This window comes from Agrobacterium sp. 22094, from assembly GCF_052046015.1.
GTDB classification, from domain to species: Bacteria; Pseudomonadota; Alphaproteobacteria; order Rhizobiales; family Rhizobiaceae; genus Agrobacterium; species Agrobacterium cavarae.
The window spans coordinates 1-115,343 of sequence record NZ_JBQEPX010000005.1; the positions used below are offsets into that span (position 1 = coordinate 1).

97 protein-coding genes and 1 riboswitch (1 of these 98 running past the window's edge) are annotated in these 115,343 nt (G+C 59.7%); of the genes, 46 read left to right on the top strand and 51 right to left on the bottom strand.

Features of this window, described 5'->3' with window-relative positions; genetic code table 11:
* Positions 1 to 242 precede the first annotated feature (242 nt).
* The 5 genes from ACTJK5_RS18955 (at position 243) to ACTJK5_RS18975 (ending at position 7,981) form a co-directional block, all read left to right on the top strand.
* A complete protein-coding gene (locus tag ACTJK5_RS18955; protein WP_112954754.1) occupies positions 243 to 1,193 on the top strand; it encodes a phosphoribosylaminoimidazolesuccinocarboxamide synthase in 951 nt (316 codons plus the stop codon).
* Between the two features lie 2 nt (positions 1,194 to 1,195).
* Entirely contained in the window at positions 1,196 to 1,855 is a 660-nt protein-coding gene (locus ACTJK5_RS18960; RefSeq protein ID WP_333631843.1) for a TetR family transcriptional regulator, read from the top strand.
* 188 nt (positions 1,856 to 2,043) lie between these two features.
* Positions 2,044 to 3,243, top strand: coding sequence for an efflux RND transporter periplasmic adaptor subunit (locus ACTJK5_RS18965; protein WP_440612999.1), 1,200 nt, complete (start codon positions 2,044 to 2,046; stop codon positions 3,241 to 3,243).
* Positions 3,244 to 3,300: 57 nt separating this feature from the next.
* Positions 3,301 to 6,387 (top strand): efflux RND transporter permease subunit, encoded by a 3,087-nt coding sequence (locus tag ACTJK5_RS18970; protein WP_440613000.1) that lies wholly within the window; start codon positions 3,301 to 3,303, stop codon positions 6,385 to 6,387.
* A gap of 145 nt (positions 6,388 to 6,532) precedes the next feature.
* On the top strand, positions 6,533 to 7,981 hold the full coding sequence (locus ACTJK5_RS18975) for an efflux transporter outer membrane subunit (RefSeq protein WP_440613001.1): 1,449 nt from the start codon (positions 6,533 to 6,535) through the stop codon (positions 7,979 to 7,981).
* Positions 7,982 to 8,485: 504 nt separating this feature from the next.
* On the opposite strand, the gene efp is transcribed toward ACTJK5_RS18975, so the two are convergent.
* Positions 8,486 to 9,055, bottom strand: coding sequence for an elongation factor P (efp, locus tag ACTJK5_RS18980; protein ID WP_062424820.1), 570 nt, complete (start codon positions 9,053 to 9,055; stop codon positions 8,486 to 8,488).
* A gap of 248 nt (positions 9,056 to 9,303) precedes the next feature.
* Between efp and epmA the strand changes: the two genes are divergently transcribed.
* From epmA to ACTJK5_RS18995, 3 genes are all read left to right on the top strand, one after another.
* Positions 9,304 to 10,368, top strand: coding sequence for an EF-P lysine aminoacylase EpmA (gene epmA, locus ACTJK5_RS18985; RefSeq protein WP_440613002.1), 1,065 nt, complete (start codon positions 9,304 to 9,306; stop codon positions 10,366 to 10,368).
* On the top strand, positions 10,365 to 11,417 hold the full coding sequence (locus tag ACTJK5_RS18990; RefSeq protein WP_440613003.1) for a lysine-2,3-aminomutase-like protein: 1,053 nt from the start codon (positions 10,365 to 10,367) through the stop codon (positions 11,415 to 11,417). Before epmA ends, ACTJK5_RS18990 begins: the two co-directional genes overlap by 4 nt.
* 390 nt (positions 11,418 to 11,807) lie before the next feature.
* Positions 11,808 to 11,999, top strand: a complete 192-nt coding sequence (locus tag ACTJK5_RS18995; RefSeq protein ID WP_062424822.1) for a hypothetical protein — start codon at positions 11,808 to 11,810, stop codon at positions 11,997 to 11,999.
* A 368-nt stretch (positions 12,000 to 12,367) separates the two neighbouring features.
* Here the strand turns inward: ACTJK5_RS18995 and ACTJK5_RS19000 are convergent, their stop codons facing one another.
* Positions 12,368 to 12,604 (bottom strand): Lrp/AsnC family transcriptional regulator, encoded by a 237-nt coding sequence (locus ACTJK5_RS19000; protein WP_062424823.1) that lies wholly within the window; start codon positions 12,602 to 12,604, stop codon positions 12,368 to 12,370.
* 386 nt (positions 12,605 to 12,990) lie between these two features.
* On the opposite strand from ACTJK5_RS19000, the gene ACTJK5_RS19005 reads away from it, so the two are divergent.
* Positions 12,991 to 14,274 (top strand): NAD(P)/FAD-dependent oxidoreductase, encoded by a 1,284-nt coding sequence (locus tag ACTJK5_RS19005; protein ID WP_440613004.1) that lies wholly within the window; start codon positions 12,991 to 12,993, stop codon positions 14,272 to 14,274.
* Between the two features lie 105 nt (positions 14,275 to 14,379).
* Here the strand turns inward: ACTJK5_RS19005 and ACTJK5_RS19010 are convergent, their stop codons facing one another.
* Positions 14,380 to 14,928, bottom strand: coding sequence for a hypothetical protein (locus ACTJK5_RS19010; protein ID WP_440613005.1), 549 nt, complete (start codon positions 14,926 to 14,928; stop codon positions 14,380 to 14,382).
* Between the two features lie 80 nt (positions 14,929 to 15,008).
* On the opposite strand from ACTJK5_RS19010, the gene ACTJK5_RS19015 reads away from it, so the two are divergent.
* Together ACTJK5_RS19015 and ACTJK5_RS19020 are read left to right on the top strand one after the other, a co-directional pair.
* Positions 15,009 to 16,613, top strand: a complete 1,605-nt coding sequence (locus ACTJK5_RS19015) for an adenylosuccinate synthetase (RefSeq protein ID WP_440613006.1) — start codon at positions 15,009 to 15,011, stop codon at positions 16,611 to 16,613.
* The gene (locus tag ACTJK5_RS19020; RefSeq protein WP_440613007.1) at positions 16,606 to 17,295 is read left to right on the top strand and encodes a DUF7002 family protein; all 690 of its coding nucleotides are present in this window, start codon (positions 16,606 to 16,608) and stop codon (positions 17,293 to 17,295) included. Before ACTJK5_RS19015 ends, ACTJK5_RS19020 begins: the two co-directional genes overlap by 8 nt.
* 12 nt (positions 17,296 to 17,307) lie before the next feature.
* On the opposite strand, the gene ACTJK5_RS19025 is transcribed toward ACTJK5_RS19020, so the two are convergent.
* Positions 17,308 to 18,666, bottom strand: coding sequence for a hypothetical protein (locus ACTJK5_RS19025; protein ID WP_440613008.1), 1,359 nt, complete (start codon positions 18,664 to 18,666; stop codon positions 17,308 to 17,310).
* A 247-nt stretch (positions 18,667 to 18,913) separates the two neighbouring features.
* Between ACTJK5_RS19025 and modA the strand changes: the two genes are divergently transcribed.
* The 3 genes from modA (at position 18,914) to modC (ending at position 21,840) form a co-directional block, all read left to right on the top strand.
* Positions 18,914 to 19,708, top strand: coding sequence for a molybdate ABC transporter substrate-binding protein (gene modA / locus ACTJK5_RS19030; RefSeq protein WP_440613009.1), 795 nt, complete (start codon positions 18,914 to 18,916; stop codon positions 19,706 to 19,708).
* Between the two features lie 360 nt (positions 19,709 to 20,068).
* Positions 20,069 to 20,770, top strand: a complete 702-nt coding sequence (modB, locus tag ACTJK5_RS19035; RefSeq protein ID WP_440613010.1) for a molybdate ABC transporter permease subunit — start codon at positions 20,069 to 20,071, stop codon at positions 20,768 to 20,770.
* Positions 20,767 to 21,840 carry a molybdenum ABC transporter ATP-binding protein gene (modC, locus tag ACTJK5_RS19040; RefSeq protein WP_440613011.1) on the top strand — a complete coding sequence of 358 codons (1,074 nt, stop codon included), beginning with the start codon at positions 20,767 to 20,769 and terminating at the stop codon, positions 21,838 to 21,840. Before modB ends, modC begins: the two co-directional genes overlap by 4 nt.
* 7 nt (positions 21,841 to 21,847) lie before the next feature.
* Here the strand turns inward: modC and ACTJK5_RS19045 are convergent, their stop codons facing one another.
* The 6 genes from ACTJK5_RS19045 to thiC all read right to left on the bottom strand — a co-directional run bounded on the left by ACTJK5_RS19045 (position 21,848) and on the right by thiC (position 27,417).
* Positions 21,848 to 22,243, bottom strand: a complete 396-nt coding sequence (locus tag ACTJK5_RS19045; RefSeq protein WP_440613012.1) for a winged helix-turn-helix domain-containing protein — start codon at positions 22,241 to 22,243, stop codon at positions 21,848 to 21,850.
* Entirely contained in the window at positions 22,240 to 23,247 is a 1,008-nt protein-coding gene (locus ACTJK5_RS19050) for a P1 family peptidase (protein WP_440613128.1), read from the bottom strand. The genes ACTJK5_RS19045 and ACTJK5_RS19050 overlap by 4 nt, the downstream gene beginning before the upstream one ends.
* A 406-nt stretch (positions 23,248 to 23,653) precedes the next feature.
* Positions 23,654 to 24,427, bottom strand: coding sequence for a thiazole synthase (locus ACTJK5_RS19055; RefSeq protein ID WP_062424831.1), 774 nt, complete (start codon positions 24,425 to 24,427; stop codon positions 23,654 to 23,656).
* A 3-nt stretch (positions 24,428 to 24,430) separates the two neighbouring features.
* Complete coding sequence (thiS, locus tag ACTJK5_RS19060) at positions 24,431 to 24,628, bottom strand: sulfur carrier protein ThiS (RefSeq protein WP_113326697.1); 198 nt, start codon at positions 24,626 to 24,628, stop codon at positions 24,431 to 24,433.
* Positions 24,597 to 25,592, bottom strand: a complete 996-nt coding sequence (gene thiO, locus ACTJK5_RS19065; RefSeq protein ID WP_440613013.1) for a glycine oxidase ThiO — start codon at positions 25,590 to 25,592, stop codon at positions 24,597 to 24,599. Before thiO ends, thiS begins: the two co-directional genes overlap by 32 nt.
* Position 25,593: 1 nt before the next feature.
* The gene (gene thiC / locus ACTJK5_RS19070; protein WP_144622560.1) at positions 25,594 to 27,417 is read right to left on the bottom strand and encodes a phosphomethylpyrimidine synthase ThiC; all 1,824 of its coding nucleotides are present in this window, start codon (positions 27,415 to 27,417) and stop codon (positions 25,594 to 25,596) included.
* A gap of 106 nt (positions 27,418 to 27,523) precedes the next feature.
* Positions 27,524 to 27,635, bottom strand: a riboswitch (TPP riboswitch).
* Between the two features lie 198 nt (positions 27,636 to 27,833).
* Between thiC and ACTJK5_RS19075 the strand changes: the two genes are divergently transcribed.
* The 9 genes from ACTJK5_RS19075 to ACTJK5_RS19115 all read left to right on the top strand — a co-directional run bounded on the left by ACTJK5_RS19075 (position 27,834) and on the right by ACTJK5_RS19115 (position 40,021).
* Positions 27,834 to 28,085 (top strand): acyl carrier protein, encoded by a 252-nt coding sequence (locus tag ACTJK5_RS19075; RefSeq protein ID WP_062424835.1) that lies wholly within the window; start codon positions 27,834 to 27,836, stop codon positions 28,083 to 28,085.
* On the top strand, positions 28,085 to 29,266 hold the full coding sequence (locus ACTJK5_RS19080) for an acyl-CoA dehydrogenase family protein (RefSeq protein WP_440613014.1): 1,182 nt from the start codon (positions 28,085 to 28,087) through the stop codon (positions 29,264 to 29,266). Before ACTJK5_RS19075 ends, ACTJK5_RS19080 begins: the two co-directional genes overlap by 1 nt.
* A 4-nt stretch (positions 29,267 to 29,270) precedes the next feature.
* Complete coding sequence (locus ACTJK5_RS19085; RefSeq protein ID WP_440613015.1) at positions 29,271 to 30,179, top strand: amino acid--[acyl-carrier-protein] ligase; 909 nt, start codon at positions 29,271 to 29,273, stop codon at positions 30,177 to 30,179.
* Positions 30,180 to 30,195: 16 nt separating this feature from the next.
* Positions 30,196 to 31,182: a DUF1839 family protein gene (locus tag ACTJK5_RS19090; RefSeq protein WP_440613016.1), complete on the top strand. Its 987-nt coding sequence runs from the start codon at positions 30,196 to 30,198 to the stop codon at positions 31,180 to 31,182.
* A complete protein-coding gene (locus ACTJK5_RS19095) occupies positions 31,179 to 33,644 on the top strand; it encodes a glycosyl hydrolase 2 galactose-binding domain-containing protein (protein ID WP_440613017.1) in 2,466 nt (821 codons plus the stop codon). The genes ACTJK5_RS19090 and ACTJK5_RS19095 overlap by 4 nt, the downstream gene beginning before the upstream one ends.
* A gap of 176 nt (positions 33,645 to 33,820) precedes the next feature.
* A complete protein-coding gene (locus ACTJK5_RS19100; protein ID WP_440613018.1) occupies positions 33,821 to 36,538 on the top strand; it encodes an ABC transporter transmembrane domain-containing protein in 2,718 nt (905 codons plus the stop codon).
* Positions 36,539 to 36,581: 43 nt separating this feature from the next.
* Complete coding sequence (locus tag ACTJK5_RS19105) at positions 36,582 to 37,037, top strand: cyclic nucleotide-binding domain-containing protein (RefSeq protein WP_062424841.1); 456 nt, start codon at positions 36,582 to 36,584, stop codon at positions 37,035 to 37,037.
* A 170-nt stretch (positions 37,038 to 37,207) separates the two neighbouring features.
* Entirely contained in the window at positions 37,208 to 38,068 is an 861-nt protein-coding gene (locus tag ACTJK5_RS19110) for an MBL fold metallo-hydrolase (protein WP_440613129.1), read from the top strand.
* A gap of 246 nt (positions 38,069 to 38,314) precedes the next feature.
* On the top strand, positions 38,315 to 40,021 hold the full coding sequence (locus ACTJK5_RS19115) for an adenylate/guanylate cyclase domain-containing protein (protein ID WP_440613019.1): 1,707 nt from the start codon (positions 38,315 to 38,317) through the stop codon (positions 40,019 to 40,021).
* Between the two features lie 126 nt (positions 40,022 to 40,147).
* On the opposite strand, the gene ACTJK5_RS19120 is transcribed toward ACTJK5_RS19115, so the two are convergent.
* The 5 genes from ACTJK5_RS19120 to ACTJK5_RS19140 form a co-directional block, all read right to left on the bottom strand.
* Positions 40,148 to 41,329 carry a M20 aminoacylase family protein gene (locus ACTJK5_RS19120; RefSeq protein WP_440613020.1) on the bottom strand — a complete coding sequence of 394 codons (1,182 nt, stop codon included), beginning with the start codon at positions 41,327 to 41,329 and terminating at the stop codon, positions 40,148 to 40,150.
* A gap of 71 nt (positions 41,330 to 41,400) precedes the next feature.
* Positions 41,401 to 42,180 carry an amino acid ABC transporter ATP-binding protein gene (locus ACTJK5_RS19125; protein WP_440613021.1) on the bottom strand — a complete coding sequence of 260 codons (780 nt, stop codon included), beginning with the start codon at positions 42,178 to 42,180 and terminating at the stop codon, positions 41,401 to 41,403.
* Positions 42,177 to 43,100 (bottom strand): amino acid ABC transporter permease, encoded by a 924-nt coding sequence (locus ACTJK5_RS19130; RefSeq protein ID WP_440613022.1) that lies wholly within the window; start codon positions 43,098 to 43,100, stop codon positions 42,177 to 42,179. The genes ACTJK5_RS19125 and ACTJK5_RS19130 overlap by 4 nt, the downstream gene beginning before the upstream one ends.
* Complete coding sequence (locus ACTJK5_RS19135; RefSeq protein ID WP_062444300.1) at positions 43,097 to 43,987, bottom strand: ABC transporter substrate-binding protein; 891 nt, start codon at positions 43,985 to 43,987, stop codon at positions 43,097 to 43,099. The genes ACTJK5_RS19130 and ACTJK5_RS19135 overlap by 4 nt, the downstream gene beginning before the upstream one ends.
* Before the next feature lie 59 nt (positions 43,988 to 44,046).
* Positions 44,047 to 45,009, bottom strand: a complete 963-nt coding sequence (locus tag ACTJK5_RS19140) for an ABC transporter substrate-binding protein (protein ID WP_440613023.1) — start codon at positions 45,007 to 45,009, stop codon at positions 44,047 to 44,049.
* A gap of 101 nt (positions 45,010 to 45,110) precedes the next feature.
* Between ACTJK5_RS19140 and ACTJK5_RS19145 the strand changes: the two genes are divergently transcribed.
* Positions 45,111 to 46,436: an aminotransferase-like domain-containing protein gene (locus ACTJK5_RS19145; protein WP_062597335.1), complete on the top strand. Its 1,326-nt coding sequence runs from the start codon at positions 45,111 to 45,113 to the stop codon at positions 46,434 to 46,436.
* A 12-nt stretch (positions 46,437 to 46,448) separates the two neighbouring features.
* On the opposite strand, the gene ACTJK5_RS19150 is transcribed toward ACTJK5_RS19145, so the two are convergent.
* Positions 46,449 to 46,931 (bottom strand): class I SAM-dependent methyltransferase, encoded by a 483-nt coding sequence (locus tag ACTJK5_RS19150; protein WP_062597336.1) that lies wholly within the window; start codon positions 46,929 to 46,931, stop codon positions 46,449 to 46,451.
* A 16-nt stretch (positions 46,932 to 46,947) separates the two neighbouring features.
* Positions 46,948 to 48,348, bottom strand: a complete 1,401-nt coding sequence (locus ACTJK5_RS19155; protein ID WP_440613024.1) for a nucleotide sugar dehydrogenase — start codon at positions 48,346 to 48,348, stop codon at positions 46,948 to 46,950.
* A gap of 69 nt (positions 48,349 to 48,417) precedes the next feature.
* On the opposite strand from ACTJK5_RS19155, the gene ACTJK5_RS19160 reads away from it, so the two are divergent.
* The 3 genes from ACTJK5_RS19160 (at position 48,418) to ACTJK5_RS19170 (ending at position 50,671) form a co-directional block, all read left to right on the top strand.
* Positions 48,418 to 49,515, top strand: coding sequence for a glycosyltransferase family 4 protein (locus ACTJK5_RS19160; RefSeq protein WP_062597337.1), 1,098 nt, complete (start codon positions 48,418 to 48,420; stop codon positions 49,513 to 49,515).
* Entirely contained in the window at positions 49,512 to 50,261 is a 750-nt protein-coding gene (locus ACTJK5_RS19165) for a polysaccharide deacetylase family protein (protein ID WP_440613025.1), read from the top strand. The genes ACTJK5_RS19160 and ACTJK5_RS19165 overlap by 4 nt, the downstream gene beginning before the upstream one ends.
* 197 nt (positions 50,262 to 50,458) lie before the next feature.
* Positions 50,459 to 50,671 (top strand): hypothetical protein, encoded by a 213-nt coding sequence (locus ACTJK5_RS19170; RefSeq protein ID WP_440613026.1) that lies wholly within the window; start codon positions 50,459 to 50,461, stop codon positions 50,669 to 50,671.
* Here the strand turns inward: ACTJK5_RS19170 and ACTJK5_RS19175 are convergent.
* Positions 50,663 to 51,625: a glycosyltransferase family 32 protein gene (locus ACTJK5_RS19175; RefSeq protein WP_440613027.1), complete on the bottom strand. Its 963-nt coding sequence runs from the start codon at positions 51,623 to 51,625 to the stop codon at positions 50,663 to 50,665. The two genes, ACTJK5_RS19170 and ACTJK5_RS19175, sit on opposite strands and share 9 nt — an antisense overlap.
* Before the next feature lie 197 nt (positions 51,626 to 51,822).
* Here ACTJK5_RS19175 and ACTJK5_RS19180 point away from each other — a divergent pair, with 197 nt between their 5' ends.
* The 7 genes from ACTJK5_RS19180 to ACTJK5_RS19210 all read left to right on the top strand — a co-directional run bounded on the left by ACTJK5_RS19180 (position 51,823) and on the right by ACTJK5_RS19210 (position 61,643).
* Positions 51,823 to 53,715 (top strand): ABC transporter ATP-binding protein, encoded by a 1,893-nt coding sequence (locus ACTJK5_RS19180; protein WP_112519448.1) that lies wholly within the window; start codon positions 51,823 to 51,825, stop codon positions 53,713 to 53,715.
* Positions 53,712 to 55,616 carry an ABC transporter substrate-binding protein gene (locus ACTJK5_RS19185; RefSeq protein ID WP_440613028.1) on the top strand — a complete coding sequence of 635 codons (1,905 nt, stop codon included), beginning with the start codon at positions 53,712 to 53,714 and terminating at the stop codon, positions 55,614 to 55,616. The genes ACTJK5_RS19180 and ACTJK5_RS19185 overlap by 4 nt, the downstream gene beginning before the upstream one ends.
* Before the next feature lies 1 nt (position 55,617).
* Positions 55,618 to 56,616: an ABC transporter permease gene (locus tag ACTJK5_RS19190; protein ID WP_062424855.1), complete on the top strand. Its 999-nt coding sequence runs from the start codon at positions 55,618 to 55,620 to the stop codon at positions 56,614 to 56,616.
* Positions 56,613 to 57,788 carry an ABC transporter permease gene (locus ACTJK5_RS19195; RefSeq protein WP_112359261.1) on the top strand — a complete coding sequence of 392 codons (1,176 nt, stop codon included), beginning with the start codon at positions 56,613 to 56,615 and terminating at the stop codon, positions 57,786 to 57,788. The genes ACTJK5_RS19190 and ACTJK5_RS19195 overlap by 4 nt, the downstream gene beginning before the upstream one ends.
* Positions 57,789 to 57,912: 124 nt before the next feature.
* Complete coding sequence (locus ACTJK5_RS19200) at positions 57,913 to 59,118, top strand: glycosyltransferase family protein (RefSeq protein WP_113259442.1); 1,206 nt, start codon at positions 57,913 to 57,915, stop codon at positions 59,116 to 59,118.
* A gap of 105 nt (positions 59,119 to 59,223) precedes the next feature.
* Entirely contained in the window at positions 59,224 to 60,471 is a 1,248-nt protein-coding gene (locus tag ACTJK5_RS19205) for a glycosyltransferase (RefSeq protein WP_162741770.1), read from the top strand.
* On the top strand, positions 60,468 to 61,643 hold the full coding sequence (locus ACTJK5_RS19210) for a glycosyltransferase family protein (RefSeq protein WP_440613029.1): 1,176 nt from the start codon (positions 60,468 to 60,470) through the stop codon (positions 61,641 to 61,643). The genes ACTJK5_RS19205 and ACTJK5_RS19210 overlap by 4 nt, the downstream gene beginning before the upstream one ends.
* Before the next feature lie 271 nt (positions 61,644 to 61,914).
* Here the strand turns inward: ACTJK5_RS19210 and ACTJK5_RS19215 are convergent, their stop codons facing one another.
* On the bottom strand, positions 61,915 to 63,165 hold the full coding sequence (locus ACTJK5_RS19215) for an FAD-dependent oxidoreductase (protein ID WP_440613130.1): 1,251 nt from the start codon (positions 63,163 to 63,165) through the stop codon (positions 61,915 to 61,917).
* Positions 63,165 to 63,863 (bottom strand): phosphatase PAP2 family protein, encoded by a 699-nt coding sequence (locus ACTJK5_RS19220; protein WP_062444324.1) that lies wholly within the window; start codon positions 63,861 to 63,863, stop codon positions 63,165 to 63,167. The genes ACTJK5_RS19215 and ACTJK5_RS19220 overlap by 1 nt, the downstream gene beginning before the upstream one ends.
* Positions 63,864 to 64,091: 228 nt before the next feature.
* Here ACTJK5_RS19220 and dxr point away from each other — a divergent pair, with 228 nt between their 5' ends.
* Together dxr and ACTJK5_RS19230 are read left to right on the top strand one after the other, a co-directional pair.
* The gene (gene dxr / locus ACTJK5_RS19225; RefSeq protein ID WP_113259446.1) at positions 64,092 to 65,291 is read left to right on the top strand and encodes a 1-deoxy-D-xylulose-5-phosphate reductoisomerase; all 1,200 of its coding nucleotides are present in this window, start codon (positions 64,092 to 64,094) and stop codon (positions 65,289 to 65,291) included.
* A gap of 153 nt (positions 65,292 to 65,444) precedes the next feature.
* A complete protein-coding gene (locus ACTJK5_RS19230; protein ID WP_113259448.1) occupies positions 65,445 to 66,125 on the top strand; it encodes a metal-binding protein ZinT in 681 nt (226 codons plus the stop codon).
* Positions 66,126 to 66,276: 151 nt separating this feature from the next.
* Here ACTJK5_RS19230 and ACTJK5_RS19235 read toward each other — a convergent pair whose 3' ends face one another.
* Positions 66,277 to 67,647 carry an IS1182 family transposase gene (locus ACTJK5_RS19235; protein ID WP_440613030.1) on the bottom strand — a complete coding sequence of 457 codons (1,371 nt, stop codon included), beginning with the start codon at positions 67,645 to 67,647 and terminating at the stop codon, positions 66,277 to 66,279.
* 103 nt (positions 67,648 to 67,750) lie between these two features.
* On the bottom strand, positions 67,751 to 68,968 hold the full coding sequence (hemA, locus tag ACTJK5_RS19240; protein WP_062444330.1) for a 5-aminolevulinate synthase: 1,218 nt from the start codon (positions 68,966 to 68,968) through the stop codon (positions 67,751 to 67,753).
* Positions 68,969 to 69,336: 368 nt separating this feature from the next.
* Between hemA and ACTJK5_RS19245 the strand changes: the two genes are divergently transcribed.
* The 6 genes from ACTJK5_RS19245 to ACTJK5_RS19270 all read left to right on the top strand — a co-directional run bounded on the left by ACTJK5_RS19245 (position 69,337) and on the right by ACTJK5_RS19270 (position 80,606).
* Positions 69,337 to 69,588: a glycine zipper domain-containing protein gene (locus ACTJK5_RS19245; protein ID WP_062424864.1), complete on the top strand. Its 252-nt coding sequence runs from the start codon at positions 69,337 to 69,339 to the stop codon at positions 69,586 to 69,588.
* 271 nt (positions 69,589 to 69,859) lie between these two features.
* Positions 69,860 to 71,788: an autotransporter assembly complex protein TamA gene (locus ACTJK5_RS19250; RefSeq protein WP_440613031.1), complete on the top strand. Its 1,929-nt coding sequence runs from the start codon at positions 69,860 to 69,862 to the stop codon at positions 71,786 to 71,788.
* 98 nt (positions 71,789 to 71,886) lie between these two features.
* Positions 71,887 to 76,047 carry a translocation/assembly module TamB domain-containing protein gene (locus tag ACTJK5_RS19255; RefSeq protein ID WP_440613032.1) on the top strand — a complete coding sequence of 1,387 codons (4,161 nt, stop codon included), beginning with the start codon at positions 71,887 to 71,889 and terminating at the stop codon, positions 76,045 to 76,047.
* A 210-nt stretch (positions 76,048 to 76,257) separates the two neighbouring features.
* Positions 76,258 to 78,042 (top strand): methyl-accepting chemotaxis protein, encoded by a 1,785-nt coding sequence (locus tag ACTJK5_RS19260; RefSeq protein ID WP_440613033.1) that lies wholly within the window; start codon positions 76,258 to 76,260, stop codon positions 78,040 to 78,042.
* Positions 78,042 to 78,518 (top strand): chemotaxis protein CheW, encoded by a 477-nt coding sequence (locus tag ACTJK5_RS19265; RefSeq protein ID WP_062424868.1) that lies wholly within the window; start codon positions 78,042 to 78,044, stop codon positions 78,516 to 78,518. Before ACTJK5_RS19260 ends, ACTJK5_RS19265 begins: the two co-directional genes overlap by 1 nt.
* Positions 78,519 to 78,836: 318 nt before the next feature.
* Positions 78,837 to 80,606 carry a methyl-accepting chemotaxis protein gene (locus ACTJK5_RS19270; RefSeq protein ID WP_274103383.1) on the top strand — a complete coding sequence of 590 codons (1,770 nt, stop codon included), beginning with the start codon at positions 78,837 to 78,839 and terminating at the stop codon, positions 80,604 to 80,606.
* A gap of 332 nt (positions 80,607 to 80,938) precedes the next feature.
* Here the strand turns inward: ACTJK5_RS19270 and ACTJK5_RS19275 are convergent, their stop codons facing one another.
* From ACTJK5_RS19275 to ACTJK5_RS19305, 7 genes are all read right to left on the bottom strand, one after another.
* Entirely contained in the window at positions 80,939 to 81,349 is a 411-nt protein-coding gene (locus tag ACTJK5_RS19275) for a F0F1 ATP synthase subunit epsilon (protein WP_062424870.1), read from the bottom strand.
* 86 nt (positions 81,350 to 81,435) lie between these two features.
* The gene (gene atpD, locus ACTJK5_RS19280; RefSeq protein WP_062424871.1) at positions 81,436 to 82,893 is read right to left on the bottom strand and encodes a F0F1 ATP synthase subunit beta; all 1,458 of its coding nucleotides are present in this window, start codon (positions 82,891 to 82,893) and stop codon (positions 81,436 to 81,438) included.
* A gap of 23 nt (positions 82,894 to 82,916) precedes the next feature.
* Positions 82,917 to 83,795 carry a F0F1 ATP synthase subunit gamma gene (locus ACTJK5_RS19285; RefSeq protein ID WP_112519438.1) on the bottom strand — a complete coding sequence of 293 codons (879 nt, stop codon included), beginning with the start codon at positions 83,793 to 83,795 and terminating at the stop codon, positions 82,917 to 82,919.
* 27 nt (positions 83,796 to 83,822) lie between these two features.
* A complete protein-coding gene (gene atpA / locus ACTJK5_RS19290; RefSeq protein WP_062424873.1) occupies positions 83,823 to 85,352 on the bottom strand; it encodes a F0F1 ATP synthase subunit alpha in 1,530 nt (509 codons plus the stop codon).
* On the bottom strand, positions 85,352 to 85,918 hold the full coding sequence (locus ACTJK5_RS19295; protein ID WP_186330269.1) for a F0F1 ATP synthase subunit delta: 567 nt from the start codon (positions 85,916 to 85,918) through the stop codon (positions 85,352 to 85,354). The genes atpA and ACTJK5_RS19295 overlap by 1 nt, the downstream gene beginning before the upstream one ends.
* Positions 85,919 to 86,179: 261 nt before the next feature.
* Positions 86,180 to 86,566, bottom strand: coding sequence for an AGROH133_08824 family phage infection protein (locus ACTJK5_RS19300; RefSeq protein ID WP_062444658.1), 387 nt, complete (start codon positions 86,564 to 86,566; stop codon positions 86,180 to 86,182).
* 83 nt (positions 86,567 to 86,649) lie between these two features.
* Positions 86,650 to 88,893: a primosomal protein N' gene (locus ACTJK5_RS19305; protein WP_153312521.1), complete on the bottom strand. Its 2,244-nt coding sequence runs from the start codon at positions 88,891 to 88,893 to the stop codon at positions 86,650 to 86,652.
* 170 nt (positions 88,894 to 89,063) lie between these two features.
* Between ACTJK5_RS19305 and ACTJK5_RS19310 the strand changes: the two genes are divergently transcribed.
* Together ACTJK5_RS19310 and ACTJK5_RS19315 are read left to right on the top strand one after the other, a co-directional pair.
* The gene (locus ACTJK5_RS19310) at positions 89,064 to 90,008 is read left to right on the top strand and encodes a tyrosine recombinase XerC (protein ID WP_112359309.1); all 945 of its coding nucleotides are present in this window, start codon (positions 89,064 to 89,066) and stop codon (positions 90,006 to 90,008) included.
* A 90-nt stretch (positions 90,009 to 90,098) separates the two neighbouring features.
* The gene (locus ACTJK5_RS19315; protein WP_440613034.1) at positions 90,099 to 91,196 is read left to right on the top strand and encodes a TraB/GumN family protein; all 1,098 of its coding nucleotides are present in this window, start codon (positions 90,099 to 90,101) and stop codon (positions 91,194 to 91,196) included.
* Between the two features lie 112 nt (positions 91,197 to 91,308).
* Here ACTJK5_RS19315 and ACTJK5_RS19320 read toward each other — a convergent pair whose 3' ends face one another.
* Positions 91,309 to 91,761 carry a DUF2867 domain-containing protein gene (locus tag ACTJK5_RS19320; protein ID WP_440613035.1) on the bottom strand — a complete coding sequence of 151 codons (453 nt, stop codon included), beginning with the start codon at positions 91,759 to 91,761 and terminating at the stop codon, positions 91,309 to 91,311.
* Between the two features lie 271 nt (positions 91,762 to 92,032).
* Between ACTJK5_RS19320 and ACTJK5_RS19325 the strand changes: the two genes are divergently transcribed.
* Positions 92,033 to 94,030: a BCCT family transporter gene (locus tag ACTJK5_RS19325; protein WP_062597355.1), complete on the top strand. Its 1,998-nt coding sequence runs from the start codon at positions 92,033 to 92,035 to the stop codon at positions 94,028 to 94,030.
* A 244-nt stretch (positions 94,031 to 94,274) separates the two neighbouring features.
* Here the strand turns inward: ACTJK5_RS19325 and ACTJK5_RS19330 are convergent, their stop codons facing one another.
* From ACTJK5_RS19330 to sdhC, 16 genes are all read right to left on the bottom strand, one after another.
* Positions 94,275 to 94,769 (bottom strand): cytochrome b, encoded by a 495-nt coding sequence (locus ACTJK5_RS19330; protein WP_440613036.1) that lies wholly within the window; start codon positions 94,767 to 94,769, stop codon positions 94,275 to 94,277.
* Between the two features lie 130 nt (positions 94,770 to 94,899).
* Positions 94,900 to 96,306 carry a dihydrolipoyl dehydrogenase gene (lpdA, locus tag ACTJK5_RS19335; RefSeq protein ID WP_440613037.1) on the bottom strand — a complete coding sequence of 469 codons (1,407 nt, stop codon included), beginning with the start codon at positions 96,304 to 96,306 and terminating at the stop codon, positions 94,900 to 94,902.
* Between the two features lie 24 nt (positions 96,307 to 96,330).
* Positions 96,331 to 97,083 (bottom strand): SDR family oxidoreductase, encoded by a 753-nt coding sequence (locus ACTJK5_RS19340; RefSeq protein ID WP_440613038.1) that lies wholly within the window; start codon positions 97,081 to 97,083, stop codon positions 96,331 to 96,333.
* Between the two features lie 32 nt (positions 97,084 to 97,115).
* Positions 97,116 to 97,754, bottom strand: coding sequence for a LysE family translocator (locus ACTJK5_RS19345; protein WP_112954606.1), 639 nt, complete (start codon positions 97,752 to 97,754; stop codon positions 97,116 to 97,118).
* A 14-nt stretch (positions 97,755 to 97,768) separates the two neighbouring features.
* Positions 97,769 to 98,182, bottom strand: coding sequence for an MAPEG family protein (locus ACTJK5_RS19350; protein WP_113178130.1), 414 nt, complete (start codon positions 98,180 to 98,182; stop codon positions 97,769 to 97,771).
* 69 nt (positions 98,183 to 98,251) lie between these two features.
* Entirely contained in the window at positions 98,252 to 99,499 is a 1,248-nt protein-coding gene (gene odhB / locus ACTJK5_RS19355) for a 2-oxoglutarate dehydrogenase complex dihydrolipoyllysine-residue succinyltransferase (RefSeq protein WP_112519427.1), read from the bottom strand.
* Between the two features lie 55 nt (positions 99,500 to 99,554).
* On the bottom strand, positions 99,555 to 102,551 hold the full coding sequence (locus ACTJK5_RS19360) for a 2-oxoglutarate dehydrogenase E1 component (RefSeq protein WP_062424961.1): 2,997 nt from the start codon (positions 102,549 to 102,551) through the stop codon (positions 99,555 to 99,557).
* A gap of 255 nt (positions 102,552 to 102,806) precedes the next feature.
* Positions 102,807 to 103,709: a succinate--CoA ligase subunit alpha gene (gene sucD, locus ACTJK5_RS19365; protein ID WP_062424886.1), complete on the bottom strand. Its 903-nt coding sequence runs from the start codon at positions 103,707 to 103,709 to the stop codon at positions 102,807 to 102,809.
* Between the two features lie 19 nt (positions 103,710 to 103,728).
* Positions 103,729 to 104,922, bottom strand: coding sequence for an ADP-forming succinate--CoA ligase subunit beta (gene sucC / locus ACTJK5_RS19370; protein WP_062424887.1), 1,194 nt, complete (start codon positions 104,920 to 104,922; stop codon positions 103,729 to 103,731).
* A gap of 32 nt (positions 104,923 to 104,954) precedes the next feature.
* Positions 104,955 to 105,917, bottom strand: a complete 963-nt coding sequence (gene mdh, locus ACTJK5_RS19375) for a malate dehydrogenase (RefSeq protein ID WP_062424888.1) — start codon at positions 105,915 to 105,917, stop codon at positions 104,955 to 104,957.
* A 178-nt stretch (positions 105,918 to 106,095) separates the two neighbouring features.
* Complete coding sequence (gene zapE / locus ACTJK5_RS19380) at positions 106,096 to 107,259, bottom strand: cell division protein ZapE (protein WP_440613039.1); 1,164 nt, start codon at positions 107,257 to 107,259, stop codon at positions 106,096 to 106,098.
* Between the two features lie 64 nt (positions 107,260 to 107,323).
* Positions 107,324 to 107,857 (bottom strand): protease inhibitor Inh/omp19 family protein, encoded by a 534-nt coding sequence (locus ACTJK5_RS19385; protein ID WP_062424890.1) that lies wholly within the window; start codon positions 107,855 to 107,857, stop codon positions 107,324 to 107,326.
* A 204-nt stretch (positions 107,858 to 108,061) separates the two neighbouring features.
* Positions 108,062 to 108,841 (bottom strand): succinate dehydrogenase iron-sulfur subunit, encoded by a 780-nt coding sequence (locus ACTJK5_RS19390; RefSeq protein WP_062424891.1) that lies wholly within the window; start codon positions 108,839 to 108,841, stop codon positions 108,062 to 108,064.
* Between the two features lie 17 nt (positions 108,842 to 108,858).
* Positions 108,859 to 110,700 carry a succinate dehydrogenase flavoprotein subunit gene (gene sdhA / locus ACTJK5_RS19395; protein WP_062424892.1) on the bottom strand — a complete coding sequence of 614 codons (1,842 nt, stop codon included), beginning with the start codon at positions 110,698 to 110,700 and terminating at the stop codon, positions 108,859 to 108,861.
* A gap of 6 nt (positions 110,701 to 110,706) precedes the next feature.
* Positions 110,707 to 111,087, bottom strand: a complete 381-nt coding sequence (gene sdhD / locus ACTJK5_RS19400; protein ID WP_062424893.1) for a succinate dehydrogenase, hydrophobic membrane anchor protein — start codon at positions 111,085 to 111,087, stop codon at positions 110,707 to 110,709.
* 12 nt (positions 111,088 to 111,099) lie between these two features.
* On the bottom strand, positions 111,100 to 111,492 hold the full coding sequence (gene sdhC, locus ACTJK5_RS19405; RefSeq protein ID WP_062424894.1) for a succinate dehydrogenase, cytochrome b556 subunit: 393 nt from the start codon (positions 111,490 to 111,492) through the stop codon (positions 111,100 to 111,102).
* Positions 111,493 to 111,796: 304 nt separating this feature from the next.
* On the opposite strand from sdhC, the gene ACTJK5_RS19410 reads away from it, so the two are divergent.
* Complete coding sequence (locus ACTJK5_RS19410) at positions 111,797 to 112,162, top strand: hypothetical protein (RefSeq protein ID WP_440613040.1); 366 nt, start codon at positions 111,797 to 111,799, stop codon at positions 112,160 to 112,162.
* A 14-nt stretch (positions 112,163 to 112,176) separates the two neighbouring features.
* On the opposite strand, the gene ACTJK5_RS19415 is transcribed toward ACTJK5_RS19410, so the two are convergent.
* The 5 genes in view from ACTJK5_RS19415 to tsaD are tightly spaced (at most 25 nt apart) and all read right to left on the bottom strand, a layout consistent with a single transcriptional unit that may run on beyond the window.
* Positions 112,177 to 112,821: a class I SAM-dependent methyltransferase gene (locus ACTJK5_RS19415; RefSeq protein WP_440613041.1), complete on the bottom strand. Its 645-nt coding sequence runs from the start codon at positions 112,819 to 112,821 to the stop codon at positions 112,177 to 112,179.
* An 8-nt stretch (positions 112,822 to 112,829) separates the two neighbouring features.
* Positions 112,830 to 113,273, bottom strand: a complete 444-nt coding sequence (locus ACTJK5_RS19420) for an EVE domain-containing protein (RefSeq protein WP_130976853.1) — start codon at positions 113,271 to 113,273, stop codon at positions 112,830 to 112,832.
* 14 nt (positions 113,274 to 113,287) lie between these two features.
* Positions 113,288 to 113,581, bottom strand: a complete 294-nt coding sequence (locus ACTJK5_RS19425) for a YciI-like protein (protein ID WP_062424898.1) — start codon at positions 113,579 to 113,581, stop codon at positions 113,288 to 113,290.
* A gap of 25 nt (positions 113,582 to 113,606) precedes the next feature.
* Complete coding sequence (locus ACTJK5_RS19430) at positions 113,607 to 114,596, bottom strand: NAD(P)H-dependent glycerol-3-phosphate dehydrogenase (protein WP_112954598.1); 990 nt, start codon at positions 114,594 to 114,596, stop codon at positions 113,607 to 113,609.
* Positions 114,593 to 115,343, bottom strand: partial view of a tRNA (adenosine(37)-N6)-threonylcarbamoyltransferase complex transferase subunit TsaD gene (gene tsaD / locus ACTJK5_RS19435; RefSeq protein ID WP_153312533.1) — the 3' portion only. It continues 347 nt past the right edge of the window; only the last 751 of its 1,098 coding nucleotides appear in the window; its start codon lies off the right edge, out of view — the gene reads right to left on this strand; the stop codon is at positions 114,593 to 114,595. Before tsaD ends, ACTJK5_RS19430 begins: the two co-directional genes overlap by 4 nt.

Consider the following 115,343-nt stretch of genomic DNA (forward strand, 5'->3'; position numbering starts at 1 on the left):
TCAGTGAGCGGACTTATAAGAGACACACCCCAAACAAGTCAACAGACGTTTTTCAACAAAATCCATATTTCTCGTAAGTTACTGTTTTAAAAAGATAATTTCGAACTCACGCAACGGGAGCTCTCAAATCCCCAAACTTCGACCTCGCTATTTTCCGATTTCCCAACATCGGATAGGGTTGTTTTACCGTCGCGCCATCGACTATGGCCGGTCCAGCGATATTTGCAGAGATAGGAAAGCCCGTGCGTATCCTGAAAGAAGCCGTCATCCCTGAACTCCCCAACTATTATCGTGGCAAGGTCCGCGAGAATTACGATCTTCCGGACGGCAACCGGATCATCATCTCCACCGACAGGCTGAGCGCTTTCGACCGTATCCTCACCTGTATTCCCTATAAGGGACAGGTGCTGACCGAAACCGCGCATTACTGGTTCGAAGAGACCAAGGACATCTGCCCCAACCACGTCGTCTCCTATCCCGACCCCAATGTCGTCATCGGCAAGCGGCTGGACATCCTGCCCGTCGAGATCGTCGTTCGCGGTTATCTGGCAGGCACGACCGGCACCTCCATCCTCACGCTCTATAAGAAGGGTGAGCGCAGCATGTATGGCGTGACCTTCCCGGAAGGCATGAAGGACAACCAGGAACTGCCCGAGCCGATCATCACCCCCACCAGCAAGGAATTCGATGGCGGGCATGACGAGCCGCTGACGCCAGCCGAGATCGTGGAGAAGAAGCTTCTGACCGAAGAGCAGTGGCAGACGCTCTCCACCTATGCGCTGGCGCTCTTCAAGCGCGGCCAGGAAGTTGCGGCCAAACGCGGCCTCATTCTGGTCGACACAAAGTATGAGTTCGGCACGGACGAAAACGGCACGATCATTCTGGCCGACGAGATCCACACGCCCGATAGCAGCCGCTACTGGATGGCAGACAGCTATCAGCACGCCTTCGAGACGGGCGCGCGCCCGGTCAGCTTCGACAAGGATTTCGTCCGCGCCTGGGTTGCCGAGCGCTGCGATCCCTATAAGGATGAGATCCCGCAAATCCCGGAGGAACTGGTTCTGCAAACGTCTCGTGTCTATATGGAAGCCTATGAGCGCATTACCGGGCAGACCTTCAAGCCCAATAACGAAGAGGCATCACCGCTCGACAGGGTGAGACGGAACCTGGAGCCCTATTTCCCCGGAGCCTGACTGTGACCAAGGTTGCCGATAGCAATTCGAAAAAGATCAGCGAGGCGGTGGTGAAGAAAGCCACCCGCCCGCGGCGTTCCGGCGAGGAAACCCGCCGCGATATTCTGGCAATGACCGACCGGCTGTTCCGTGAGCGGGGCTTTTCTGCCGTCGCCATCGCCGATATCGCTGCGGCACTTGGCATGTCACCGGCCAACGTGTTCAAGCACTTTCATTCCAAGATCGCCCTAGTCGATGCCATCATGCTCCAACGCATCGGCGTGTTCAAAGAGAAGATGCATCTTCTCGATGATACCCACACGCCGCACGATCGGATGCTGACGCTGGTTCGCACGCTGATGCAAAACCATCGCAACGACCTGACCGACAATCCCTATATGATCGACGTCTTCCTGCAGACCTCGAAGCGCGAACTCTCCTGCGGCGCCCATTACCATCAGGTGCTGACGCAGCAATTCGCCACCATTATCGGCGATGGCATCAAACAGGGTGTCTACCGCGCGGCAGACCCAATCAAGGAAGCCGGACTCGCATTGACCGTTCTGTCCTGCGTGCTGCATCCTTTGCTGATTTCCCGCGAAGATGTTGGCATTTTGGCAACACGGTGCGAGGATGTGGTTATGCTGATTGACCGTTCGCTGAAATACGCTCTTGAAAAGTGACGGTTTTAAATTTACGTCACTTCCAGCATTTTCAGTCTTGCCCTGATTTGACGGTATGTGCGCGTCGTCCAGGCCTTTGAACGAGATGAAGTAAAATGCCGCTTTGCACGACCCGAGCGGCTGACGTTTTTTTTAAAAGATCGATCGACCGCAGCCCTATTCCTTCATACTCCAATATGAGAAAATTGATGACCCGACGCCTTCAAGCCTTTCTAGCAACGGTTCTCATGGCAGGCGTCCTTTCGGGCTGCAGCGACAGCGGCGATGGCAAGGATGCCGGTGCCGAGCAGGCAAAGCGGCCACCCTCGCCCGTCAGCGTCATCACGCTGAAGGAGAGCGAAAGCCCGCTGACCACCGTACTGCCCGGTCGTGCCAGCGCCTATCAGAGCGCCGATATCCGCCCGCGCGTGTCCGGTATCATTCGCGAAATTCCCTATAAGGAAGGCAGCGAGGTCAAGCAGGGCACCGTTCTCTATCAGATCGAAGACGATACCTATGGGGCAGAAGTCGCGCAGGCCAAAGCGACCCTTGCCAAGGCGGAAGCGAGCATTCCCGCAGCACAGGCGAACTTCGTCCGCTACGAGCGCCTCGTCAACAGCGGTGCGACGCAGATCGAATTGGAAAATGCCCGAACGACGCTTGCCCAGGCGCAGGCCGATGTGGCGCAGGCACGCGCAGCGCTTGAGACGGCGCAGATCAATCTCGACCTGACCAAGGTGCGCGCGCCATTCGACGGCATCGTCTCCTTCACCAATGTCACCGTCGGCAATGTGGTGACCGCCAACCAGACGACGGCGCTGACGACGCTTCGCCGCATCGACCCCATCTATATCGATCTGATCGAATCGAGCGCCAATCTGCTGCGCCTGCGCGATGCGATCGCAGCCGGCACCATCGGCAGCGGCGAGAAAAAGGCCGGCATTCACCTGACGCTGGAAGACGGCACGGAATACAAGCAGGACGGCAAGATCGACATGTCCGACAAGGCAGTCAGCGAAACCACCGGCACCTTTTCCATCCGCGCGCTTTTCGACAATCCGAACGATCTCATTCTGCCAGGCATGTATGTGCGCGCCACGCTCGCCATCGGCAAGGAAAAGGGTTTCCTCATTCCCCAGAGAGCGGCAACGCGAAATGCCAATGGCGAGTTGACCGCAAAGTTCGTCGGCGCGGAGAACAAGGTGGAAACCCGCACCTTCCCCACCAGCCGTCAGTCCGGCAATGCGTGGCTGGTGACGGAAAACGTCAAGGATGGCGATAAGCTGATCGTCGACGGCTTCCAGTGGATCACCGATGGCGCGACGATTGCGCCTGTCGAAGCCACCATCGACGATCGCGGTATCGTGGTTCCGCAAAAGCAGGCTCAACCTGCTGCGCCTGCCAAGTAAGCCGGCATGACCCCCATGTCCGGCTCAACTGTTCAATTCACATAAGGCGCAGTCCAGATGGCTCATTTCTTTATCAAGCGCCCTGTCTTTGCCTGGGTCATTGCCATCGTCATCATGCTTGGCGGCGTCTTGGCGATCTTCACCCTGTCGATTTCGCAATATCCCGATATCGCGCCGACGACGGTGCGCATCAGCGCCTCCTATAATGGTGCGAGTGCGGAGACCGTGGAAAAATCGGTGACGACGATCATCGAAGACGGGATGACCGGCCTCGACGATCTCACCTATATGACGTCGACCTCTTCGACCGGCAGCGCGACCGTCACGCTCACCTTCGGCACCAGCATCATGCCGGATATTGCCCAGGTCCAGGTGCAGAACAAGCTTCAGCTCGTCCAGTCGCAGCTTCCCGATGTGGTGCAGCAGCAGGGCATCGAAGTCAGCCGCTCTACCTCGTCGATCCTGATGGTCGGTGCGCTGATCTCCACCGATGGCAAGCGGACCTCCGCCAATCTGGGCGACGTCTTCTCCACCCGCGTCGAAGACCAGATCAAGCGCCTGGAAGGTGTCGGCAGCATCAACGTCTTCGGCTCCGAATACGCCATGCGCGTCTGGCTCGATCCCTACCAGCTGAACAAGTATCAGTTGACGACCGCCGACGTGACGAGCGCGATCGAAAGCCAGAACACCCAGGTCTCGGTCGGTTCGCTCGGCGCACAGCCCGCGGTCAAGGGCCAGCAGTTGAACGTCACTGTCACGGCGCAAAGCCAGCTGACCACGGTTTCCGATTTCGAATCCATCATTCTGAAGGTCGAAAAGGACGGTGCCACGGTTCGCCTCAGCGATGTGGCGCGCGTGGAAATCGGCCAGGAAAGCTATGGCGGCGATTCCCGCTCCAACGGTCGCCCGTCCGCAGGCTTCGCGGTGAACCTTGCGACTGGCGCAAACGCGCTCGATACGGCAGCCCGCGTCAAGGACGCGCTGACCAGCGTCGCAGGCTCGCTGCCGGAAGGCGTGGTGATCGAATATCCCTATGACACGACGCCCTTCGTCAAGCTCTCGATCGAGAAGGTTGTCCACACGCTGATCGAAGCCATCGTGCTGGTCTTCGTCGTTCTGCTCGTCTTCCTGCAGAACCTGCGCGCCACCTTCATTCCGATGATCGCCGTGCCCGTGGTTCTGCTCGGCACCTTCGGCGTGCTGGCTTTGACCGGTTACTCGATCAATACGCTCACCATGTTCGCCATGGTGCTTGCCATCGGTCTTCTGGTGGATGACGCGATCGTCGTCGTCGAAAACGTCGAGCGCATCATGTCGGAGGAAGGTCTTTCTCCGGTCGAGGCGACGGAAAAGTCGATGGGCGAAATCACCGGTGCGATCATCGGCATCGCGCTTGTGTTGACCGCCGTCTTCATTCCCATGGCCTTCTTCGGCGGTTCGACGGGTATCATCTACCGTCAGTTCTCCATCACCATCGTTTCGGCAATGCTGCTCTCTGCCGTCGTCGCCATCGTGCTGACGCCGGCGCTCTGCGCCACGATGTTGAAGCCGGTTCATGCCAAGAAGGAGCGCGGCCCGGCGGCCTGGTTCAACCGCAACTTCGGCCGCACCACCGATGGCTATGTCGGCAGCATCGGCCATCTGCTGAAGCGCCCGGTTCGCGTCACCATTCTCTTCCTCATCGTGGTTGGCGGTTGCGCCTGGTTCTTTACCCGCCTTCCAAGCTCCTTCCTGCCGCAGGAAGACCAGGGCGTGCTGCTGACCATCGTACAGTTGCCGACAGGCGCCACGACGGAGCGCACCAACGAGGTGGTGAAGCAGGTGGAAAGCTATTTCCGCGAGAAGGAAGCCGCCAATGTCGAATCCGTCTTCGGCGTGCTGGGCTTCAGCTTCGGCGGTTCCGGCCAGAACAACGCCATGGTCTTCACCAAGCTGAAGGACTTCACGGAGCGCAGCGCACCGGAAGCACATGCCGCAGCCATCGTGCAGCGCGCCATGGGCACGTTCCTGTCCTTCCGCGATGCGCAGGTCTTCCCGCTTCTTCCTCCCGCGATCCAGGGTCTCGGCACCTCCAGCGGCTTCTCCATGTATCTGGTGGATAGCGGCCGCAACGGCACGACCGCACTGACCAACGCTTCGAAGGAACTGATCCAGCTTGCCAACGGCAATCCGAATATCAGCTCGCTGCGCTCAAACAGCCGCGATGCCGAATCGCAGATGAAGATCGATCTCGACAAGGAGAAGATGGGCGCGATGGGCGTCGATCTCGCCTCGGTCAACCTGATGCTCTCGACCATCTTTGCCGGTCGCGATGTCAACGACTTCACGCTGAATGGCGAATTGAAGCCGGTCTATGTGCAGGGTGATGCGCCCTACCGCATGCAGCCGGACGATCTGAAGCACTGGTATGCCCGCAATGCCAGCGGCGAGATGGTGCCCTTCTCCTCCTTCAGCACGATCAGCTGGCAGAATGCCGCACCGACCCTTGCGCGCTTTAACGGCACCAGCGCCATTTCGCTCGATGGTGCCGCAGGCCCAGGCGTTGCCTCCGGTGACGCGATGAACGAGATGGAACGGCTGACGGCGAGCTTGCCCGGTGGCTACACCGTGGCCTGGCAGGGCATTTCCTACCAGGAACGACTGTCAGGTTCGCAGGCCCCGCTGCTCTATGCGCTGTCGGTCCTGATCGTCTTCCTCTGCCTGGCAGCCCTTTACGAAAGCTGGTCGATCCCCTTCTCGGTCATTCTGGCCGTGCCGGTGGGTGTTCTGGGTGCGGTCACCGCCGCGCATTTCTTCGGCCAGTCCAACGACGTCTATTTCAAGGTGGGACTGCTGACCACGATCGGTCTTGCAGCCAAGAACGCCATCCTGATCGTCGAGTTTGCAAAGGAGAGGCAGGAACATGGATTGAGCTTGCTCGAGGCAACCTTGGAAGCGGCAAAGCTTCGCCTTCGCCCCATTATCATGACATCGCTCGCCTTCATTCTGGGCGTCGTGCCGCTCGCCATTGCAAGCGGTGCAGGCTCCGCGGCGCAGAATGCGATCGGTATTGGGGTATTGGGTGGTATGCTTTCTGCAACACTGCTCGGAATTTTCTTCGTACCGTCCTTCTTCGTCATTATCAGGCGGCTTTCTAAACGTTAACAACCGTTGAAATATGCTAGCAATGCAAACTGAGGCTGATAGAAGTATGGCAGATTCGAAAGCTGCACCTCCTTCAGCAAACAGCAACGCGACGCTCGCTTCGACTGAGGAGCGCCCAGTGCGCTACACAAACCGGGATAACCATATGCTGTCACTTCGTGCGACCATTCCTCTGACGCTGCTCCTGCTTTCAGGCTGCGTCGTCGGCCCTGACCACAAGGCGCCGGAAACCCAATTGCCAGCCAAGTTCTCTGAAGGCAGCAAGACCAGCAATGGCGACATTGCCACGGTCGCATGGTGGACCGCATTCAATGACAGCCGCCTGAACGGCTATGTTTCGACCGGCCTGTCGCAGAACCTGACCGTTCTGCAGGCGATCGAGCGCATCAACCAGGCCGAATCGAACATCACAGTAGCGGGCGCTGGTTCGCTCCCACAGCTCGGCTCGACCTTCCGTCATGAAACCTCCGGCAGCAAAGGCAGCTTCCCGAGCACCAATGAACGGGTCAGCAACACCACCAGCAACGCCTTCAACGTGTCATGGCTGCTTGACCTCTTCGGTCGTTACCGCCGCGAAAAGGAAAGCGCTGCCGCCTCGCTTGATGCCGCTTATGCAACGGCTGACGTTCAGCGCCTGACGCTGATCTCCTCGGTAGCCTCTGCCTATATCGACGTGCGCTACTACCAGGAACGTCTGGCGATTGCCCGCCAGAACCTTGGGTCGCGCCGCGAGACGCTGGATCTGACCAAGCTGCAGCTGGAAGCGGGTGCTGCCTCGCGTCTCGATGTCGTCCAGTCCGAAGGTCTGGTCAACTCGACGCTGGCGCAGATGCCGACCCTTGAGACCAACTATCGCCGTGCAGCACACCGCATCGCCACCCTGCTTGGCATGCCGGCTGATTCGCTGGTCGTCGAACTGCAGCGCGGCGCACGCCAGCCTGTCGCCCGCGCCGTTCCGCGCACCGGCATTCCTGCGGATCTGATCCGCAACCGTCCGGACATCCGCGCAGCCGAGCGTCAGCTGGCCGCAGCCGTTGCCAATATCGGTGTTGCCGAAGCGGAACTCTTCCCAAGCATTACGTTGAGCGGCTCGATCACGCCGAGCTACACCCGCATCAGCGGTGGCGCACGCGGCACGTCCAATGGCTGGGGCTTCGGTCCGACCATCACGCTGCCGATCCTTGATGGCGGCGCTCTGCGCGCAGGCGTCGACATCCAGAAGTCGGTTGCCCGCGAACAGTACCTGGCCTGGAAGTCGACCGTCCTGAACGCCGTGGAAGAAGTTGAAAACGCCCTGACGGCGCTCAACCGCGACCAGCAGACGGTCAATGCCTACCGCAAGACGGTCGATTCCTACAAGGAAGCCCTCTCGCTTGCGACCGCCAGCTACCGCGACGGCGCCTCCTCGCTGCTGGACGTTCTCGACGCACAGCGCAACGTTTCCGACGCCCAGGCAAACCTGGCAACCGCTGTTCAGCAGGCCGCACAGGATTACGTGGCGCTCAGCGTCGCACTCGGTGGCGGCTATGCCGTGGGATCGCCAAACTCGGTCGCAGCCGTCAAGGTGGCGTCCAACGTGCCGAAGGGCATGTAAGGGTTTTACCGTTCCGGTGCTTTTTGAAATCCCGCGGCCCTGGCTGCGGGATTTTTGTTTGTGCGGGGGCTCAGGTCACGAGGTAGTGTGTGCTTCAGCAGCGCTGGCTGGCGAAGCCTTTGCAGCTCACCCCCCTCTGCCCTGCCGGGCATCTCCCCCTCAAGGGGGGAGATCGGCAACAGGCACTCTTTGCATTTCACATCTCACCGCTCACAGCAGTTTGGGGCAAGACGGTTCACCAGTTCAATCTCCCCCCTTGAGGGGGAGATGTCCGGCAGGACAGAGGGGGGTGCGGTACGTTTCGGCGGGCGACCGAATGAGCCGAATTGGGGTCACGGAAAGAGCAACCCTCTCGCCCAAGACAGATCTCTCAATTTAAACCGGACCGCATTGGCCTTGAGCCACGGATCCATCTTTTCAAATATGGCGGCGCACCGCCCTCCCACCAACAAAAAAAGCCCCGGATCGCTCCGAGGCTTCTCAATCAAAAACGTCCGGTCGCGCTTAGTTCTTGGCGCGCTCGACGTAGGAATTGTCTTCCGTGGCAACGACGACGCGCACACCGGCGTCGATATGCGGCGGGACCATGACGCGGATGCCGTTGGAGAGGATCGCCGGCTTGTAGGAAGACGATGCCGTCTGGCCCTTGACGACCGGCTCGGTCTCGACGATTTCGAGCGTCACGTGGCGCGGCAGCTCGATGGCGAGCGGCAGGCCTTCGTGGATGGAGAGAACGCAGGTCATGCCTTCCTGGAGGTAGGCCTTCTGGTCGCCCATGGTCTCGGCATCGACGACCACCTGGTCGTAGTTTTCCGGGTTCATGAAGTGGAAGCCTTCGCCATCCTCATAGAGGAACTGGAAGTTCAGGTCTTCGACGAAAGCGCGCTCGACCTGCTCGGTCGTGCGCCAGCGCTCGGATACCTTCACGCCGTCGACGATGCGGCGCATGTCCACCTGGGTCACGGGCGTGCCCTTGCCGGGGTGGAAGTTATTGGCCGTGAGCACGACGTAGAGCTTGCCCTCGACTTCGAGAACATTGCCCTTGCGGACGGATGAGGCGATGACCTTGACCATATGATTTCCTTGTAACTCAATGAAATGCGTCGTAAGGACGGCGCGGCTGCACTGACCCGATGGACGTTTTGTCTGTTTTCTGGGGCGCAACTACCTTAATTCCGGGAGAATTGCCAGCCTTTCAGACACGCGAAGCGAAAACTGTCATATGGTTTTCAAACGGGTGGCGCTGAAACAGACATTCAACCGGTGGATTAGGCAGCGTTGCCACGCACCTTGGTCAACAGAGACAGCGGACAGACGGGCAGATGAGCACGCGCGCAGACACAACCTCATCCTGGTGGCAGCCGGACGTTCATATGGACCGGCGCCCCTTCCTGATGGGTCGCAACGCCATCCAGCGCGCTTTCCGCACCTTCTTTGCCGATCGCGACTTCATCGAGGTCGATACCGCCACCTTGCAGATTTCGCCCGGAAACGAGGCGCATCTGCATGCTTTCGCGACTACCGGCATTACCACGAGCGGCGAGAACGCGCCCCTTTACCTGCACACATCGCCGGAGTTTGCCTGCAAGAAGCTGCTGGCCGCCGGTGAAACGCGCATCGCCTGCTTTGCCCATGTCTATCGCAACCGCGAGCGCGGGCCGCTGCACCACCCCGAATTCACCATGCTGGAATGGTACCGCGCCAGCGAGACCTATGAGAGCCTGATGGCCGATAGCGCCGATCTTCTGGCGCTGGCCGCCGAGACGGCGAAGACCAGACGCTTTTCCTATCGCGGCGGCGAAATGGATCCGTTTCTCGCGCCGGAACGCCTGAGCGTCGCCGAGGCCTTTCAACGCTATGCGGCCATCGACCTTCTGGCGACGGTGTCGGCCAATGGCGAGAACGACCGCGATCATCTGGACCGGCTGGCGAAGGCCGCCGGCATCCGCACGGCAGAGGATGATAGCTGGGCCGATATCTTCAGCCGCATCATCGTCGAGAAGGTGGAGCCGGAACTTGGCTTCGGCCGCGCAACGATCCTCGATGAATACCCCGTCAGCGAAGCCGCCCTTGCCCGGCGCTCGCCGCGCGATGGCTGCGTGGCCGAGCGCTTCGAGCTTTATGCCTGCGGCGTGGAGCTTGCCAATGCCTTTGGCGAGTTGACCGATGCCGACGAGCAGCGCCGCCGCTTTGAGATCGAGATGCAGGAAAAGAGCCGCATCTATGGCGAGACCTACCCGATCGATGAAGAGCTTCTGGCAGCGCTGACCATCATGCCGCCAGCCAGCGGTATTGCGCTTGGCTTCGACCGGCTGGTGATGTTGGCAACCGGCGCGCCGAGAATTGACCTTGTCATGTGGGCCCCTGTCGCGGCCTATGGATCATGATGACACGCGCGCTGAAATCGGCTGACGATCTTCACGATGCAGGCCTCATAGACCAGGCGGCGCTGGAGCGAGTGCGCCCGGTGGCGGAGCGCTATGCCGTGGCGCTGACGGCAAGCGTGGCCAGGCTGATCGATCCGGCCGATCCACAAGACCCAATCGGCCTGCAGTTTATTCCGGATGAGGCCGAGCTTTATCAGACGAACGAGGAACGCGCCGATCCGATCGGCGACGAGGCGCATAGCCCCGTGCCGGGCGTCGTCCATCGCTATCCCGACCGGGTGCTGTTGAAGGCCGTGCATGTCTGCCCGGTCTATTGCCGCTTCTGCTTCCGCCGCGAAATGGTCGGCCCGCAGGGCAATGGCATGATGAGCCCGGATGAGCTCGCGATCGCCTTCGACTATATCCGTTCCCGCCCGGAAATCTGGGAAGTCATCCTCACCGGTGGCGATCCGCTGGTGCTCTCGCCCCGGCGGCTGCTGACGATCATGGAAGGCTTGAGCGCCATTCCGCATGTGAAGATCGTGCGCTTCCACACCCGCGTGCCGGTGGTCGATCCGCAGAAGATCGATGCCGATCTGATTGAAGCACTCAAGGCCAGCGGCAAGACGACCTATGTGGCGCTGCACGCCAACCATCCGCGCGAGATGACGGACGAAGCGCGCGCCGCCTGCGCGAGACTGGTGGATGCCGGCATTGCCATGGTCAGCCAGACGGTGCTGCTGAAGGGCATCAATGACGATCCGTCCGTGCTGGCGGAACTGATGCGCAGCTTCGTGGAAAACCGCATCAAGCCCTATTACCTGCATCACCCCGATCTCGCCCCCGGCACCAGCCACTTCCGGCTGAGCATCGAAGAAGGCCAGCGGATCGTGTCGGCCCTGCGCGGCCACGTGTCGGGTCTTTGCCAGCCCACTTATGTGCTGGATATTCCAGGCGGCCACGGAAAAGCCGTCATCGGTCAGAATGCGGCAACGAAACAGGCCGAGGGTTGTTACGCCGTCTCCGATTTCAACGGGAACGATCACCTCTACCCGCCCTCGGCAGATTAAGTTCGGGACGAAATCTGCGGTGTTTCCGGCGCTTTGGCACAACCAAGCCGGATAAACAAAAATTTCACATTTCCGCCCCCGTCCTGTCATCATAAAGAAAAATATTCTACCTATATTGATAATCATTGATTCCGAGGCAATTCCGGGATATCAGTGATTCAACTGGAGAGTGATTCTTCGGTATTCCGGATCAACACGAGCAGAGGAGAGTGTCATGTCGAAATATACGCGTATTGCCGCGCTCCTAGGTCATCGGATCTCGAATGCCGGGCACAAATCCACGTGTTCCCGCTGCTGTCGAATGTGGTGACTTTTTAAGTCCCCCCAAATTTTCAATTCATTCAATTCGACAAAATGCTGTGTAGCCAAGCCACAGCGGGAGTATATAGTATGCAAAAGCAAGTCATTGAATTCGCTGGCGAACCCGTGGGTATCGTCGTACCGGACAACAACCGGCTGAAGTTCATCGCGGTCAAGTTCCACGTCCATGATCTGGACGAGCAGCGCTTCGACAGCGCCGAAGACGTGCGCACCGCCATCCGCAACCTTGTCCGCAATCGTAACGTCGCGGCACTGGTTTGAGCGGTTCCTGCGCCTGCGACCCAACCACCATGCAAAAACGATAAAGGCGATGCCCATTTGAACCGGCATCGCCTTTTGATTTTCAGCCAGTCATTTTCAGTCACGGCACACGACGCCGAATAAGCTTTTCGGCCATTTTCTCCGTCATAAACCGCGAGACGTTCACCTCCGCACGACGTTGCGATGAGGTGCAATCTCCCCCTCCCCGTCATCCTCGGGCCTGACCCGAGGATCCACGTTTTCAAGCGTTTACGGGTGGGGTGGTGGATCCTCGGGTCAAGCCCGAGGATGACGACCGAGAGGTTTTCGCCTTCTCGTACACCAAGCTTCACGGGTATATCCCCAAGCCTCCGAAAACCGATGGTGCCTCAAAACGCCGTAAAGGTCAGCGTCGTCAGCGAGCGCACGATGCCCGGAATATTGACGATATTGTCGTTGATGAATTTGCCCACATCGTGCTCCGGCTCCAGATAGATCTTCAACAGCAGATCATATTCGCCGCTGGTGGAGTAAAGCTCCGAAACCAGTTCGGTCTTGTAGATGGCGTCCGCAACCTCATAGGTCTTGCCGGGTGCGCATTGGAGCTGAACGAAGATGGGCTTCATGACTGGTCTTCCTCGTCGAAAGGCTGATGTGAGCGCCGCGAGCGGCAAATAGCCGCCGGCGCATGGATGCGCCACTATTGGCCGAGGCGGCAGGCTCTTTCAAGCCTTTCACACCGCATCATCCACTCGCGCTTGGTCACCTAAAGCGTGTCGCGATCTTTCAGATTCGCTCACCACGCTTTAATTCCTTGTTTCGTCGCATGTCGTTATCGCAAAACCGCTGCACACTTTTGCGCGACATGCTTTTGCTATTCCCGCCCTGCATGAATTGATGACGATATGTCGATGGTCAGCGCTGATGCGCCGCGTTAAAGTTTTGCCAAAGGGCGCTTCACGGCGCCCGATCGCCTGCCCGGCAACGCTGCCTCATGATTGTGGATGCCCCGATGTATAACGATCCCCGCTCGCATGGCCTTTGGGAAAAGACCGCTCCGCCACCGCCGCAAACGCGCGCGCTGGAAGGCGATGTGACGACTGACGTGGTGATCGTGGGCGGTGGCTTCACCGGCCTTTCGGCGGCCCTTCATCTGGCAGAGCGCGGCATCAAGTGCGTCGTGCTGGAGGGCAAGGAGATCGGCTTTGGTGGTGCGGGCCGCAATGTCGGCCTCATCAATGGCGGCATGTGGGTGATGCCGAAGGAACTGCCCAATGTGCTGGGCCCGGTCTATGGCGACCGCCTGCTGGACCTTCTGGGCAACGCACCCTTCCTGGTGCGCGAGATCATCGAAAAACACGAGATTGCCTGCGAGCTGGAAAAGAACGGCACGCTGCATTGCGCCGTCGGCGAAGCGGGACTGACAGAAATTCGCGAGCGCTGCGACCAGTGGGCCGCCCGCGGCGCGCCGGTCAGGATCCTGAGCGCCGAGGAAACCGCACGGCGGGTCGGCACGACCGGATACACAGGCGCGCTTCTCGATGAACGCGCCGGAACGCTCCAGCCGCTTGCCTATGTGCGCGGACTGGCCAACGCCGCACTGAAGGCAGGCGCCATCATCCACACGGCAAGCCCGGTGCATGCGACGGAAGCGAATGGCGAGGGCTGGACGGTGCGCACCGATCGCGGCGCCGTCTCGGCAGGCTGGATCATCGTGGCAACGGAGGCCTATAGCCAGGGGCCGTGGAAGATCATCCGCGAGGAACAGGTCTACCTCCCCTATTTCAACTTCGCCACCCGGCCGCTCGGCGATAATCTCGCCAAGTCCGTTCTGCCCGGCCGCGAAGGCTGCTGGGACACCAAGGAAATCCTTTCCTCCTTCCGCATGGACAAGGCCGGCCGCCTCGTCTTTGGCAGTGTGGGCGCACTGCGCAACACAGGTACTAGCGTCCACCGCGCCTGGGCAAAACGCTCGCTCAAACGCCTCTTCCCGCAGCTCGGCGATGTGGAGTTCGAATGCGAATGGTACGGCCAGATCGGCATGACCGACAACGCCGTCCCGCGCTTCCACCGCTTCGCCAAAAACGTCGTGGGCTTTTGCGGCTATAACGGCCGCGGCATCGCACCGGGCACCACCTTCGGCAAAACACTGGCCGCCCATGTGGCCGGCGAGATCAGCGAAAGCGACCTGCCGCTTCCGGTCTCAGAGCCCAAGGCGCAGAGTTTTAGGGCGCTCAAGGAGGCCTATTATGAGGCCGGTGCGCAGGTGGCGCATTTTGCGGGGGAGAGGTTTTAGGTTTTGTGAGTTAATGACCGAGGCTTTCCCAAACGCAGTAATGGCATGACTCCACAAAACATTGGTGCGCATCTCAAATAAAGGGACACTTCCGACACCGACCACTTACCTGTGAAGAGATTGGAATTTATCGAGGAATAACCGACGCGCTTCCTCGGGACGAAGAAACCCAATCTCAAACGAAGCAGGCTGGACCTTTGCCGGAATCGCCCAGAAATCAGCGCCGGGCGGCATGAGATGTGACTGCTCCGCGGCGAGAACACATAGGTCTGCCGCCTTCACAATGCCTTTAGAGCGTTTATCTAGGTTAAAGCGACGACATATAGCATCTTCGACATTAGCTTCTATTTCTTTATACTGAGGCAATAGTTGCTTTAAGGGCCGCGTGATGTCACCAACAAATGCTTCCGCAGCATCATGCATCAGTGCTTCTAGCTTAAATTCATCGACAGTGTCGCAAACGTGTATTGAGTGTTCTGCAACAGAGTAGAAGTACTTGCACTGACCGGAATAGCGACAGATATTCGATAGACCTTGAGCAATATCTTCTATCGTGAACTCACTGTTCCAAGGATCGAGGAGATCGAACCAGTTTCCACTAGCTAACATGATGCTCGGACCGGATTTGATCTTTACAGCTATTTGAGCGTTCATGAACATCTCCTATTGAGCGAATCACTTTCAAGCTGCTACCTATAGTCGATATTGATCGGCACTTCGGAGGAGAGCAAGTAGTGAAGCAGATAATTGTTATTTCAGGTCCGATAGCTGTCGGTAAGACGACATTTTCAAAAGAAATTATAGATCGCTATCCCTGTGAGAAGGTTTCCACGAGAAATTACATCTTAGCCGCTAAATCGACCGCGAACGAGCGCGCAGCTTTGCAGCGCGCTGGCGTTGAACTTGATGAAGCAACAAACGGAGCTTGGGTCGCGGAGGCAGTGGGCGAGGTATACTCCTCAACAGAAAAACCATTTTTGCTGGTCGACAGCGCTCGTACAGCCGCCCAAGTGACCGCACTGCGGGATCGATTTGGACCAACCAACATACATCATTTCCATCTGACCGCTCCTGCTAATGTGCTTGAGCAGCGGTACAACGAGCGGACTAACCCTGGGGACACAGCGGTTACATACGAACAGGCTAAGGCAAACTTGGTCGAAGCGGACATCGACAACCTCGCAGAAATAGCCGATGTCGTTATCCATACTGAGAGATCTAGTCCTCAGTCATGCGTGACCTACGCAACTGCGGGACGTCTGCAAGTTAACGCTCCTGCCGCTCACGTCGATATATTTGTCGGAGGACAATGGGGAAGCGAAGGAAAAGGCAACATTTGCGCACTTTTGGCAAAAGAGTACGACATCCTAGTGCGAGTTGGCGGTCCAAACGCTGGGCATAAAGTCGAGGATCCCGAATACACGTATCGGCAACTTCCATCAGGCACAGGCTCAAATGAAGACGCAGAAATCTATATTGCCGCTGGTTCAACAATATCCCTTGAGACACTTCTTAAGGAACTGGATGATCATCCCTGGCTGAAGACTCGAGGCCGCCTCGTAATCGATGGTCAAGCAATGATCATAGAGGATGAGGACAAGGAGATTGAGGGACGCCTTCTTGAGGGAATCTCTTCAACGAAACAGGGGGTGGGGTCAGCGGCCGCCCGTAAGATACTCGGAAGAAACGGCGCGCCGGGGTGGGGACCGGAGGTAAGGTTGGCCCGGGACATGGAAGCGCTAAAACCTTACATTGGCAATGTTGGTAAACGGGTGGAGGAAGCATTAGCTTGCGGCAAGAAAGTGATGTTGGAAGGCACTCAAGGAACTGAACTGAGTATCCATCACGGTTCTTATCCGCACGTTACTTCCCGAGAGACATCGGCGGCAGGTTGCCTGTCAGACTCTGGTATTCCTTATACAAGGTTGCGGCGCGTGACAGTTGTGGCCCGCACATATCCGATCCGCGTCGGTGGCGAGTCCGGCCCAATGGGTACTGAAATCACTTTTAGCGACATCGCACAACGCTCGGGCCTACCCGCTGATCAACTTGAAAAAGCAGAAATCGGAAGCGTATCTGGAAGACGTCGTCGTGTGGCAGAGTTTGACTGGGAGCGGATGAGACGCTCTGTTTACTGGAACGGTGCGACTGACATCGCGCTGACTTTTGTAGACTATCTAGGAGAGAGCAATCGTCATGCGGTAGATTTTAATGGTCTCAGCGGTGACGCTCGGAAATTCATCGCCGATGTTGAACGTGTATGTGGTGTGCCAGTTTCTTTGATCTCAAAGGACTTCGGGCGCAAGGGTCTAATTGACCGGAGAAACTGGAATGACTGAAGAAGAGCTAATCGAGACGTACCCGCGGCTTTATCACATGGCGCACGATGGTGCGTGGCCCGCAATCCAAGAACATGGTTTGCTTAGCGCTAGCGCTCTGCTTGACTTGTACGAAGTAGACGGTCAGCTACGCTTTTCCCTTGAATCGCAGAGACGTCCCGAATCTGTCGAACTACAACGCCGAGGCTTGAGGGGCGCGGTTATTAGAGACCAAAAGCCGATGCACGATCATCTACTGGCACGGTGCCTACAAGACGGCCTTACCCCAAGAGAGTGGTATGAGAGACTAAACTCGCGCAGTTTCTTTTGGTTATCTTCGGAACGGATTTGGCGGTTGCTAAGAGCCCGTGCGTACCGGAAACAGCCACAAACGGTCCTCACAATAGATACGGCAGGTTTAGTGGCCTCTCATCGCGAACGGATATGGCTTAGCCCGATAAACAGTGGTGCGACGCTGTTCAATCCTCAACCTAGAGGAAATCAAACGTTTCTAAGAGTGGCGGACTTCCCATTTCGGGAGAGATCAAAACGTCGAAAGGAAGACAACGTAGTGGAGCTAGTTGTTGATCACTCAGTACCGGATCTGGCAGTACATGTACTAGCTGTCCACCGCGTAAAGGATGACCAAGTCATCGGAGAGATATGGCGCTCCGAACGTGCACTTGCGACCGACCACCCCTAAAACGGCGTTACGCTAAGGCTCTCGCCTCGCTGGAAACTTCGCCTTCCTGAGAAGGTCGGCAACATGACTGGTTAGGCCTACACTGCCGACGATCAAGACGCCTTGACCGTCTGACATCTTAGTGAGCATATCACGTAAGGCTTCTAGGCCTTCTGCCGTTTTGAACTTTACCCAAGATGCGGCTTCACCCGGAACGATAATATCTGCCTCGGTAACGGTGGCACCGCAATGAAGCTGGACTATCCATACGACGTCGCCATCATGGACCCACTCAAACCGCACAGGTCCAAGTCGACTAGCGAGAACCGCGTATGTCGCTCGTACATTTTCGACCACATAGGCAGGGAGATCTTCAGGAGAATCCAGACCCAGCATAAAGCGATCGCCTTCTCCGCGTCTCCCTTCAACTATTATAGCATCCCTCGCTCCCGCAACTGCCGCGCCGGAGTATCTAGCTTTGACCGCAGACTGACATATTACTGACTGCAGCTGGCTTCCATCTGGATCTTCTTTCAACAGAAGCGCAAACGGATCTAGCCAGCCTTTCACCGTCGTATAGAGACCGGGTTGAGGCTCAAGTGGTGAAGTTCGGGTCCATACTTCGAACGAGCCTGTCTCCCTACCAAAACTGAACGGAGCCACGCGTCTACCCATAACAGTCGTCTTCGGAACAGGTAATCCAAGGCAATCTGCTACGAGAAGACCAAAAGCCTTGTCTCCAAGATGACGACTAAACCTATTTGGCCAACTTATCGCTGGCGCCAGAAAGCTCGGGTTGTCCCGCTCATACTCCCAAACGATCGTATGCCGTTGATGATAGCCACGGGGCTTGGGATGAATACTGAACTCAACCCTGGCGTTTGCGGCAAAACTCAGCTCAGGAGCAAAACCGTAAACAATCTCGAGCAGCTTCATCCCTAAGGAGAGAGGCAACGCGGCAACACCGGGCTTTTCTACGCACCTAGGCGTATCATCCGGGGAAAACTCGATTAGTTGTCCCTGTGCGACACCAGAGACACCACCATCTTTGACATCAATTGTTTCGTTGACAATTAAGTGCAACCGCTCAACTGACAATCTTTCTAGTTCGGTTATGACCTTGTCTACCGAACTCAAGCCGTAGATGAACTCTCTGCTTCGAGGACTTTCGGGCTCGTAGCTTCTAATATTCACCATTTGGTCCGAGCTTTTCGCTAGAAGGGCCACCACAGCTTCGCGAATATCTGGAAAACGGTAGTTCTCTTCGTATCCCGCTATCCTGCAATAGCTCTGGACAAGAGAGCCGTCCTCGGTCGGGCGAAAACTGACGAACTGTGCCACATTCGCGGTTGCAGCCAGCGAATTAAGAATTTCATCTTTGTGAAGTGGCATCGGTGTTCCCCGTCGGATCCATGGGCCGCTATTACAAAGCTAGAGCACAACAAACAACCCTTTTCGAGAGTAGGGTCACATGAGTACAGTTGGATAATAATGAACATTGAACGTGTGCAACACCCTAGCTGCATTAGCGCCCGTGATCGGTGACTGTAAAGAGCTATCGCTATATCCTTGCAAACATAACCCTCATCCATTACGACCGATATATCCAATCAGATATCTCGCTTGAGGGGCAGCAATCATGACATTCCACCGCCGCATCATTCTGAAAACCGCAGCATGGGCCATCGCCGCCGCGTGCCTTGCGGTATCCGTCCTTTCCTCCCCGGCGCTGGCCGCTGAGAAGGTCACTGTCTTTGCTGCGGCCAGCATGAAGAATGCGCTGGATGCGGCGAATGCCCAGTTCGCCAAGGAGAATGGCGATGAGGTGGTGGTGTCCTACGCGGCGAGTTCGGCGCTGGCGAAGCAGGTGGAGGCGGGTGCGCCGGCGGATGTTTTCATCTCGGCGGATCTGGCCTGGATGGATTATCTGGCGGGCAAGGGACTGATCAAGGCGGAGACGCGGAGCAATCTTCTGGGCAACCGCCTCGTTCTGGTTGCGCCTGCGGCAAATGCGAAGCCGGTGGAGATCAAGCCGGGGTTTGATCTTTCGGCTCTCGTCGGCAATGGCAAGCTTGCCATGGGGGCGGTGGATTCTGTGCCAGCGGGCAAATATGGCAAGGCGGCGCTGGAGAAGCTTGGGGTCTGGTCCGCCGTTTCCGGCAAGGTGGCGGGGGCGGAAAGCGTGCGCGCAGCGTTGCTGCTGGTCTCGCGCGGGGAAGCGCCCTATGGCATCGTCTACCAGACGGATGCGGCGGCTGATCCCGGCGTGAAGATCGTCGGCACCTTTCCGCAAGATTCGCATCCGCCGATCATCTATCCCGTCGCGACGCTGAAGGATGCCAAAAGCCCGGCAGCGGCGGCCTATCTGGAATTTCTGAGATCGGCCAAGGCAGCGCCCTTCTTCGAAGCCCAGGGTTTTACGGTTCTGAAGTGAGGTAAAAACGCAAGGGCTGAAACAGCGCGACAGGCTTTCGCAGCCGCATCATCGCGCAGTCTCTGATCGCGTGTGCGCCGAAACGCTGCCCGGCTTTGGCTGGAAGCGTGTCGCGATCTTTCAGATTCGCGCCCTATGCTCCAGGTCCTTGTTTTGTCGCATGTCGTGATCGCAAAACCGCTGCACAGTTTTGCGTGAACCATGCTTCAGACCGGACACCGGAACAAATCCTTAAAGCAAATCGCGCAAGGTTGCGCAGCGGTTTGCGAGAACGACAGGCGGTCGGATCGGAAGCGCCGGTGTCGCAAAAGTGGGGAAGCGGCGTTGCGCACCCCAGCGCTTAAGAACAGGAATGGCAGTTTGGACTGGTTATCGCTGAGTGCGGAGGAATGGACGGCGATACGGTTGAGCCTGTGGGTCTCGACCGTTGCCATGCTGGCAAGCCTTCCCTTCGGCATTGTGATTGCGCTGGCGCTGGCGCGCGGGCGGTTCTTCGGCAAGTCGCTGCTGAACGGCATCGTGCATCTGCCGCTGATCCTGCCGCCGGTCGTCACCGGCTTTCTGCTTTTGATCCTTTTTGGCCGCAAGGGGGTGATCGGCGCGTTTCTCGATCAGTATTTCGGCATCGTCTTTTCCTTCCGCTGGACGGGTGCAGCCCTTGCCTGCGCCATCATGGCCTTTCCGCTGATGGTGCGCTCCATCCGCCTGTCGATCGAGGCGGTGGATCGCAAGCTGGAGGAAGCGGCGGGAACGCTGGGGGCAAGCCCGCTCTGGGTGTTCCTGACGGTGACACTGCCGCTCACCCTTCCCGGCATCATTGCCGGCATGATTCTGGCCTTTGCCAAGGCGATGGGCGAGTTTGGCGCGACCATCACCTTCGTCTCCAACATTCCCGGCGAAACACAAACGCTCTCTGCCGCGATCTATAGCCTCACCCAGGTGCCGGGCGGAGATGCGGGCGCGATGCGCCTGACGCTGGTGGCGATCGTCATTTCCATGGTGGCGCTGCTGGCATCGGAGTTTCTGGCGCGCATGATCAGCAGAAGGGTGGCCGGGCAATGACGCTGTCCTTCTCCGCCCGCCACAGGCTGGGCAGCTTCACGCTGGATGCAGCCTTTAACGCCGACAAGGGCGTGACCGCACTTTTCGGCCGCTCCGGCTCCGGCAAGACCTCGGTAATGCGCATCATTGCCGGGCTGACAAAGCCGGATGAAGGGCGGATCGAACTGGATGGCACAGTGCTGGCCGATCGGCAAAAACGCATCTTCACGCCCGCGCATAAAAGGCGCTTTGGTTATGTGTTTCAGGAAGCGCGGCTTTTTCCGCATTTGAGCGTGGAGCAGAACCTGCATTATGGCCGCTGGTTTTCTGGTGCGGGTAGCGATTCGGCCGCCACGTCCCATGTGATCGAGATGCTCGGCATCGGCGCGCTGTTGCAGCGGCGGCCGGAAAAGCTCTCCGGTGGCGAAAAGCAGCGGGTGGCGATTGGCCGGGCGCTGCTCTCCTCCCCTCGCCTGCTGTTGATGGACGAGCCGCTGGCCGCCCTCGACGAGGCGCGCAAGGCCGAGATCATTCCCTATCTGGAGCGGCTGCGCGACGAGACGACCATCCCGATCCTCTATGTCAGCCATTCGGTCAGCGAAGTCTCGCGCCTGGCAGACCAGGTGGTGGTGATCAAGGATGGCCGGATCGATGCCGCTGGCCCGGCCTCGGATATCCTCTCCCAGCCCGCCTTCAGCACCTATCTGGAGCGGCGCGAAGCAGGCAGCATTCTCTCCGGCACGGTGGAGGCCTTCGATGCCGCCCATCGGCTCGCCACCGTTCGGCTGGGTCAAACCGCACTTCAGGTGCCCGCGCAAAGCGCTGAGCCCGGCAGGGCGGTGCGCGTGCATATTCCGGCACGAGACGTGATGCTGGCAACGGTGCGACCGGAGGGTTTGAGCGCGCTCAACATTCTCGAAGGCCACGTGACAAGCATTGCGCTGGCCGATGGCATGGCGCTGGTGCAGGTGGCCTGCCACGGCACGCTCATCCAGTCGCGGGTCACAAGCCTTTCCATCGAGCGGCTGTCGCTCAAAGCCGGAAGCCCGGTCTTCGCCATCGTCAAATCGGCGGCACTCGACCCTTATTGAATGGGCCCTATTGAGAGGGCGCATCCTGCGTCTTGCGATCGTCGGCTCCCCGGTTGGCCTCCAGCCAGTCGAGATCGGCCTGCAGCGTCTCGCGCAGACGCGCTTCCATGCCGCGAAAGCGCGCCAGCAACTCTTCGCCAAAAGGCGTCAGCCCCGCACCGCCACCCTGCTTGCCGCCGCGCTGCGATTCGATCACCGGCTCTTTGAACATGTGGTTCAGCGCATCCACCAGCAGCCAGGCACGGCGATAGGACATGTCCATGGCGCGTCCGGCCGCGGAGATGGAGCCGGTGGCGGCGATATGCTCCATCAGCTCGATCTTGCCGCGACCAAGCCGCTCGCCCGGCGGAAAATCCACCCGCAGCACGGGTTTGAGAGGCGGGCGCGATGGCGTGTCGCTCATGGCTGCGCGGCTCCGAAGCGATCCCGCCAGGACGGCTGCGCGCCCTCATGCGGAAGCGCGCTCGCCTCGAACACGCCGCGGGCAATGGCACGCGCCATGACAAGCGTGGCGAGATGGCAGAGTTCGGCAAAATCCGTTGGTTGGGTGAGCGCTTTTTTACCCGTCGCTGCGGCAAACACCGTGTCGCCATCGCTGGAAAGATGCGAAGGCAGCACGGCGCGCGCAAGCCCGTCATGCGCCATAATCGAAAGACGATGCGCCTGCGCCTTGGTCAGCACCGCATCCGTGACCACGGCGCCAATAGTTGTGGCCGTCAGCGTTACGCCCTTGATGCGCAGCGCCGTATCGGCTTGCGTGAACTGTGCTGGTAAGCCATGCCCGCCAAATTCGCCATCGCGCTCGTAGGGGGCGGACCAGAAGTTCTGCGTGGTGCCAACCGTTGCCGAGCCCAAGGCATTGACCGCGACGATCGCTGCAATCGTAATGCCGGTGGAGGTCTTGGCACTGGCAGAGCCCAGCCCGCCCTTCACCGTCGCGGTCGTGGCACCCGTTCCGGCCCCCACGGTGCCGAGCGCAAAGGGCGCGTGCGAGGCAGCCTTGAAAGCCTCATACCCCATGTCGCGATAGGGCGAATGCAGCCCCCAATCCTTGTTGCCGCCATTCAAAAGATCCATCAGGATCGCCTGCGGCACGATCGGCACGCGGGTATTGCCCACCGGAAAACCGCGCCCGGCTTGGCGCAACCCCGCCTGCACCCCACCTGCCGCATCCAGCCCAAAGGCCGATCCACCGGACAGCACGAAGGCATCCACCGCCTCCACCGTCATGGATGGATCGAGAAGGGCCGTATCGCGCCCACCCGGCGCGCCGCCCAGAACCGAGCCGGAGGCAATCGCCGGTTCATCGAAAACAATGGCCGTCACGCCGGAGCCAAGGGTGAGATCGGTGGCATGGCCCACCGCAACACCGTCAATATCGGTCAGCAGATTATGCAAAGGCGGCATTCCTTCTGTTGTCATGCCGGTATCCCGCTGTGGGGATGTGTTGTCAATGTGGGCTTAGGGGGTCGTGGGACGACGTGAACTCCGGTTCGCCTTTGGGAGGATGGTCTCTCCGTCACCACTCTTCGGCTCTTTCAGTGTCCGCCGAGACGGACCGCACCCCCCTCTGCCCTGCCGGGCATCTCCCCCTCAAGGGGGGAGATCGAACTGTCGCACCGTCTCGCCCAAAACTCCGGTGGGATAGGACATGCGGAGGGCGCCGCTTGCCGATCTCCCCCCTTGAGGGGGAGATGCCCGGCAGGGCAGAGGGGGGTATGCGGCAGATCCAAACCAGAACTTTAAACCGGACAGCCGTGGATCAAGTTCAGGAGGACCAAGTGTGGATGGACGCGTTCACCCCAAAATAGCCTCACGAAAACACCGCCGTCCCAATCACCGGCGTGGACGGCACCGCCATATCACGCGGCTCCAGCATGCCGGAAAGATAGGCCTCACGCCCTGCCGTGACGGCTTTCGCAAAGGCGCCCGCCATGATCACCGGGTTGCCGGCACCGGCGACGGCCGTGTTTAGCAGCACGGCGTCATAGCCAAGCTCCATCACCGTTGCCGCATGCGATGGGCGGCCAAGGCCGGCGTCGACGATCATCGGAACATCGGGAAAATGCGCCCGCATGGATTTGAGTGCCACGAGGTTCAGCGGTCCCATGGCGCTGCCGATCGGTGCGCACCAGGGCATCAGCACCTTGCAGCCCGCATCGATCAGCCGTTCCGCCACCACCAGATCGTCGGTTGTGTAGGGGAACACTTCGAACCCCTCGTCTGAGAGAATGCGCGCCGCTTCCACCAGCGCGAAGACATCCGGCTGGAGTGTGTCGTGATGGCCGATCACCTCCAGCTTGATCCAGTTGGTCTTGAAGACTTCGCGCGCCATCTTCGCCGTCAGCACCGCTTCCTTGGCGGTATGGCAGCCCGCCGTATTGGGCAGGATGAGCCGGTCGAGTTCGCGGATCAGCTCGAAGAACTGCCCGCCCTTTTTGCCGCCTGCCGTTTCACGCCGCAGCGAAATGGTCAGGATGTCGGTCCTGCTGGCGCGAACCGCATCCGCCAGAACGGCGGGCGACGGATAACGCGCAGTACCCAGCAGCAACCGCGAGCTGACATCGCGATCATACAATCGAAACATGGTTCATCCTCCCTGCATCGGGGAAAGGATTTCGATCCGGTCGGAATCCTTTAAGCGAAATTGCGGGCGATCCTCAGCATGGACGAGATCGCCATTGACGGCCGTCGCCAGCCAGTCGCCCTCGTAGTCAAGGGCGAACAGAAGTTCTGACAGCGTGGCGGCGGAAAGATCATGCACTTCGCCGTTGACGTGGATCCGCATGGTACACCTCCTTGTGTTCGATGAAATCGGCAGCCTGGCGCGCCATGGCAGGCGAGAGCAGGAAGCCGTGCCGGTGCGCACCATTGATGAAGAGCGTCTTGCCCTCCTGAACGATGCGCGGAAGATTGTCGGGAAAGGCAGGCCGGATGCCGGTACCGCTTTCGATGATCTGCGCTTCGCCGAAAGAGGGGTGCAGCGCGTAAGCGGCATTCAAGAACTCCATCATCGAGCGGGCGGAAATCGGCCCCGCCTCCTCTGTTTCGATCATCGTCGCGCCCAGCATGAAGCGCCCCGGTTCACGCGGGACGATGTAGAGCGGGATGCGCGGATGCAGGAGCCGCACCGGGCGCAACAGCGAAACCTCGTGCGTGACGAGATAGAGCATTTCGCCGCGCACGCCCCGAAGCCCTGAGAGCGAGCCAACTCTCGTATGGCCGGTGCAATCGACGATGCGATCGAAGCCGCCTTCGTTGATGGCCTCGCCGCCCAGATGAAAGACCACGCCATTTTCCACCAGACGCAGATGCAGCGCCGTCATCGCCAGCCGCGGATCGAGATGACCTTCGCCCTCGAAGAACAGCCCATGGCGGAAGCGTCCGGCAAGGTCCGGCTCGAGTGCTGCAATCTCATCCTCATCCACCAGGCGGTAGCCGCTGGTGCGCGAGGCAAAGCGCAAGAGTTCCGCCCTGTCCCGTGCTGGCGCCACCACCAGCGTGCCATGGCGCGAGATGAGGCCGGGTGTGGCCTCCTCCCACCAGTCGAGCGCCGCCTGGCCGAGGTCGAGCACCGCCTGTTCGGCGCTCTCCCTTTCGCACCAGGGCGCCAGCATGCCGCCGGCAAACCAGGATGCGCCGCGGCCGATCTCAAGCGCGGTATCGAACACCGTCACCGCAAGACCGCGCCGCGTCAGCTCAAGGGCAGCCGTCAGACCGGCAACGCCTGCCCCTTTGATGAGAATGCGCATCTCATTCACCGGGAACCGGCTTTTCCAGCGGCATGTAGAGATCGCCACCCTGACGGAATTTCTCCGCCATCGCCTCTAGCCCCTCCTTCTGGGCTTCCGCGCGGATATCGTGGGAAATGCGCATGGAGCAGAATTTCGGCCCGCACATGGAGCAGAAATGCGCGACCTTGTGCGCTTCCTTCGGCAGCGTCTCATCGTGATAGGAGCGCGCCGTTTCCGGATCGAGCGACAGGTTGAACTGATCCTCCCAGCGGAATTCGAAGCGGGCGCGCGACAAAGCATCGTCCCGCAACTGCGCTGCCGGATGGCCCTTGGCAAGATCGGCGGCATGCGCCGCGATCTTGTAGGTGATGACACCGACCTTCACGTCGTTGCGATCCGGTAGACCCAGATGCTCCTTCGGCGTGACATAGCAGAGCATCGCCGTACCGAACCAGCCGATCATCGCCGCACCGATGCCGGACGTGATGTGGTCGTAACCGGGTGCGATGTCGGTCGTCAGCGGTCCAAGCGTGTAGAAGGGCGCCTCGCCGCAGGTCTTCAGCTGCTTGTCCATGTTTTCCTTGATCTTGTGCATCGGCACATGGCCGGGGCCCTCGATCATCACCTGGCAATCCTTGGCCCAGGCGATCTGGGTCAACTCGCCCAGCGTCTCCAGCTCGGCAAACTGCGCGGCATCATTGGCGTCTGCAATCGAGCCCGGACGCAGGCCATCCCCGAGTGAAAACGACACGTCATAAGCCCGACAAATGTCGCAGATCTCGTCGAAATGCTCGTAGAGGAAGCTTTCCTTGTGGTGATGCAGACACCACTTGGCCATGATCGACCCGCCGCGCGAGACAATGCCGGTCACGCGATTGACGGTCAGCGGAATGTAATGCAGGCGCACGCCGGCGTGGATGGTGAAGTAATCCACGCCCTGTTCCGCCTGCTCGATCAGCGTATCGCGAAACACCTCCCAGGTTAGATCCTCGGCAATGCCATTGACCTTCTCCAGAGCCTGATAGAGCGGCACCGTGCCGATCGGCACCGGCGAATTGCGGATGATCCATTCGCGGATATTGTGAATGTTGCGCCCGGTGGAGAGATCCATCACCGTATCGGCACCCCAGCGCGTGGCCCAGACCATCTTCTCCACCTCTTCCGCCATGGAGGAGGTGACGGCGGAATTGCCGATATTGGCGTTGATCTTGACCAGAAAATTCCGCCCGATGATCATCGGCTCGGCTTCCGGGTGGTTGATGTTGGAGGGGATGATGGCGCGACCGGAAGCCACTTCCTGGCGGACGAATTCCGGCGTCACATGATCTGGAATATGCGCGCCGAAGCTTTCACCATCGCGCACAAGCTTGTCCTGCGCCGCCTCGCGTCCGAGGTTTTCGCGGATGGCGATATATTCCATCTCCGGTGTGATGATGCCCGCCCGCGCATAGGCCAGCTGGGTGACGGCCTTTCCATCCTTGGCCCGCAGCGGTTGGTTGCGCACCGGAAATTCCGGCGTCAGTCGCTCGCCGGTGGCAAAGCCATTGTCTTCCGGCTTCACATGCCGGCCCTCATAGGCTTCGACATCGCCACGCGCCAGAACCCATTCCTGGCGATGACGCGGCAGACCGGCATCGATGTTCACAAGATGCGTCGGATCGGTATAGGGACCGGAGGCATCATAGACGGTCACCGGCGGTTCGCCGGCGGTGGGATGGACCGCAATTTCGCGCATCGGCACGCGGATATGCGGGTGAAGAACGCCCGGCTTGTGCACCTTGGTGGAGGCCGGCAACGGACCGGTGGTAACGGTTGGGGTGAGATTTTTAGCGGCAATGTTCATCGTGAGGCTCCAAAGCAAAACAGTGGAGACCCAGTTCGAGCATGAAGACGAAAAGCGCGGGATAGGAATGATGACGGTTCCCCGGCGTTGAGCCGGTTCTGCCAGAATGCCCGCGTTTGCACCGTCCCTACGCCAGTATGAACTGGATCAGGTTCAACGGGTCACTGCGCGCTCTAGCAGTATCTCAGCCCCTTGCCGGGACCCCCCTGGTGAATGCCGCAATCAAAAACCTCATGGCGCCGATTGTCAAGCTGGCAGCTGGTTGCGCCAAAAGAGGGCGGTGCGGAAACCACAATTGCGTTGGGCGCCAAGCAATATCACCGGAAATTAACCGCACCACTTATGACAATGTTATGTTTTTAAATGTAACTCAGAAGTTACGCGATAATGGCTCCAGTTAAAGGGAGATACTTGGGATGAATTCTACTATCCGTGACGTGCTGGCAAAATTCGGTCAGCTTCCCGTTTCCGTCGACACGCTTGCCGACGATGCCGATCTTTATGCCGCGGGCCTGTCCTCCTTCGCCTCCGTGCAGCTGATGCTGGGCCTGGAAGAGGCCTTCGACATCGAGTTTCCCGACAGCATGCTGAACCGCAAATCCTTTGCCAGCATCGCCGCCATCGAAACCACGGTCAAAGCCATTCTCGACGGGAAAGAGGCTGCCTGATGAACCTCGCGCTCGCGCCTCACCGTGAAGCACTGAGCGCCCGGGCGGCGCGGGTGGCGGCGATTGCCGCAAAACATGCCGATGCGGTGGATACCGAAGGCCGCTTCCCGAAAGAGGCCGTCGACGCGCTTCGCGAGGAAAAGCTGCTCGGCATCCAGGTCCCGGTTCACATGGGCGGCGAAGGCGCCACCATGCTGGAGCTTGCCGATATCTGCTCCATTCTGGGCCAGGCCTGTTCGGCCACCGCAATGATCTACGCCATGCACCACATCAAGGCCTCGAGCCTTGTGGAGCACGGCGAAGAAAGCCAATGGCACAGCGCCTTCATGCGCCGCCTGGCAAACGAACAATTGCTGCTGGCCTCCGCCACCACCGAAGGCGGCATTGGCGGCAATCTCCGCAATTCCATCTGCGCCATCGAGGTGGATGGTGACATCTGCCGCCTGGAAAAGGACGCGACCGTCATTTCCTATGGCAGCGAAGCCGATGCCATTCTCATCACCTCGCGCAGCAACAAGGATGCCGCTCCCTCCGATCAGGTGATGACGGTATTTCTGAAAGACCAGTATAGCCTTGAGCGCACCCATGTCTGGGATACGCTCGGCATGCGCGGCACCTGCTCCGACGGTTTCCTGTTCAAGGGCGAGGCCCCGGCCGAACAGATTTTCCCCAAGCCTTTTGCTGAAATTGCAGCCCAATCCATGCTCGCCACCTCGCACCTTCTGTGGAGCGGCGTGTGGTACGGCATCGCCTCTGACGCGGTGGCACGGGCGCAAAGCTTCGTGCGCGCCGCCGCCCGCAAATCGCCAGGGTCCGCTCCCCCAGGCGCACTGCGACTGGCCGAAGTGTCGAACAAGCTGCAGATCGTCAAATCCAACGTGATTGCCGGCATCAAGGCCTATGACGAGACCAGATCCGACCCGGACAAGCTGATGTCGATGGGCTTTGCCATTGCCATGAACAACGTCAAGATCTGCTCGTCCGAGACCATTCTGGAAATCATCGACCATGCCATGCTGATCTGCGGCATCATGGGCTACAAGAACGGCACGCCCTATAGCCTTGGCCGTCATCTGCGTGACGCGCATTCTGCCCGGCTGATGATTTCCAACGACAGAATCCTGAGCAATTCCGCCAATCTCCTGCTGGTTCAAAAGCAGGATACGAGCCTTCTGAGGTAGGACCATGGACGCACAAACATCTTTCCTCGACAGGCTCTTCGACAAGGGTTTGCTCATCGATACCGGCGTGGACGGTCTCTATGGCCGAAGCGGTCAGTTCGAAGACGTGATCACCGGTCTCGAAAGACTGGTCAGCAAGGTGGGGGCCGGCGATAAGGCCGAAGCGATCCGCTTTCCGCCCGGCATCAATCGCGCCTATTTCGAAAAAAGCGGCTACATGAAGAGCTTCCCGCAGCTTGCCGGTACCGTCCATTCCTTCTGCGGCTGCGAACTCGACCACGTCAACCTGTTGAAGACAATGGATGAGGGCGACGACTGGGCGAAAGACCAGAAGATCACCAATATCGTGCTCACACCGGCCGCCTGCTATCCGCTCTATCCGACCATTGCCAAGCGCGGCAATCTGCCCGATGGCGGCGGTCTCTACGACATCCAGTCCTACTGCTTCCGCCACGAACCTTCGAAAGACCCGGCGCGTCAGCAGCTTTTCCGCATGCGCGAATATGTCCGCATGGGCACCGAAAGCGACGTCACCGATTTCCGCCAGCTGTGGATGGATCGCGGCGTGGCAATGATGGAAGGCATCGGCCTCGACGTGAAGCTCGATATCGCCAACGATCCCTTCTTCGGACGCGCAGGCCGGATGCTGGCCAACAACCAGCGTGACCAGAACCTGAAGTTCGAACTGCTGATCCCGGTCACGTCGACGACCAACCTCACCGCCTGCATGAGCTTCAACTACCACCAGGATGCCTTCGGCGCTAAATGGGGCTTGAACCTGGCGGACGGCTCTGTCGCCCACACCGCCTGCGTCGGTTTCGGCCTGGAGCGACTGGCGCTCGCCCTCCTTGCCAAGCACGGACTGGATGTCGATCAATGGCCGCAGTCGGTTCGCGACACGCTGTGGAACTGAGGCCTAAGAGGTACGCATGACGGCAATTTTTCCGGCCCTGAGCCCTGAGAGCCATGTCCCTCACCTGCTCCACGCATCCGACAGGATGTGGCCGGAAACCAATTGCTTTGTCGATCTATGGATCGAGCTTGTGGCCTCGTGCGGCCTGCCGCCGGAAGCTATGTTCGGCTTTACCCTGACGCAGGATTTCGAGGGCGACCACTTCACCTTCTTCAAGATGCCGCTCGAAGATCTAGAAGCGCTCTACGGCATCCGCTCGACCGAGCTTGCGATCTTCGACGATGTCGAAACCCATATCGAAACGCAGCTGAAGCGCGGCCGCATTTCCCTGATCGAGGTGGACAGCTTCTATCTGCCGGATACGCATGGGGTCGGCTACCGAAACGATCACGGCAAGACGACGATTGCCATCAACCGCATCGATCGCGACAATCTCAAGCTCGAATACTTCCACAACGCCGGCTATTTCGCGCTGGAAGGCGAGGACTATGCCGGCGTGTTCCACCACCATCTGAAAGAGGGCGAACCGCCCTTCCTGCCCTATGCGGAATTCGCCAAATTCCCGGAAAAGCCAGTCCCCGAAGAGCGCCGCCGCGCGGTTGCAGAGCGGCTGCTGGTGCAGCATTTCTCCAGACGACCGGCGGAAAATCCTATCCGGGCCTTCTCGCAGGTCTTCCCGGCACAGGTGGAAAAGGTTGCCGACCGGCCCTTCGGCTTCTTCCACAAATATGCCTTCAACACGCTGCGCCAGCTCGGCGCCAATTTCGAACTCGCGGCCAGCCACCTGCAATGGCTTGCCGGACCACAGGCTTTCGATGACGCAGCCGCCGAGGCGCTGAAGATCGCCGAAGTGGCAAAGACGGTGCAGTTCCAGCTGGCACGCGCCGTGGCGCGCCGCAAATTCGAGCCGCTCGCCACCGCTCTTAATCCCGCGGCTGACGCCTGGGATGCGCTGATGGCCAAGCTCAATTCCCATCTCGATGCCGGCAGCGAGGCCGCGTGAGCGCGAGCCTTCGACATGACGCCCTCCCCGGCCAATGGCTGACGGAGGGTTGGACGCTGACATTGACGCAAGCCGGCGCCTGCGAGCGCCCATCCGACATCCCGGCAGATTCGGAAAGCTTCGCAGCACCAGTTCCCGGCACCGTCGCCGAGGCGCTGGAGAAGGCGAGCAGGTTCGACCGCTTCGATCCGAAGCCGCTCAACCACCTCGATGCCTGGTACCGACTGGCACTCGAAACCGCAGAACCGCAGAGCGCGACGGTGCATTTCGATGGCCTTGCGACCATCGCCGACATCTATCTGAACGACGAGCCTATCGCGCACTCCGCCAGCATGTTCGAGGCGCTGGAGGTTGGCGTCACGTTTTCCGGCGCGGACGAGCTGGCGATCTGCTTTCGCGCCCTGAAACCCCATCTGGAAAAGACCGGCCCCCGCGCCCGCTGGCGTCCGCAGATGATGTCGACGCAGGGGCTTCGGCTGATCCGCACGACGGCGCTGGGTTACATGCCCGGCTGGTGCCCGGAGATCCATGCGAGCGGACCATGGCGGCCGATCCGGCTGGTGCGCGACGGCGACGCGGATTTCGACCTCACCTTTTTCGCCACCGAATTGACAGAAGATGGCGTTGGCATCCTCCGTGTCAGCGTTGAAGCGCTGTCCTCGTCCGTTGTCGAGATCGGTTGTGGGGATCGCTGGCAGACGCTTGAGTCCGTTTCAGACGGTCTTTTCTCAGCCGAGCTGCGCCTTCCGGCCATAGAGCCCTGGTGGCCCGCCACCCATGGCACGCCGACGCTGCACGAGGTTCACCTTCGCGTTGACGGCAAGACCCATCCGCTCGGCAAAACCGGCTTCCGCCGCATCGAGATCGATCATGGCACCGATGGCAAAGGCTTTGGCCTGACGATCAACGGCGTCGCCATCTTCTGCCGGGGCGCCGTCTGGTCCAATGCCGATATCGTCCGGCTTCCCGGCGCCAAAGAGGACTACGCACCCTGGCTGCACCTTGCCGCAGAGGCCGGCATGAACATGATCCGCATTGGCGGAACCATGGCCTATGAGACCAGAGACTTCTTTAGCCTTTGCGATGAACTCGGCCTGATGGTCTGGCAGGACATGATGCTCGCCAATTTCGATTACCCGGCGAAAGATGAAGGCTTCGTTGCCCATATCGAGAAGGAAACGGCGGACCTTCTGGCGAATGCGGCGCTCTCTCCCTCGCTGACCGTGGTCTGCGGGGGCAGCGAAATGTACCAGCAGGGCGCGATGATGGGCCTCGGCGAAGCCTTCTGGAAAGGGCCGCTGACCGAAGAGATGTTGCCGCGCCTCATCAAAGCGCGTCGCTCCGACATCGCCTATGTCCCGAACTCACCCTTTGGCGGCGCACAGCCCTTCTTCACCGACGAGAAGGTCGGCCACTATTACGGCGTGGGCGCCTATTGCCGCCCGCTGGACGATGCGCGGCGCGCCGATGTGCGCTTTGCCGGCGAGTGTCTTGCCTTTGCCAATGTGCCGCAGCAGAAGACGCTTGATCGGCACCTGCCTGTTCCCGCCGTTCATCACCCGGTGTGGAAATCCCGCGTGCCGCGCGATCGCGGCGCATCCTGGGATTTCGAGGATGTTCGGGATCATTATCTGAACCTCCTCTATGATCTCGACCCGTTGCGGACGCGGCGCGAGGATGGCGAGCGCTATCTCGACCTCTCGCGTGCCGCGGTTGCCGAGGTGATGGAAACGACCTATGGCGAATGGCGGCGCAACGGCTCCTCCTGCCAGGGCGCCATGGTGCTGACCCTTCAGGATCTCGTGCCGGGTGCCGGCTGGGGCGTGATCGATTCCACCGGCGAGCCGAAGTCGGCCTGGTATGGGCTGAAGCGCGCCTTTCGGCCCGTGCAGCTGATCCTGACAGACGAAGGCACCAACGGACTTGCCGTCCATCTCGTCAACGAGACGGCGGAAACGCGCGGCCTCATTGTCGACCTCGCCTGCCTGCGCGATGGCCTGCAGCCTGTCGTTCGAGGCCAGAAGCAACTCGAACTTGCACCGCGATCCAAGGCAAGCCTTGCCGCCACCGATTGTTTTGGCGCCTTCTTCGATACCACCTATGCCTATCGATTTGGCCCGCCCGCCCATGATGTGACGATTGCCAGCCTGAAGGACGCCGTGACGGGAGAGCTGATTGCTGAAGCCTTCCATTTTCCGCGCGGCCGCGCCGCCGCGATGCATCCTGCGACGCTGACAGCGACGACGGAGCAGAAGGACGGCCGCTGGTTCCTGACGGTGACCACGGACCGGTTCGCGCAGTCGATCAGTATCAGCGCCGAAGGTTTCCGCCCGGCCGATGACTGGTTTCATCTCGCACCGGCAGAGGCCAGGACCATCGAGCTGATCGCAGACGAGAATGCACTCGCCGAGCCCCATGGCGAGATCCGGTCGCTTGGGTCACGTCAGCATTTTCGCTATTGATAAAAAATGTTTCGGTTTTCCGGCCAATGTTGTAGTGGAGCGACTTGTTTCACTGGTAGGTGAACCACCATATCCCTTACCCGTTTAAGCGCTCCCTTATCCCTCCGGAGCCGCTTTGACGCGCGCATGAACATCCATTACCTTCCACTTTATCCGGCACGGCATAGAAGTCCTCGATGGAAAAAAGTCTGACGCGTTACATCTGGACGCACACCAGGAATCAGCAGCTTTTCATTCTGCTGATCGTGGCGCTGTCGATGATCCCCTACTTCCTGGCCTTCGATCTACCCAAGCAGATCGTCAACGGCCCGATCCAGGGCGATGGCTTCGAAGGCGCCAACGCCACCCAGCTCTTCATGCATCTGACGCTGAGTATACCCTATTACGGCACCGTCACGCTGTTTCCGGGCATCGAGCTGAACCGCATGGCGACGCTGATGGGGCTCAGCCTCACCTTCCTGGCGCTTGTCATCGTCAACGGCCTCTTCAAATATTACATCAACACCTATAAGGGCCGGCTTGGCGAGCGGCTACTGCGCCGCATCCGCTTCCAGCTGATCGACCGGGTCCTGCGCTTTCCGCCCACGCATTTCAAGCGCGTCAAGGGCGCGGAAATCTCCAGCATGATCAAGGACGAGGTGGAGCCGCTCGGCGGCTTTACCGGTGACGCCTTCGTGCAGCCGGCGCTGCTTGGCGGCCAGGCGCTGTCGGCACTCTTCTTCATTCTGGTGCAGAATTTCTGGCTCGGCATGATTGCCGCCTTCATGGCTGCCATCCAGGTCGGCATCATCCCGAAAATGCGCCGTCGCCTGATCGAGCTTGGCCGTCAAAGACAGCTGACCGCGCGCGAGCTTGCCGGTCGCATCGGCGAAATGGTCGATGGCATCGGCACGATCCATGCCTATGACACATCGAATTTCGAACGTGCCGATGCCGGCCAGCGCCTCGGCCAGATCTTCAAGATCCGCTACGACCTTTATCAGTGGAAGTTTCTGGTCAAATTCATCAACAACTTCCTGGCGCAGCTGACGCCGTTCTTCTTCTACGCGGTAGGCGGTTATCTGACGCTGCGCGGCAGTCTCGACGTCGGTCAGCTGGTTGCCGTCATCAATGCCTACAAGGAACTGCCCGGCCCGTTGAAAGAGCTGATCGACTGGGATCAGGCCCGTCAGGACGTGCAGGTGAAGTACGAACAGGTCTTCGAACAGTTCGATTCGCCAAGCATGATCGACCCGAAGATCCAGGATCTGGCGCCGGCAGCGGCCGCCGCGATCACCGGCCCTATCGTCATTTCGGCGCTTTCGCTGGATGATGATAGCGGCACGCGGCTGCTCGATCAGGCAACGCTCACCATCAATCCCGGCGAAACCGTCGCGATCGTCGGCAGCGCCGGTGCCGAGGCGCTGGCCGATGCTCTGGGACGCACGCTCTGGCCGAGCTCTGGCAAGATTTCCATCGGCGATACCGACTTCCACGATCTGCCCGAATCCGTCACCGGACGGCGCATTTCCTATGTCTCCGCCGACAGCTACTTCTTCCATGCCAGCCTGAAGGACAATCTTCTCTATGGCCTGAAGCACGCGCCGCTCAAACCCCGGCAATATGAGGGGACCGAGCTCGAGCATCGCAAGTGGGAAATCCGCGAAGCCAAGCTTGCCGAAAATCCGGACATGGATCTCAACGGTGACTGGATCGATTACCAGTCCAGCCCCGCGGGAAGCGAGGATCCCGAACACTTCCTCAAATCCATGCTTGCGGTTCTCGACACGGTTCAGCTTTCGTCCGATGTGCTGGAATTTGCCCTGCGCTCCTCCATCGACCCGCTGACCGATCTGCATCTGGCAGCGCGGATCGTTGAACTGCGTCGCGCGCTGCGCAGCGAACTGGAACGCGAGAACCTCTCCGGCCTCATCGTCCCCTTCGAGCCGGACAGCTACAACACCGAGGCGACAGTGGGCGAGAACATTCTGTTCGGAACCATGCGCGACGCCCAGACCGGCAGCAGCAAGATCATCGAAAGCAAGTATTTCCTGTCCTTGATGCGCGGCACCGGCCTCTCTCATACGCTCTTCGACATGGGCTACACGATTGCCGAAAACATCGTCGAAATCTTCTCCGACCTGCCGCCGGATCACCCGCTTTATCAGCAACTGACCTTCATGACGGCGGAAGACATTCCGAACTATCAGCAGATGCTGCAGCGCCTGCAAGGCAAGCAGTATGACGACGCGAGCGAGGCTGACCGCCGCGCCATGATCCGCCTCAGCTTCTTCTACGTTGAGCCAAGACAGCGTTTTGGTCTGTTGACGCCGGAGGTGATGAAGCGGATCGTCGAAGTGCGCCACATGTTCCATGAGAAGCTGCCAGAAGACCTTCGCGACGTGATCGAGCCATACGATCCGGATCAATATGCCGCCTCGACCAGCCTGCTCGACAACATCCTCTTCGGCAAGGTCAGCCACCGTTACACCGATGCCTCGCGCCGTATCACCCGGATCGTGGCCGATGCCATGCGCAAGCAGGGCGTTTACGAGCGTGTTCTGGCCGTGGGGCTGGACTTCAATCTCGGTGCGGGCGGCAAGCGGCTAGGCCCGTTGCAGCGCCAGAAGCTCAATCTCGCGCGCGCCCTGATGCGCCGCTCGGATTACTATGTGCTCAACCGTCCGCTACCGGGCCTCGATCATCGCCTACAGCAGGAGATCGTCGACAACGTCATCGCCTTCTTAAGGAGAGATGGCGCAAATCCGGCAGTCTTGTGGGTCTTGTCGAACCCGTCGCTTTCCAAGATGTTCGATAGGGTTATCGTTATTAACCACGGTACAATTGTCGCAGACGGATCATACGAGACTCTTATGCAAGAAAACGGTACATTCAAGGAAATGATCGCGGCCTGATACATTGAAGGCGCCCGACAGGAACACGAACCAGGACAAGGCTATGCTTTTCAAAGATGAAATTCAGATGCTGAAACGCGTTCCCTTCTTTAGCGAGATGGAACCGTCGAAACTCAAGTTGCTTGCTTTTGCTTCGGACCGCGTTTCCTATCTTGCAGGAGACGAGCTATTCCGGCAGGGCGATATTGGCGATAGCGCCTATGTGCTTCTGACCGGCAAGGTGGATGTTCTGATCGATTCTCCGTCGGGCCAGATCAAGCTGACGGAAATGAGCGGCAACGCCATCGTCGGCGAGATCGCCATTCTTTGCGACAGTGTCAGAACCGCGACCGTGAAAGCCTCGACGCCGGTGGAGGCGCTGCGCATCGGCAAGGAGCAGTTCTTCAAGCTGATGTCGGACTTCCCCGAGATCACCATCAAGGTCATGCGTGTTCTCGCCGAGCGTCTGACGCAGACGACGACGGAACTGAGCAAGGCTCGCGCGCATTCAAGCGTTTGATAATATATTCTTCCAGACTGCGGCGCTTTAAGGAAAAAATAAAAGTGGTGCTGCAGTCATAAAACTGAAATGCTGCATGGAGTAGGCACGCGCCAGTTGTTGGCGAAGAGAAAACGGGACCCTACGGAGGAAGCGTTGAGACGGGTTGCCGTGGCAGGTTGGGGTATATGATGGTGTTGAATTCCGACGGAGACCGTCGGGGCAATAGACAGGAATTCCGGGTCAAGATCTGGGGAGCGAGAGGGACGCTTCCTGTATCGGGAGAAAAATTCCACAAATATGGCGGCAACACGATCTGCATCGAGGTTCGATGCGGCGAGCATATCCTGCTCTTTGACGCAGGCTCTGGTCTTCATCCGGCCGGTCTGGCGCTGAGGGCCGAAGGTGCCGGCAGCGTCGACATGTTCTTCTCCCATTGCCACTACGACCACATTGTCGGCTTCCCCTATTTCAAACCATTCTTCAAGCGCGAGAACGACGTTCGCATCTGGTCCGGCCATCTGGCAGGCCAGAAGACCACCCGCGACATGCTGCGCGAATTCATGAGCCCGCCCTGGTTTCCCGCACCACTCGACATTTGCTGCGCCCATATCGATACCCGCGATTTTACCGCCGAAGACACGCTCTCGGTCCATCCGGACCTGTCGATCCGCACCGGTATGCTCACCCATCCGGGCAACGCCATCGGCTACCGCATCGACTGGCAGGGCAAGAGCCTTGCCATCATCACCGATACCGAGCATGAGCCGGGCAAGCTCGACAAGGCCGTGCTGAAGCTCATCGACGATGTCGATCTCTTTCTCTATGACGCAAGCTTCACCGACGCGGAAATGGAGCTTTACAAGGGTTACGGCCATTCCTCTTGGCAGCAGGGGATCAAGCTTGCCAAACATGCCAACGCAAAATCGGTCGGCTTCATTCACCACGCTCCCTTCCGCACGGATGATGAACTCGACCAGATCGACGAGGATGCGAAGAAGGAATTTGCCGGCGCCTTTGCAGCCTATGACGGGCAGACGATCGAGCTTTAGGTCCTTGTTGTATCGCATGTCTTTGTCGCAAAACCGCTTCACAGTTTTGCGTGGACCATGCTTTAGACCGGCGGCTGCCTCGAATAAGACTAAAAAACATTATCTCCGTGAGGCTCAGGATTCGTCTTGAGCAGGCAACGACAGCCGGTGTATCGGCAGGTCACGACAAAAGCGTGCTCCTGCGGACCGCGACAGACGACGATTATTTGAATATCCATTTGTATTGAACGAGATTTGAGGTCGGGATTGGCGCAATACGTGACAGAGACCTCTTTGCGGCGAGCGCGATTGCTCTCAGGTCTCGTCATGCTGGCCTTCGTCGCCTGTCACCTCTTCAACCACGCGCTTGCACTGATTTCCATCGATACGGCTGAATATGGCAGAGGCTGGTTCAGTCTCATCTGGCTGAACCCGATCAGCAGCGTCATCTTCTACGGCTCGGTCGTCGTTCACCTCTTCCTCGTGCTGCGCTCCATCTACCTGCTGCGATCGCTGCAGATGCCGTGGCGCGAAGCGCTGCAAATCCTGCTCGGCTTGGCGATCCCCTTCCTCATCATCGACCATGCCGCCGGCATCCGCTTCTCACGCATGCTCTTCGGCATCGATGAGGGCTATGACGTCGTCATCCGCCGGTTCTGGATTATCTCACCCTATCTCGGCCTTCGCCAGAGCATTGCGCTGGTGCTGATCTGGGCGCATGGCTGTCTCGGCGTCTATTTCTGGCTGCGCTACCGAAGCTGGTACCGGCAGGTAGCGCCGTATCTCCTAATGTTCGCGGTCCTGCTGCCCATCATGGCGTTACTGGGTTTCAGCGATGCCGGGCGGCAGATGGAGATGGACCTTCCCGCCGATCATCCCCATTCCGAAGCGGGGATGCGCTCGCCCTCAGACCCGCCGCCCGCCCCTTCGCCACGGTCGCCGGAGCGCCAGGCGACGATCTCGCATATCACCTTCGGGATACGTCTTGCCTTTGGCGCGGCCGTCATCCTGACATTTGCCGCGCGTGCCATAAGAGGCTGGCGGCAAAGATCGCGCGGCTTCGAAATCCTGTATGAAGACGGCCATGCGCTGCGCGCGCCCGCGGGTTTCAGCATTCTGGAGGCAAGCCGGCTCGAAGGCATTTCCCACTTCTCGGCCTGCGGCGGCAAGGGGCGGTGTTCCACCTGCCGCGTCAAGATCCTGGAATCGGAGGCTCCCCTGCCGGAGCCAGGCGATATCGAGCGCGCCACCCTGCAGCGTATTCACGCCGATTCCGATGTGAGACTCGGCTGCCAGCTTCGTCCGACCGGTCGCGTCAAGGTGGCGCTGCTTCTTGCCGCCCGCCAGCAGGATGACGCACCTGCCAATAACGAGCCGATCCGGCCCGGTCGCGAGGAGGAGATTGCCGTTCTCTTCTGCGATCTCAGAAACTTCACCGCCCTTTCGGAATCGCGCCTGCCCTATGACATGGTGTTTCTGCTAAACCGCTATTTCACCGTCGTCAGCCAATCGGTGGAGCAGGCAGGTGGGCGCATCGACAAATTCATCGGCGATGGCGCCATGGCGCTGTTCGGTCTGGACGGCAACCGGGAAACCGCCTCGGCCGATGCGCTGAAGGCCGCCTGCCTGATCCTGCGCAATGTCGATAAGCTGAATGAAGAACTGGAACAGCAGTTTGCCGTGCGCCTGCGCATCGCCATCGGTATTCACGCTGGCCCGTCGATTGTCGGCATCATGGGCTATGGCGCGGCAAAGACGCTGACGGCGATCGGCGATACGGTCAATGTCGCAAGCCGCCTGGAGACGGCCGCAAAGGAATTCGACACCTCCATCGTCGTCTCGGAACCGGTGATGGTCCAGTCCGGGCACAAGCGTGACGGACTTCGAAGCCGCACCATTCCCATTCGCGGACGCAGCTCGGAGATGAAGGTCTTCCTGATTTCCGAAGAAGAAAGTCGAGTGCTGCTGTCTTGACCTGAACGTGACCCGAGGCCTGCGTCATCTGACGAGCGCATCCCATGAGATAATGCCTTCGATTCCATGCTTCGGACCAAGGGGGCTTTGCTCGGCCGAACGACGTTCGGCCAAGCCCTGCATCACTTACGCTGCAAGAAATCGTTCCGCCAGGCGAGCCCACAGAGCCGCACCCACGGTCAGGCTGCCATCGGCAAAATCATATTTGGGACTGTGGAGAATGGCGGAGTCCATTCCGTTGCCCAAGCGCAGGAAGCTGCCTGGTTTTCGCTCGAGAAAATAGGAAAAGTCCTCGCTGCCGGGGATGAGCGGGCAGGTGGCGACCTTGTCGGAGCCGATCAGCTCTTGCGCCACGAGCCGCGCAAATGCCGTCTCGGCTTCCGAATTGGCAACCACCGGGTAGCCATGCTCGTAATCGACCTCGATTGTAGCATCATAAGCGTCTGCCATGGATCGGGCTAGCTTGGTGATGCGCCGCTCCAGAAGTTCGCGGATCTTGGGCTCGAAGCAGCGCACGCTCAGCGCCAGCTTTGCATATTCGGGAATGACGTTCACCGCTTCTCCCGCATGGATGGTGCCGACAGTGACCACCGCCGTCTGGGTAGGATCGATGTTGCGGGATACGACCGTCTGAAGCGAGACGACGAGGTTGCAGGCCACCACAATGGGATCGATGGTGAGGTGAGGACGCGAGGCATGACCGCCCTTGCCCTTGATGGTGATGTTGACCGTATCGGAAGATGCCATCATCGGCCCCGAACGCGTCAAGATCGTCCCTTCCGGTGCGCCAGGGTGGTTATGCAGGCCGAAAATCGCGTCGATCGGGAAGCGCTCGAAAAGGCCATCCTCAATCATTTTCTGCGCGCCGGATGGCTTCCCATTTTCTTCCGCCGGTTGGAAGATCAGGGTCACCGTGCCATCGAAACGGCGAGTGCGAGCGAGATATTCCGCTGCACCAAGCAAAACGGTGGTGTGCCCATCATGGCCACAGGCATGCATTTTGCCAGGCGTCTTGCTGGCATAGGGTAGTCCCGTTTCCTCCAGGATTGGTAGCGCATCCATATCGGCGCGAATGCCGATGCTCTTCGTTCCAGTACCGTTCTTCAAGCAAGCCACGACGCCGTGACCACCGACATTCCGGGTGACCTCGTAGCCCCATCCTTCCAGCTTCTCCGCCACATAGCGGGCGGTTTCGGCCTCCTCCAGTGAAAGCTCCGGATTGGCATGCAGATACTGGCGCGTGGCCTTCAGCTCCGCCTCCATCGGCTCGAAATCGGATACGCGGGCATAGTGATTGTCGTTCAGCATTGGGTCCACCAAGATCTTGAAAAAGGACGCCAGCCGTGAGGCTGGCGCCAAGTTGGGGAAAAATCGCGCGCTTACAGGAAGCGCGAGAGAAAGGCCTGCGTGCGCGGATGTTGCGGGTTGCCGATGACGTCTTCCGGCTTGCCCATCTCGACGATGTGGCCGCCATCCATGAAGACCACGCGATCAGCGGCCTCTTTTGCAAAGCCGATTTCGTGCGTGACGACGATCATCGTCAGACCCTGGCTGGCAAGGTCCTTCATCGTGGCAAGAACTTCACCGACGAGTTCGGGATCGAGTGCGGATGTCGGCTCATCGAACAGCATGAGTTTCGGCTTGATGGCCAGGGCACGCGCAATGGCGACACGCTGTTGCTGCCCACCGGAAAGCTGTCGCGGATAAGCGGACGCTTTCTCCGACAGGCCGACCCGCTCCAAAAGACGCATGGCGTTTTCGGTCGCGCTCTTGCGGCTCTCGCCGTGAACGCCGACGGGTGCTTCGATGATGTTCTGCAACACCGTCATATGCGGGTAGAGGTTGAACTGCTGGAACACCATGCCGATCTTGCGGCGCTGGCGTGCAATGCCGTTGGAGGAAAGCTTCTCCAGGCGGTTGTTCTTCACCCGGTACCCCATCTGCTCACCGTCCACGGCAATTGCGCCTTGCTGGATGGTTTCCAGATGGTTGATGCAGCGCAGGAAGGTTGATTTTCCCGAGCCTGAGGGCCCCAGAATGACCACCACCTCCCCTGGCATCACATCCAGATCGATGCCCTTCAAAACCTCGAGATGATCGAAGGATTTATGGACGTTTCGCGCCACGACGAGAGGCTTGGTATCTGCAACTGCGGTCAATGGCTTGCCTCCTCGTCTAGAGCAGGCCTGGCAACGCCTGCATTGCGGCGATCACTGCGACCGTAATAGGCCTCGATGTAGCTCTGGCCGATATTCAGAACGGAGGTAATGAGCAGATACCAGATCACTGCGACCAGAAGCATCGGAATGATTTCGAAGGTCCTGTTGTAGATGGACTGAACCGAATAGAGCAGGTCGGCCATTGCGATCACGCTAACCAGCGAGGTTGCCTTGATCATGCTGATCAGCTGGTTGCCGGTTGGCGGAACGATGGAGCGCATGGCTTGCGGAATGATGACGCGCCACAGAGCGCGCGCCTTCGTCATGCCGAAGGCTTCTGCCGTTTCTGCCTGTCCTCGATCGACCGAGAGAAGGCCGCCGCGAATGATTTCCGCCATATAGGCCGCCTCGTTGAGAGCAAGGCCGACGATGGCTGCGGTCATCGGCGTGATGACGGAGTTTGTATCCCAGCTCGCAAGGGTCGGCCCGAAGGGGATCGATATGGAGAGCTGCGGAAACAAGGTGGACATGTTGTACCAGAAGATCAACTGGACCAGCAGCGGCGTGCCGCGGAAGAACCAGATAAACAACGAGGCAAAGGAGCTTGCGAGCCCATCCTGAGACATTTTGGCAATGGCGATGATCAGACCGAGAATGACGCCGAGGATCATGGCGATGACGGTCAGCCCAAGGCTGACATACAGGCCGCTGATGACCACAGGATCGAAGAAATACTGAGCAACGACAGGCCAGCCGAAGTTTTCGTTGTTGGCAACGATCCAAGCGAAGTTGACGACGAAGAGCGCAATGACCAGCCAAAGCACAAGGCGGCCGGTGCGAAACGGGGTGTGGGCTGTCGCCACATCCCGCAGATCGGTGCCACCCAAGGATGGCACTTTCGTTTCAACAGGGCTCGTCATTTTGGCAACTGGCCCCCGAGGTTGATGCCCGGCTGCTTGAGGATGTTATTCTCAAGACCCCACTTCTTCATGATCGTCTCATAGGTTCCGTTGTCCATGAGGACCTTGATGGCATCGAGAAGGACCGGACCGAGTTCCGAACCCTTGGGAACGACGGCGCCCTGATACAGATCGTCGAAGCCGTTCTTCTGGCCAACGCCGGTCAATTCCAGCTGGCCATTCGCCTGGGATACGAAGTAGGTCAGTGGCGCCTGCGAGGAGAAAAACGCATCGGCGCGCTTGGAGCGAACCGCAAGAATTGAGCTTGGCTGATCAGTGTAGGATTGTACCTCGATTGCAGCCTTGCCATCAGCCTTGCACTTTTCCGCCTGGGCCTGGATCACGCGCTCTGCCGAGCCGCCCGCCATGACGGCGATGCGCTGGCCGCAGGATGTGTCGAGCGAAACGATGCCTTTGGGGTTGCCCTTGTGAACGGCAAAGACCACGAATTCCTGCACCCAATCGACAAAATCATTCGATTCTTCACGGCTCTTGAAATCGCCGACAGGCCCGAAGGCGAACTGGTAGCGCCCGGAATTGACACCTGCCAGAAGCGCCGGCAATCCGCCCACGGTCGCGTGTTCGATCTTGATGCCCAGCACTTCGCCCAGCGCGTCGGTCAGGTCGGCACTGGCGCCTTCCATCTTCGTGCCGGTCACGATTTCATAAGGAGGGAAGGATCCGTTATTGACGGAAATCATCTTCCCTTCGGAGCGGATCTTTTCCGGCAGGCGGGCGCGGAGTTCCTCATTCACGCTCTGTTTGGGAATGGCCGCCGTTTCGGCAAGAGCTGGTGTGGCGAGAATGAGCCCGGAAAGGGCGATGGAAGCAATGAGTTTCGGATGCATTTTGGAATTCCCCTTTTTTGTATGCAACGATTTGAATTGCAAAGGCCTGACTATGGTCGTCAGTTGACCTCAGCATGCAGCGGAAACAACTCCGCAGGCGTCAGCCGACGCGGCAGAATGCCCTGAGCGTGAAGCTCATAAGCGAAATCGGCGATCATGACTTTGTTCTCCTTGAAGCCGCTGACATTCCAGTGCGGCGGCAGGTCTGCGGCGCAACGGCGCAGTTCATCGATCATCCATGGCGTCGTGTCGGCGTATTTCTCTCGCTTCTCCAGCCACATGCGCTGCGAGGCGTCGATGAGCGCGCTAAGCTCGTCCATCACCCATGGATTTTCGCGCACGAACTGCGCCTTGAAACCGATCAGATGCATGCCAGGCACGTAGCCGACCTCGTTGAAATAGGCGACTTCGGACGCCCGGTAGTCCGGCAGGACCTGACGCAACGGAGAGTCCTGGTCGAAGAAACCCTTCGGCATGAAGGGGGTGAAGATGGCATCCAGCCCGCCATCCATGAGCAGATCCACCATCGGGCGTTCGCCAGGCGCCGCCTCGATCCGGCCCGGACGACCGAAACCATCCAGACGGTCGGTGATGGGATGCGCTTCCGTCAGACGGCCAGCGTACCACGTGGCGTCCTCGACGCCCACGCCTTCGCGACGGCAGGCCGCGCGGGTCCATGTATTGCCGGAATCACGCCAGCCCGTCACGCCGATCTTCTTGCCGGCAAGATCGGCAAGTGTGCGGATCGGGCTATCCTTGGTGGTGATGATGCAGCGATGGCGAAAACCGCGCATGATGAAGTTCGGCATGCCGATAACGCTCTCATCCCCGTCATGGCGCATCTGCGCATAGCGGCTGAAAGAGGTTTCGGCAGCGTCATGCAGATCGTCTTCGGCGACATTGGAGACGAGCGTGCCGACGCGATCGACCTCGATCTCAAGCTTCGGAGACGAGACGTCTCCCAGAACGAGCGGCGTCATATAGTCCCAGTCGCGAAGGGCAAGACGGAGTTTCAGCGGCATTATTTGGCACTCATTTATTTTCCATTACCGAAAGATTAAATGTACACTCGTAAGCGCACAAATGTTATTACGTTATTGAACATTTAAAGTGAGAGAATGAAGTGAGCGATATTTGCGAGGCCCGGTGGCTCGCCGAGAGAATTACCAACAAGACGATCCGCGGAATTGCACTGGAAACAAGCGCCCTTGTGCGAGCCGGTGTCTTGCCCGTGGGAACGCGGCTTCCTGCCATGCGCGACCTCGCCTACGAACTTGGCGTCAGCCCCGCGACGATTTCCGAAGCCTGGAGCGAACTACGCCAGCAGAAGATCATCAGCGGTCGTGGTCGTAACGGGACATGGGTCTGTGCGGAACGCTTCATTGCCAAGCCGGAGCGTCTGGCAAGCTCCGGTCATTATGGCGCCAATGTTCTCGATCTTTCGATGGCTGTGCCGGATCAGGCATTGCTGCCGCCGCTTGCCAAGGCAATGGTCTATGCGACATCGGTCGGCGACCTGAACAGTTACGCCCGCAGCCGGATCGTTCCCGAACTTCGAGACGCGATTGCGGGCGATTGGCCCTATGAGCCGGAAGCCTTTCTTGCCATGAATGGTGGCTATAACGGCGTCTACACCACGCTGCGCGCCCTGGTACGCCCGGGATCGGTGGTTGCCGTCGAGCATCCCACCGCCATGCGGCTTCTGGATATTCTTGAAGATCTCGGTGTGAAGATCGTGCCGGTCCTGTCGGATGGCGAGGGACCACTGCCCGCATCCTTGAGCCAGGCGCTCGCCGAGCGGCCCGCCGCCTTTCTCTTCCAGCCCCGCCTTCACTCTGTCACCGGCCAGACCGTTACCCTTCAACGCATTGAGGCGCTTGCCGGTGTTCTGGCCGAAAGCGATACGCTGATCATCGAAGATGACGGTCTGGCAGATATTTCGGCAGAAAGACCGGTCTCTCTCGGCAAGCGCTTCCCGGATCGAACCGTGCGGATCGTATCCTTCTCCAAGACGTTAGGTCCCGATTTACGGTTGGCGGTGCTTTCCGGCTCGGCTTCTATCGTTGAACAGATCCAATCCTACCGTGCGTTTAGCGCGGGATGGACCAGCCGGGTTTTGCAGGCCGCCGTTGCCTGGTTGATCAGGGACGAGGAAACCTCTCAGATTGTGGCAGCTGCGCGCGCCACCTATCAGGAACGACGCGACACATTGGCCCGCGAGCTGCGCGAGCGTGGCGTCCAAACCATGCCGGGAAGCGGCCTCTGTCTATGGGTGCCGGTGCAATCCGAACCTTTCGCCATGGTCACCCTGGCAGCCAGAAACATTGCCGTGGTACCCGGCAACAAGTTCTCCATCCTGCCCAGCGCTCATATCCGTGTGGCGACCAGCAAGCTCACCTCCGGCCACGCGCAGGTGGCCGAGGCGATAGCACTCGCCCATGTCATATAGAGCGTTGACGCCTCAAATCTTGCGGTAAAGGAAATACCGATCCGTCGGCACTGTGTCCGGCACCGACAGCGGATCGAGGCTAGGCTCCGTCAGCGGCAGGCCGCTGATGGCAATGCCGCCCTTGGCGAGCATGCCCGAAACGATCTGCGGCAGCCAAGTCAGCGTCACCGCATCCTTCTCGTCATAGCCGGTGCCGATATCTGCATGGACGAGGGCTGCACTGATGCCGACCCACTCCTTCGCCGTCTGGTCGATTTCGCCGAGCACCAGATTGCCCTCTTCCGGTACAGAGGAGGCATGGGCGCCCATGGCGCGGTCGAAGGCGACGATGCGGCGATCGGGAAACAGCTCGCGCAGATGGTTGAAGGTGCGCCCATTGCCAAGGCCGATTTCCATGATCGGACCTTCGGCTGGCAGATCGAGATCGCCATGCACATGGTTCAAGATATCGCGCTGGGCGCTGAGGCGCCGGATGAAGCTGTCCAGTCTGCTCATGTGAAGGGGTTTCCGATCAGGCCTTGAGGATGTGGCTTGCGCTGATGCCGCGACGGGCAAAGGCGTTGCGCGTATCGATGATCAACGGCGACCAGTCGGCAAGCTGCTGGTAATCGATGTTGTCGTGGTCGGTCGCAACCAGCACCGCGTCGAAGCTGCCAATGCTGTCTTTGGTCCAGGCGACAGATTTCATGCCCATCAGCTCGCTATATTCGCGCGTCTTGGGGATTTCCGCCACGTAAGGATCATGGAAGGCGACATAGCCGCCACGCTCGAGAATGAGCTCGATCAGCTTCAGCGACGGGCTTTCGCGGATATCCGGCACGTTCTTCTTATAGGCGAGCCCCAGCACCAGCACCTTGGAGCGGCTGAGCGCCTTGCCCTGGTGGACGTCCAGCGCTTCCGCCAATCGCCCGACGACATGGCGTGGCATGGCGGTGTTGATCTGGCCGGCAAGCTCGATGAAGCGGGTCGGGAGTTCGTATTCCTTGGACTTCCAGGTCAGGTAGAAGGGATCGATCGGAATGCAGTGTCCGCCAAGACCGGGGCCGGGATAAAAGGGCATGTAGCCGAATGGCTTGGTCTTTGCCGCATCCACCACTTCCCAGATATCGATGCCCATCGCCTCGTAGACGACCTTCAACTCGTTGACGAGCGCGATATTGACCGCACGAAAGACGTTCTCGGTGATCTTGACCGCTTCGGCCGTGGCCGTGGTGGAGACGGGAATGACGGTCTTGACCACGGAGCCGTAGAAGGCGGTCATCAGTTCGGCGGCATCCGGCCCGTCGCCAGCCACCACCTTCGGAATGGTGGAGGTGTGGAAGTCGCGGTTGCCGGGGTCTTCGCGCTCGGGCGAAAATCCAAGGAAGAAATCCTCGGTCGATGTCAGCCCGGTCTTTTCCAGGATGGTCTTGACGATACCATCGGTCGTGCCGGGATAGGTGGTGGATTCCAGCACCACGAGCTGGCCGGGGCGAAGCGTTTCGGCAATCTCGCGACAGGTGTTCTCCACATAGGAGAGATCGGGATCGCGATACTTGGTGAGCGGAGTCGGAACGCAGATCGCAATCACGTCGCAGTCGCCAAGCTTGGAGAAATCGCTGGTGGCTTCGAAAGTGCCGTTATCACAGGTGCTTGCCAGAATGTCATCGGGCACCGCTTCGATATAGCTCTTGCGCGCCTCGACGGCCTTGATCTTGCCCGGATCGATATCGAAACCCGTCACCTTGAATCCGGATGTGGCGATCGTCATGGCAAGCGGCAGGCCCACATAGCCAAGCCCGATGACACCCGCCCGCGCCTCTTTCGATTGAATGAGGTCGAGAAGTCGCTGTGCGTTGGGAGAAGAGGTCAAAGCGTTTTGCGTCCTGCGCGCGAGGAAAACTTGGCCTTTCAGTTGGGCAAGAAGACCCATGGTGTCAAGGCTGCGACGGTCTAAATTACAGTTGACGAAGCGTCAGCCGAAAACGCAAGACTGGTAGCCATGAAGATCGCATTCTACTGCCCGATGAAGTCTCCGAACCACCCGGTCCCCTCTGGCGACAGGTTGATGGCAAGGCTGTTGATGCAGGCCATGCGGCTTGCCGGTCACGAGGTCGAGGTGGTCTCGGAACTGCGATCCTTTGCGCGCCAGCCCGATGGCGACGAGGTGGATGCGCTGGCGCGCGCCGCGGAGCAGGAACAGCAGCGCATCTCGGCGCTCTGGAAGAGCCATGGCGTGCCCGATCTCTGGTTCTGCTACCATCCCTATTACAAGGCGCTCGATCGTCTGGGGCCACAACTCAGCCGCTCCTATGCCATCCCCTATGTGACGGCGGAGGCCTCCTACTCCCCCAAGCGCAATGCGTCGGGCTGGGCGGAGGTTCAGGCGACGCTGCTTAAGGATCTGAGCTTTGCTGCGGTCAATATCTGCTTCACCCATCGCGACCGCGACGGCCTGCGAAAGGCCAATCCGGCGATGCGCCTGCAGATGCTGCCACCCTTCCTCGACACCTCCTTGTTCGAAGCAAAGACCCCGGCACCGCAAGCCGGGCGAATGGCGACGGTGGCGATGATGCGCGCCGGCGACAAGCTCAGCAGCTATGAGGCGCTATCGGCGGCGTTGGCACGCCTGCCGCCCAAGCTCGACTGGACGCTGGATATCATCGGCGACGGACCAGAACGGGAGGCTGTGCAGCAGCTCTTCCAGGCGACCGCACCGCATCGCCTCGTCTGGCATGGCGAGAAGACCCCACAGCAGATCGCCGAAATCCTGTCCTGCGCCTCGCTCTATCTCTGGCCCGGCCATGGCGAGGCCTATGGGCTCGCCTATCTGGAAGCGCAGGCCGCTGGTCTGCCGGTGATCGCCGAGCGCATCGCAGGCGTGCCGGAAGTGGTGATCGATGGAAAAACCGGCATTCTCACCGAACCGGGAGAGACGCAAACCTATGCGGATGCCATAAAAGACCTGCTGACCGATCGGGAAAAGAGACGGGCCATGGCAGAAAATGCGCGGGCATTCGTCATCGAGGAGCGTTCACTGCGCAAGGCGGCATCGACGCTCGACCGGATTCTGCAAGACGCCAGAGGAAACGCACCATGACGGAAAAGAAACTTCTGGACACGCTGGACAGCTTTGTGAGCCGCGGCGTTGCCGCCGACCTCTGGCTGCGCGACGACGATGCGACGGTGCCGACGCCAGCGCTAGACCGCCTGCTGGCGCTCTCCGACCGCAATGCCGTGCCGATGACGCTGGCTGTCATTCCCGAGCCCACCGGTGACGCCTTGGCGCGTCGGCTGGACAACGCCGACAAAATCGATGTCGTGGTGCATGGCTGGGCACATCGCAACCATGCTGGGCCGGATGAGAAGAAGCGGGAGCTTGGGCTTCATCGCCCAAAGGACACCGTGCTTGGCGAATTGCGTGCCGGCTTTGAAAAGCTGCAGATCCTCTTTCCGAGCTGCTTCGTGCCGATGCTGGTGCCGCCATGGAACCGGATCGATCCGGAGATCGTCGAAGGCCTGCCCGCCATCGGCTACCGGGCGCTGTCGGTCTATGGGCCGGAAAAGACCGCACCTCTTGCTCTCTTGAACACCCATGTCGACATCATCGACTGGCGGGGAACGAGAGGCGGCAAGGATCACGATCTGCTCTTTGCCGAGACTGCCGAACGCATGGTGGCGGCCGAACAAGGCGCAAGAACCACCGGCATCCTCACCCATCACCTCGATCATGACGAGACGGCATGGGCCTTTCTCGATCGGCTGTTTGCGCTGACGGCCAACCACCCCGGCTGCCGTTGGCGCTGCGCCGGAGCGCTGGTCGAAGAGGCCGGCTCGGCGGCCTGATGCCACGCGACAAAATGTCGAATATCAAGTCGGTCCGCGCAGGCGTAAGCACACGGTCAGAAAGCCACTAAAGCGCCGTGCGCCCTATGGGCGCACAAAGGACGCTTTAATTTTTGAGTCTACGCGCCGTGCTTTCCGAAAATCGAATCCGATTTTCGGGCCGATGCTGTAGGCTCTGTTTGGAAAGTGTGACGCACATGGAATGGTTCGAGTATTTCCCGATCGTAATGCTGCCGCTGAAACTGCTCGTTGTCGGCATCGGCATGTATTATTCGGTCAAATGGCATTACGATCAGGGCAAGCTGAAACGCGCCGAAGACGAGAAGCGCAAGCAGCAGATGGCTGCGGTCGCGAAAGCCGCTGCAGAGCGTGATGCTGAACTGACTGAACTACCCCAGCCCTCACCATGATTTCCAGGCGATCAGCAGCCCATCGCCCTTGGCCCTGGCTTCGGCACGCGCCTCTTCCACCGCACTGAAGTCCGCCCGGTCTGCCAGCAACGCCGCCACGAAATCGGCCCCCGCCAGCGTCACCGATCCCGCACGCGCCACCACGCTAAAGATCAGCGGGCCCGTGCCCCACCATGCGGGCGCGCGCGGCAGGCGCTCGGCAATCTCCGGCAGAGCCTGCAAGATACGCTCGAAGACAGGATGGCCGGGCGGTGTAGCGATGAAGGAATTGGCGAGCAGAACGCTTCCCTGCCCCGTCAGCCGCGGCGTTTCCTCGGCAAAGGCGGTAAGGCCAACCATGGGAAGGATATCGCCGAAACTGATGTCATCCCGCGCTGGATAGAAATCGCAATCGAGATAGATGCCGCCTACCCGCGACAGGATGAAATAGCGCGCCACATCCACAGCACCCGGATAATCCCCATCCTCCAGCATCCGCCGGAAGATCGGATCGGCATCGATGCCCTCCGCCTCAAGATCGGCCTCCCGCCACAGGCGATAGACATAGCCATTGGCCTCCGCATGTTGGCGCCAGGCATCGGTTGCGGGCGGCACTTGCCTAGTGCCGATCCAGATCTGGTGGATCAGCCTTGGCACCGCCTCACGGTTCTTCTGCGCAATCGCTCGTCTTTCATCAGGGGAGAAACGACCATAGGGCGCAAATATCTCGGGCGGCGGCACCAGGAGAAATTGGTAGCCGGCTTTGGCAACCGCATCGCCCTTGGCCTTGGCAAGCCGCAGATAGGCCGAATGCAGGCGGCGCGGCAGGCCAAGTGCGGTCACCTCACCCAACAGGTGCTGATCCTCCTCTGCCGAAAGACGCGCCAGGCGATCCTGCGCAGACACGAAATCTTTCTGGGCCAGCAACCGGCGGATGTCTGCAAGCGTTTCATCGAAAGTGGCTTTGTCTGGCATGGTCGCTCCGCAGCTTTAATATCCCCGACATATCTTCGGAATAGAGGTTTTCTCGCAACCCCAAGATCAGGCAGAAAGCCGGAAATTTTCATGGTTTCAAGAGCATGGACAGAACCTGGAGTGTGCGATAACGTGAATGTCAAGCGCCGCGTGATAATGCCACAGGCATCCAACAAGACGGCAAGGGAACCTATGGCATGAGTGCAGGCGCAGACTTGCTTCGCATCGAAAATCTGCAAGTCTCTTTTTCCATCATGGGCGGACAGATCGAGGCGGTTCGGGGCGCAAGCCTTCGCATTCTGCCTGGAAAAGTCACAGCCCTTGTGGGCGAATCCGGCTCGGGAAAATCCGTCATTGGCCAGACGATCATGGGCATCCAGCCGCGCACCGCAAGGGTCAACGGCCGCGTTCTCTTCTCCGATCCGCTGAAGCCCGATGAACGCCCCATCGACCTGCTGCAACTGGAGCCCGACGGCAAGCCCCTGCGCGCCATTCGCGGCAACCGCATCGGGTTGATCTTTCAGGAGCCGATGACGTCGTTTTCGCCGCTCCACACCATCGGCAACCAGATCGACGAGGCGCTGCGCATCCATTCGGTTCTGACACCGAAGGAGCGGCAGGAAAAAATGGAAGAGACGCTCGATCTCGTCGGCTTTTCCAATCCGGCCAAGATCTGCCAGATGTACCCGTTCGAGCTTTCCGGCGGCATGCGCCAGCGCGCCATGATCGCCATGGCGCTGATCTGTCGTCCGGCGCTGCTGATTGCCGACGAGCCGACCACCGCACTCGATGTGACGATCCAGGCGCAGATCCTCAAGCTTTTGCGCGACCTACAGAGCCGGCTCAATATGAGCATGCTACTCATCACCCACGATCTCGGCGTCGTCGCCAATATTGCCGATGAAGTCGCCGTCATCTATCAGGGCGAGATCATGGAGGCCGGCACGGTGGACGACATCTTCCGCGCGCCCTCGCACCCTTATCTCAAGGGCCTGATGGCAGCCGTGCCGCATTTCGACATGAAGCCCGGCGAGCGGCTGAAGGCGCTGCGTGATGTCACCATCGACAAGGAAAGCCTGATCGGCAAGAAGACGGCAAATGTCGACAAGGCGCCGGGCGTGCTGCTCAGCGTCAAGAACATCTCCAAGACCTATACCACCCGCAAATCCACCTGGTTCACCTCCGGCAAGGCGAGTGCCACCAAGGCGGTGGATGGCGTCAGCTTCGATATCATGCGCGGTGAATGTCTGGGCCTTGTGGGCGAAAGCGGCAGCGGCAAGACCACGGTCAGCAAAATCCTGATGCGCGCCGTCAGGCCGGAAGACGGCGAGATCATCTTTCACAGCAAGAACGGCGATATCGATGTGCTGAATGCCAGGGATGACGACCTGCGCGAATTGCGCACCCGCATCCAGATGGTCTTTCAGGACCCCGTGTCCTCGCTGTCACCACGCATGACGGTCGGCAATATCCTCAGCGAACCGCTGGAAATTCACGGTCGCGGTGACTCGAAATACCGCCAGGAGCGCGTCAAGAACCTGCTGCGTGCCATCGGCCTCGGCGACAATGCGCTGAACCGCTATCCGCACAGCTTTTCCGGTGGCCAGCGCCAGCGCATCGGCATTGCGCGTGCGCTGATGCTGGGACCCGAACTGCTGATCTGCGACGAGCCCGTCTCCGCGCTCGACGTGTCGGTGCAGGCGCAAATCCTCAATCTGCTCAAGGATTTGCAAAAGGATCTGGGGCTCACCTATCTCTTCATTTCCCACAATCTCGCCGTCGTCGATTACATGGCAGACCGCGTGGCGGTGATGTGCGAAGGCAAGATCGTGGAGCTGGCGCCACGCGAAACGCTGATGCGCAATCCGATCCATCCCTACACGAAATCGCTGCTGGCCGCCGTTCCCTTCCCCGATCTCGACCGACCACTGGATTTCAAGACCATCGGCAAGATCAGCGCCACCGGCAAGTTCGACTGGGGTAAGCAGTTCCGCGATGACGATAACGGACAGATGATAACAGCCGATCTTGGCGGCGGACACCTCGTGCTTGCCAACGCCAATGCGGATGTTCGGGAGCTACGGTCTTGATTACGCGCCGCACCACGCTTGCCCTGCTCGCCTCGGTCTTCGCACCCTGGAAGGCCTCCGCCGCCACCTACATCGATGCCGATTTCTTCAAGGAAAAGCGCGACAAGGGCGAACTGCCGCCACTCGATCAGCGCCTGCCGAAAAATCCGCGCGTCATCGATCTGAAGGCCATGGGCCGCGAGCCCGGCCAGCATGGCGGCAATATCCGCATGCTGATCGGTGGCCAGCGCGACATCCGCCTGATGCCGATCGACTCTTACGCACGGCTCGTAGGTTACGATGAGAAGCTGAACTTCATCCCCGACATCCTGGAATCCTACACGGTGGATGAGGAGCGCATCTTCACGCTGAAGCTGCGTGAAGGCCACAAATGGTCGGATGGCAGCGATTTCACCGCCGAGGATTTCCGCTATTTCTGGGAAGACGTGGCGCTGAACCTGGAAATCCACAAGGGCGGCCCCCCCATCGAGCTTCTGGTCAACCAGAAGCCGCCTCTGGTCGAGGCCGTCGACCCGCTGACGGTGCGCTACACCTGGGACGGTCCGAACCCGGATTTCCTGGCAAAGCTTGCCGGTGCGTCACCCGCCCGCGTCTTCCTGCCCGCCGCCTATATGAAGCAGTTCCACGTCAAATATCAGACGCCGGAAAAGCTGGCCAAGCTGATGAAGAAGAACAAGGCGGACGACTGGAGCAGCCTGCACATCAAGATGTCGCGCCAGCTGCGCCCGGAAAATCCCGATCTTCCGACACTCGATGCCTGGCGCGTCATCACCGCACCTCCTGCCGAGCAGTTCATCTTCGAGCGCAATCCCTATTACCATCGCGTCGATGAGAATGGCCGCCAGCTTCCCTATATCGATCGCTACCTGCTGAACGTCACATCGTCGGAAATCATCGCCGCCAAGACGGCGTCGGGCGATAGCGACCTGCAGTTCATGAACCTCGATTTCAACGACTACACTTTTCTGAAGGATGCCGAGGCCCGCTATCCGCTGAAGGTCAATCTGTGGAAGCGCAGCCAGGGATCGCGCGTCTGCCTGCTGCCGAACCTGAACTGTGCGGACGACACCTGGCGCACGCTGTTTCGCGATGTGCGCATGCGCCGTGCTCTTTCGGTGGCGATCGACCGGCACGAGATCAACATGGTCTGCTTCTACGGCCTTGCCAAAGAAAGCGCCGACACCGTGCTGCCGGAAAGCCCACTGTTCCGTCCGGAATTTGCGACCGCCTGGGCGCAGTTCGACCCCGAGCTCGCCAACCGGCTTCTGGACGAAATGGGGCTGACGACGCGCAACGACCGCGGCATTCGCATTCTGCCCGATGGCAGGCCCGCCCATGTGATTGTCGAAACGGCGGGCGAAAGCACGCTGGAAACCGATGTGCTGGAGCTGATCACCGATCACTGGCGCAAGGTCGGCATTTCGCTGTCCAGCCGCCCGACGCAGCGCGACGTGTTTCGCAAGCGCGCCATGGCGGGTGAGGTGCTGATGTCGGTCTGGTTCGGCATGGACAACGCCATTCCCAACGCCGACATGCTGCCCTCCGGGCTTGCACCCACTGGCGACGACCAGCTGCAATGGCCGGTCTGGGGCATCCATTATCTCTCTGGCGGGCGCGAAGGCAAACCGCCGGATCTGCCGGAGGCCATCCAGCTGCTTGACCTCTTCAAGAAATGGCGCCGCAGCGTCACTTTCGAGGAGCGCAAGGCGATCTGGCTGGAAATGCTGTCGATCTACACGCAACAGGTCTTCTCCATCGGCACGGTGAACGGCGCGCTTCAGCCGATCGTTCACAGAGCCCGGCTGAAGAACGTGCCGGAGAAGGCGCTTTTCGGCTTCGAGCCGACCGCCTATCTCGGCATCTACATGCCAGACACATTCTGGTACGACGGGAGCGCCTGACATGCTCAGATATATTATCGGGCGCATCCTCTTCATGATCCCGACACTGATCCTGATCTCGATGCTGGTCTTCACCATCATCGAATTGCCGCCGGGCGATTACTTCGAAAGCTATGTCGCGGAAATGCGCGCCATGGGCGAGACGGCCAACATGGCCGAAATCGAGGAGCTGCGCAGCCGCTATGGCTTCGACCAACCGGCCCCCATTCGCTACTTCAGATGGGCGACGGGCATGCTGGTCGGCGATTTCGGCTATTCCTTCGAATACCAGTTGCCAGTCAGCGAAGTGGTGGGCGAGCGCCTGTGGCTGACGGTTCTGGTGTCCTTCGTTACCATCATCGTCACCTGGATCGTCGCCTTTCCCATCGGCATCTATTCCGCCACGCACAAATATAGCTGGGGCGATTACGGCCTGACCTTCCTCGGCCTGCTGGGCATCGCCATTCCCAATTTCATGCTGGCGCTGATCCTGATGTATTTCGCTAATATCTGGTTCGGTACCTCCATCGGCCATTTGATGGACCGCGAATATCTGAACCAGCCGATGAGTTGGGACAAGCTCAAGTCGATCCTCGAACATCTGTGGATTCCGGTTCTCATCATCAGCACGGCAGGAACGGCGGGCATGATCCGGCGCCTTCGCGCCAACCTGCTTGATGAATTGCAGAAGCAATATGTGGTGACGGCGCGTGCCAAGGGGCTTCACCCCTTCAAGGTCCTGACCAAATATCCGTTGCGCATGGCGCTGAACTTCTTCATCTCGGATATCGGCTCCATCCTGCCAGCCATCATTTCGGGTGCTGAAATCACCGCTGTGGTGCTTTCGCTGGAAACCACCGGCCCGATGCTGATCCGCGCGCTGCAGAGCCAGGACATGTATCTCGCCGGCTCCTTCTTGATGTTCCTCGCCTTCCTCACCGTCATCGGCGTGCTGATCTCCGATATTGCGCTCGCCATTCTCGATCCTCGCATTCGATTGGGAGGTGGGAGCGTCAAATGACTTCATCCATTCCAAAGCCCGGCGAGCCGCTGCCGCATTACGTGTCCACCGCTCCCTTCGATCCCTATCTGGTGGAGCCCTCCACCACAGCACTCGCCATGGTCGGCCGGGCATCGCAATGGAAGCTGATGTGGTGGCAATTCCGGCAGCATAAGCTGGCGCTTTATTCGGGCGTCTTCCTGCTGTTGGCCTATCTCTCGATCTTCATCTGCGAGTTTCTGGCACCCTACAATCTGCACACGCGCGACGTGGAGAACATCTACGCTCCGCCGCAGAGCATTCATCTCTTCCATGACGGCGAGTTCGTTGGCCCCTTCGTCTATGGCCGCACCATGAGCCTCGACATGGACAATCTGCGCCGCGTCTATTCCGATGTGCCGACGGATGTGCAGAAACTTCGCTTCTTCTGCCGTGGCGACGGCTACACCTTCTGGGGGCTGTTCGATTCCAACATCCACCTCGTCTGCCCGGCCAAGGACGGCCAGATGTTCCTGTTGGGCACAGACCGGCTTGGCCGCGACGTGCTGTCGCGCATTATCTATGGTGCGCGCATATCTTTGACCATCGGCCTTTTCGGCGTCGCCATGAGCTTCGTCCTCGGCATCGTGATCGGGGGCCTCGCAGGGTATCGCGGCGGCGTTTTCGACCTCATCGTCCAGCGCATCATCGAGGTGCTGCAATCGATCCCCAGCATTCCGCTCTGGTTGGCGCTCGCCGCCATCATGCCGGTCACCTGGAGCCCGATCCTCGTCTATCTCGGCATCACGGTGATCCTTGGCCTTCTGGACTGGACGGGGCTTGCACGCGCCGTGCGCTCCAAACTTCTGGCACTGCGCGAGGAGGATTATGTTCTCTCCGCCCAATTGATGGGCGCCAGCACCAGCCGCATCATCGGCCGCCATCTGATCCCCGGCTTCATGTCGCACCTGATTGCGTCCGCAACGCTCACCATTCCGGGCATGATCCTCGGCGAAACGGCACTGAGCTTCTTGGGACTCGGCCTTCGTCCGCCGATCACAAGTTGGGGCATTCTGCTCACGGAAGCGCGAAGCGTTAGCGTGATTGCCTTGTATCCCTGGCTCCTAATCCCGATTCTTCCAGTCGTCCTCGTCGTGCTCGCCTTTAATTTCCTTGGCGATGGACTACGTGATGCAGCAGACCCGTTTAAATGACGGGGTTTGCTGCAAGCATGCTTGGCGGTTTTGCGACCACGGCATGCGACAAGACAAGGCGCTTCTGCGCCTTCCGCATAAAGACACTCACCGCGCACCCAGGCGGTAAGAAGAGGTTCTGCTCGTGACAGTTCGTTTAAACGATGCACGCATTCTGATGTACAGCCACGATTCCTTCGGGCTTGGACATTTGCGTCGATGCCGCACCATTGCCCATGCGCTGGTGGAGGATTATCGCGGTCTGAATGTCCTGATCATCTCTGGCGCCACCATCGCAGGCGCCTTCGATTATCGCGCGCGCGTCGACTTCGTGAAGATCCCGAGCGTCATCAAGCTCAGAAACGGCGAATACACCTCGCTCGACCAGCATATCGATCTTCAGGAAACCCTGAAGATGCGCCGCTCGATCATCTACCACACTGCCGAGAGCTTTCAGCCGGATATCTTCATCGTCGACAAGGAGCCGATGGGGCTGCGCGGCGAAGTGGAGGAAACCCTCACCTATCTGAAATCGCGCGGCACCAAGCTGGTCATCGGCCTGCGCGACGTGATGGATGCGCCGCAACTGCTGGAAGCCGAGTGGAAGCGCAACGACGTGCTGAACAAGATCGAGCGCTTCTATGACCATGTCTGGGTCTACGGCCCGCCGGATTTTCACGATCCGCTGTCCGGCCTCGACGTGCCGCCCGGGGTCCGCGAGAAGACCGAATTCGTCGGCTTCCTGCAACGCTCCAAGACGCGGGGCGATAACCCCAACCGGCATGAGGAGGACTATATTCTGGTGACGACCGGTGGCGGTGGCGATGGCAGCGAGCTGATCGACGACGTGATCCGCGCCTACAAGTTCGATCGAACCCTCACCCAGAAGGCGCTCGTTGTGCTCGGCCCTTATATGCCGACCGAACAGCGGCAGAAATTTGCAGCAAACGTTGCCGATATTCCGCAGATGGAAATCATCGACTTCGACAACCGCATGGAAGATCTGGTTGCCGGGGCGCAGGGCGTGGTGTCGATGGGCGGCTACAACACCGTTTGCGAAATCCTCTCCTTCGACAAGCCGGCGCTGGTGGTGCCGCGTATCGTGCCGCGTGAAGAACAGTTGATCCGTGCCAGCCGTGCCTCGGAACTTGGCTTGTTCGACATGCTCTCGCCTGAAGAAGCGGAAAATCCCGAACTGATGGCAAAGGCGCTGAAGGCGTTGTTGAAGCGCCCGCCCCCGTCCGCCAATGGCCGCAACATGAAGCTCGACGGCTTGGAGAACATCTCGCGGCGCGTCGCCGAATGGCTGCAACCGGACGATACGCCAAACGTCATCTCCGCCACCGCCTGAGGCGGGCAGAAGCATGTCCGCGAAACGTCTGGTGATGTTGCGCCCCTCACATTCGCCGGCATTGCGCAAAGGACGATTGCGCCAGAGAAAAGAAGGCACGACGACGTGACCGCAAAAAAGAAAATCGTGGTGCTGCTGAAAGGCTATCCGCGCCTCTCCGAAACATTCATCGCACAGGAACTGCTGGGACTGGAAAGAGCGGGTCTCGACCTCGACCTCGTCTCCATGCGCCGCCCGACCGACAAGAAGCGCCATCCGGTGCATGACGAAATTCGCGCGCCCGTCACCTACCTGCCGGAATATCTGCATGAGGAACCGCTGCGCGTGCTGAAAGCGCTGTGGGCTTGCCGCAAGAAGCCCGGCTTCGGCAAGGCGCTGCGGCAATTCCTCCATGATCTCCGCCACGACTTTTCCCGCAACCGCTTCCGACGCTTCGGTCAGGCGGCGGTGCTTTCCCATGAATGGCCGCGGGATGCCGGCTGGCTGCATGTGCATTTCATCCACACACCCGCTTCCGTTGCCGCCTATACGCATCTGATCACCGGCATTCCGTGGACGATCTCGGCCCATGCCAAGGATATCTGGACTTCGACGGATGCCGATCTCGCCTACAAGCTCGGCAGCGCCCGTTGGGCGGTAACCTGCACCGCCAGTGGCTATCGCCATCTGCAGGGCCTGTCGCCCACTCCAGCCACGGTGCATTTAAGTTATCACGGCCTCGACCTCACGCGCTTCCCACCGATGGAGGGTACCCGCCCGCCACGCGATGGCTCAGACCCCACCGATCCGGTGCAGATCCTGAGCGTTGGCCGCGCGGTGAAGAAGAAGGGCATCGACATTCTGCTGAAGGCGCTCGCCGCCCTGCCACAGTCTCTGCACTGGCGCTTCACCCATATTGGTGGCGGCGACGAACTGGCGACGCTGAAAGCGCTCGCCGAGCAACTGGGTATCGCCGACAGGATCACCTGGACGGGCGCGATGGATCAGAAACAGGTGCTGGAGCACTATCGCAAGGCCGATCTCTTTGCGCTCGCCTGCCGTATCACCGCCGACGGCGACCGCGACGGCCTGCCGAATGTTCTCGTGGAAGCTTCCAGCCAGGCGCTGACCTGCGTCTCCACCAATATTTCGGGCATTCCGGAATTCTTCGTTGATGGCGAAAACGGTCTGCTGACAGAACCGGAAAACCAAGCTGCCTTCTCCAAAGCGCTGGAGCGCGCCATCTCCGATCCGGCATTAAGATCAAGGCTGGGCGCTGCCGCCGAACACCGCGTGCACACCGCCTTCGATCATCGTACCAGCATCACAGACCTCAAAAATTTCTTCGAACAGGAATGGGAGAAGACCCCGTGACCACTACCACCGACGCTACACAAGCCCCTCGCGTGTTCTTCTATGTCCAGCATCTGCTCGGCATCGGCCATATTGCCCGCGCCAGCCGCGTGGCCCATGCACTGGTCGCCGATGGCTTCGACGTGACGATGGTGACAGGCGGAACCCCGGTTCCGGGCTTTCCCGGCGAAGGCATTCGCCATGTCGAACTGCCGCCGGTGGCGGTGGCCGATGGCAATTTTGCAGGCCTCGTCGATGCCAATGGCGCGCCGGTGGACGATGCCTTCAAGGATAATCGTACCAGCATGCTGCTGGGAGCCTATCACGGCGCCATGCCGGACATCGTCATCATCGAAGCCTTCCCCTTTGGTCGCAGACAAGTGCGTTTCGAACTGCTGCCGCTACTCGCCGCCATCGAGAAAAGCATCAAGCGCCCGCTGGTGATGACGTCGCTGCGCGATATCCTGCAGGAGCGTGCCAAGCCCGGCCGCGACGAAGAGACCATCGATCTCGTCAAGAAGCACTTCGACACGGTGCTCGTCCATGGCGATCCAAACTTCGTGCGGCTGGAAGAGACCTTTCCGCTCGCCGAACAGATCAGCCAGCGCATCGTCTATACCGGCCTTGTTGCCCCAGCAAAACCACAGCCGCCGCAGGAGCGTTTCGACGTGGTCGTCTCCGCAGGCGGCGGTGCCGTGGGCGGCGCGCTTCTGAAAGCAGCGCTTGCCGCCGCGCCCCACATCCCCGAACTGAAATGCTGGTGCCTGATCACCGGCCCCAATATGCCGCAGGCGGATTTCGATGCGATTTCGGCTCAAGCCGGCGAGACTATTTCCGTCTTCCGCTTCCGCAAGGATTTCGCCAGCCTTCTCTCGGGTGCCAAGCTCTCCATCTCGCAGGCCGGCTACAACACCGTCTGCGATATCCTGCAGGCCAAATGCCGTTCGCTGCTCATCCCTTTTGCTGTGGGCGGAGAAACCGAACAGGGCGCCCGCGCCTCGCGTCTGGAAAAGCTTGGCCTTGCCCAGGTGCTGGAAGAAAACGCCATATCGCCACAGACCATGGCAGAGGCCATCCGCGTAGCACTGGCGCTACCGGAGCCCGCCGAGATCAGCCTTGATCTCGATGGCGCCAACGGCACGGCGCGTGTTCTGCGCAGACTTTATGCCGAGCATCAAATGGATGATGAATAGGGTTTCAGCCCTTGCAGCAACGGCCGTGTACCCGGTCACATGAGGTCAGAAGGCTTCTTCCGCATAACATTCTTATGAGGTTAAGCCTCTCACCATCGTCATCCTCGGGCTTGACCCGAGTATCCATATTTTCAAGCGTTTACGGCCTTATTTCGTGGATCCTCGGCTCAAGGCCGAGGATGACGGCGGAGAGGTTTTCGCACTGTGTTGAAGGCCGAATCAGCCGGAAACGTGTGGTGTCTCCAAGGCACCCCCACGCCCGACAGCCCGCTTAATAGTTGATCCTCTCGCGCCTAAACCCAAGCCCGATCAGGCGGCCCGCCAGATGGGCGAGAAGCGGAAAGCGCATGATGGCGCGCACGAAGGCGGGCGGGCCTTTGGCCTTGGGGGCCGCCTCGTTGTCCTTGCGGTTCTTGCTGCGCATCATCAATTGCAGCTTCTGCGTTGCCTTGGTCGGAAAGGTCCGGCGCTGTTCGATCGCAGCCAGATCGTCATCGGAGACATGGCCTTTGCCACGCAGAGCCGGCACCAGAATATTGGCGGCGGCAACCGCATCCTGAATGGCGAGATTGACGCCCACACCGCCAATCGGCGACATAGCGTGGGCGGCGTCACCGATGCAGATCAGGCCGGGCTTCCACCATTGCGTCAGCCTGTCGATGCGCACGGTGAGAAGATAAACATCGTCGAAGCTCTCGATCTCCTGCAGCCGCTCGGCGGGCAGCGGGCAGACCTCGGCGACACGTGTGCGGAAAGCTTCGATGCCTTTCTCGCTGATCTCGGAATAGACGCCGCGGCGCACCACATAGCCGCATTGCCAGTAGTCTCCACGATCGATCAGCACGAAGCCCTGCTGCGGACCGGCATGGCCCATGGTCTCGTTGGGATCGCCCGGCTGTTTCGAAAGCCGCATCCACAGAACTTCCGTCGGAACGCCAAAGCGCTCGACATGCAGCCCGGCCTTGTCGCGCACCGTGGAATTGCGGCCATCGGCACCAACGACCAGATCGGCCTTCACGGTAAGGCCGCCGGAGGGCGTGGAGAGCTTGAGACCGCTCACCTTCCCCTTGGTCTCGATGAGATCGCTGACAGCCGCATTATGCAACAGGCGGAAGCTCTCGAACTGCCCGGCCTTGCCGGCGAGAAAGTTCAAGAAATCCCACTGCGGCATGAAGGCGATGAACTTGTGCTTGACCGGCAGCCAGGAGAAATCCGCGATGGTGCGCTTGTGACCGCCCACCTCCGCATGCAGCTTCTCCGCCCTGGTATGCGGCAGCGCCAGAAATTCTTGGGCAAAACCCAGTTGCTCGATGAGTGCAATCGTCGAGGGATGGATCGTATCACCGCGAAAATCGCGCAGGAAATCGCCATGCTTCTCGATGACGGTGACATCGATCCCCGCCCGCGCCAGAAGCAGACCGAGCATCATGCCCGCCGGCCCGCCGCCGACGATGGCAACCGTGGTCTCTATGGCCTGGGCGTCGTCGTGGTCGTCGCTTGGCATGGCAGGGTCCTGTGTCATCATGCCTGATCGGCAGGCGGAAGCGGCGTGTTCTTCGGATAGGGCCAGCCCTTGATCAAACGGAACAACCATTCCTTGCGCGCGAAGATAAAGGCGAAGAGCATGGCCGTCCAGATGCCGAGCAGCAGGCCCGCCGCCACATCGCTTGGATAATGCGCCCCGACGATCACCCGCGAAACGCCGATGACGAGCGCGAGCGCCATGAACACATAGCGAAAGCGCGGGATCAGCATGGCAAAGGCGCCGAAGAAGGCACCCGCCGCTGTGGAATGACCGGAAGGAAAGCTCTCATAGAGATTGTCGCCGGTAAATGGCGTCAGGCTATAGGCGCCGATCTCGGCATAAAGTTCGGGACGTCCACGACCGATCAGGAATTTCAAAAGATGCACGAAGATGCTGGCGCTACCGATCGTCAGGAAGAAATAGGCGAAGAGCCGCCATGCGGTGCGCAGCCTCCCCGAATAGGGGCTCGCCAGGAAAAAGCGCGCGGCAATATAGGCAAGGATGGCAAAGAGCCCGGTGCTGTAGAGCATCCAGCGAAAGGTGCCAAAATCGGTGATCGCCTTGTTGAAGCCGACGATTGAGCCGGGAAGCGCCTGCGCCCGCTCCGAGATGCGCGGATCGAAGGGAATGAAAACAAGCACCAGCAACAGGGTAATGACGAAAATCCAGCCGCTGGAGATCAAAAATCGCTTCATGAAAATCCTCTATTTATCAATGCCGTATCCAATGCGTCGGGGCGCGTCGCATCAAGCCACACAACCTGCATGCTCACACCATTATTGGCAAGCGACGCACGCAGATGTCATCGGTGAGGAAGAGGACGCAATAGTGGCGAAAAATCGCTGACAGGCTTTGACCTTGTTCTGCCCCGGTTTCGCTTGTAGAGCCTTGAGTTAAGAGTTTCCACCAAAGCCGGATTTCACATGACACGCCAAAAGGGCAGCAACCCGCCTGAAAAACTGACCGTCCTCGGCGCCACCGGCTCAATTGGAACGAACACGCTGGATGTCATCCGCCAGCTCGGCGGACGCGATCGCTTCGAGATTTTAGGTCTCACAGGGGCCGGCAATGTAGCGTTGCTGGCCGAACAGGCAAGCGAGCTTGGCGTGAAGCTCGCCGTCACCGCCGATGACGAGAAGTATGCCGAACTAAAAGACGCACTGGCTGGAAGCGGTATTGCCGTTGCCTCCGGTAAAAGTGGCTTGCAGGAAGCCGCAAGCCTGGAGGCCGATTGGGTCATGGCGGCGATTGCCGGCACGCCCGGGCTCGAGCCGACGCTCACAGCCGCGCGTCGCGGTGCCAATATCGCGCTTGCCAACAAGGAATGTCTGGTCACCGGCGGCGATGTCTTCATCTCCACCATGCGCGAGGGCGGCGGCACGCTGATCCCTGTCGATAGCGAACACAGCGCCATCTTCCAGTGCCTTGAGCCCCACAACCGCGACAAGGTCGAGCGCATCGTCCTCACCGCATCCGGCGGCCCGTTCCGTACCTGGAGCCGCGAGCAGATGGACGGCGTCACCGCCGAGATCGCGCGCGCCCATCCCAACTGGTCCATGGGCTTGAAAGTCTCGATTGGCAGTGCCTCCATGTTCAACAAGGCGCTGGAAATGATCGAGGCGAAATATCTTTTCGATCTTGAGCCCTCACAGATCGAAGTGATCGTCCATCCGCAATCCATCATTCATTCCATGGTGGCCTATACCGACGGTTCGGTCATCGCCCAGCTCGGCTGCCCGGATATGCGCACGGCGATCGCCTATGCCCTGACCTATCCCGGCCGCGGCACGCTCGATGTCGAGCGACTGGATTTCGCCAAGCTGGCACGTCTCGATTTCGAGGCACCGGACGAGGACCGCTTCCCCTCGATCAGGCTCGCACGTCTGGCGCTGCAACGCGGCGGCGTGCAGGGTGCAGTATTGAATGCCGCGGAGGAAACCGCCTTCCACGCCTTCGTCGATGGTAAGATCGGCTTCTTGCATATGGCCGATACGGTCGAATCCGTCATGGAGCGGATGAATGATGGCAGGCCAGCCGATACGATCGATGCCATTCTGGCCGCCGACGCGCAAGCCCGCGCTTATGCCGAGGATGTGATCCGGCAGAAGCAGAAGGCCGCGTAGGGCCTCTCCTCACAGGTGATGGACAGGACGACAACCGGTGGCCACCACCGGGCGCACAGCTGTGCGTAAAATGTCGATCCCGGCTTGCCACGCCCCAGCTTTCTCGTTATGTCGCGTCTTGTTACGTTATTACATCACAAATGAGGAAACACGATGAAACTCACGCAAGCCCTCGCCCTCTCCGTCAGCGCGTTGCTACTTCTGTCCACCGCCGCTATGGCACAGGAGAAATCAGCGCCGTCAAAGTCCGAAAGCCACAACCACGCTCATAACCATTCCCACGGGCACTCGCACGGCTCCAGCGACGTCTATAAGGGCTACTTCGAGGACAGCGCCGTGAAGGAGCGCCCGCTCTCCGATTGGCAAGGCGATTGGCAGTCGGTCTATCCCTATCTGGTGGATGGCACGCTCGATCCGGTGATGCAGCACAAGGCCGAGGACGGCAAGAAGAGCGCCAAGGCGTTTCGTGAGGAATATGATGTCGGCTACAAGACCGACGTCAACCGCATCACCATCAAGGGCGACGACGTGACCTTCTATCGGGACGGCAAGGCCACAGAAGGCAAGTATGCCAGCGACGGCTATGAGATCCTGACTTACAAGAAGGGCAATCGCGGCGTTCGCTACATCTTCAAGAAGACCGGCGGCGATGCATCCGCACCGCAATACATCCAGTTCAGCGACCACACCATCGCGCCGCAAAAAGCAGGCCATTACCACCTCTATTGGGGTGATGACCGCGCCACGGTGCTGAAGGAGCTGACCAATTGGCCGACCTACTATCCGTCATCCCTGTCGGGCAAGGAGATCGTCCAGGAAATGCTCGAGCATTAAAACGTAAAAAGGGGCGCAGCCGGCAAGCTGCGCCCCTCAGACCGCTGACAAACCCGTCGATTTTTTCGGCGGGTTTTTCTGTTTTTGGATGATGCTGTTTGTTGATCTGCTTTTGCGACGCTGAATGGGAGACAAGTTGAGGCTGATCGCCTCATCCCCAGGCAGGTTTAGGTGTTTTGGTCACCGCCAATGCGATCTTCTTTATGTTTTGTGCCGCTGCGGCGATGAGGCACTGCCATCTGACCTTGATCAGGCCGCGGAAGCGGGCATAGCGGTGCCCGTGAAGCTGTTTGGCATCGGCAAAGGATCGCTCCACCGTTTCCTTGCGCCGCTTGTAGATCGCTTTGCCCCGTGCCGTCTTCCGGTGGGCGTCGGTTCGCTCACGTGCATCTTGCCAGACATGGCGGGTGATGGTGCGTTCTGCCTTTGCGTTTGTTGTGCATGACGCCAGAAGCGGGCAGTCACGGCAGATGGACGGGTCTGAGCGATAGTGCTTGTAACCGCTTCGATCGGTGGTGGCATAGGGCAGCAGTTGCCCTTCAGGGCAGCGATAGCCATCAGCCTCTGGTTCGTAGACGAACTTCGATTTGCGCATCATGCCGTCTTTGGGCGGGGTCGGGTTGCGATAGCCGGTCACGCCGAGGATCTCTCTGTCCTCCAGCCCCTTGGCAATGCCTGCCGTGGCATAGCCCGCGTCTAGCCCAACCGCGCCGACGTTGAAGTCGAAGCGTTGGCGCTGTCGATCGAGCCGTTCCAGATAGACGATACTGTCATGCACATTGGCCGGCGTCACATGCGTGTCGGTGATGATCGCATGGCGCCCATCAACCGTGCGGTGATCGAGATAGAAGAAGCCCTTGGGCTTGCCGTCGCGCACCATATAACCACTATCGGGATCGGTACGACTGACCTTCGTTTCCTTCACCTCTGGCTCGCGCTCTTTCTCCTTCAACGGCTTCTGGCCATGCGCCGCACGTTCCGCCTCGATTGCCCGATCCAGATCGGCCCAATAATCGGCACGCGATTTCTGAAGCAGGGCCAGATCGTATTTGCCCTTGTTGGCATTCGCCTTCAGGTGGGTGGAATCCGTATAGAGGACAGTCCCATCCACCAGACCGTGCTTGATCGCCTGCTCCACGATCGCATCGAAGATATCTTGGGCAACGGATGTGTCGTTAAAGCGACGGCGGCGGTTCTGAGAAAGCGTCGAGGCATCGAAGACAGGGTCCGTCAGCTTCATGCGCAGAAACCAGCGATAGGCGACGTTCACCTCGATCTCGCGCACCAACTGCCGTTCCGAGCGCACACCGAACAGGTAGCCGATGAACAAAGCCTTGAACATCAAGGTCGGGTCGAGCGGTGGACGACCATTGTCGGCGCAGTAGAGGCCCGCAACACGATCATGGATGAAGGAAAAGTCGATCACCGCGTCGATCTTGCGAAGCAGATGATCTTTTGGGACCAGGCTATCGAGCGTCACCATCTCAAGAGCAGTCTGTTCAGGAGCAGGTTTCTTCAACATGTCCCAATGAATCATAAACCCCCAGCTCGCGCCAGGGGTTTGTCAGCAGTCTGAGGGGCGCAGCCGGCAAGCTGCGCCCCTTTTCAGAAAAATGAGGTGACGATCAGGCGACAGCCCGTGCCAGCGCGCAACGCGACCACAGCTGATGAAGCGCACCGACCAGACCTTCCAGATCCGCATTGGTGTGAAGCGGGGTCGGCGTGATGCGTAGACGCTCCGTCTTGCGCGGCACGGTTGGATAATTGATCGGCTGCACATAGACGCCATGGTCATCGAGCAGGATATCGGAAATCCACTTGCACTTGGCGGCATCGCCCACCATCACCGGAACGATGTGGCTGGGGTTTGCCATATGCGGAATGCCGCTCGCATCCAGCATGGAACGCAGCGTGCGCACACGCTCCTGATGACGGGCGCGCTCGAAGGGGCTGGCCTTCAGGTGCTGGATCGAAGCCACGGCACCGGCTGCCAGGGACGGCGGAAGTGCTGTGGTAAAGATGAAGCCGGAGGCAAAGGAACGGATGAAGTCGCAGAGCGCTTCCGACGCTGCAATATAGCCGCCCATTACACCGAAAGCCTTGCCGAGCGTTCCTTCGATGATCGTCAGACGGTCCATCAGACCTTCGCGTTCGGCAATGCCGCCACCGCGCGGGCCATACATGCCGACCGCATGCACTTCATCGAGATAGGTCATGGCGCCGTACTTGTCGGCGAGATCGCAGATCTCCTTGATCGGCGAAATATCGCCATCCATGGAATAGACCGATTCAAACGCGATCAGCTTCGGCGCTGCCGGATCGGCGGCCTTCAGCTTGGCTTCCAGATCTTCCAGATCGTTGTGCTTCCAGATGACCTTCTCGCAGCGGCCGTAACGAATGCCCTCGATCATCGAGGCATGGTTCAGCGCGTCCGAGAAGATGATCAGGCCGGGGATCTTCTGACCGAGCGTACCAAGCGTCGCCCAGTTGGAGATGTAGCCGGAGGTGAAGATCAGCGCCGATTCCTTGCCGTGCAGATCTGCAAGTTCGCGCTCGAGTTTGACGTGGTAATGGCTGGTACCAGAGATATTCCGGGTGCCTCCCGCACCCGCGCCACAGTGATCGATCGCGGCTTTCATCGCCTCGATCACCTTGGGGTTCTGCCCCATACCGAGATAGTCGTTGGAGCACCAGACCGTGACGTCGCGCTTTTCACCATCGGCGGTGTAACGGGTTGCCTTCGGAAAATGTCCCTGTTGCCGCTCGAGGTCGGCAAAAACGCGGTAGCGGCCTTCCGAATGCAAGCCATCCAGTTCGGTCTTGAAATATGCCTCGAAGTCCATTCCATGCTCCAGAATACGTGCAAGCGTTTTCGGTCCACCTCCTTGAACCGTCAACCCCCTTGACGCCGATATTGCATCGCTGCGTCAATTCGCCTCCACTTTTGAACCGTTCCAATATTCTTATAAGACTCTAAAGGAATGACAAACTTGATTCATGTCAAACTGCTAAAAAATTTGGAACCTTTTGATCGACGCGCCGTTGAGTAGGGCACAATCGATTGACCAGGGGAGCGCAGCCTTAAATGGGGGCTTCCACAGTAACATTCGACTTGTTAGATATCTGCAGCGGTCGGAGGTAGCAGTCGCCGCAGACGTATTGGGACGCCTACCGAGAGCCATCGAGCTCAAATGTAACGTGGAGAGAGTTCATGAAAAAGGCTGTTGTTTTTGCTGTTATGGGTCTGGCGCTCGCAAGCTGCACGCAGACTGAAAAGACCACTGGTGGCGGCGCAGTGATCGGTGCGCTGGCTGGTGGCGCTATTACCGGTAACGTGCGCGGCGCGGCAGTCGGCGGTCTGATTGGTGGCGCGACGGGCTACCTTATCGGTCGCGCGTCCGAGCCGGGCTATTGCTACTACCGCGACCAGTACGGTCAGCGTTACACGGCACGTTGCCGCTAAGGCGTGGCACAATTGCATCAGAAGCCCCGGCAAAAACCGGGGCTTTTTTGTTTCCACACGCATGTGACCGTTTTTGGGGTGCCCCCTGTCTCCGATTTATGATTAAATTTAAGGGTATCAGCAGCCAGCGCAAAACGGCGAAGCTGTTGTCTGCGCCGAAGGACTGCGACGGACGGGAGGCGGAGCGCGCGATTTCTCTTGGATCGCCACGCGCTTTAACGAAGGATAAACGGGCGGGAGCAATAATAAATGCTCAACCATAAAGCAGCGTATGCCAAACAAGCGGACTGACCAACGGATGAGTATTGCGTACTGGAGGGCAGGCACTGCATTGGCGGTGGCGGCAGCCGTTACCTGTTCTCCGGGTTTCGTGCGCGAGGCCTTCGCGCTGAAAATCTTCGGCATCCAGCTGTGGGGATCCGACGACGACAAAGAGAATGAAGTTCTCAATCCCGTCAAATTTACCGTGACCCTCAACACGCCGGGTGCGGATAGCAAGCTGCGCGACAGTCTGGAAAAGAGTTCTCTTCTGGTCGCAGAGCCGGACAAGCCGGCATCGGGCGATCTTGGGCTTTTGATCCGCGCCAAGGACGATCGCGATAGGCTGGTTGCGGCCCTTTATGAGAACGCGCGCTATGGCGGCATCGTCAAGATCACCATTGCCGGGCAGGATATCGATTCCATTCCGCCCGTTCCGACCTTCAACACCTCTGGGCCTGTGCCGATCGTTATCGATGTGACGCCGGGACCGGTCTTCACGCTCGGCACCGTACGATTTGAGGGTGAAGTGGGCGGGCACACACCCGCTGAATATGGTCTCGTGACCGGCGGGGACGCAGGCTCCCTTGCCATCATTCGCGCCGGCAACAAGCTGATTGAAGATCTGAAATCCGAAAGCCGGCCCTTTGCCAAGCTGACCAAGCGCGAGGCCGTCGCCAACCACGCTAATAACACCGTCGATCTGACCATGGTGGCAGAAGCCGGCCCTATCGCCGCAACGGGGGATGTGACGGTCAAGGGCGACCGGGCCGTTGATGCCGACTTCATCCGCCGATACTCGCGCTTGAACAGAGGCGAGCCCTACTCGCCGGAAAGACTGCGCAAGGCCTCTGACAGACTGCGCAAGCTCGGCGTCTTTTCCAGCATCTCCATCAAGGAAGCCAACACGCTGGCGCCGAACGGAACATTGCCGCTGACCATCGAAGTGTCGGAGGGCAAGTTCCGCTATTTCGGTGTCGGCGCGCAATATTCGACCACCGAAGGCGCTGGACTGCAGGGCTATTGGGGCCACCGGAACCTCTTTGGAAAAGCCGAATCGCTCCGCATCGAAGGTGCCGTTACGCGCCTCGGTGAAGCGTCCACCGTTCAGGACATGGATTATTCCGCCGGCATCACCTTCGTGAAGCCCGGGATCTTCACCCCGGAGACCACCTTCACCGCGAGCCTGAAAGCCAAGACCGAGCATCCGGATAGCTACGACGCCCAGACGGTGACGGCCTATGCCGGCTTTGCCTATGATTTCAACGACTACGACACCGCATCTGCCGGTCTCGAAGTCGAGTGGGAAAACACCGAGGATGCGTTCGGTGAAAACCAGTATCTCACGACTTCGGTCCCCCTGGAATTTGTCCGCGACAAGCGCAATGACAAGCTCAACCCGACGCAGGGCTTCCGCGCTTCAATTGCGGCCACGCCAAGCTATGAAGCCTTGAACGGCACGATCTTCAGCTCACTCGAAGGCTCGACCACCGGCTATCTCGGCCTCGGCTCGGATGATCAGGTGGTGCTGGCGGGCAAGCTTGCAGGCGGCGTGCTGGTTGGCGGCGGCTCGCTGGAAGACATTCCCACCACACGCCGCTTCTTTGCGGGCGGTGGCGGCTCGGTGCGCGGTTACAGTTACCAGGAAATCTCGCCCTATGCGGCCAATGGCGAAGCGACCGGCGGGCGTTCCTATATCGTCACCTCGCTGGAAGCACGCATCAAGGTGACCGAGACCATCGGTATCGTGCCCTTCGTCGACGCGGGCATCGTCTCCTCCGAGATCACCCCGGATTTTTCCGATATCCGTGCTGGCGCCGGCATAGGCCTTCGCTATCAGACACCTTTTGGACCCTTGCGTCTTGATGTCGCCATGCCGCTGGAGAAATATCCGAACGGCAGCAGCTTCGGCATCTACGCCGGTATCGGACAAGCCTTCTGACATCGAAGAAGGTATAGCCAACCACGCCGGGCTTGGCCTCTCAAAGGCACAATGTCCACACCTGTCACGACGACGAAGCGAAGTGTAGATTATCCTTCATGACCATGCTGATTCGATTGCTGAAGTGGTTCGCCTATATCGCACTCGGGGCTGTCGCCCTTCTTGCGGTTGTGGTTCTTTTCCTGGGCTTGAGCCCATTCGGCGCACGTTTCGTAGCAGACGAAGTCTCACGGCTTGCCTCCAGCAAGGATCGGACGATCACCATTTCGCCGCCGGAAGGTCTGTTGAGCGGCAGGCTGCGACTGGACGCGGTGACGATTGCCGATCGGGATGGCCCCTATGCCAAGCTCAACGGCGTCGAGCTCGACTGGTCGCCGCTCGATCTCCTGACCGGTAAATTCCACGCCGAGAGGCTGACAGCCGCTACTATCACCGTCGATCGTCTTCCTCTCCCATCGACGGAACCGGCTGATCAGAGTTCCAGCAGCTTCACCCTGCCTGTCGAAGTGGCCATCGACGATCTCTCCCTGCCGAATATCGAACTCGGCCAAAAGCTTGCCGGCCGTCCGTTCTCGCTCAGCGCATCTGGCCATGGCTATGCCGCATCCGATACGGTCACGGCCTCCCTCTCCGTCACCCGCAAGGACGAGCAGCGCGCTTCGATCGACGCCGACTTCGCCTATGTTCCGGGCGAGAACGTGCTGAAACTCAAGGCGCTGTTGAACGAACCGGAAGGCGGTCTGCTCGCCAATCTGCTGCGCCTTCCCGGCGCTCCCGCCGTCTCCATCGACCTCAATGGCGATGGACCGCTATCGGACTGGACAGGCAAGCTCGTCGGCTCGGTTGGCGGAAACCAGGTCCTGACGCTTGATGGCCGTCATAGCCTCGCATCCGATGGAACGCGCCGGATCACGCTGCAGGGCGGCGGGGAGCCGGATCGGCTGCTGCCGCCACTGATGCGCCAGCTCTTTACCGGAGAGACCAAGATCGACCTTGCCACATCCATTTCGCCGGAAGGGCGCATCAGCGTCGAAAGCGGCAATCTGGAAACCGGCGCGCTGATCCTGACGGCCTCCGGCAGCATCGATCCCCAAGGCCAGAACGATCTGACCGCCAATCTGATCGGCACCAACGGCCCCGTCGATGTGCGCCTGCCGCTTGGTCAGGACGAGGTCCAGGCGCTGGTCGATGGCATCGATCTCAGCCTGCGCGGCAATGCCGATGCAGCCAGATTGAACACCGTCGTGTCGCTGCGCTCGCTCACCGCGCCGCAAGGCACGCTTCAGGGTGTGAAGCTGACCGCAACCAGCGACGATCTGAATGTTGCCAGCCGCACCGGCACGATCCGCACGCTGCTTGCCGTCGATCAGTCGGCGCTGACCGCGCCCGATCTGGAGCGTGCCGTCAAGGCACCGTTGAAGCTCAGCGCGCCCTTGCGCGTCTCGCCGCAATCCATCGCCTTCGAAGGCGCGACGCTGGAAAGCGCCAGCATCGGCGGCACGGCAAGCGGCTCCTACGATCTCACCGAAGGCCGCGTCTCCTCCAACCTGCGCCTCTTCGTGCTGCCCTCCGTACTGCCGACTGGTCTGTCTGAGAAATTCGACGGAACGATTGCGATTGACGGCTATGTCAACAGCCTCATCGGCGGCGCAACCAGCCTCGAAAACCTTGTGGTGAAATCGAGCACGCTTGAAGCCAATGGCGATGTGACCCTCGACAATGGGACGATCGGCGCAAAACTCTCCGGCCGCCTGCCCTCGCTGCAGAAACTGTCACCGCAGGCGCAAGGGTCGCTCGACTTTTCACTGGAGGCAAACGGCCCGATCAATGCGGCGGATTTCACCGCCAATCTCTCGGCCACCCGTGCAACATTGGCCGGACGCTCACTGCAATCGCTCAAGGTTTCCGCCAGCGGCAAGGCGGATGTCGCAGCTCCGCAAGCCAAGTTCCAGGCGACCGGTACGCTCGACAACCAGCCGATCGATGCCTCTGCCGCGCTTGTGCAGACGGGTGAAGGCACGGCCATTCCGGAGCTGAACGTCAAGGTCGGCCCGAATGTCTTGACCGGCAAGCTGCAACTGACGCCGCAATTCCTGCCATCCGGCGACCTTTCCTTCGATTTTCCCGATATCTCGCTGCTGGCAGCGCTCGCCGCCCAGCAGGCAAGCGGTGACCTGAAGGGCGATGTCGCCATCAGCAATACCAATGACAAGATTGCCGCCACCATTCGCGCCAGCGGCAACACATTACGACAGGGCACCACGACGATTGCCGGACTGGTGGCCGATCTGAAGGTGGACGATCTTCTGGCGCTCGCCATCAACGGCAATGTAAAGGCGGACAAGATCGATGCGGGTGCGGCGGCCCTCTCCGGCATCACGCTTGACATCGATCATGCGGCCAACGCCACCACATTCGATCTGAACGGTCGTTATGACAATGCGCCGCTGGTGCTCAAAGGGCGGGCAAACACCGGTGCCTCGCCGATGACAGTCTCGGTGGACGCCTTCTCGGCAACGCCGCGCGGGATTCCGGTGCGGCTTGCCGCGCCGAGCGTGATCGCCATCGAAAACGGCGCTGCCCGTATTGCAGGTCTCACCATCCAGACGGGCAATGGGCGTGTCGATGTCAACGGGACGGCTGGGTCCACGCTCGATCTTAACGTCGCCATCCGCGCGCTGCCCGCCAATCTTGCCAATGCTTTCTCGCCTGGGCTCGATGCCGCAGGCACCATTTCCGGCACAGTCGTGGCAAAAGGGGCAGCGACCGATCCGGCTGTCGATTACGATCTGACCTGGTCGGACGCAGCCGTGGCCCAGACACGCGCCGCAGGCCTTGGCCCCTTGGGCATCAAGGCGAATGGCCGTTATGCCGGGCAGACGTTGCGGCTTGATACGACGCTATCCGCAGGTGGCGGCCTGGCGCTTTCCGGCGGCGGTACGCTCGGCCTTGCTGGTGACCGACCGCTTGCCATGAGCTTCAAAGGCAATATTCCCTTTGCCGCGCTCGCAGCCCAGACATCCGCCCAGGGCTTCGTCGTCAACGGCTCCGCCGCTGTCGATATTCGCATCGAAGGCACGGCAACCGCGCCATCGGTGACGGGCACGATCACCACGGACGGCGCCCGCGTGACTGATGTTCGGCGCAATCTGACCATCAACAATATAGCCGCGACGATCAGCTTCAACCGCGATGTCGCCACCATTTCTCGGCTCACCGGCGCCATGTCAGGCGGCGGAACGCTCTCGGGCTCCGGCACCATCGGCATCAATCCCGGCGCGGGTTTCCCGGCCGATCTCAGCCTCACGCTGAACCGCGCCACATACGTGGACGGTACGCTGTTCTCCACCCAGGCCAGCGGTACAGTGACGTTGAAGGGGCCGGTGCTGACCTCGCCCATGCTGGCCGGAACGATCACGCTGGATAAGAGCGCCATCACCATTCCTGAGCGTCTGCCCGCTTCGCTGACGGAAATCGACATCAAGCACAAGAACGCTCCGCCTGCGGTCCGGCGTCAGGACGCTGAACTGCGGTCCGACCAGGGTGGCGACGGCACCTCGTCCTCCATTGGTCTCGATCTTCAGATCAATGCGCCAAGTGGCATTTTCGTGCGCGGTCGTGGTGTCGACGCTGAGCTGAACGGCAATCTGACGGTTCGCGGTACAGCGGCGAGCCCACAGGTTTCCGGCGGTTTCACCATGCGCCGCGGCCGGTTGGAAATTCTGACCCGTCGACTTGATTTCACCAATGGCGACATCACGTTCGGCGGCGGTCTGATCCCCGTTCTCAATATGTCTGCCGATTCCACCGTAGGCTCCAACACCGTGACGGTCACGGTCAGCGGCAATGCAAACGATCCGTCCTTCGCCTTCAGCTCCTCTCCCGCACTTCCGCAGGACGAGATCATGGCGCAGCTGATCTTCGGCCAGTCCATGTCGAAACTCTCGCCCTTGCAGATTGCACGGCTGGCAGATGCGGCAAGCCAGCTCGCCGGCGGCCGCTCCACTTCTCTTTTCGACAGCCTGCGCAGCAATCTGGGCATTGACGATCTCGATATCTCCACCGACGCCGAGGGGCGCGCGCGTGTCTCCGCCGGCAAATATATCAACGACAGAACCTATCTCGAGCTTGAGCAGAGCGGTGATTCCGGCGCTAAGGCGATCATCAATCTCGATGTCGGCCGTGGCGTGAAGCTGCGCGGCTCCGCCGGCGGAGATGGAGAAGGCGCCGCCGGCGTCTTCTATGAGAAGGAATATTGAGCAACTTTTGCGTGAACCTTAGGAGTTCGGCAGGTAGCATCGCGAGAATAGTCAAACCCTTCAAAATTCAGAGATTTTTAAATTTGATGGGCTAAAACAATTGTTGTTGCCCTGAACCATCCGCGCCGGTTGCGCTTGAGGCTCTTGTCTGCACGCAACGCAATAGTGGTGTGACCTTGCGGTTGAACCGTGAGTGATGGAGTTCACTGAATGCTTTCTCTTCCTGGAACCCATGCCAAGGCGGTTCTAGCCGCTCTTGGTCGTTCTCTGGCGATTATCGAATTTGACACTTCTGGAAAAATCCTGTCTGCGAATGAGAATTTCTGCGCCGCGATGGGTTATACAGCCGATCAGGTGATCGGCAAGCACCACAGCATGTTCTGCGAACCGTCCTACGCAAACAGCGATGATTACAGGCAGTTCTGGAAAAATCTCGCGGCTGGCCGTTTTGACAAGCGTCAGTATAAGCGAATCGCCAATGGCGGACAGGAAGTCTGGATCGAGGCCTCGTACAATCCGGTCATGGCCGGCGGTAGCGTCAAGAGCGTTGTCAAGCTTGCAACCGTCATCACCGAAACGAAGCGGAAAGCATCCGAAGATGCCGGGAAGCTGGAGGCGATTTCGCGTGTGCAGGCCATCATCGAATTCACCCCGACCGGCGACATCATCACGGCGAACCAGAATTTCCTCGATGCCGTCGGCTACAAACTTGAGGAAATTCAGGGAAAGCATCACCGCATTTTCTGCGAAGACAGCGTCCGCAACGATCCGTCCTACAACGAATTCTGGAGGACTCTGGCTGGCGGCACATTTACCGCAGCCGAGTACAAGCGCTTAAGCAAAAGCGGCAAGCCGATCTGGATCCAGGCATCCTACAATCCGATCTTCGATGAGAACGGCAAGGTGTTCAAGATCGTCAAATATGCGACCGACGTGACCGATCGCGTTGTGGCTGTGGACGATCTTGCCGCCAGCCTGACGGCATTGTCGAATGGTGACCTGACAGGCACGATCTCCGTGCCCTTTACCCCCACGCTGGAAAAAGTCCGCCACGATCTCAACGCCTCGCTGGAAAAGCTTCAAGGCGCCATGCGCGATGTGGCGAAAAGCACCAGTAGCATCACCATGGGTGCGCGTGAAATCAGCGACGCCACCGACAACCTCGCGCGGCGCACCGAACAGCAGGCGGCGGCACTTGAACAAACCTCTGCGGCATTGCACGAGATCACCCGCACCGTGGCGCAAAACGCCGAACGTGCCGAAGAATCAGGCCGCCTCGTTGCCAATACCAAGGCCGATGCGGAACAGTCCGGCCTCATCGTCGGCAAGGCAATCGATGCCATGGGCCGCATCTCGCAATCCTCCAACGAGATCGGCAACATTATCGGCGTCATCGATGACATTGCCTTCCAGACCAACCTGCTTGCACTGAACGCCGGTGTCGAAGCGGCACGCGCCGGAGAAGCCGGCAAGGGCTTTGCGGTCGTGGCGCAGGAAGTGCGTGAACTGGCGCAGCGCTCGGCCAATGCGGCAAAGGAGATCAAGACGCTGATCAACACCTCTGCGTCGCAGGTAAAGGAAGGCGTCGATCTCGTCGGCGAGACCGGCAACGCGCTGAGCAAGATCGTCGGCCAGGTGGCGGAGATCGACACCAATGTCGCGGCGATCGTCGAGACGGCGCATGACCAGGCCAACGGCATCAAGGAAATCAACCACGCGGTTGAAGCCATGGACACCAACACCCAGCAAAATGCCGCGATGGTGGAGCAGACGACCGCCTCAAGCCACGGCCTCGCGCATGAAGCGCATGTCCTGCACGAACTTCTCGCGCAATTTAGATTTGAGAAACATTCTTCTGCTACGAATCAACCAGTGAAGCTGGAACGAAGAACGCCCGTTGCGCGCGCTCCGGAGAGGAAGCCGAAACCCGCGGTCTACGCGACATCCGGTTCTCTTGCTCTGGCTCCGACACAAAAGGATTGGGAAGAATTCTGATGGCAATGATCAACTCGACAAACTTCGGCGGCGAAACCCTCGAAATCATAGCGTTTCGTCTTCACGATCAGGAATTCTGCGTCAAGACGACCACGATCCGCGAAATCCGCGGCTGGGCACCGTCCACGCCCATCCCGCATGCTCCGCCGGATGTTATCGGCGTCATGAACCTGCGCGGCTCGGTCATTCCGATCATCGATCTGGCTTACAAGCTTGGCATGACGAGCACGGTTGCCAATGAGCGCAGCGCCATCGTCGTTGCTGAAGTGCACAACATGGTCATCGGCATGCTGGTCGACCGCGTCTCCGACATTCTGACCATCCCGGCGAGCCAGGTTCAACCGGTTCCGGAAGTTTCCGCCTCCTTCGACAAGTCCTTCTCCGAAGGCATCATTGCCAACGAGCATGGCATGATCTGCTTCCTGAACCTCGCCAAGATGTTCAAGGGAACCGATATGGATGAACTGGCCGCCTGATCGGCACCTCATCTTCAAGACCAATCATCAAAGCCGTGCGGACAGCTCCGCGCGGCTTTTTGCTTTTCCCTGGAGGCCTTGCGGAGCGAGACACCGGATTGATCCCGCTGACCTCCGAAGCCATCACCGCACCACACAAGAGTATTTTCTACACGTCATTATTGCGCTCGCGCTAAGAAAGAAACTTTTAATATTAATTTGCTCTAATACACTTAGACGAGCGCATAATCGATCCGGCCGATGCGCAAGTAACGGGCGTTCTTGTGCTCAGTTAACCAGGAGCACGACCTCAACATTTCGGCTGTCCTGGAGAAGAAAATGTTTTGGCTGGTAAAGAGCGCAGACAAGACCAATGTTTTGAAGGCATTCTCCGCATCGCAAGCCGTGATCGAATTCGATCTGCACGGCAATGTGCTGGATGCAAACGCGAATTTCTGTGCTGCACTGGGCTATGAACTGTCCGACATCGTGGGAAAGCACCACCGGATCTTTTGTGATCAGGACTTTGTCACCTCCCCAGACTACCGTGACTTCTGGAGCGCGCTTGCGTCAGGTTCCTTCAAGACCGGCGAGTTCAAGCGGCTGCGCAAAGACGGGCGAGAAATCTGGATCGAGGCGTCCTACAATCCCGTCTTTCGCGGCAACAAGCCCTACAAGGTGGTGAAGATCGCCAGCGACATCACGCAGAAGAAGCTGAAGGCAAAAGAGGATAACAGCAAGCTGGAAGCAATCTCCCGCTCCCAGGCGGTCATCGAGTTCACACCAGCAGGCGACATCATCACCGCCAACGAAAATTTCTGTCGTACTCTGGGCTATGGCTTAAACGATATCCAGGGCCGTCATCACCGCATGTTCTGCGAGCAAGCCTATGCCACCTCGGAGGCCTATCGCGATTTCTGGCGACGGCTGGCCTCCGGTGAATTCATCTCCGACGAGTTCGTCCGATTTGGCAAGGATGGCAAAGAGGTGTGGATCCAGGCGGCCTATAACCCCATCCTTGACGACCGCGGCGCGGTGGTGAAGGTGGTGAAATTTGCCACCGACGTGACACCACGCATGAGTGCGATCTCGACGCTTGGCCTGGCACTGCGCGCACTCGCTGAAGGCAATCTGCGCCAGAGGCTCGACACCCCATTCGTGCCAAGCATGGAGAAGCTCAGAAGCGACTTCAACGAGGTCATCGAGAAGCTGCGCATTACGATGCAGACTGTGGCACAGAACTCCGAGATCATCGCCTCCGGCTCGGCAGAGATCCGTGTCGCCGCAGACCAGCTTGCGCAGCGCACAGAGCAGCAGGCAGCCTCTCTGGAGGAGAGCGCCGCAGCGCTCGAGGAAATCACCACCACGGGCGCGGACGCCAGCCAGCGGGCCGATGAGGCGGGCCGCCTCGTCAGCGCGACGAAGGCGAACGCCGAGCGCTCCGGTGAGATCGTTCAACGTGCCATCGCCGCCATGGACGCCATCTCCCATTCCGCCGGTGAAATCACCAACATCATCACCGTCATCGACAGTATCGCCTTTCAGACAAACCTTCTGGCGCTGAATGCTGGCGTTGAGGCGGCGCGCGCGGGCGAGTCCGGCAAGGGTTTTGCTGTCGTGGCGCAGGAGGTGCGCGATCTTGCCCAACGCTCCGCCGCAGCCGCCAAGGAGATCAGGCAACTGATCAATGCGTCAGGCGCGCATGTGGCGCGCGGTGTGGGGCTGGTGGGCGAAACGGGCGAGGCCCTGAAGGATATCGCATCCCAGGTCGAGTTGATCGACACCAACGTGGCGGCCATTGTCGAAGCGGCACGCGAACAGGCGTCAGGCCTCAGCGAAATCAACAACGCCGTCAACCTCATGGACCAGGCCACGCAGAAGAACGCCGCCATGGTGGAAGAGACGACGGCAGCCAGCCATGGGCTTGCACGTGAGGCGGAGACGCTCCGCCAACTCCTGACACAGTTTGATGTGGGATTCGCGACCGGAGCCCCGGCTGCTGCGCCTGCTCCTGCCCGAGAGGTCTTCACAGCTGTGAGACCCGCGCCGGCTCGACGCCATGGTTCAGCGGCACCGGCCGTCGTTGCCGCGGAATGGACGGAGTTCTGAAGGCCGACAGCATCTGGGCGAAAATCGCATCCGATTTGCGGAAAGCTCAACGCGCCGATCAACGAAGATAGAGCATCCTTTGTGCGTCCAATAGCACGCGCGGCGCTCTGATTGTCCCTGAGATAGGATGTGACATAAGCCGGGTGACGTCATCGGCCTGAAAGCCGTCGGGAACGTCGACAGTCGCATTCGACGCCCTGTAGCTATTTATGCTGCGCTGGATATTTCCACCGTTGAGAGCGGCGCGCCAACATAAAAAAAAGCGGTCACCAGGACCGCTTTTTTCTCATTTCCTATGTGGACGGGTGCTCGCGCGACCCCGCCCGGTCCTTTCAAGCGGCGACGAGAACCTCGTGCAGGTTCGTCAGCTCGTAAAGGTGCTTTTCCAGTTTCGTCAGGTGATCGTGATGGTGGTTGCCTTCCTCGATCTCCGAACGGGCCGTCGCGATGCGCTTCTGCAGATCATCGGGGCTCATGTCGTCAGCCGAGACGGCCGACTCTGCAAGCAGCGTGCAGCCGGTTGGCAGGATGTCGGCAAAACCGCCGAACACCACATATTTGTGGGTTTCGCCGGACGCCGTCTTTACCCGCACGATGCCGGGCTTGATCGTGGTCATGACCGGCGCATGGTTTACCAGAACCGTCATTTCGCCTTCCGTCGCCGGAATCACGACCTCGCTGACCGTCTCGGAAACTAAGAGACGCTCAGGAGAAACAAGTTCGAATTTGAAAGTGTCGGCCATGGCTATTCACTTCTTCTGATTGCGCGACAGACGATGTCGCGGGGGGCAACGGCGCGCGGCGAAAACCGCGCACCAGTTCAATCACATCAAGCGGCTTCGCCAGCCAGCTTCTTTGCCTTCTCGATGGCTTCGTCCATGGAGCCGACCATGTAGAATGCCGCTTCCGGCAGGTGGTCGTACTCGCCGTTGACGAGACCCTTGAAGCCCTTGATCGTGTCTTCGAGAGCCACGAGCTTGCCCGGAGAACCGGTGAAGACTTCGGCAACAAAGAACGGCTGGGACAGGAAGCGCTCGATCTTACGGGCGCGGGCAACCGACAGCTTGTCTTCTTCCGACAGTTCATCCATGCCGAGGATGGCGATGATGTCCTGAAGAGCCTTGTAGCGCTGCAGGGTCGACTGAACCTTACGAGCCACTTCGTAATGCTCTTCGCCAACGATCAGCGGGTCGAGCATGCGCGACGTGGAGTCGAGCGGGTCAACAGCCGGGTAGATACCCTTTTCAGCGATCGAGCGCGACAGAACCGTCGTTGCGTCCAAGTGGGCGAACGAGGTTGCAGGTGCCGGGTCGGTCAAGTCGTCGGCGGGAACGTAAATGGCCTGAACCGAGGTGATCGAACCCTTGGTCGTGGTGGTGATGCGTTCCTGCATCTGGCCCATGTCCGTCGCAAGCGTCGGCTGATAGCCAACGGCAGACGGGATACGGCCGAGCAGAGCGGACACTTCCGAGCCAGCCTGCGTGAAGCGGAAGATGTTGTCCACGAAGAACAGAACGTCCTGGCCTTCATCGCGGAAGTTTTCAGCGATCGTCAGACCGGTCAGAGCAACGCGGGCACGTGCGCCTGGCGGCTCGTTCATCTGGCCGTAAACGAGCGCAGCCTTGGAGCCTTCGCCGCCGCCGTGCTTGTTAACGCCCGACTCGATCATTTCGTGGTAAAGGTCGTTACCTTCACGGGTACGCTCACCCACACCTGCGAAGACGGAGTAACCGCCATGCGCCTTGGCGACGTTGTTGATGAGTTCCATGATCAGAACCGTCTTGCCGACGCCAGCGCCGCCGAACAGGCCGATCTTGCCGCCCTTTGCGTAAGGTGCCAGCAGGTCGACGACCTTGATGCCGGTGACGAGGATTTCCGATTCCGTCGACTGGTCAACGTAGGCCGGGGCTTCCTGGTGGATAGAGCGCTTGGTTGCCGTGTTCAGCGGACCAGCTTCGTCAACCGGCTCGCCGATGACGTTCATGATACGGCCGAGCGTCTCAAGACCAACCGGAACCGAAATCGGCGAACCGGTGTTAGCCACCGGCTGGCCACGAACCAGACCTTCGGTCGAGTCCATCGCGATCGTACGAACGACGTTTTCGCCGAGGTGCTGCGCAACTTCGAGAACAAGGCGGTTGCCGTTGTTGTCGGTTTCGAGCGCGTTCAGGATCGCCGGCAGTTCGCCTTCGAACGCAACGTCCACGACAGCGCCGATAACCTGCGTAACCTTGCCGGTAGCGCCCTGGGTCGCTGCGGTCTTAATGGGGGTAGCTGCCTGAGCCATTATCCTTACCCTCTTTCCTTACCTCAGAGCGCTTCCGCGCCCGAAATGATTTCGATGAGTTCCTTGGTGATCTGAGCCTGACGCTGACGGTTGTAGGAGAGCGTCAACTTGTGGATCATTTCACCGGCATTGCGGGTTGCGTTGTCCATCGCGCTCATCTTTGCGCCCATTTCGCCAGCCACGTTTTCCAGCAGTGCGCGGAAAACCTGAACGGAAATGTTGCGCGGAATGAGGTCTTCCAGAATGGAGGCCGCATCCGGCTCGTATTCGTAGATCGCCGTGTTGCTGGTCGCTGCCTGTTCAACCGTCGGAACAGCAGCCGGGATCAGCTGGAGGCCGGTCGGGATCTGGCTGATCACGGACTTGAACTCCGAATAGATCAGCGTGCAGACATCGAACTCGCCAGCGTTGAAACGGGCAATGATGTTCTTGGCGATCAGATCGGCATTGGCAAAACCCACCCGCTTCACGTCACGCAGTTCAATGCGCTCGATGATGTTGGACGAGAATTCGCGACGCAGGCTGTCGTAGCCCTTCTTGCCGACCGTGATGATCTTGACCGTCTTACCCTGCGCCATCAGCTTGCGGGCTTGATCGCGGGCAAAGCGGGAAATCTGTGAGTTGAAACCGCCGCAAAGACCGCGCTCGGCCGTGCAGACGACGAGCAGATGCACATCGTCCTTGCCGGTTCCGGTCATCAGCGCCGGAGCGACATCGGCTTCCACCGCCTGAGCGATGTTGGCCAGCACGGCGCTCATGCGCTGCGAGTAAGGGCGGGCGGCCTCCGCAGCTTCCTGGGCGCGCCGAAGCTTCGCCGCGGCGACCATTTTCATCGCCTTGGTTATCTTCTGCGTCGCCTTTACGGAGGCAATGCGGTTTTTCAGATCCTTTAGTGAAGGCATCCGTTATCCGTCCCAGTCAGAGCCTAATCAGGAGAAAGACTTGGCGAAGTTATCGAGAGCAGCCTTGAGCTTGCCCTTGGTATCGTCGCTGATAGCCTTTTCCGTGCGGATGGTGTCGAGGATCGCCTTACCTTCGGAATGAAGGTAGGAGAGCAGACCCTGTTCGAACTTGCCGATCTGGTTGACCGCGACCTTATCGAGGTAGCCATTGACGCCAGCGAAGATCACCGCAACCTGCTCTTCCGTCTTGAGCGGAGAGAACTGCGGCTGCTTCAGAAGCTCGGTCAGACGCGCACCACGGTTCAGCAGGCGCTGGGTGGAGGCATCGAGGTCCGAACCGAACTGGGCGAATGCTGCCATTTCACGATACTGGGCAAGTTCACCCTTGATCGAGCCGGCAACCTGCTTCATGGCCTTGATCTGGGCGGCAGAACCAACGCGCGAAACCGACAGACCGACGTTAACAGCCGGGCGGATACCCTGATAGAACAGGTCGGTTTCGAGGAAGATCTGGCCGTCGGTGATCGAGATCACGTTGGTCGGAATGAAGGCGGAAACGTCGTTGCCCTGGGTTTCGATGACCGGCAGAGCCGTCAGCGAACCGGAACCCATTTCGTCGCTCATCTTGGCAGCGCGCTCGAGAAGACGCGAGTGCAGATAGAAAACGTCGCCAGGGTAAGCTTCGCGGCCCGGAGGACGACGCAGAAGAAGCGACATCTGACGGTAAGCGACAGCCTGCTTGGAAAGATCGTCATAGGCGATCAGGGCATGCTTGCCGTTGTCACGGAAGTATTCGCCCATGGCGCAACCGGCAAACGGAGCCAGGAACTGCATCGGAGCAGCGTCGGATGCGGTTGCCGCGATGATGATCGAGTACTGCAGAGCGCCACGCTCTTCCAGAACCTTGACGAACTGGGCAACGGTCGAACGCTTCTGGCCGACGGCGACGTAGACGCAGTACAGCTTGTCGTTATCCGGGCCGTTGTCGTGGATCGGCTTCTGGTTGAGGAACGTGTCGAGAATGATGGCGGTCTTGCCGGTCTGGCGGTCGCCGATGACGAGCTCGCGCTGGCCACGGCCAACCGGGATCAGAGCGTCGATAGCCTTGAGGCCGGTCGACATCGGCTCGTGAACCGACTTGCGCGGAATGATGCCAGGAGCCTTGACGTCAACGCGGCGGCGTTCCGTCGCATTGATCGGGCCCTTGCCGTCGATCGGGTTGCCGAGAGCGTCGACCACGCGGCCGAGCAGCTCAGGACCGACAGGGACGTCAACGATCGCGCCGGTGCGCTTGACGATGTCGCCTTCCTTGATGTCACGGTCGGAACCGAAAATAACCACACCGACATTGTCGGCTTCAAGGTTCAGCGCCATGCCGCGAATGCCGCCGGGGAACTCGACCATTTCACCAGCCTGGACATTGTCGAGGCCGTAAACGCGAGCAATACCGTCACCAACGGACAGAACCTGGCCGACTTCGGAGACTTCCGCCTCGTTGCCGAAATTTTTGATTTGATCTTTCAGAATTGCGGAAATTTCCGCGGCGCGGATATCCATCAGCCAACCTCTTTCAGTGCAAGCTTAAGGGTGGAAAGTTTGGTGCGAAGAGACGTATCGATCTGGCGTGAACCGACCTTAACGATGAGACCGCCAAGCAGGGAGGGATCGACCGTGAGATCGATCGTAACGTCCTTGCCGGTCACACTCTTGAGCGCCGCTTTCAGTTCAGTTTCCTGCGCTTCATCGAGCGCATGCGCCGAAGTAACTTCGGCAACAATTTCGCCGCGATGGGCAGCAGCAGTGGTACGGTAGGAGGCAATCATGCCGGGAACGGCAAACAGGCGGCGGTTATTGGCCACGACCTTGAGGAAATTGGCAGCAAGACCGGAAATGCCAGCCTTTTCAGCGATGGCCGAGATGGCCTTCGACTGATCTTCCGCAGAGAAGACCGGGCTCACAACCAGACGCTTCAAGTCGTCGCTTTCATCGAGCAAGGCCTGAAACCTGTCGAGATCGGCACCGACTGCCTCAACAACACCCGCTTCCAAGGCAAGCTCGAAAAGCGAAGACGCATACCTTTCCGCTACACCGGATGTTCCATGGGAGGTATCTGCCACGGGCAATTTTTCCCTGCTATTCATCCAAGAAAACGCAGCCGAGCGATCGGCTTCGTCAAATTCTTGAATTCGTTTCAATTTCCCCGAAAAAGGCTGGAATTCCCCCCTGCCTTATCTCGATTTCGCGGTCCGTCTAGCATAGGACGCCGGGACTCGCAACACGCGTAATAGCGGAAACCTTCTTTTGGGCAAGGGGGAATGCCGTTTAATTTTCCCAATGACGCGCTTGTGACGCTGATACCGGAAAGAAATGCCTCAAACCGTACATTAGACCAGTCCGAAGACATACATCAGCGGAAGAGCAGCCAGCGCGGCATGCACAACCAGAAGTAAAGAATTGCGGATCGTTGCGCCTCCATCGGAGAGGATGGAGAGCAGCGCGCCGAAAGAGGCAAGCGCGAATGCGCCACCAAAGGCCAGGTAGACCATCGGCTGGGCGAGAAGCAGCGCCGACGCGCCAAGACCGAGATAGAGACCGGCAAGGCAGGAGCGGATCAGCACCAGCCCGTCACGACGTTCGCCCGACACCTGCAGGCCGAAGAGACGAAAGGTGATCATCGGCGCAAACATCACCACCAGGCCGATCAGCGACGACACAACCGCTGCGAAAAAGGCCAGCTGCTCACCGAGTTCTGTCGGAAAGTAAAACTCCATCATTGCGCCCCCAAATTGCGAATCCCTTGGCCGCCTTATGCCATGACAGGAACGATGCCGAAAGATGGTTGCGTCCTGCCCCGTTACAGGAAGCTTTGCGGATCGATATCGGTTTGTACATGGATGGAGCCGCGCTCCTTCGGGCCATTGGTGATCATCGCCCGCAGGAAGGACTGCATGTCGGAATTGCGCTTGCCATGCACCAGAAGCCGGAAGCGATGGCGCCCGCGGATGAGTGCCAGCGGCGCTTCGGCCGGACCAAGCAGCATGATGCCCGGCGCTTGCGGCGCGGAGGCGCGAAGCGCACGCGCATGGGTTTCCGCTTCCGCCCGGCTATCGGCCGACACGATGATGGAGGCAAGACGCCCGAAGGGCGGCAGCATGGCCTTTTCCCGCTCGATGATCTCGCGGTCGTAAAACGCCTCCGCATCGCCGGACACGATCGCCTGCATCACCGGGTGCTGCGGCTGGTAGGTCTGCAGCAGGCCATGGCTCTTGCGCCCGGTGCGCCCTGCGCGGCCCGTCACCTGCGACAGAAGTTGGAAGGTCCGCTCTGCCGCGCGCGGATCGCCATTCGCCAGTCCGAGATCGGCATCGACAATGCCGACCAGCGTCATCAGCGGGAAGTTATGCCCCTTGGCGACGAGCTGCGTGCCGATGACGATATCCGCCTCACCCTTGACGATGGCTTCCAATTCCAGGCGCAGGCGCTTCACGCCCATCAGGTCGGAGGAAAGCACGATGGTGCGGGCTTCAGGAAAGTGCTTCTCGACCTCTTCGGCGATGCGCTCGACGCCCGGACCGCAGGCGGCGAGATGATCGAAAGTCCCGCATTCCGGGCAATGATCCGGGGTCGGTTCGCTATAGCCGCATTGATGGCACTGGAGTTGGCTGCGGAAGCGATGCTCCACCAGCCAGCTTGAGCACTGCGGGCACTGGAAGCGATGGCCGCACACCCGGCAAAGCGTCAGGGGTGCATAGCCACGTCGATTGAGGAAGAGCAGAGCCTGCTCGCCCTTCTCGATCGTCTTGGCAATGCCGCGCAACAGGACAGGAGAGAGGAAGCCGCCACGTTCCGGCGGGTGACGGCGCATATCGACCAGATGCAGATCCGGCATCGCCGCATCGCCAAAACGCGTATGCAGGTGAATGGTATTGTAACGACCGGAATTGCCGTTGACCTGGCTTTCCACCGAAGGCGTTGCCGAAACCAGCACGATCGGAAAATCGCCAATCCGAGCCCGCACCACCGCCATGTCGCGCGCATTATAGAAGACGCGGTCTTCCTGCTTGTAAGCCGGATCGTGCTCTTCATCGACGATGATGAGGCCAAGATTGTCGAACGGCAGGAAGAGTGCCGAACGCGCACCCGCAACCACCCTCACCTCACCCGTCACCGCTTGGCGCCAGACGCGTTCACGCATGCGCGGCGAGACATCCGAATGCCACTCAGCTGGGCGCGAGCCGAAGCGATCCTGAAATCGGTCGAGAAAGGCGGCGGTCAGGGCGATTTCCGGCAGCAGGATCAAGACCTGCTTGCCTTGGCGCAACGTTTCGGCGACCGCCTCGAAATAGACCTCGGTCTTGCCAGACCCCGTGACGCCATCGATCAGCGAAACGGCAAAGCCACCCTTGCGCACATCCTCCAGAATTTCGGAGGCCGCCTGTCTTTGCGGCCCTTCCAGTCGCGCTGGCGAATATTCGGGATCAGGCTCCGCCACCACAGGCGGGGCGGGCAGGAAGACGGTCTCGAACACACCCTGCTTGGCAAGACCCTCGACCACGCTGGTGGAAACGCCCGCCGCATGGGCCAGACCGCTCCGCGTCCAGCCATGGCCCTCGCCGGCAAGCTCGATCACCCGTTCGCGTGCAGGGGTCAGCCGTTCCGGCCGGGCTTCGGTCAGCCGCAATCCCTCGACCATCGGTTCGGGATCAAAGGCGGCGGGCGCGCGCAATGCCATCTTCGCCACCAGCCCAGGAGGTGACAGCGTATAGGAGGCCACCCAATCGATGAAGCGGCGCATTTCTTCGCGAAGCGGCGGGCAGTCAAAGGTTTTTGTGATCGGGCGAAGCTTCTTGGGATCGACGGGCGGCCCGTCATTCTTGTCCCACACCACGCCGATGACCTGTCTGGGACCAAGCGGCACCTGCACGATGGAGCCAGGCTCCACCACCATATCCTCCGGCACGCCATAGCTATAGGGCCCGGGCGCCGGCATCGGCACCAGAACGGGAACGGCGATGGTTGGCCCGCTATTGCCGGGCTTCACGCTGCCGGATGCGGGGCCGAATAGAGCACCAAAAAGATCGGTCGAATCGTCTGCCATGGTTGCGGCGACATTGTCCTTTAGGAAACGAAAAGGGAACCTCTATAGCATCGTTGCGGAAATCGGAACGGTTTTCACACATATCATTATTGGACCTCCCCACCGCGTTATCACGCCTTTAACCAAATACTGACCGCGTGAGCCTATGATGAATGCCCAAAGACAAAGGGATGCATGACGTGGACGAAATTCTCACCTTTGCGGATCCTGAGCTTCTGGAGAAGCGCCGGGAGTGGCTGGCTGCTCTGGAAGACGAGCGGCGTCTGTCAGAGCATACGCTGGATGCCTATGAGCGCGACACGCGCCAGTTCCTGATCTTTATGACTGGCTATAACGGCCATCCTGCCCGCATCAAGGATATCGAAAATCTCCGCGCCACCGATCTGCGCGCCTTTCTGGCCGCCCGCCGCAAGGAGGGAACCGGCGCGCGATCGCTTGGCCGAAACCTCGCGGGCCTGCGCTCGCTCCTGCGCTTTCTGGAAAAGACCGGGCTCGTCAATGCCGCAGGTGCCACCGCCATGCGCGCACCCAAACAGCCAAAGTCCCTGCCCAAACCGCTAACCGACGGACAGGCGCTGAGGATCACCACGCAGGAAGGGCAACTGGCTGAGGAACCGTGGATCGCAGCGCGCAACGCCGCGGTGCTGGCGCTGCTCTATGGCTGTGGTCTTCGCATTTCCGAAGCGCTCGATCTGAAGCCCGGCGATTTTCCAGCAGGTGCCAGAAGTCTGCGCGTCATCGGTAAAGGCAAGAAGATGCGCCTCGTGCCGCTGCTGCCCGTCGTGCTGGAGGCGGTAGAAACCTATCGCAAGCTCTGCCCCTATGCGCTCTCCAGCGACGAACCGCTTTTCCTCGGCGCACGCGGCGGCAAGCTCCAGCCAGCCATCATCCAGCGCGAAATGCAGAAGCTTCGCGGCGCCTTCAACCTGCCGGACAATGCCACGCCGCATGCGCTGCGTCATTCCTTCGCCACCCATCTTCTGGCGGGCGGCGGCGATCTTCGCACCATCCAGGAACTCTTGGGCCATGCCAGCCTGTCGACGACGCAGATCTATACCGGTGTCGATACGGCACGGCTCCTCGACATCTACGACAAGGCCCATCCAAGGGCATAACCCGTGTTAACGCTTTGTAAACCATGAGCATTAACCGTCCGTGCAAAGGCGCGCTCCTATAAGCCATAAGGTGCAGACGGAGGTGATTCGATGACCGTTCTCTTGCGGCCGCAAGGCCTGACAGCGCTACTGATGGGCCGGTTCGGCAACGCACTTTTGTGGCTCTTCGCCGCACTGCATCTGGCTGCACTCTCCATTCTGCTGATGACGCTTCTGACCCTCTCGGACGCCAATGCCGCCGAACAACAGGCGGATGCCTGCGGCGGCAGCGACATCCTGGTGGCGATGCAGAAGACCGACCCACAAGCTTACGCAGCCATCGTCGCCGAGGCTTCGAAAATCCCAAATGGCGAAGGCACGCTCTGGAAGATCGAGAAGGATGGCAAGGACCCCTCCTGGCTTCTCGGCACCATGCACCTTGCCGATCCGCGCGTGGTCGATATGCCAAAGGGCGCGAAAGAAGCCTTTGCCAAGGCCAAAACCGTCATCGTCGAATCCGACGAGATCACCAGCGAAAAGAAGGCCGGCGCCTCGCTTCTTGCCCGGCCTGACCTCACCATGTTTGTCGATGGCAAGTCCATCACCGACATGCTGTCTTCGGACGATGTGGCAAAGCTCGAAACCGGCCTGAAGGAGCGCGGCATTCCGCTGAATGCGGTGATCAAGATGAAGCCCTGGATCCTCTCCAGCTTCGTGGCCCTGCCCGCCTGCGAACTGGCGCGCAAGGCCAAGGGTGCGGAGTTCCTCGACATGAAGCTTGCCAATGATGCGCTGAAAGAGGGCAAGCAACTCGTCGGGCTGGAAACGCTGGTGGAGCAGATGAGCGCCCTGTCCGATCTGCCGATGACCTTCCACGTACAGTCGCTGATCGAAATGCTGCGCATGGGCGACCGGATGCAGGATATCATGGCCACCATGATCGATCTTTATCTGAAGGGCGAGATCGGCATGATCACACCGATGATGAAGAGCATCGATCCGGGCGAGAACAACAAGGGCGACGATGGTTACGCCGCCTTCGAACAACGGCTGATCACCGACCGCAACCATGTGATGGCAGACCGGGCCGAAAGCCATCTCGATCAGGGCGGTGTGTTCATGGCCGTCGGCGCGCTTCACCTGCCCGGCAATGAAGGCGTGGTCGAACTGCTGCGGAAGAAGGGCTTTACGCTGACCCGCGTGAACTAACGCATGTCGCGCAAAAGTGTGCAGCGGTTTTGCGATCACGACATGCGACAAAACAAGGACTTAAAGCGTATGGAGCGAATCTGAAAGATCGCGACGCGCTTTAAACGCGCTCCTAGACCAGAGCGGGACGAACATCCCGGCAAAAGGGCCGCATCGTCGCCGGCACGATGCGCCGATGGAAAGGGCCGACGGCGAAGAGATAGATTCGCCCGAACAGGTTCTTGCGTCGAACCAGAGTGGTCACGCTGACCACAGTGCCGCCTGTCCTTTCTTCGATATCCACCACGATCCTGAAATCCAGATGGCGGTCGTCGAAGCCGAGAACCGTGCGCTCCGGTGAAGACGAGATGACAGGAAAGCCACCGGCTGATTCGCCTGCCGCCAGCAACACTGTTTTCAGACCGAAGACTGCGACGATACTGTTGCGAAGCGCCATCAACCCGCTGATCCAAGCCGGCGGATGATCGAGAAGACGCCGAGCGACATCGAGCGAGTGAGGCCTCAGATCGTCCACCTTCCCCTCAAAGCAATCGCGCCAATCCGCACCCGGCAATATGTCGCTCAAATCTTTCGTCACCAACGCTTTGCCTTCTACCTCGGTTTCCCCAAGAGGGACTATGGTCCTTTTCCCGAGGCGCGGATACGCGACAATCCGACGCTGCTGCGACTTCGGCTGGCTCGGCTCTTGCGTGCATTAGCAAGTCGTGTCCGAAAACAGACAGACACACGCAACTATTTGGCGCGCAATACATTTGCGGCATGGGCGCGGTTCGCGTGGGGCATCCCCGCCTGCCTGACAGGCACATATTCAAGTTGTAGATTGAGAGGGAAAACACATGGGCGAAGAACAAGCTTCAGAAGACACAAAGCCTGTGGGGTTGATGGAAGGTGTCAACAAACCCGTATTTTTCTGGTCGGTCGGTCTGACCGCCGTCTTCGTTCTGGCCGGCGTCATCTGGCCGCAAGGGTCCGCCAGCGTCTTCAGCGGTGTGCAGTCCTGGATCGTCACCGAACTCGGCTGGATCTATCTGCTGTCGGTGGCAATCTTCCTGATCTTCATGCTCTATCTCGGCTGCTCCAGCTATGGCCGCATCAAGCTCGGCCCGAACCATGCGGAGCCGGATTTCAGCTATGGCGCATGGTTCTCCATGCTCTTTGCCGCGGGCATGGGCATCGGGCTGGTCTTCTTCGGTGTCGCCGAACCCATCAAGCACTTTACCGCACCGCCCACCGGGGATCCCGCAACGATCGAGGCAGCGAGAACCGCCATGGAAATCAGCTATTTCCATTGGGGTCTGCATGCCTGGGCCGTTTATGCGGTGATCGGCCTGTCGCTGGCATATTTCTCCTTCCGCCATGGCCTGCCGCTCACCATGCGGTCCGCTCTTTACCCGCTGATCGGTGACCGCATCTATGGCCCGATCGGCAATGCCGTCGACGTATTTGCTGTCATCGGTACGCTTTTCGGTGTCGCGACATCGCTTGGGCTCGGCGTGTTGCAGGTCAATGCCGGTTTCAACCATGTTCTCGGCTGGCCGATCAACTTCTGGGTTCAGCTGCCGCTCATTGCCATCATTACCGCCATGGCGACCGTCTCGGTGGCGACCGGTCTCGACAAGGGCATCAAGTTCCTGTCGAACCTCAACATGCTGATGGCCGTGGCGCTGATGCTCTTCGTCTTCGTCATGGGGCCGACGACCTTCCTGATGCGCGCCTTCGTCCAGAACCTCGGCGCCTATCTCGATCATTTCGTCATGCGGACCTTCTACATGTATGCCTATTCGCCGGACGAAGGTCCGAGCAAATGGCTGGGAAGCTGGACGCTGTTTTACTGGGGCTGGTGGATCGCCTGGTCGCCCTTCGTCGGCATGTTCATTGCCCGCATTTCGCGCGGCCGTACCATTCGCGAATTCATCGCCGGCGTTCTTCTGGTGCCGGCAGGCTTCAGTTTCGCCTGGATGACGGTCTTTGGCGATACTGCCATTGCGTTTCACCTGACCGGCGCCACCACGGCTGTGTCGGACGCCGTTTCGAAGGACGTGACACTGGCGCTCTTCGTGTTCCTCGAGCAGTTCCCACTTGGTCTTTATGTATCCTGGTTCGCCATGGCGCTGATCGTCTTCTTCTTCGTCACCGGCGCAGATTCCTCTGCCCTCGTCATCGATACGCTGACATCAGGTGGACGCGAAGATGGACCGGTGGCGCGTCGCGTCTTCTGGGCGATCACGTCGGGCATCATCGGCGCGATCCTTCTTTACGCAGGCGGCCTCGATGCCCTGCAAACCGCCTCGATTGCTGGTGCGCTTCCCTTCACCTTCGTGATGCTCTTGATGTGCTGGGGTCTGTGGAAAGGCTTGCGGCGCGAGGGTGTGCGCCAGGATGCGCTTATCCAGAACCTGAGACCACGCAACGCCATCTCCTGGCAGCGCCAGTTGCAGGGTATTCTCCACCATCCCTCGAAGGCCGAGGGAGAACGCTTCATGCGTGAGACGGCGACCGATGCGCTGCGCGCCGTCGCAACGGAACTCGAAAAGCGCTCGCTGGTCACCACGCTTGCGGAAGAACCTGGCAAGCTCAAGCTGACGGTCGCGCCAGGCCAGCCGGAAGAATTCGTCTATGGTGTGCGCATGCGCCGTTACGAAACCCCGGGCTACAGCTTCTTCGAAAGCCAGAGCAACCGCAAACGCGCCGATTATTACTACCGCGCGGAGATCTACCTTCTCGATGGCGGCCAGAATTATGACGTCATGGAGTTCTCGAAGGACGAACTCATTCAGGATGTGCTCGAGCAATATGAACGGCACTTCCAGTATCTTCACGCCATCAGGGCGTAACGCGAAAGGGCAGGCCACTCACCGAGCGGCCTGCCCTTTTCGATTGGAGAAGACATGTTACGTAACTTCCAAAAGACCAGAAACCTCTCGGTCGTCATCCTCGCCCTTGAGGCGAGGATCCATGTTCTCAGGCGCTGAGAGGTGAGGTTGTGGATCCTCGCCTCAGGGGCGAGGATGACGGCGAGGAGAAGTTCAGCCCTATCGCAACGCCCTGCGCAGAGGACCTCTCGTCCTTCAAGACACCTCAGGCCATGCGCCGCAACAGATTGGTGCGCCAGAAGAACTGGTGGACCAGAACGCCAAGAATGTGGAGCACGATGAGCGCCCAGAGCAGGAGCTTGATCGGCCCGCCGTGTAGTTCACCTGCAATATCATTGCCGAAATAATATTTGCCGATGCCGCTCATCGGCATGAGGATGAAGATAGCGTAAAAGGCCCAGTGCGTGACCTTGGCCACAAGCTTGGCGATCGGCGGCTCGTCCGCAGGTGCCTCCGGCACGCCCTGCACCAGCCGAAGACAGAGACGCACAAGACAGAGAACCAGAACGGCGATCCCGACATAGGCATGGATATTGGCGGAGGCGATATCATCCGGCGTGATCGGCTCACCACGGCGCATCAGCCGGTTCCAATGCTCCATGCCATCGGGAAAAATCAGGTTGAAGAGGATCAGCAGCGCCATCGTCCAATGAAGCGCCTTCTGCGGTATGCTGTAGCCGGTGACCGTCGTTGAACCCATGAGGTTGCTCCATCGTGAGGTTTATGGAGCTCACAATAAAAGCCGCATCGAGAAGGACAAGATGCGGCTTTTGAGCTTACAAAAATGTAATGTTCGGCCCCTGAAAAAACCGAGGGACCGAGTCCGGCGATTACATGTGGATCGGCTTGAAGAAGGTTGCGAGTGCCGCTTCCTTCACCGCTTCCGACATGGTCGGGTGAGCGTGGCAGGTGCGACCCAGATCTTCCGACGAGCCGCTGAATTCCATCAGCACGGAGATTTCCTGAATCAGTTCGCCAGCGCCGAAGCCGAGAATGTGGCCGCCGAGAACGCGGTCGGTTTCCTTGTCGGCGAGGATCTTGACGAAGCCGTCCGTCACCTGCATGGCGCGCGCGCGGCCATTGGCGGTGAAGGGGAACTTGCCGACCTTGTAGCCGATGCCCGCGGCCTTCAGTTCCTCTTCGGTCTTGCCGACGGAAGCGACTTCCGGCTGGGTATAGACCACGCCCGGAATGACGTCGTAATTGACGTGACCGTGCTGACCGGCGAGAATTTCGGCAAGTGCCACGCCTTCATCTTCCGCCTTGTGCGCCAGCATCGGGCCCTTGACCACGTCGCCGATGGCATAGATGCCGGCAACATTGGTCTTGTAGTGACCGTCGATTTCGACGCGGCCGCGGCTGTCGAGCACGACGCCAGACTCAGCAAGACCGAGACCGTCGGTGTAGGGCTTGCGGCCAGTGGAGATCAGAACCACATCGGCTTCCAGCGTTTCGGCTGCGCCGCCCTTGACCGGCTCGAACGTGACTTTGGCGCCAGCGCCGGTCTTTTCGACCGCCGTCACCTTGGCGCCGAGCTTGAAGTCGATGCCCTGCTTGGCAAACAGGCGCTGCGCCTGCTTGGACAGTTCGCCATCCATGCTGCCGAGAATGTTGTCGAGATATTCGACGACAGTGACCTTGGCGCCGAGGCGCTGCCAGACGGAACCGAGTTCGAGACCGATGACACCGCCGCCGACAACGATGAGCTTCTCCGGAACCTTGGGAAGAGCGATTGCGCCGGTGGAGGAGACGATGACCTGCTCGTCGAGATCGACCTGAACGCCTGGAATGCCGGCGACATCCGAACCGGTGGCAATCACGATGTTCTTTGTTTCCAGTTCCTGCACGGAACCGTCTTCGGCGGTGACGGAGACCTTACCGGCGGACACGACCTTGCCGGTGCCCTGGAACGCATCGATCTTGTTCTTCTTGAACAGGAAGGCCACGCCATCGACATTGGCCTTCACCACGCCGTCCTTGTGCCCCATCATCTTGTCGAGGTTCAGCGTCGGTGCCGCCACTTCGATGCCGAGGCTATCCATGCCATGGGCAACATGGGCAAACATTTCAGAGGCATGCAGCAGAGCCTTGGAGGGAATGCAGCCAACGTTCAAGCAGGTGCCGCCATAGGTGGCGCGCTTTTCGACCACAGCGACCTTGAGACCGAGCTGTGCAGCCTTGACGGCGCAAACATAACCGCCGGGGCCGGTACCGATAACAACTACATCATAAGCCATTGGATTTCCTTCATTGTTGGGCAGCTATCTGCCGCCGCTCACATTCAATAGAGCGCCCGTCACATAGGACGCCTCGGGCGAAAGGAGGTAGAGGACCGCATCTGCGATCTCCTGAGCAGTACCGGGTCTTTGCATGGGCACGATGGGCGCCAGATCCGTGGCGCGGTTCGGCAGCCCACCCGATGCATGGATGTCGGTATCGATGATGCCGGGGCGGATCGCGTTGACGCGAATGCCCTCAGTTGCGACTTCCCGAGAAAGGCCGATGGTGAACGTATCTACCGCGCCCTTGGACGCGGCATAGTCCACATATTGGCCGCCACTTCCCAGGACGGCTGCCATCGATGAAATATTGACGATCGATCCGCCCCGCCCACCGTGCTTGGTGGACATGCGCTTGACCGCCTCGGACGCGCAGCGGATCTTGCCGGTGACGTTGATCGCAAACATCCGGTCGAGCCGCTCGCGCGAAAATTCCTCGACGCGAGCCGTCTGATCGACGACGCCGGCATTGTTTACCAGCCCGTCGATGCGACCGAAACGACTATCCAGTGCGGCAAAGATCGAGGCGATGCCGGCTTCCGTTCCCGTGTCGCCCTGCACGATATGGGCAGTGCCGCCATCGCGGACAATATCATCGGCCACGCTTTGTGCCGCCGCCTCGTTGGTGGCGTAATTGACGAGCACGCGCCATCCGCGTTTGGCGGCAAGACGCGCCGTGGCCGCACCAATACCACGGCTGCCACCCGTCACGAGAAGAACCGGACCTTCAGTCATCAGCGCCTGCCCTGCCGTGTCGTAACTGCATGTCAGGCCGCTTTTTCGGTTGCGAGCTTGATGCCAAGCGCAATGAAGACCACGCCGCTGGTACGGTCGATCCACTGGCTGGCGCGGGCAAAAGCCGCACGCATGCGCGGCGTCGTCATGAACAGGCTGACGCCGACGAACCATGCAATCAGGCAGCTTGCCATGACAATGCCGTAGCCGAATTTGATCATGACCGGCGTGTGGGCATGAACCACCGTCGAGAAGATCGACAGGAAGAAGAAGACCGGCTTTGGGTTCAGCGCATTGGCGGCAAAGCCGAGCGTGAAGGATTTGAGGCCGGACTGACGCTTATGGGTGGTCGTCTCGCCCGAAACCTCCGGAAGCTCCATCTTGCCGGCGCGCAGGGCCTTGATGCCGATGTAGATCAGGTAGGCGACGCCGAGCCACTTGACGATGTTGAAGAGGTAGATCGACTGCGAGATGATCAGGCCAAGACCGAGGATCGTGTAGGTAACGTGGAACATCAAGGATGTGCCGATGCCGAAGCTGGTGATGATGGCTTCGCGACGTCCATGCACCATGGCTTGGCGCATCACCATGGCAAGGTCTGCACCGGGAGAGACGATGGCGAAGGCAAAGATTGCCATCAGGGATGCAAGTTCAATGACATACTGGTGCATGATTTACCCGCCCCTCAGAACATCAACACGAAGAACATCAGCAGCAAGCCGATCATCGATCCTACCCAGACGAGCGACCGCACGTAAGGGATGCCCATCAGATAAAGCGGAATGTAGATGACGCGGCACACCAGCCAGATCCAGGCACCGATCAGTGCAATGCCGGACGGATCGCCCGCCATGATCACGCCGAAGGCCAAAGCGATGAAAGCCGGATAGGTCTCGCGGAAATTGGCCGAAGCCCGTTCGGCGCGGCCTGCAAGCTTGCCCGTGGGCTTGCGATCATCGTCGCGAGCACTGGCATTCCACTCGCGCCCAAGCTCCTTGGTCGCGATCAGCGCCTGCAACGTCACATGCACCACGAGAATCAGAACGCTCAAGCCAATGAGCGGCAGAAAGGGCGACGCGGCGAGAAAAGTCGGTTCCAAGAAGGGCGCTCCTGACGAGAATTCAGCGGGATTTCACTTGAAACCCCGCTGAAACGAAAAGCAAGTCGATTAGAGATCGAGAACCAGACGTTCCGGATCTTCCAGGCTTTCCTTGACGCGAACGAGGAAGGTCACGGCTTCCTTGCCGTCAACAATGCGGTGATCGTAGGAGAGTGCCAGATACATCATCGGACGGATGACGACCTGACCGCCGATGGCGACCGGACGCTCCTGGATCTTGTGCATGCCGAGGATACCGGACTGCGGTGCGTTGAGAATCGGCGAGGACATCAGCGAACCATAGACGCCACCATTGGTGATGGTGAAGGTACCGCCCTGCATGTCGGCCATGCCGAGCGAGCCATCGCGGGCTGCCTTGGCAAGACGACCGAGTTCCTTTTCGACGCCGGCGATGGAGAGCTGGTCTGCATCGCGGATGACCGGAACGACAAGACCCTTGTCCGTGCCGACAGCCATGCCGACGTGACAATAGTTCTTGTAGATGATGTCGTTGCCGTCGATTTCAGCGTTGACCGCAGGCAGTTCCTTCAGCGCGTGGGTCACGGCCTTGGTAAAGAAGCCCATGAAGCCGAGCTTCACGCCGTGCTTCTTCTCAAACACGTCCTTGTAACGGTTACGCAGGTCCATGACCGCCTTCATGTCCACCTCGTTATAGGTGGTCAGCATGGCAGCGGTGTTCTGGGCGTCCTTGAGGCGACGGGCGATCGTTTGGCGGAGGCGCGTCATCTTCACGCGCTCTTCGCGAACGGCATCCTGCTCTGCAGAAACCGGACGCGGTGCGGCGACCGGTGCCGGAGCAGCGGCCGGAGCCGAGACGCCCTTGGCGACAGCTGCCAGAACGTCACCCTTCAGAACCTGGCCGCGCTTGCCAGAACCATCGACCTGATCGGCAGACAGATTGTTTTCGGACAGGAGCTTGCCGGCAGCGGGAGCTGGCGGAACAGAGCCGGAAGCGGCAGGGGCAGGGGCAGCAGCAGCCGGTGCTGCGGCAGGCGCAGGTGCAGCTGGAGCGGCAGGAGCCGCAGCCGGTGCAGGCGCGGAGGTGGCAGCGCCAGCAGCGCCTTCGGCGATCTGGCCGAGCAGCGCGTCGAGACCGACGGTTTCGCCATTCTGGGCGACGATTTCAGTCAGGACGCCGGAAGCAGGGGCTGGGACTTCGACGGTAACCTTGTCGGTTTCCAGTTCGACCAGCGGCTCGTCAGCCTTGACGGTATCGCCGACTTTCTTGAACCAGGTGCCGACAGTTGCTTCGCTGACGGACTCACCCAGTGTTGGTACGCGGATTTCAGTGGCCATGTTATCGTTCCGTTATTCAGGTGTCTTTGTTGCGAGGGTCGAAGCGGGAGAGTGGTTACTCTCCCAATGCGTCTTCGAGGAACGCAGCAAGCTGCGCCAGATGCTTGGACATCAGGCCGGTCGCCGGAGAGGCGGCAGCCGGACGGCCCGTGTAACGGACCTTCTGGTACTTGGCGTCGATATGCGCCAGAACCCATTCGAGATACGGGTCGATGAAGGACCACGCGCCCATGTTCTTCGGCTCTTCCTGGCACCAGACCATCTCCGCATTGCGGAAGCGGGACAACTCGTTGATGAGCGCCTTGGCCGGGAACGGATAGAGCTGTTCGATACGCAGCAGGTAGACATCGTCGACGCCGCGCTTTTCGCGCTCTTCCAGAAGGTCGTAGTAAACCTTGCCGGTGCAGAGCACGACGCGACGGATCTTGGAATCCTTCTGCAGCTTGATCGGACCGTCCTTGATGACTTCCGCATCGTCCCACAGCAGGCGGTGGAAGGAGGATTCGCCCGCCATTTCCGTCAGAGACGAGGTCGCGCGCTTGTGGCGCAGCAGGGACTTCGGCGTCATCATGATCAGCGGCTTGCGGAAGTCACGCTTCACCTGACGGCGCAGAATGTGGAAGTAGTTGGCAGGCGTGGTGCAGTTGGCAACCTGCATGTTGTCTTCGGCGCAAAGCTGGAGGAAACGCTCCAGGCGCGCAGAGGAGTGCTCCGGACCCTGACCTTCATAGCCATGCGGCAGAAGGCAGACGAGGCCGGACATGCGAAGCCACTTGCGTTCACCAGACGAGATGAACTGGTCGAACACCACCTGAGCACCGTTGGCGAAGTCGCCGAACTGGGCTTCCCAGAGGGTAAGCGCATTCGGACGGGCCAGCGAGTAACCATATTCGAAACCGAGAACGGCTTCTTCCGACAGCATCGAGTTGATGACTTCGTAACGGGCCTGGGTCGGCGACAGGTTCGCCAGCGGGATGTAACGCTCTTCGGTCTCCTGATCGTAGAGAACCGAGTGACGCTGCGAGAAGGTACCGCGTTCGCAATCCTGACCGGAAAGACGGATCTTGTGGCCATCGACCGCAAGCGAACCGAAGGCAAAGGCTTCGGCCATCGCCCAATCGATCCCTTCGCCGGTCTCGACCATCTGCGCGCGGTTTTCCATGAAACGCTGGATCGTGCGGTGCGCGGTGAAGCCTTCCGGAATGGTCGACAGCTTCTTGCCGATTTCCTTCAGCTGCTTCATCGGCACGCCGGTCTTGCCACGACGCTGCTCATCGGCATTGTCGGCAGCGCGCAGACCCGACCATTGACCGTCCAGCCAGTCGGCCTTGTTCGGCTTGTAGCTCTGGCCGGCTTCGAATTCCTGCTCCAGATGGCCGCGCCAGTCTGCCTTCATCTTTTCGAATTCGCCTTCGTTCATCAGCCCTTCGGCGATGAGGCGGTCGGCATAGATGCGGGCAACGGTCTTGTGGCCACGAATGACCTTGTACATCTTCGGCTGCGTGAACGCTGGCTCATCGCCTTCGTTATGGCCGAAGCGGCGGTAGCAGAACATGTCGATGACAACAGGCTTGTGGAACTTCATGCGATATTCGGTCGCGATCTTGGCCGCATAGACCACCGCTTCCGGATCGTCGCCATTGACGTGGAAGATCGGCGCTTCGATCATCTTGGCAACGTCGGACGGATAGGGCGACGAGCGCGAGAAGGCCGGGTTCGTCGTAAAGCCGATCTGGTTGTTGATGATGAAGTGCATGGTGCCGGCAACGCGGTGACCGCGAAGACCGGACAGTCCGAGAATTTCGGCAACGACGCCCTGACCTGCAAAGGCGGCATCGCCATGCAGGAGCAGCGGAAGAACCTTGGCGCGCTCGGACAGCGGAATGGTGTCGCCATCCCAGATCTTGGCAAGCTGGTCCTGCTTGGCGCGGGCCTTGCCCATGACGACCGGGTTGACGATTTCAAGGTGCGAGGGGTTTGCCGTCAACGACAGGTGAACCTTGTTGCCGTCGAACTCGCGGTCGGAAGAGGCACCGAGGTGGTACTTCACGTCGCCCGAACCTTCGACGTCGTCAGGTTTGAAGGAGCCACCCTTGAACTCGTGGAACACGGCGCGATGCGGCTTGCCCATGACGTTGGTCAGAACGTTCAGACGGCCACGGTGCGCCATGCCGAGAACAACTTCTTCCAGACCGTCCTGACCGCCACGCTTGATGATCTGTTCCAGCGCCGGGATCAGCGATTCACCGCCATCCAGACCGAAACGCTTGGTGCCCTTGAAGCGCACGTCGAGGAACTGTTCGTAGCCTTCGGCTTCGACGAGCTTCGACAGGATCGCCTTCTTGCCTTCGGCGGTGAAGGCAACGCCCTTGTCGGCACCTTCGATGCGTTCCTGGATCCAGCCCTTCTCATCCGGGTTGGACATGTGCATGAACTCGACGCCCATGGTGGAGCAGTAGGTGCGCTCCAGAATGTCGATCATTTCGCGAACGGTCGCGTATTCGAGGCCGAGCACGTTATCGATGAAAATCTTGCGGTCGTAGTCGCTCTCTTCGAAGCCGTAGGACTTCGGCGACAACTCGTTGTAATCCTCGACAGCGCTGGCAATGCCGAGCGGATCGAGCTTGGCATGCAGGTGGCCGCGCATGCGGTAGGCGCGGATCATCATGATGGCGCGAACGCTATCACGGGTCGCCTGCAGCACTTCGGCTTCGCTGACGGGCTTGCCGGTCTCGGCGCCCTTGGCTTCGGCCTTGGCCTGAACCTTCTTTTCGATGGCCTTTTCGACCGTCGCCCAGTTGCCGTCGAGTGCGGAAATCAGATCGCCGCCAGCCGGGATCGGCCAGTTCGCGCGCTTCCAGGAGGCGCCCTTGGCGGCCTTCTTTACATCGTCGGGATTGTCGGACAGACCCTTGAAGAAACTCTGCCACTCAGGCGATACCGAGGAAGGGTCCTCTTCGTACCGGGCATAGAGCTGCTCGATATAGGCCGCATTCGCGCCGTCGAGAAACGACGTGATCTGAAACTGCTCGTTGGCTTCTTGCCTTGCCATTGTTTTCTCGCGGACGTGATGGTCCGCCTCCTCAATCCCGTTGATGGTCATTCGCGACCGGTCGCTTGCATTCTTGCCGCTTGAGCATCGCCGCATGTCTCAGAGGAAATGCCGAAATGCTCGAAAGTCTTTGGTCTTGCATACCGGACGCGAAAACCGGTCGACCCATGGTGATCAGGCTCTTGCGTCCGTCTTCATGCGGCTTCGGGCAGGCCGCCGTTTCCAGCCCCTGCCCGCTGCCAGATTGTGTCAGTCTCAGCCCTTGAGGACTTCGACCAGCGTCTTGCCAAGGCGTGCCGGAGAGGGCGAAACCTTGATGCCCGCTGCTTCCATGGCAGCGATCTTCGATTCTGCGTCGCCCTTGCCGCCGGAAACGACAGCACCGGCGTGGCCCATGGTACGGCCCTTCGGCGCGGTACGACCGGCAATGAAGCCAGCCATCGGCTTCTTGCGGCCCTTCTTGGCTTCGTCGATCAGGAACTGGGCTGCATCTTCTTCAGCCGAGCCGCCGATTTCGCCGATCATAATGATCGAGGTCGTGGCTTCGTCTGCGAGGAACATTTCCAGCACGTCGATGAACTCGGTGCCCTTGACCGGGTCGCCGCCGATACCGACAGCCGTCGTCTGGCCGAGGCCTTCGTTGGATGTCTGGAACACGGCTTCATAGGTCAGCGTGCCGGAGCGCGAGACGATACCGACCGAACCCTTGCGGAAGATCGAGCCCGGCATGATGCCGATCTTGCATTCTTCCGGCGTCAGGATACCTGGGCAGTTCGGGCCAAGCAGGCGCGAGCTGGAACGGTCGAGGCGAGCCTTGACGCGAACCATGTCTGCAACCGGAATACCTTCGGTGATGCAGGTGATGAACGGGATCTCGGCGTCGATCGCTTCGATGATCGCGTCGGCAGCGCCTGCCGGCGGAACGTAGATCACGGATGCGTCTGCACCGGTCTTTTCCTTGGCTTCGGCAACGGTTGCGAAGATCGGCAGGGTTTCGCCCTTGGAGCCGGTCCAGTTGGTGCCGCCCTTGGAGGGGTGGATACCGCCGACCATCTGCGTGCCGTAATAGGCAAGAGCCTGTTCGGTGTGGAACGTACCGGTCTTGCCGGTCAGGCCCTGCACGAGGATCTTTGTGTCTTTATTGACGAGAATGGACATTAATCAGGATCCTTAAAAATTAGCCGTTGACCGCGGCGACGATCTTCTTGGCAGCATCGTCCAGATCGTCGGCAGCCGTGATGGCGAGGCCGGATTCGTTCAGGATCTTCTTGCCAAGTTCGACATTCGTGCCTTCCAGGCGCACGACGAGCGGAACCTTGAGACCGACTTCCTTCACGGCGGCGATAACGCCTTCAGCGATGACGTCGCACTTCATGATGCCGCCGAAGATGTTGACGAGGATGCCCTCGACCTTCGGGTCTGCGGTGATGATCTTGAAGGCTGCAGCGACCTTCTCCTTGCCAGCGCCACCGCCGACGTCGCAGAAGTTTGCAGGCTCTTTGCCGTAAAGCTTGATGATGTCCATCGTCGCCATGGCAAGACCGGCGCCATTGACCATGCAGCCGATGTTGCCGTCGAGCGCCACGTAAGCGAGGTCCCACTTGGAGGCTTCGATTTCCTTGGCGTCTTCTTCGGTCTCGTCGCGCAGCGCCTTGATGTCGTCATGGCGGAACAGTGCGTTGCCGTCGAAGGAAACCTTGGCGTCGAGAACGCGCAGATGGCCATTTTCCATGACGATCAGCGGATTAATCTCGAGCAGCGCCATGTCCTTGTCGACAAACGCCTTGTAGAGAACCGGGAAGAGCGACTTGGCGTCTTCGGCAGCAACGCCGTCAAGCTCGAGCGCGCTGGAAATCTTGGCAACGTCTTCAGCCGTCACGCCGGCTTCCGGATCGATGGCAATCGTGTGGATCTTCTCAGGCGTGTCATGCGCGACAGCTTCGATGTCCATGCCGCCTTCGGTCGAAACGACGAAGGCAACCTTGCCGACGGAGCGATCAACGAGCAGCGAGCAATAGAGTTCGCGAGCGATGTCTGCGCCGTCTTCGATGTAGAGACGGTTGACCTGCTTGCCAGCGTCGCCCGTCTGGGCGGTGACCAGCGTGTTGCCGAGCATGTCCTTGGCGTGGGAAACGACTTCCTCGATGGACTTTGCCAGGCGAACGCCGCCCTTGGCATCGGGACCGAGTTCCTTGAACTTGCCCTTGCCGCGACCACCAGCGTGGATCTGGCTCTTGACCACGTAAAGCGGGCCGGGAAGCTGCTTGGCGGCAGCTTCTGCTTCTTCGACCTTGAGGATGGCAACCCCTTCGGCAACCGGCGCACCATAGCCCTTCAGAAGAGCCTTGGCCTGATATTCATGAATATTCATGGGTTATTCCCTGTTTACAGCCTGAAAGGCAATTACTTCAGCGACGGAGCGATGTTGACGCAGGCTTCGCAAAGACCGGCAACGGCACCGACGGACTTCTGGAAGGCTGCTTCCTCGTCCTTGTTGAGTTCGATCTCGATGATGCGCTCGATACCGCCCGCACCAATCACCGTCGGCACGCCGACATACATGTCGTTGACGCCGTACTGGCCGGACAGATAGGCGGCAGCAGGCAGAACGCGCTTCTTGTCCTTGAGGTAGGATTCGGCCATCTCGATGGCGGAAGCGGCAGGTGCGTAGTAGGCGGAACCGGTCTTCAGGAGACCAACGATTTCCGCGCCGCCGTCACGGGTGCGCTGGATGATCTGCTCGAGACGCTCAGCCGAGACCCAACCGAGCTTGACGAGGTCGGTCAGCGGAATGCCGGCAACGGTGGAGTAACGGGCAAGCGGCACCATCGTGTCGCCGTGGCCACCGAGAACGAAGGCGGTGACGTCTTCAACCGAAACGTTGAACTCTTCGGAGAGGAAGAGGCGGAAACGGGCGCTGTCGAGAACGCCGGCCATGCCGACGACCTTGTTCTTCGGCAGGCCGGAGAACTTCTGCAGAGCCCAGACCATGGCGTCGAGCGGGTTGGTGATGCAGATCACGAAAGCATTGGGAGCATACTTCTTGATGCCCGCGCCAACCTGTTCCATGACCTTGAGGTTGATGCCGAGAAGATCGTCGCGGCTCATGCCGGGCTTGCGGGCAACGCCTGCGGTGACGATGCAGACGTCTGCACCTTCGATGGCAGCGTAGTCGGACGCGCCGGTGAGCTTTGCGTTGAAGCCTTCGACCGGGCCGGACTGGGCAATATCCAGACCTTTGCCCTGCGGAATACCGTCAGCAATATCGAAGAGGACGATATCGCCCAATTCCTTCAGGCTGGCGAGATGCGCCAGCGTGCCGCCGATCATGCCAGAACCAATAAGTGCAATCTTTTTGCGAGACATCGAATGCTTCCTCTTAAGCTTCAACTCAATTTTCCGCAGACGGACTGCGGCTGAAATTGTCGCACTCGGCTTAGACGCATTGGCCAAAAATGGCAACCGATTCTTTCAGAGCAAGGTTTTTCAATCGTTTAGATGATAAAATTCTTACGTAAACGTAATATATTATGTCATTAAAGCGTCACGCTGCATGACGCTTTTCGTTGTGCAGTGCGAGATAGTCGGCGCTGCGCATCTCAAATAGACGCGATGCCGTGCGATCGAACTCGAAACCTTCCGTGCCCTTTCTGGTGCCTAAAAGGTCCTCCGGCATGGCGGCGGCGGAGGCGAAAAGCCGAACGGTGTGATCGTAAAGCGCGTCGATCAGGATGATGAAACGCTTGGTCTCATTGCGGCGGTCCGCGCTCAGCAGCGGAATATGATCGATAAAGACGGTATCGAACCGATCGGCAATGGCCAGAAAGTCGGACGCGCCGAGCGGCTTCTCGCAAAGATCGCGGAAGGTGAAGCGCGCCACCCGTCCCGCTGCGCGCGGCACGAGGACGGAACGACCCTTCATCTCGATCTCCACCGGGGCAACGACCTGACCTGCAGTCAGATGATGCCAGGCCATGTCCATCGCCTGATCGGCAGCGCCATCGAGCGGCGTCACATAGACGGGCAGGCTTTTGACCTTCTCCATGCGGTAATCGATCGGGCTATCGAGCGAAACGACGTCGACATTCTGCTTGAGGAGATCGATGAACGGCAGGAAGAGACCACGATTGAGGCCGTCCTTGTAGAGATTGTCCGGGACGACATTGGAGGTGGTGACCAGCGTACAGCCATTGGCGAATAGCTCGGTGAAGAGCCGCGCAAGGATCATCGCGTCGGCAATATCCGTGACGGTGAATTCGTCGAAGCAGAGCAGTTCGGCTTCGGCAAGCAATTGCGCGGCGACCGGCGGAATGGGATCGGCCTGCTTGGTCTCGCCGTTCTTCAGCTTCTGCCGGTGGGCGTGGACGCGATTATGCACATCGGCCATGAATTCATGGAAATGGCAGCGGCGCTTCTTCTCCACCGGCGCCATCTGAAAGAACATGTCCATCAGCATCGTCTTGCCGCGCCCGACGCTGCCATGGACATAGAGCCCCTTGACGGACGGCGAGGCGGCGGCCTTGCGGGCAAACATCCAGCCAAGCGCGCTCTTCTTCTTCGCGGGCTTGCGCAGCTTCAGGTCGGAGAGGATTCTGTCGAGATGGGCCGCAACGCCGAGTTGGGCGGCATCGGCCTTCAACTCGCCGGACGCCGTCAATGCGTTGAGTTGCTCAACGACACTATGGTTGTAGTCCGGTACTCGCTGCATGGAGAAAGACCCCGCGCGCGAAGCGCACGTCGCTTGAAGCAGACGCGCGCTTCCCGTCGATCTGTTATCGGCTGAGGCTCAGAGGCTGGCCGTTATTGGTCGTACCGTCGTAACGGGCATCAGAGGTCTTGTAGACGCGACCGATCGTATCGCCCTGACGGTTCTTGAACTGGACCATCTTGCCCGAGACTTCCCAGGAGCCCATGGCTGTCAGGTCGCCGGTGCAACCGCGCGTACCGCCGCGCGAGCCGCTGCCGAGATTGGTGAGCGTCAGGAACATATCGCAATTGGCACCGCCATTGGACACACGCCAGTTGCCGACCATCGATTCCTTGGTCACATCCAGAGCCGTCGTCGGCGCACCCGCTGCGACAGTGGCGCTGCCGGGCGGCGTTGCCGTCGGAGCCGTCGGGAACTGGGAAGAACCACCGGGAGGAGGCAGCGCGCCGGACTGGACCGATGGAACAGGCTGCGCCTGAAGCGGCGGCGTGTAGCCGGGACCCGCATTCGAATTGCTGCTATAATCGTAAGAGGTACGCTGGCAACCGGCGAGGCCGATAACGACCGCAAGGCCCGTCACCACATATCTAACTTGCATCTCAAGCTCCCGATTCTCGTCGCTTCGGAAAATTCATGGTTACACAAAGCGGCTGAATTATTACCAAAGCCTTAGCTAAGGCAAGACGCGGCAACGATAATTGCCATTTCGACGGCATTTTAGGAAAATTCTTCGCCGCTTCGCAACAAAGAAGCCGCGACCTGTGGCCGCGGCTTGTCAATCTTGTGAGCGCTCAAACAATCATCAAACGCGACGCTCGACCATCATCTTCTTGATCTCGGCAATCGCCTTGGCAGGGTTCAGACCCTTGGGGCAGGCTTGCGCGCAGTTCATGATCGTGTGGCAGCGATACAGACGGAAAGGGTCTTCGAGATTGTCGAGACGCTCGCCGGTTGCTTCGTCGCGGCTGTCGATCAGCCAGCGATAGGCCTGCAGCAAAACGGCTGGACCGAGATAACGGTCGCCATTCCACCAGTAGCTGGGACAGGATGTGGAGCAGCAGGCGCACAGAATGCACTCGTAAAGACCATCCAGCTTCTGGCGGTCTTCGTGGCTCTGCTTCCATTCCTTCGCAGGCGGTGGAGACACCGTCTTCAGCCAGGGCTCGATCGACCGGTGCTGTGCGTAGAAGTTCGACAGATCCGGCACCAAGTCCTTGACCACCGGCATATGCGGCAGAGGATAGACCTTTACCGTGCCGTTGATCTCTTCCATGCCCTTGGTGCAGGCAAGCGTATTCGTGCCGTCGATGTTCATCGCGCAGGAACCGCAAATGCCTTCACGACAGGAACGGCGAAGTGTGAGCGTCGGATCGATCTTGTTCTTGATGTACAAAAGCGCATCGAGAACCATCGGGCCGCAATCATCGATATCGATGTAATAGGTATCGATGCGCGGGTTCTGGCCGTCGTCAGGGTTCCAGCGATAGATCCGGTATTCACGAATATTCTTCGCGCCTGCCGGCTTCGGCCAGACCTTGCCTTCGGTCATCTGAGAGTTTTTGGGGAGAGCAAGTTCAACCATGTCCAATACCTCTCAAATCAATAGACGCGTGCTTTTGGCTCGATCTTTTTGGGATCGATGCCATCGGCGATGAGTTCGGTGTGAACCGGACGGTAGTCGAGCTTCACGTCGCCCGCTTCGCTGACCCAGGCCAGCGTATGCTTGCGCCAGTTGACGTCGTCGCGGCCGGCGAACGGACCATCGGTATAGTCCTCGCGCGCATGCGAGCCGCGGCTTTCCTTGCGGGCTTCCGCGCCGTAGACCGTGGTGATGGCGTTGGCCATCAGGTTTTCCAGTTCCAGCGTTTCCACCAGATCGGAGTTCCACACCATCGAGCGGTCGGTCACCTTCACATCGGGAAGTTCCTTCCAGATGGCGGAGAGACGCTCGCACCCATTGGCAAGCGATTCCTGGGTGCGGAACACGGCGGCGTCTTCCTGCATGGCGCGCTGCATCTTGTCGCGAAGCACGGCCGTCGGCGTGCTGCCGCTGGCGTTGCGCAGGCGATCGAAGCGATCCATGATCTTGTCGCAGGCAGCAATGTTGAGCGCCGGTACCGGCTCCTCGCGGTTGATGACCTGAGCGGCGCGAATGGCGGCCGCACGACCGAAGACCACGAGGTCGATCAGCGAGTTGGAGCCAAGACGGTTTGCACCGTGAACCGAGGCGCAGCCCGCTTCGCCCACAGCCATCAGGCCGGGTGCGATGCGACCGGGGTTTTCGCTGTCGGCGTTCAGCACTTCGCCCCAATAGTTGGTCGGAATGCCGCCCATATTGTAGTGAACCGTCGGCAGAACCGGGATCGGTTCGCGCGTCACGTCCACGCCAGCGAAGATCTTGGCGCTTTCGGAAATGCCCGGAAGACGCTCATGCAGAACCGCCGGATCAAGGTGATCGAGGTGGAGGAAGATGTGGTCCTTGTTCTTGCCAACGCCACGGCCTTCGCGGATTTCCATGGTCATGCAGCGCGACACGACGTCGCGCGATGCCAGGTCCTTGGCAGACGGAGCATAACGCTCCATGAAGCGCTCGCCCTCAGAGTTGACCAGATAGCCGCCTTCGCCGCGCGCGCCTTCGGTGATCAGGCAGCCCGCGCCGTAAATGCCGGTCGGGTGGAACTGAACGAATTCCATATCCTGAAGCGGAAGGCCGGCGCGCGCAATCATGCCGCCGCCATCGCCCGTGCAGGTATGCGCGGAGGTTGCGGAGAAATAGGCGCGACCGTAGCCGCCGGTCGCCAGAACGACCATCTTGGCGGAGAAACGGTGAATGGTGCCGTCGTCGAGGTTCCAGGCAACGACGCCGGTGCAGCGGCCGTCATCCGACATGATCAGGTCGAGCGCGAAATACTCGATGAAGAATTCCGCATTGTTGCGCAGCGACTGGCCGTAGAGCGTGTGCAGAATGGCATGGCCGGTACGGTCGGCGGCAGCGCAGGTGCGCTGTACCGGCGGGCCTTCGCCGTAATTCTGCATGTGACCGCCAAACGGGCGCTGGTAGATCTTGCCTTCGGCGTTACGCGAGAAGGGCACGCCGTAATGCTCGAGCTCATAGACCGCCTTTGGCGCTTCCATGGCGAGATACTGCATGGCATCCACGTCGCCGAGCCAGTCGGAACCCTTGACGGTGTCGTAGAGGTGCCACTGCCAACAGTCGGGCGTCATGTTGACGAGCGAGGCGGCAATACCGCCCTGGGCGGCAACGGTGTGCGAACGGGTCGGGAAAACCTTGGTGATGCAGGCGGTCTTGAAGCCCTGCTCGGCCATGCCAAGCGTGGCGCGCAGACCAGCGCCGCCGGCACCCACGACGATGACGTCATAGGAGTGATCGACGTAAGTATAGGCCTTGCCGTTCTGGGAGGGTGAACTGTTCGGTGCCATGACGGATTATCCTGCGAATGCGATTTTCAGAACGGCGAAGAGACAGAGACCGCCGACGGCCACCGCGAAGAAGGTGTTCAGCATCAGAAGAACCAGCTTCGGAACTTCCGCATGCACATAGTCCTCGATGATGACCTGCATGCCGAGCTTCATGTGGATGAGGCCGGAAATGACGACGAGGCCCATGGTCACCGCAACGAGCGGGTTCGACAGAGCCGAAACGACGACCTCATAGGGTGCGCCGCCATACATGACCAGGAAACCGACGAAGAAGATCAAAAGCGGCACGTTGGCAACGGCCGTCACGCGCTGGCGCCAGAAATGCTCGGTGCCTTCCTTGGCCGAACCGAGACCGCGAACCTTGCCGAGAGGGGTGCGCATATCCATGATGTTATCTCCTCAGCGCACGATCAGGGCGACAACCCAGATCAGCGCGGTCAGACAGATCGACGCGACGAAGGACGCCTTGGCGAGCTTGGTGGTGAAATGCTTGTCGAAGCCATGGCCCAGGTCCCACATGAAGTGGCGAAGACCGCCCAGCATGTGGTGGACCAGCGCCCAGGTATAGCCGATGAGGACAAGCTTGCCGATCAGCGAACTCATGGCCCATTGTACCCAGGCATAAGCGTCGACGCCGGAGGCGGTCGCAATCAGCCACCAGGCAACGAGAAGCGTGCCGAAATAGAGTGCGCCACCGGTGATACGGTGTACAATCGACGCAACCATTGTCGGAATTGGCTTGTAGATTTGAAGATGCGGCGACAAAGGCCGATTGTTTGTCGTGTTCGCCATATGAACCTCACGGCGTTTCCTGGCGCCGATGATAGCCGGGCGCCCCCAAACAACGCACATGACGAAAGAATGTGCATTGCACCAAGCGCGACCTTTAATCGCAGGAGAGCATCACGACAAGTACAATCGGCAACCGTTTTGAATTTAATCGATTGTGGTCTAAAAAATTCTGCGTGATTCTCGGGATCGAAAATAAAATATCGAGCGTTTCCAAACGTCAGCATTCGATTTAATTTACGTAAACGTAAAATAAAAGCAGCCTTTCCGATCGAACGGAGAGCTTAAAAACTGGATGGAGAAGATCATGTTCAAGCAGGCATCCTGGATCATTCCAACCCTTCTGATCGCCATTGGTTCCCCCTCCTTGGCGACGGCGAACGACTATCATCGCGACCACCGCTCCTATCAGAGATACAGCGACTCACAGCCCTCCGTGGTCGGTGGCTATGGTCTGCCGTCCTATGTCAGAGGCATCGGCACCTATGCGGGCGGACTGACGGCGGCGCGGTTTCCCGGCAACGGCAACTACTTCTACGCCCAAAGCGGCGGCGCCTATCTGCCGGATGATTATCTTCGAAGCACAGTAGAGCCGCGCATCATCCACGTGAACCAGCGCACCTTCAATGACAGCTGCCATTATGAAGCAGGTGTCTGCGTCATCCGTCCGTAAGGGCATTTTGGCAGTCAGGACAGACGCCAGACGGTCGTCTGCTTGACTTCGCTATCCTCCAGCGCTCGCGTCACCGGCACCTGATAGGTGGCGCAGGCGGTCAGCTTCGTCTTGGGCAGATAGGCGCGGCCCGGATCACCGACCAGCACGACAACGCCCCTGGACGTGAGGGTGGAGAACCATGGGATGAGCGCATCGGCAAATCCCTTGTCGTAAAACACATCACCAGCAAGCAACACGTCGGCGTCGAGATCCTTGCCGATGACATCATCTGAGATCACGTCGATCGTGACGCCGTTGACGACAGCATTCAGCATAACCGCACTCTTTGCCCAGGGATCGATATCGACCGCCAGCACGTGTGCCGCACCGGCAAGGGCCGCGGCAATCGCCACCATCCCGGAGCCGCTGGCGAAATCGACGACCCGCTTGCCGCGCACGATATCGGGATTATCGAGAACATAGCGCGCCAGCCCCTGCCCGCCGGCCCAGGCAAAGGCCCAGAAGGGCGGCGGCAGGCCGATCTCTTCCAGCTCTTCTTCCGTCTTCAACCACAGATCATGCGCTTCGCTTGCCAGATGGAGGCGAAGCTCTGGAACATGCGGCGGTGCCATGATGGTCGTATTGGCGCGGATGAAGGCGTCTGGCGCGGTCTTCAAGGTCTGGATCAGTCCGGCGAGCGCGGTGGCTTGTCGACGCCTGCCATATGGCAGACTTCCAGATATTCGTCTTCCGTCACCGGCTGGACGGAAAGCCGCATGGAGGTGACGAGCGACATGTCGGCAAGCTTGGGATTGGCCTTCACCGCCTTCAAGGTCACGGGCTTTGGCACATCGCGGACCGCCTTGATGTGTACGCAGTCCCAGCGCGCATCCCCCTCGGCAGAGGAATCCGGCTTCGACAACTCGCAGACCTCGACGATGCCGACGACTTCCAGCCCCTCATTGGAGTGATAGAAGAAGCCCTTGTCGCCAAGCTTCATGGCCCGCATGTTGTTGCGCGCCTGATAATTGCGCACGCCGGTCCATTCCTCGCCAGCCTCGCCCTTGGCCTTCTGCTGTTCCCAGGACCAGGTGTCGGGTTCGGATTTGAAAAGCCAGTAATTCGCCATCTCGTCGTCTGCCCTTACGCCGCCGGATTGTTGAAGACCCAATTGTAGGGCTTCACATCAACGCTTTCGAAGAGACCCGCCTTGGCATAGGGATCGGCATCGGCAAGGGCACGTGCGGCATCGATATCGGCCGCTTCGACGATCACCAGGCTGCCATTCGGCTTGCCATCCGCATCCAGAAACGGACCGGCGATCTTCAGCGTGCCTTCGGCATTCAGCTTGTTCAGATGTTCCAGATGCGCGGGGCGGGTGTCCATGCGCACATTCAGATGGCCGGGCTTGTCCTTGCAGATAAAGGCAAACAGCATTGTCTTCTCCTCTTTCGCCCAGTCCCTATTCAGTGGTGATGGGCCGTGTCATCAATTGTCGCATGGCGGTGCGAATGTCCAGCCGCCCGTCGATGATCGCCGCAACGGCATCGGTGACGGGCATGTCGATCTTGTGGTCGGCGGCAAGCCGGGACGCAACGGAGGCGGCGTAGGCGCCCTCCACAAGCCCGCCATGAAAGGCCGAGGGTGCATCCCCATGCCCCAGCGATATGCCGAAACGCAGATTGCGCGACTGGTGGCTGGTGGCGGTCAGGACAAGATCGCCCAGACCGGAAAGCCCGCGCACCGTATCCGCCTGCCCGCCGACTGCAACGACAAGCCGCGACATTTCCGCAAGCCCGCGCGCAATCAGCGCCGCGCGCGCCGATTCACCCAGTCCTGCCCCTTCGACGATGCCGGCGGCTATCGCCAGCACATTCTTCAGCGCGCCACCAAGCTGCACGCCAATGCGATCGGTGGAGGCGTAAAGCCGGAAGGTCTGGCCGGAGATGGTTTGCGCCAAGTGCTCGGCAAGTGCCGCATCGCTGGCTGCGACCGCCATGGCTGTCGGCAGCCCCTTGGCAATATCGGCAGCAAAGCCCGGCCCTGAAAGCACGGCCACAGGATGCGACGGCAATTCCTCTTCCAGCACTTGTGTAAGAAGCAAGCCGGACGAGCGGTCGATCCCCTTCGCCAAGGTCATCACCACGGCATCCTTAGCCAGGTAAGGACCATATTGGCGCGCCGCATCCGCCTGCGCCTGCGAGGGCATGGCGAACAGCACGATACCGGCATTGCGCAGCACTTCGGGCTCGGCGGAATATTTCAGCGCATAGGGAAGCGCGATACCTGGCAGGGCCGCATCATGCACGCCATCGGCCTGCAGGTCGGCCATCAGCGATGGATCGCGGCCAAGCAGCGTGACGTCGTGGCGATTCTCCAGCGCAATCACCACCGCAATCGCTGTGCCGAAGGCACCGGACCCGATGACGACGATAGTCTCGCGCTTGCTCATGCCTTGGCTCCGCGCTTGCCAAAGCCGACCAGTGTCTTGGCATCCGCATCGAGCGGCCAGCGCGAGCGCGGCTGCGTGTCGAGACTATCCGGCTCCATGCCTTGCGCCATGCGCTCAAGCCCTGCCCAGGCGATCATCGCGGCATTATCGGTGCAAAGCGCAAGCGGCGGCGCGATGAAGCGGAAGCGGTGCTTGTGGCAGAGCGCCTGCAAGGTGCCGCGCAACTCCTGATTGGCGGCGACACCACCGGCAACGACGAGGGCCGGTCCACCCTCGACGGAGGGGAAGGTTTCAATAAAGCGCTGAAGCCCGCGCCCGATCCGGTCCTGCAATGTGCGCGATACCGCCTTCTGGAAGGAGGCGCAGATATCGGCAATGTCCTGATCTGTCAGTGGGGCGATGGCCGTGGCTGCCTGCCGCACGGCCGTCTTCAAACCGGAGAAGGAGAAATCGAGCCTTGCTTCGCCCACCATCGGGCGCGGCAGGGGGAAGCGATCGGGATTGCCAGTCTTCGCCGCTTTCTCGACCGCCGGTCCGCCGGGATAGGGCAGGCCAAGCAGCTTGGCCGTCTTGTCGAAGGCTTCGCCGAGTGCATCGTCGATGGTCGTACCCCAGCGCTCATATTGGCCGACACCGCGAACCAGGATGAGCTGCGTATGACCGCCGGACACGAGCAGCATCAGATAGGGAAAGGAAAGCCCGTCCGTCAGCCGCGCCGTTAATGCATGGCCTTCCAGATGGTTGATG

What these genes read in the sequence shown, in the direction of transcription:
- ACTJK5_RS19140 (WP_440613023.1), bottom strand. Translation starts at nt 45,009, where the DNA reads ATGCCGCTGAAACTCCGTCTTGCCCTTCGCGACTGGGACTATATGACG.
- ACTJK5_RS19170 (WP_440613026.1), top strand. Translation starts at nt 50,459, where the DNA reads ATGGAATGGTTCGAGTATTTCCCGATCGTAATGCTGCCGCTGAAACTG.
- odhB (WP_112519427.1), bottom strand. Translation starts at nt 99,499, where the DNA reads ATGGCCACTGAAATCCGCGTACCAACACTGGGTGAGTCCGTCAGCGAA.
- ACTJK5_RS19025 (WP_440613008.1), bottom strand. Translation starts at nt 18,666, where the DNA reads ATGCCACTTCACAAAGATGAAATTCTTAATTCGCTGGCTGCAACCGCG.
- sdhD (WP_062424893.1), bottom strand. Translation starts at nt 111,087, where the DNA reads ATGGATATGCGCACCCCTCTCGGCAAGGTTCGCGGTCTCGGTTCGGCC.
- ACTJK5_RS18995 (WP_062424822.1), top strand. Translation starts at nt 11,808, where the DNA reads ATGCAAAAGCAAGTCATTGAATTCGCTGGCGAACCCGTGGGTATCGTC.
- mdh (WP_062424888.1), bottom strand. Translation starts at nt 105,917, where the DNA reads ATGTCTCGCAAAAAGATTGCACTTATTGGTTCTGGCATGATCGGCGGC.
- ACTJK5_RS19005 (WP_440613004.1), top strand. Translation starts at nt 12,991, where the DNA reads ATGTATAACGATCCCCGCTCGCATGGCCTTTGGGAAAAGACCGCTCCG.
- ACTJK5_RS19180 (WP_112519448.1), top strand. Translation starts at nt 51,823, where the DNA reads ATGAGTGCAGGCGCAGACTTGCTTCGCATCGAAAATCTGCAAGTCTCT.
- atpA (WP_062424873.1), bottom strand. Translation starts at nt 85,352, where the DNA reads ATGGATATCCGCGCCGCGGAAATTTCCGCAATTCTGAAAGATCAAATC.
- ACTJK5_RS19255 (WP_440613032.1), top strand. Translation starts at nt 71,887, where the DNA reads ATGACCATGCTGATTCGATTGCTGAAGTGGTTCGCCTATATCGCACTC.
- ACTJK5_RS19215 (WP_440613130.1), bottom strand. Translation starts at nt 63,165, where the DNA reads ATGACACAGGACCCTGCCATGCCAAGCGACGACCACGACGACGCCCAG.
- thiS (WP_113326697.1), bottom strand. Translation starts at nt 24,628, where the DNA reads ATGCGGATCCACGTCAACGGCGAAGTGCATGATCTTTCCGCCGCCACG.
- ACTJK5_RS19175 (WP_440613027.1), bottom strand. Translation starts at nt 51,625, where the DNA reads ATGCCAGACAAAGCCACTTTCGATGAAACGCTTGCAGACATCCGCCGG.
- ACTJK5_RS19270 (WP_274103383.1), top strand. Translation starts at nt 78,837, where the DNA reads ATGTTTTGGCTGGTAAAGAGCGCAGACAAGACCAATGTTTTGAAGGCA.
- modC (WP_440613011.1), top strand. Translation starts at nt 20,767, where the DNA reads ATGACGCTGTCCTTCTCCGCCCGCCACAGGCTGGGCAGCTTCACGCTG.
- ACTJK5_RS19110 (WP_440613129.1), top strand. Translation starts at nt 37,208, where the DNA reads ATGGTGTTGAATTCCGACGGAGACCGTCGGGGCAATAGACAGGAATTC.
- ACTJK5_RS19410 (WP_440613040.1), top strand. Translation starts at nt 111,797, where the DNA reads ATGTTCAAGCAGGCATCCTGGATCATTCCAACCCTTCTGATCGCCATT.
- ACTJK5_RS19260 (WP_440613033.1), top strand. Translation starts at nt 76,258, where the DNA reads ATGCTTTCTCTTCCTGGAACCCATGCCAAGGCGGTTCTAGCCGCTCTT.
- ACTJK5_RS19085 (WP_440613015.1), top strand. Translation starts at nt 29,271, where the DNA reads ATGGACGCACAAACATCTTTCCTCGACAGGCTCTTCGACAAGGGTTTG.
- ACTJK5_RS19080 (WP_440613014.1), top strand. Translation starts at nt 28,085, where the DNA reads ATGAACCTCGCGCTCGCGCCTCACCGTGAAGCACTGAGCGCCCGGGCG.
- ACTJK5_RS19105 (WP_062424841.1), top strand. Translation starts at nt 36,582, where the DNA reads ATGCTTTTCAAAGATGAAATTCAGATGCTGAAACGCGTTCCCTTCTTT.
- ACTJK5_RS19325 (WP_062597355.1), top strand. Translation starts at nt 92,033, where the DNA reads ATGGGCGAAGAACAAGCTTCAGAAGACACAAAGCCTGTGGGGTTGATG.
- ACTJK5_RS19385 (WP_062424890.1), bottom strand. Translation starts at nt 107,857, where the DNA reads ATGCAAGTTAGATATGTGGTGACGGGCCTTGCGGTCGTTATCGGCCTC.
- ACTJK5_RS19190 (WP_062424855.1), top strand. Translation starts at nt 55,618, where the DNA reads ATGCTCAGATATATTATCGGGCGCATCCTCTTCATGATCCCGACACTG.
- ACTJK5_RS19090 (WP_440613016.1), top strand. Translation starts at nt 30,196, where the DNA reads ATGACGGCAATTTTTCCGGCCCTGAGCCCTGAGAGCCATGTCCCTCAC.
- ACTJK5_RS19220 (WP_062444324.1), bottom strand. Translation starts at nt 63,863, where the DNA reads ATGAAGCGATTTTTGATCTCCAGCGGCTGGATTTTCGTCATTACCCTG.
- thiC (WP_144622560.1), bottom strand. Translation starts at nt 27,417, where the DNA reads ATGAACATTGCCGCTAAAAATCTCACCCCAACCGTTACCACCGGTCCG.
- ACTJK5_RS18965 (WP_440612999.1), top strand. Translation starts at nt 2,044, where the DNA reads ATGACCCGACGCCTTCAAGCCTTTCTAGCAACGGTTCTCATGGCAGGC.
- ACTJK5_RS19265 (WP_062424868.1), top strand. Translation starts at nt 78,042, where the DNA reads ATGGCAATGATCAACTCGACAAACTTCGGCGGCGAAACCCTCGAAATC.
- ACTJK5_RS18990 (WP_440613003.1), top strand. Translation starts at nt 10,365, where the DNA reads ATGATGACACGCGCGCTGAAATCGGCTGACGATCTTCACGATGCAGGC.
- ACTJK5_RS19250 (WP_440613031.1), top strand. Translation starts at nt 69,860, where the DNA reads ATGCCAAACAAGCGGACTGACCAACGGATGAGTATTGCGTACTGGAGG.
- ACTJK5_RS19420 (WP_130976853.1), bottom strand. Translation starts at nt 113,273, where the DNA reads ATGGCGAATTACTGGCTTTTCAAATCCGAACCCGACACCTGGTCCTGG.
- ACTJK5_RS19305 (WP_153312521.1), bottom strand. Translation starts at nt 88,893, where the DNA reads ATGGCAGACGATTCGACCGATCTTTTTGGTGCTCTATTCGGCCCCGCA.
- ACTJK5_RS19155 (WP_440613024.1), bottom strand. Translation starts at nt 48,348, where the DNA reads ATGGGTCTTCTTGCCCAACTGAAAGGCCAAGTTTTCCTCGCGCGCAGG.
- ACTJK5_RS19150 (WP_062597336.1), bottom strand. Translation starts at nt 46,931, where the DNA reads ATGAGCAGACTGGACAGCTTCATCCGGCGCCTCAGCGCCCAGCGCGAT.
- ACTJK5_RS19425 (WP_062424898.1), bottom strand. Translation starts at nt 113,581, where the DNA reads ATGCTGTTTGCCTTTATCTGCAAGGACAAGCCCGGCCATCTGAATGTG.
- ACTJK5_RS19390 (WP_062424891.1), bottom strand. Translation starts at nt 108,841, where the DNA reads ATGGTTGAACTTGCTCTCCCCAAAAACTCTCAGATGACCGAAGGCAAG.
- thiO (WP_440613013.1), bottom strand. Translation starts at nt 25,592, where the DNA reads ATGCGCATTCTCATCAAAGGGGCAGGCGTTGCCGGTCTGACGGCTGCC.
- sdhC (WP_062424894.1), bottom strand. Translation starts at nt 111,492, where the DNA reads ATGGCGAACACGACAAACAATCGGCCTTTGTCGCCGCATCTTCAAATC.
- ACTJK5_RS19330 (WP_440613036.1), bottom strand. Translation starts at nt 94,769, where the DNA reads ATGGGTTCAACGACGGTCACCGGCTACAGCATACCGCAGAAGGCGCTT.
- ACTJK5_RS18970 (WP_440613000.1), top strand. Translation starts at nt 3,301, where the DNA reads ATGGCTCATTTCTTTATCAAGCGCCCTGTCTTTGCCTGGGTCATTGCC.
- ACTJK5_RS19045 (WP_440613012.1), bottom strand. Translation starts at nt 22,243, where the DNA reads ATGAGCGACACGCCATCGCGCCCGCCTCTCAAACCCGTGCTGCGGGTG.
- hemA (WP_062444330.1), bottom strand. Translation starts at nt 68,968, where the DNA reads ATGGACTTCGAGGCATATTTCAAGACCGAACTGGATGGCTTGCATTCG.
- ACTJK5_RS19315 (WP_440613034.1), top strand. Translation starts at nt 90,099, where the DNA reads ATGACCGTTCTCTTGCGGCCGCAAGGCCTGACAGCGCTACTGATGGGC.
- ACTJK5_RS19230 (WP_113259448.1), top strand. Translation starts at nt 65,445, where the DNA reads ATGAAACTCACGCAAGCCCTCGCCCTCTCCGTCAGCGCGTTGCTACTT.
- epmA (WP_440613002.1), top strand. Translation starts at nt 9,304, where the DNA reads ATGAGCACGCGCGCAGACACAACCTCATCCTGGTGGCAGCCGGACGTT.
- ACTJK5_RS19075 (WP_062424835.1), top strand. Translation starts at nt 27,834, where the DNA reads ATGAATTCTACTATCCGTGACGTGCTGGCAAAATTCGGTCAGCTTCCC.
- ACTJK5_RS19195 (WP_112359261.1), top strand. Translation starts at nt 56,613, where the DNA reads ATGACTTCATCCATTCCAAAGCCCGGCGAGCCGCTGCCGCATTACGTG.
- ACTJK5_RS19345 (WP_112954606.1), bottom strand. Translation starts at nt 97,754, where the DNA reads ATGCACCAGTATGTCATTGAACTTGCATCCCTGATGGCAATCTTTGCC.
- lpdA (WP_440613037.1), bottom strand. Translation starts at nt 96,306, where the DNA reads ATGGCTTATGATGTAGTTGTTATCGGTACCGGCCCCGGCGGTTATGTT.
- ACTJK5_RS19120 (WP_440613020.1), bottom strand. Translation starts at nt 41,329, where the DNA reads ATGCTGAACGACAATCACTATGCCCGCGTATCCGATTTCGAGCCGATG.
- ACTJK5_RS19360 (WP_062424961.1), bottom strand. Translation starts at nt 102,551, where the DNA reads ATGGCAAGGCAAGAAGCCAACGAGCAGTTTCAGATCACGTCGTTTCTC.
- ACTJK5_RS19165 (WP_440613025.1), top strand. Translation starts at nt 49,512, where the DNA reads ATGACGGAAAAGAAACTTCTGGACACGCTGGACAGCTTTGTGAGCCGC.
- ACTJK5_RS19310 (WP_112359309.1), top strand. Translation starts at nt 89,064, where the DNA reads ATGCATGACGTGGACGAAATTCTCACCTTTGCGGATCCTGAGCTTCTG.
- ACTJK5_RS19245 (WP_062424864.1), top strand. Translation starts at nt 69,337, where the DNA reads ATGAAAAAGGCTGTTGTTTTTGCTGTTATGGGTCTGGCGCTCGCAAGC.
- zapE (WP_440613039.1), bottom strand. Translation starts at nt 107,259, where the DNA reads ATGCAGCGAGTACCGGACTACAACCATAGTGTCGTTGAGCAACTCAAC.
- sdhA (WP_062424892.1), bottom strand. Translation starts at nt 110,700, where the DNA reads ATGGCACCGAACAGTTCACCCTCCCAGAACGGCAAGGCCTATACTTAC.
- sucD (WP_062424886.1), bottom strand. Translation starts at nt 103,709, where the DNA reads ATGTCCATTCTCGTCAATAAAGACACAAAGATCCTCGTGCAGGGCCTG.
- ACTJK5_RS19050 (WP_440613128.1), bottom strand. Translation starts at nt 23,247, where the DNA reads ATGCCGCCTTTGCATAATCTGCTGACCGATATTGACGGTGTTGCGGTG.
- atpD (WP_062424871.1), bottom strand. Translation starts at nt 82,893, where the DNA reads ATGGCTCAGGCAGCTACCCCCATTAAGACCGCAGCGACCCAGGGCGCT.
- efp (WP_062424820.1), bottom strand. Translation starts at nt 9,055, where the DNA reads ATGGTCAAGGTCATCGCCTCATCCGTCCGCAAGGGCAATGTTCTCGAA.
- ACTJK5_RS19340 (WP_440613038.1), bottom strand. Translation starts at nt 97,083, where the DNA reads ATGACTGAAGGTCCGGTTCTTCTCGTGACGGGTGGCAGCCGTGGTATT.
- ACTJK5_RS18975 (WP_440613001.1), top strand. Translation starts at nt 6,533, where the DNA reads ATGCTGTCACTTCGTGCGACCATTCCTCTGACGCTGCTCCTGCTTTCA.
- ACTJK5_RS19160 (WP_062597337.1), top strand. Translation starts at nt 48,418, where the DNA reads ATGAAGATCGCATTCTACTGCCCGATGAAGTCTCCGAACCACCCGGTC.
- dxr (WP_113259446.1), top strand. Translation starts at nt 64,092, where the DNA reads ATGACACGCCAAAAGGGCAGCAACCCGCCTGAAAAACTGACCGTCCTC.
- ACTJK5_RS19300 (WP_062444658.1), bottom strand. Translation starts at nt 86,566, where the DNA reads ATGGAGTTTTACTTTCCGACAGAACTCGGTGAGCAGCTGGCCTTTTTC.
- ACTJK5_RS19055 (WP_062424831.1), bottom strand. Translation starts at nt 24,427, where the DNA reads ATGTTTCGATTGTATGATCGCGATGTCAGCTCGCGGTTGCTGCTGGGT.
- ACTJK5_RS19235 (WP_440613030.1), bottom strand. Translation starts at nt 67,647, where the DNA reads ATGTTGAAGAAACCTGCTCCTGAACAGACTGCTCTTGAGATGGTGACG.
- ACTJK5_RS19000 (WP_062424823.1), bottom strand. Translation starts at nt 12,604, where the DNA reads ATGAAGCCCATCTTCGTTCAGCTCCAATGCGCACCCGGCAAGACCTAT.
- ACTJK5_RS19430 (WP_112954598.1), bottom strand. Translation starts at nt 114,596, where the DNA reads ATGAGCAAGCGCGAGACTATCGTCGTCATCGGGTCCGGTGCCTTCGGC.
- ACTJK5_RS19100 (WP_440613018.1), top strand. Translation starts at nt 33,821, where the DNA reads ATGGAAAAAAGTCTGACGCGTTACATCTGGACGCACACCAGGAATCAG.
- modA (WP_440613009.1), top strand. Translation starts at nt 18,914, where the DNA reads ATGACATTCCACCGCCGCATCATTCTGAAAACCGCAGCATGGGCCATC.
- ACTJK5_RS19275 (WP_062424870.1), bottom strand. Translation starts at nt 81,349, where the DNA reads ATGGCCGACACTTTCAAATTCGAACTTGTTTCTCCTGAGCGTCTCTTA.
- sucC (WP_062424887.1), bottom strand. Translation starts at nt 104,922, where the DNA reads ATGAATATTCATGAATATCAGGCCAAGGCTCTTCTGAAGGGCTATGGT.
- ACTJK5_RS19135 (WP_062444300.1), bottom strand. Translation starts at nt 43,987, where the DNA reads ATGCATCCGAAACTCATTGCTTCCATCGCCCTTTCCGGGCTCATTCTC.
- ACTJK5_RS19130 (WP_440613022.1), bottom strand. Translation starts at nt 43,100, where the DNA reads ATGACGAGCCCTGTTGAAACGAAAGTGCCATCCTTGGGTGGCACCGAT.
- ACTJK5_RS19020 (WP_440613007.1), top strand. Translation starts at nt 16,606, where the DNA reads ATGACTGAAGAAGAGCTAATCGAGACGTACCCGCGGCTTTATCACATG.
- ACTJK5_RS19010 (WP_440613005.1), bottom strand. Translation starts at nt 14,928, where the DNA reads ATGAACGCTCAAATAGCTGTAAAGATCAAATCCGGTCCGAGCATCATG.
- ACTJK5_RS19285 (WP_112519438.1), bottom strand. Translation starts at nt 83,795, where the DNA reads ATGCCTTCACTAAAGGATCTGAAAAACCGCATTGCCTCCGTAAAGGCG.